Origin of the sequence: Pseudomonas sp. BN417, from assembly GCF_029871205.1 — a bacterium.
Lineage (GTDB): Bacteria > Pseudomonadota > Gammaproteobacteria > Pseudomonadales > Pseudomonadaceae > Metapseudomonas.
The window spans coordinates 1-107,962 of the sequence record NZ_SSOJ01000080.1 but is presented as its reverse complement, the minus strand read 5'-3'; the positions used below and the strand labels follow the sequence as shown (position 1 = coordinate 107,962).

Annotated in this window: 94 protein-coding genes, 3 tRNA genes and 2 rRNA genes; 47 read left to right on the top strand and 52 right to left on the bottom strand. The window is 64.9% G+C overall.

Annotation, left to right across the window (positions count from 1 at the left end):
* The 4 genes from E8F11_RS09330 to E8F11_RS09315 form a co-directional block, all read left to right on the top strand.
* On the top strand, positions 1-1,628 hold a 1,628-nt coding region (locus E8F11_RS09330), incomplete at its 5' end, for an acyl-CoA dehydrogenase C-terminal domain-containing protein (protein WP_280288557.1).
* A gap of 182 nt (positions 1,629-1,810) precedes the next feature.
* A complete protein-coding gene (locus tag E8F11_RS09325; RefSeq protein WP_280288556.1) occupies positions 1,811-2,935 on the top strand; it encodes a saccharopine dehydrogenase NADP-binding domain-containing protein in 1,125 nt (374 codons plus the stop codon).
* On the top strand, positions 2,932-3,402 hold the full coding sequence (locus E8F11_RS09320; RefSeq protein WP_280288555.1) for a DUF2269 domain-containing protein: 471 nt from the start codon (positions 2,932-2,934) through the stop codon (positions 3,400-3,402). The genes E8F11_RS09325 and E8F11_RS09320 overlap by 4 nt, the downstream gene beginning before the upstream one ends.
* 4 nt (positions 3,403-3,406) lie before the next feature.
* On the top strand, positions 3,407-3,784 hold the full coding sequence (locus E8F11_RS09315) for a DoxX-like family protein (RefSeq protein WP_280288554.1): 378 nt from the start codon (positions 3,407-3,409) through the stop codon (positions 3,782-3,784).
* Positions 3,785-3,829: 45 nt separating this feature from the next.
* Here E8F11_RS09315 and E8F11_RS09310 read toward each other — a convergent pair whose 3' ends face one another.
* A complete protein-coding gene (locus E8F11_RS09310; protein ID WP_280288553.1) occupies positions 3,830-4,327 on the bottom strand; it encodes an endonuclease in 498 nt (165 codons plus the stop codon).
* Positions 4,328-4,678: 351 nt separating this feature from the next.
* Between E8F11_RS09310 and E8F11_RS09305 the strand changes: the two genes are divergently transcribed.
* The gene (locus E8F11_RS09305; protein ID WP_280288552.1) at positions 4,679-4,903 is read left to right on the top strand and encodes a hypothetical protein; all 225 of its coding nucleotides are present in this window, start codon (positions 4,679-4,681) and stop codon (positions 4,901-4,903) included.
* 283 nt (positions 4,904-5,186) lie between these two features.
* Here the strand turns inward: E8F11_RS09305 and E8F11_RS09300 are convergent, their stop codons facing one another.
* The 3 genes from E8F11_RS09300 to E8F11_RS09290 form a co-directional block, all read right to left on the bottom strand.
* Entirely contained in the window at positions 5,187-5,981 is a 795-nt protein-coding gene (locus tag E8F11_RS09300) for a carbon-nitrogen hydrolase family protein (RefSeq protein WP_280288551.1), read from the bottom strand.
* Positions 5,982-5,995: 14 nt separating this feature from the next.
* Positions 5,996-7,678, bottom strand: a complete 1,683-nt coding sequence (locus tag E8F11_RS09295; protein WP_280288550.1) for an NAD(P)/FAD-dependent oxidoreductase — start codon at positions 7,676-7,678, stop codon at positions 5,996-5,998.
* A 391-nt stretch (positions 7,679-8,069) separates the two neighbouring features.
* On the bottom strand, positions 8,070-8,546 hold the full coding sequence (locus E8F11_RS09290; protein ID WP_280288549.1) for an Lrp/AsnC family transcriptional regulator: 477 nt from the start codon (positions 8,544-8,546) through the stop codon (positions 8,070-8,072).
* A 191-nt stretch (positions 8,547-8,737) separates the two neighbouring features.
* Here E8F11_RS09290 and E8F11_RS09285 point away from each other — a divergent pair, with 191 nt between their 5' ends.
* On the top strand, positions 8,738-9,187 hold the full coding sequence (locus tag E8F11_RS09285; RefSeq protein ID WP_280288548.1) for a YMGG-like glycine zipper-containing protein: 450 nt from the start codon (positions 8,738-8,740) through the stop codon (positions 9,185-9,187).
* Between the two features lies 1 nt (position 9,188).
* On the opposite strand, the gene E8F11_RS09280 is transcribed toward E8F11_RS09285, so the two are convergent.
* A complete protein-coding gene (locus E8F11_RS09280; protein ID WP_280288547.1) occupies positions 9,189-10,301 on the bottom strand; it encodes a CapA family protein in 1,113 nt (370 codons plus the stop codon).
* A 61-nt stretch (positions 10,302-10,362) separates the two neighbouring features.
* Positions 10,363-11,100 carry a tellurite resistance TerB family protein gene (locus E8F11_RS09275; RefSeq protein WP_280288546.1) on the bottom strand — a complete coding sequence of 246 codons (738 nt, stop codon included), beginning with the start codon at positions 11,098-11,100 and terminating at the stop codon, positions 10,363-10,365.
* Between the two features lie 227 nt (positions 11,101-11,327).
* On the opposite strand from E8F11_RS09275, the gene E8F11_RS09270 reads away from it, so the two are divergent.
* Positions 11,328-11,582: a DUF2790 domain-containing protein gene (locus E8F11_RS09270; RefSeq protein WP_280288545.1), complete on the top strand. Its 255-nt coding sequence runs from the start codon at positions 11,328-11,330 to the stop codon at positions 11,580-11,582.
* A 25-nt stretch (positions 11,583-11,607) separates the two neighbouring features.
* On the opposite strand, the gene E8F11_RS09265 is transcribed toward E8F11_RS09270, so the two are convergent.
* Positions 11,608-12,480 carry an NmrA family NAD(P)-binding protein gene (locus tag E8F11_RS09265; protein WP_280288544.1) on the bottom strand — a complete coding sequence of 291 codons (873 nt, stop codon included), beginning with the start codon at positions 12,478-12,480 and terminating at the stop codon, positions 11,608-11,610.
* A 164-nt stretch (positions 12,481-12,644) separates the two neighbouring features.
* Here E8F11_RS09265 and E8F11_RS09260 point away from each other — a divergent pair, with 164 nt between their 5' ends.
* On the top strand, positions 12,645-13,589 hold the full coding sequence (locus E8F11_RS09260; protein ID WP_280288543.1) for an AraC family transcriptional regulator: 945 nt from the start codon (positions 12,645-12,647) through the stop codon (positions 13,587-13,589).
* 104 nt (positions 13,590-13,693) lie between these two features.
* Positions 13,694-15,820 carry a TonB-dependent siderophore receptor gene (locus tag E8F11_RS09255; RefSeq protein WP_280288542.1) on the top strand — a complete coding sequence of 709 codons (2,127 nt, stop codon included), beginning with the start codon at positions 13,694-13,696 and terminating at the stop codon, positions 15,818-15,820.
* Between the two features lie 208 nt (positions 15,821-16,028).
* On the opposite strand, the gene E8F11_RS09250 is transcribed toward E8F11_RS09255, so the two are convergent.
* The 3 genes from E8F11_RS09250 to E8F11_RS09240 form a co-directional block, all read right to left on the bottom strand.
* The gene (locus tag E8F11_RS09250) at positions 16,029-16,589 is read right to left on the bottom strand and encodes a tetratricopeptide repeat protein (protein WP_280288541.1); all 561 of its coding nucleotides are present in this window, start codon (positions 16,587-16,589) and stop codon (positions 16,029-16,031) included.
* Between the two features lie 95 nt (positions 16,590-16,684).
* Positions 16,685-17,485 (bottom strand): 2,5-didehydrogluconate reductase DkgB, encoded by an 801-nt coding sequence (gene dkgB, locus E8F11_RS09245; protein WP_280288540.1) that lies wholly within the window; start codon positions 17,483-17,485, stop codon positions 16,685-16,687.
* A 25-nt stretch (positions 17,486-17,510) separates the two neighbouring features.
* The gene (locus E8F11_RS09240; protein WP_280288539.1) at positions 17,511-18,716 is read right to left on the bottom strand and encodes an MFS transporter; all 1,206 of its coding nucleotides are present in this window, start codon (positions 18,714-18,716) and stop codon (positions 17,511-17,513) included.
* A gap of 102 nt (positions 18,717-18,818) precedes the next feature.
* Here E8F11_RS09240 and E8F11_RS09235 point away from each other — a divergent pair, with 102 nt between their 5' ends.
* From E8F11_RS09235 to E8F11_RS09220, 4 genes are all read left to right on the top strand, one after another.
* Positions 18,819-19,730, top strand: coding sequence for a LysR family transcriptional regulator (locus E8F11_RS09235; RefSeq protein ID WP_280288538.1), 912 nt, complete (start codon positions 18,819-18,821; stop codon positions 19,728-19,730).
* 245 nt (positions 19,731-19,975) lie between these two features.
* A complete protein-coding gene (locus E8F11_RS09230) occupies positions 19,976-21,265 on the top strand; it encodes an FAD-binding oxidoreductase (protein ID WP_280288537.1) in 1,290 nt (429 codons plus the stop codon).
* Positions 21,266-21,301: 36 nt separating this feature from the next.
* Entirely contained in the window at positions 21,302-21,859 is a 558-nt protein-coding gene (locus E8F11_RS09225; RefSeq protein WP_280288536.1) for an XRE family transcriptional regulator, read from the top strand.
* Between the two features lie 25 nt (positions 21,860-21,884).
* The gene (locus tag E8F11_RS09220; RefSeq protein ID WP_280288535.1) at positions 21,885-23,237 is read left to right on the top strand and encodes a glutamine synthetase family protein; all 1,353 of its coding nucleotides are present in this window, start codon (positions 21,885-21,887) and stop codon (positions 23,235-23,237) included.
* A 135-nt stretch (positions 23,238-23,372) separates the two neighbouring features.
* On the opposite strand, the gene E8F11_RS09215 is transcribed toward E8F11_RS09220, so the two are convergent.
* Complete coding sequence (locus E8F11_RS09215; RefSeq protein ID WP_280288534.1) at positions 23,373-24,296, bottom strand: LysR family transcriptional regulator; 924 nt, start codon at positions 24,294-24,296, stop codon at positions 23,373-23,375.
* A gap of 109 nt (positions 24,297-24,405) precedes the next feature.
* Here E8F11_RS09215 and E8F11_RS09210 point away from each other — a divergent pair, with 109 nt between their 5' ends.
* Positions 24,406-25,488, top strand: a complete 1,083-nt coding sequence (locus E8F11_RS09210; RefSeq protein WP_280288533.1) for a polyamine ABC transporter substrate-binding protein — start codon at positions 24,406-24,408, stop codon at positions 25,486-25,488.
* A 79-nt stretch (positions 25,489-25,567) separates the two neighbouring features.
* Entirely contained in the window at positions 25,568-26,530 is a 963-nt protein-coding gene (gene speB / locus E8F11_RS09205) for an agmatinase (protein WP_280288532.1), read from the top strand.
* A gap of 97 nt (positions 26,531-26,627) precedes the next feature.
* Here speB and E8F11_RS09200 read toward each other — a convergent pair whose 3' ends face one another.
* From E8F11_RS09200 to E8F11_RS09190, 3 genes are all read right to left on the bottom strand, one after another.
* Positions 26,628-28,187 (bottom strand): acyl CoA:acetate/3-ketoacid CoA transferase, encoded by a 1,560-nt coding sequence (locus E8F11_RS09200; RefSeq protein WP_280288531.1) that lies wholly within the window; start codon positions 28,185-28,187, stop codon positions 26,628-26,630.
* A 164-nt stretch (positions 28,188-28,351) separates the two neighbouring features.
* A complete protein-coding gene (locus E8F11_RS09195; protein ID WP_280288530.1) occupies positions 28,352-29,740 on the bottom strand; it encodes a GntP family permease in 1,389 nt (462 codons plus the stop codon).
* 366 nt (positions 29,741-30,106) lie between these two features.
* A complete protein-coding gene (locus E8F11_RS09190) occupies positions 30,107-31,564 on the bottom strand; it encodes a sigma 54-interacting transcriptional regulator (RefSeq protein ID WP_280288529.1) in 1,458 nt (485 codons plus the stop codon).
* 117 nt (positions 31,565-31,681) lie between these two features.
* On the opposite strand from E8F11_RS09190, the gene E8F11_RS09185 reads away from it, so the two are divergent.
* The gene (locus E8F11_RS09185) at positions 31,682-31,840 is read left to right on the top strand and encodes a YqaE/Pmp3 family membrane protein (RefSeq protein ID WP_003084988.1); all 159 of its coding nucleotides are present in this window, start codon (positions 31,682-31,684) and stop codon (positions 31,838-31,840) included.
* A gap of 135 nt (positions 31,841-31,975) precedes the next feature.
* Here the strand turns inward: E8F11_RS09185 and E8F11_RS09180 are convergent, their stop codons facing one another.
* Positions 31,976-32,824: an EamA family transporter gene (locus E8F11_RS09180; RefSeq protein ID WP_280288528.1), complete on the bottom strand. Its 849-nt coding sequence runs from the start codon at positions 32,822-32,824 to the stop codon at positions 31,976-31,978.
* A 114-nt stretch (positions 32,825-32,938) separates the two neighbouring features.
* Here E8F11_RS09180 and E8F11_RS09175 point away from each other — a divergent pair, with 114 nt between their 5' ends.
* Positions 32,939-33,835 (top strand): LysR substrate-binding domain-containing protein, encoded by an 897-nt coding sequence (locus E8F11_RS09175; protein ID WP_280288527.1) that lies wholly within the window; start codon positions 32,939-32,941, stop codon positions 33,833-33,835.
* A 276-nt stretch (positions 33,836-34,111) separates the two neighbouring features.
* Here E8F11_RS09175 and E8F11_RS09170 read toward each other — a convergent pair whose 3' ends face one another.
* The 9 genes from E8F11_RS09170 to E8F11_RS09130 form a co-directional block, all read right to left on the bottom strand.
* Positions 34,112-34,897, bottom strand: coding sequence for a lysine/arginine/ornithine ABC transporter substrate-binding protein (locus tag E8F11_RS09170; RefSeq protein ID WP_280288526.1), 786 nt, complete (start codon positions 34,895-34,897; stop codon positions 34,112-34,114).
* 25 nt (positions 34,898-34,922) lie between these two features.
* Positions 34,923-36,110, bottom strand: coding sequence for an amidohydrolase family protein (locus E8F11_RS09165; RefSeq protein ID WP_280288525.1), 1,188 nt, complete (start codon positions 36,108-36,110; stop codon positions 34,923-34,925).
* A 21-nt stretch (positions 36,111-36,131) separates the two neighbouring features.
* On the bottom strand, positions 36,132-36,794 hold the full coding sequence (locus tag E8F11_RS09160) for a flavin reductase family protein (protein ID WP_280288524.1): 663 nt from the start codon (positions 36,792-36,794) through the stop codon (positions 36,132-36,134).
* Positions 36,795-36,807: 13 nt separating this feature from the next.
* Complete coding sequence (locus tag E8F11_RS09155; RefSeq protein ID WP_280288523.1) at positions 36,808-38,310, bottom strand: amidohydrolase family protein; 1,503 nt, start codon at positions 38,308-38,310, stop codon at positions 36,808-36,810.
* Complete coding sequence (locus E8F11_RS09150) at positions 38,307-39,503, bottom strand: amidohydrolase family protein (RefSeq protein WP_280288522.1); 1,197 nt, start codon at positions 39,501-39,503, stop codon at positions 38,307-38,309. Before E8F11_RS09150 ends, E8F11_RS09155 begins: the two co-directional genes overlap by 4 nt.
* A 140-nt stretch (positions 39,504-39,643) precedes the next feature.
* Complete coding sequence (locus tag E8F11_RS09145) at positions 39,644-40,696, bottom strand: extracellular solute-binding protein (protein ID WP_280288521.1); 1,053 nt, start codon at positions 40,694-40,696, stop codon at positions 39,644-39,646.
* 48 nt (positions 40,697-40,744) lie between these two features.
* Entirely contained in the window at positions 40,745-41,536 is a 792-nt protein-coding gene (locus E8F11_RS09140) for an ABC transporter permease (protein ID WP_280288520.1), read from the bottom strand.
* A complete protein-coding gene (locus tag E8F11_RS09135) occupies positions 41,536-42,450 on the bottom strand; it encodes an ABC transporter permease (protein ID WP_280288519.1) in 915 nt (304 codons plus the stop codon). The genes E8F11_RS09140 and E8F11_RS09135 overlap by 1 nt, the downstream gene beginning before the upstream one ends.
* 1 nt (position 42,451) lies before the next feature.
* On the bottom strand, positions 42,452-43,540 hold the full coding sequence (locus tag E8F11_RS09130; RefSeq protein ID WP_280288518.1) for an ABC transporter ATP-binding protein: 1,089 nt from the start codon (positions 43,538-43,540) through the stop codon (positions 42,452-42,454).
* A 140-nt stretch (positions 43,541-43,680) separates the two neighbouring features.
* Here E8F11_RS09130 and E8F11_RS09125 point away from each other — a divergent pair, with 140 nt between their 5' ends.
* Positions 43,681-44,370 carry a GntR family transcriptional regulator gene (locus E8F11_RS09125; RefSeq protein WP_280288517.1) on the top strand — a complete coding sequence of 230 codons (690 nt, stop codon included), beginning with the start codon at positions 43,681-43,683 and terminating at the stop codon, positions 44,368-44,370.
* An 8-nt stretch (positions 44,371-44,378) separates the two neighbouring features.
* Positions 44,379-45,116 carry an aspartate/glutamate racemase family protein gene (locus tag E8F11_RS09120; RefSeq protein WP_280288516.1) on the top strand — a complete coding sequence of 246 codons (738 nt, stop codon included), beginning with the start codon at positions 44,379-44,381 and terminating at the stop codon, positions 45,114-45,116.
* A gap of 231 nt (positions 45,117-45,347) precedes the next feature.
* Here the strand turns inward: E8F11_RS09120 and E8F11_RS09115 are convergent.
* The 5 genes from E8F11_RS09115 to rpsU form a co-directional block, all read right to left on the bottom strand.
* Positions 45,348-45,424, bottom strand: a tRNA-Ile gene (locus E8F11_RS09115).
* A gap of 15 nt (positions 45,425-45,439) precedes the next feature.
* On the bottom strand, positions 45,440-49,177 hold the full coding sequence (locus E8F11_RS09110; RefSeq protein WP_280288515.1) for an EAL domain-containing protein: 3,738 nt from the start codon (positions 49,175-49,177) through the stop codon (positions 45,440-45,442).
* Positions 49,178-49,319: 142 nt separating this feature from the next.
* On the bottom strand, positions 49,320-51,173 hold the full coding sequence (rpoD, locus tag E8F11_RS09105; RefSeq protein WP_280288514.1) for an RNA polymerase sigma factor RpoD: 1,854 nt from the start codon (positions 51,171-51,173) through the stop codon (positions 49,320-49,322).
* Between the two features lie 67 nt (positions 51,174-51,240).
* Positions 51,241-53,214 carry a DNA primase gene (gene dnaG / locus E8F11_RS09100; RefSeq protein ID WP_280288513.1) on the bottom strand — a complete coding sequence of 658 codons (1,974 nt, stop codon included), beginning with the start codon at positions 53,212-53,214 and terminating at the stop codon, positions 51,241-51,243.
* A 192-nt stretch (positions 53,215-53,406) separates the two neighbouring features.
* Positions 53,407-53,622, bottom strand: a complete 216-nt coding sequence (gene rpsU, locus E8F11_RS09095) for a 30S ribosomal protein S21 (protein ID WP_003085057.1) — start codon at positions 53,620-53,622, stop codon at positions 53,407-53,409.
* A gap of 206 nt (positions 53,623-53,828) precedes the next feature.
* Between rpsU and tsaD the strand changes: the two genes are divergently transcribed.
* Positions 53,829-54,854, top strand: coding sequence for a tRNA (adenosine(37)-N6)-threonylcarbamoyltransferase complex transferase subunit TsaD (tsaD, locus tag E8F11_RS09090; protein ID WP_280288512.1), 1,026 nt, complete (start codon positions 53,829-53,831; stop codon positions 54,852-54,854).
* 31 nt (positions 54,855-54,885) lie between these two features.
* Here the strand turns inward: tsaD and plsY are convergent, their stop codons facing one another.
* Positions 54,886-55,455, bottom strand: coding sequence for a glycerol-3-phosphate 1-O-acyltransferase PlsY (gene plsY, locus E8F11_RS09085; RefSeq protein ID WP_280288511.1), 570 nt, complete (start codon positions 55,453-55,455; stop codon positions 54,886-54,888).
* 51 nt (positions 55,456-55,506) lie between these two features.
* On the opposite strand from plsY, the gene folB reads away from it, so the two are divergent.
* Together folB and folK are read left to right on the top strand one after the other, a co-directional pair.
* On the top strand, positions 55,507-55,860 hold the full coding sequence (folB, locus tag E8F11_RS09080; RefSeq protein ID WP_280288510.1) for a dihydroneopterin aldolase: 354 nt from the start codon (positions 55,507-55,509) through the stop codon (positions 55,858-55,860).
* Positions 55,851-56,393: a 2-amino-4-hydroxy-6-hydroxymethyldihydropteridine diphosphokinase gene (gene folK / locus E8F11_RS09075; RefSeq protein WP_280288509.1), complete on the top strand. Its 543-nt coding sequence runs from the start codon at positions 55,851-55,853 to the stop codon at positions 56,391-56,393. Before folB ends, folK begins: the two co-directional genes overlap by 10 nt.
* Here the strand turns inward: folK and E8F11_RS09070 are convergent.
* From E8F11_RS09070 to E8F11_RS09015, 12 genes are all read right to left on the bottom strand, one after another.
* Entirely contained in the window at positions 56,366-57,598 is a 1,233-nt protein-coding gene (locus E8F11_RS09070) for a multifunctional CCA addition/repair protein (protein WP_280288508.1), read from the bottom strand. The genes folK and E8F11_RS09070 overlap by 28 nt on opposite strands.
* Before the next feature lie 32 nt (positions 57,599-57,630).
* Positions 57,631-58,140, bottom strand: a complete 510-nt coding sequence (locus E8F11_RS09065) for a DUF4136 domain-containing protein (protein ID WP_280288507.1) — start codon at positions 58,138-58,140, stop codon at positions 57,631-57,633.
* A 65-nt stretch (positions 58,141-58,205) separates the two neighbouring features.
* Positions 58,206-59,771 carry a SpoVR family protein gene (locus E8F11_RS09060; protein ID WP_280288506.1) on the bottom strand — a complete coding sequence of 522 codons (1,566 nt, stop codon included), beginning with the start codon at positions 59,769-59,771 and terminating at the stop codon, positions 58,206-58,208.
* Positions 59,772-59,784: 13 nt separating this feature from the next.
* Entirely contained in the window at positions 59,785-61,056 is a 1,272-nt protein-coding gene (locus tag E8F11_RS09055) for a YeaH/YhbH family protein (protein WP_280288505.1), read from the bottom strand.
* A 98-nt stretch (positions 61,057-61,154) separates the two neighbouring features.
* A complete protein-coding gene (locus tag E8F11_RS09050; RefSeq protein WP_280288504.1) occupies positions 61,155-63,077 on the bottom strand; it encodes a PrkA family serine protein kinase in 1,923 nt (640 codons plus the stop codon).
* A gap of 285 nt (positions 63,078-63,362) precedes the next feature.
* On the bottom strand, positions 63,363-63,692 hold the full coding sequence (gene glpE / locus E8F11_RS09045; RefSeq protein WP_280288503.1) for a thiosulfate sulfurtransferase GlpE: 330 nt from the start codon (positions 63,690-63,692) through the stop codon (positions 63,363-63,365).
* On the bottom strand, positions 63,685-64,512 hold the full coding sequence (locus E8F11_RS09040) for a symmetrical bis(5'-nucleosyl)-tetraphosphatase (protein WP_280288502.1): 828 nt from the start codon (positions 64,510-64,512) through the stop codon (positions 63,685-63,687). The genes glpE and E8F11_RS09040 overlap by 8 nt, the downstream gene beginning before the upstream one ends.
* Before the next feature lie 10 nt (positions 64,513-64,522).
* On the bottom strand, positions 64,523-64,903 hold the full coding sequence (gene apaG, locus E8F11_RS09035) for a Co2+/Mg2+ efflux protein ApaG (RefSeq protein WP_280288501.1): 381 nt from the start codon (positions 64,901-64,903) through the stop codon (positions 64,523-64,525).
* Positions 64,904-64,933: 30 nt separating this feature from the next.
* A complete protein-coding gene (gene rsmA, locus E8F11_RS09030; RefSeq protein ID WP_280288500.1) occupies positions 64,934-65,740 on the bottom strand; it encodes a 16S rRNA (adenine(1518)-N(6)/adenine(1519)-N(6))-dimethyltransferase RsmA in 807 nt (268 codons plus the stop codon).
* Between the two features lie 119 nt (positions 65,741-65,859).
* Positions 65,860-66,858, bottom strand: a complete 999-nt coding sequence (gene pdxA / locus E8F11_RS09025) for a 4-hydroxythreonine-4-phosphate dehydrogenase PdxA (RefSeq protein ID WP_280288499.1) — start codon at positions 66,856-66,858, stop codon at positions 65,860-65,862.
* 74 nt (positions 66,859-66,932) lie between these two features.
* Positions 66,933-68,225 (bottom strand): peptidylprolyl isomerase, encoded by a 1,293-nt coding sequence (locus E8F11_RS09020; RefSeq protein WP_280288498.1) that lies wholly within the window; start codon positions 68,223-68,225, stop codon positions 66,933-66,935.
* Positions 68,206-70,995, bottom strand: a complete 2,790-nt coding sequence (locus E8F11_RS09015) for an LPS-assembly protein LptD (RefSeq protein WP_280288497.1) — start codon at positions 70,993-70,995, stop codon at positions 68,206-68,208. Before E8F11_RS09015 ends, E8F11_RS09020 begins: the two co-directional genes overlap by 20 nt.
* 126 nt (positions 70,996-71,121) lie before the next feature.
* On the opposite strand from E8F11_RS09015, the gene E8F11_RS09010 reads away from it, so the two are divergent.
* From E8F11_RS09010 to E8F11_RS09000, 3 genes are read left to right on the top strand one after another with little or no spacing between them, the layout of a single operon-like run.
* A complete protein-coding gene (locus E8F11_RS09010; protein ID WP_280288558.1) occupies positions 71,122-72,147 on the top strand; it encodes a phosphotransferase in 1,026 nt (341 codons plus the stop codon).
* The gene (gene murU, locus E8F11_RS09005; RefSeq protein ID WP_280288496.1) at positions 72,144-72,815 is read left to right on the top strand and encodes an N-acetylmuramate alpha-1-phosphate uridylyltransferase MurU; all 672 of its coding nucleotides are present in this window, start codon (positions 72,144-72,146) and stop codon (positions 72,813-72,815) included. Before E8F11_RS09010 ends, murU begins: the two co-directional genes overlap by 4 nt.
* A 1-nt stretch (position 72,816) precedes the next feature.
* Positions 72,817-73,584 (top strand): TerB family tellurite resistance protein, encoded by a 768-nt coding sequence (locus E8F11_RS09000; RefSeq protein WP_280288495.1) that lies wholly within the window; start codon positions 72,817-72,819, stop codon positions 73,582-73,584.
* A gap of 7 nt (positions 73,585-73,591) precedes the next feature.
* Here the strand turns inward: E8F11_RS09000 and E8F11_RS08995 are convergent, their stop codons facing one another.
* The gene (locus E8F11_RS08995) at positions 73,592-74,611 is read right to left on the bottom strand and encodes an alpha/beta hydrolase family protein (RefSeq protein WP_280288494.1); all 1,020 of its coding nucleotides are present in this window, start codon (positions 74,609-74,611) and stop codon (positions 73,592-73,594) included.
* 137 nt (positions 74,612-74,748) lie between these two features.
* On the opposite strand from E8F11_RS08995, the gene E8F11_RS08990 reads away from it, so the two are divergent.
* The 12 genes from E8F11_RS08990 (at position 74,749) to trpC (ending at position 88,113) form a co-directional block, all read left to right on the top strand.
* A complete protein-coding gene (locus E8F11_RS08990) occupies positions 74,749-77,139 on the top strand; it encodes a PAS domain S-box protein (RefSeq protein ID WP_280288493.1) in 2,391 nt (796 codons plus the stop codon).
* The gene (locus E8F11_RS08985) at positions 77,136-77,765 is read left to right on the top strand and encodes a response regulator transcription factor (RefSeq protein WP_280288492.1); all 630 of its coding nucleotides are present in this window, start codon (positions 77,136-77,138) and stop codon (positions 77,763-77,765) included. The genes E8F11_RS08990 and E8F11_RS08985 overlap by 4 nt, the downstream gene beginning before the upstream one ends.
* A 150-nt stretch (positions 77,766-77,915) precedes the next feature.
* Entirely contained in the window at positions 77,916-79,025 is a 1,110-nt protein-coding gene (locus tag E8F11_RS08980) for an ABC transporter ATP-binding protein (RefSeq protein ID WP_280288491.1), read from the top strand.
* A gap of 49 nt (positions 79,026-79,074) precedes the next feature.
* Positions 79,075-80,106: a polyamine ABC transporter substrate-binding protein gene (locus tag E8F11_RS08975; RefSeq protein WP_280288490.1), complete on the top strand. Its 1,032-nt coding sequence runs from the start codon at positions 79,075-79,077 to the stop codon at positions 80,104-80,106.
* Between the two features lie 111 nt (positions 80,107-80,217).
* On the top strand, positions 80,218-81,465 hold the full coding sequence (locus E8F11_RS08970; RefSeq protein ID WP_280288489.1) for an ABC transporter permease: 1,248 nt from the start codon (positions 80,218-80,220) through the stop codon (positions 81,463-81,465).
* A gap of 106 nt (positions 81,466-81,571) precedes the next feature.
* Positions 81,572-82,399, top strand: coding sequence for an ABC transporter permease (locus tag E8F11_RS08965; protein WP_280288488.1), 828 nt, complete (start codon positions 81,572-81,574; stop codon positions 82,397-82,399).
* Between the two features lie 139 nt (positions 82,400-82,538).
* Positions 82,539-83,207 (top strand): ribulose-phosphate 3-epimerase, encoded by a 669-nt coding sequence (gene rpe, locus E8F11_RS08960; protein ID WP_280288487.1) that lies wholly within the window; start codon positions 82,539-82,541, stop codon positions 83,205-83,207.
* A 1-nt stretch (position 83,208) separates the two neighbouring features.
* The gene (locus E8F11_RS08955) at positions 83,209-84,048 is read left to right on the top strand and encodes a phosphoglycolate phosphatase (protein ID WP_280288486.1); all 840 of its coding nucleotides are present in this window, start codon (positions 83,209-83,211) and stop codon (positions 84,046-84,048) included.
* Between the two features lie 91 nt (positions 84,049-84,139).
* Positions 84,140-85,627, top strand: coding sequence for an anthranilate synthase component I (gene trpE, locus E8F11_RS08950; protein WP_280288485.1), 1,488 nt, complete (start codon positions 84,140-84,142; stop codon positions 85,625-85,627).
* 10 nt (positions 85,628-85,637) lie between these two features.
* The gene (locus tag E8F11_RS08945; protein WP_280288484.1) at positions 85,638-86,231 is read left to right on the top strand and encodes an aminodeoxychorismate/anthranilate synthase component II; all 594 of its coding nucleotides are present in this window, start codon (positions 85,638-85,640) and stop codon (positions 86,229-86,231) included.
* Positions 86,231-87,280 carry an anthranilate phosphoribosyltransferase gene (gene trpD, locus E8F11_RS08940; protein ID WP_280288483.1) on the top strand — a complete coding sequence of 350 codons (1,050 nt, stop codon included), beginning with the start codon at positions 86,231-86,233 and terminating at the stop codon, positions 87,278-87,280. The genes E8F11_RS08945 and trpD overlap by 1 nt, the downstream gene beginning before the upstream one ends.
* Entirely contained in the window at positions 87,277-88,113 is an 837-nt protein-coding gene (trpC, locus tag E8F11_RS08935; protein WP_280288482.1) for an indole-3-glycerol phosphate synthase TrpC, read from the top strand. The genes trpD and trpC overlap by 4 nt, the downstream gene beginning before the upstream one ends.
* A gap of 66 nt (positions 88,114-88,179) precedes the next feature.
* Here trpC and crp read toward each other — a convergent pair whose 3' ends face one another.
* Positions 88,180-88,824 (bottom strand): cAMP-activated global transcriptional regulator CRP, encoded by a 645-nt coding sequence (gene crp / locus E8F11_RS08930; RefSeq protein WP_280288481.1) that lies wholly within the window; start codon positions 88,822-88,824, stop codon positions 88,180-88,182.
* 225 nt (positions 88,825-89,049) lie between these two features.
* On the opposite strand from crp, the gene E8F11_RS08925 reads away from it, so the two are divergent.
* Entirely contained in the window at positions 89,050-89,475 is a 426-nt protein-coding gene (locus tag E8F11_RS08925) for an OsmC family protein (RefSeq protein WP_280288480.1), read from the top strand.
* A 250-nt stretch (positions 89,476-89,725) separates the two neighbouring features.
* Positions 89,726-90,520, top strand: coding sequence for an adenosylmethionine decarboxylase (gene speD, locus E8F11_RS08920; RefSeq protein WP_280288479.1), 795 nt, complete (start codon positions 89,726-89,728; stop codon positions 90,518-90,520).
* A 121-nt stretch (positions 90,521-90,641) separates the two neighbouring features.
* Here speD and coq7 read toward each other — a convergent pair whose 3' ends face one another.
* Entirely contained in the window at positions 90,642-91,289 is a 648-nt protein-coding gene (coq7, locus tag E8F11_RS08915; protein ID WP_280288478.1) for a 2-polyprenyl-3-methyl-6-methoxy-1,4-benzoquinone monooxygenase, read from the bottom strand.
* A gap of 118 nt (positions 91,290-91,407) precedes the next feature.
* The gene (locus tag E8F11_RS08910) at positions 91,408-91,746 is read right to left on the bottom strand and encodes a histidine triad nucleotide-binding protein (protein ID WP_280288477.1); all 339 of its coding nucleotides are present in this window, start codon (positions 91,744-91,746) and stop codon (positions 91,408-91,410) included.
* Between the two features lie 88 nt (positions 91,747-91,834).
* On the opposite strand from E8F11_RS08910, the gene E8F11_RS08905 reads away from it, so the two are divergent.
* Positions 91,835-93,316 (top strand): AAA family ATPase, encoded by a 1,482-nt coding sequence (locus E8F11_RS08905; protein ID WP_280288476.1) that lies wholly within the window; start codon positions 91,835-91,837, stop codon positions 93,314-93,316.
* Positions 93,317-93,323: 7 nt separating this feature from the next.
* Here the strand turns inward: E8F11_RS08905 and E8F11_RS08900 are convergent, their stop codons facing one another.
* The 4 genes from E8F11_RS08900 to hemJ form a co-directional block, all read right to left on the bottom strand.
* Positions 93,324-94,112, bottom strand: a complete 789-nt coding sequence (locus E8F11_RS08900; protein ID WP_280288475.1) for an SDR family oxidoreductase — start codon at positions 94,110-94,112, stop codon at positions 93,324-93,326.
* 54 nt (positions 94,113-94,166) lie between these two features.
* On the bottom strand, positions 94,167-95,231 hold the full coding sequence (locus E8F11_RS08895; protein WP_280288474.1) for a DUF805 domain-containing protein: 1,065 nt from the start codon (positions 95,229-95,231) through the stop codon (positions 94,167-94,169).
* 198 nt (positions 95,232-95,429) lie between these two features.
* Entirely contained in the window at positions 95,430-96,392 is a 963-nt protein-coding gene (locus E8F11_RS08890) for a nitronate monooxygenase family protein (RefSeq protein ID WP_280288473.1), read from the bottom strand.
* A gap of 20 nt (positions 96,393-96,412) precedes the next feature.
* The gene (hemJ, locus tag E8F11_RS08885) at positions 96,413-96,838 is read right to left on the bottom strand and encodes a protoporphyrinogen oxidase HemJ (RefSeq protein ID WP_280288472.1); all 426 of its coding nucleotides are present in this window, start codon (positions 96,836-96,838) and stop codon (positions 96,413-96,415) included.
* A 134-nt stretch (positions 96,839-96,972) separates the two neighbouring features.
* Here hemJ and argC point away from each other — a divergent pair, with 134 nt between their 5' ends.
* Both argC and erpA read left to right on the top strand, forming a co-directional pair.
* Complete coding sequence (gene argC, locus E8F11_RS08880) at positions 96,973-98,007, top strand: N-acetyl-gamma-glutamyl-phosphate reductase (RefSeq protein WP_280288471.1); 1,035 nt, start codon at positions 96,973-96,975, stop codon at positions 98,005-98,007.
* Between the two features lie 152 nt (positions 98,008-98,159).
* Positions 98,160-98,510, top strand: coding sequence for an iron-sulfur cluster insertion protein ErpA (gene erpA, locus E8F11_RS08875; RefSeq protein ID WP_028631048.1), 351 nt, complete (start codon positions 98,160-98,162; stop codon positions 98,508-98,510).
* Between the two features lie 62 nt (positions 98,511-98,572).
* On the opposite strand, the gene E8F11_RS08870 is transcribed toward erpA, so the two are convergent.
* Positions 98,573-99,664 carry an anhydro-N-acetylmuramic acid kinase gene (locus E8F11_RS08870; protein WP_280288470.1) on the bottom strand — a complete coding sequence of 364 codons (1,092 nt, stop codon included), beginning with the start codon at positions 99,662-99,664 and terminating at the stop codon, positions 98,573-98,575.
* Positions 99,665-99,668: 4 nt separating this feature from the next.
* Entirely contained in the window at positions 99,669-101,108 is a 1,440-nt protein-coding gene (locus tag E8F11_RS08865) for a peptidoglycan DD-metalloendopeptidase family protein (RefSeq protein ID WP_280288469.1), read from the bottom strand.
* A gap of 181 nt (positions 101,109-101,289) precedes the next feature.
* Between E8F11_RS08865 and tyrS the strand changes: the two genes are divergently transcribed.
* From tyrS to E8F11_RS08840, 5 genes are all read left to right on the top strand, one after another.
* Positions 101,290-102,489 carry a tyrosine--tRNA ligase gene (tyrS, locus tag E8F11_RS08860; RefSeq protein ID WP_280288468.1) on the top strand — a complete coding sequence of 400 codons (1,200 nt, stop codon included), beginning with the start codon at positions 101,290-101,292 and terminating at the stop codon, positions 102,487-102,489.
* 524 nt (positions 102,490-103,013) lie between these two features.
* Positions 103,014-104,550 (top strand): 16S ribosomal RNA (locus E8F11_RS08855).
* A gap of 65 nt (positions 104,551-104,615) precedes the next feature.
* Positions 104,616-104,692, top strand: a tRNA-Ile gene (locus E8F11_RS08850).
* 32 nt (positions 104,693-104,724) lie between these two features.
* Positions 104,725-104,800, top strand: a tRNA-Ala gene (locus tag E8F11_RS08845).
* A gap of 235 nt (positions 104,801-105,035) precedes the next feature.
* Positions 105,036-107,926, top strand: a 23S ribosomal RNA gene (locus E8F11_RS08840).
* Together the 16S and 23S rRNA genes with 2 tRNA genes alongside form the textbook arrangement of a ribosomal RNA operon.
* Positions 107,927-107,962 lie beyond the last annotated feature (36 nt).

Below are 107,962 nucleotides of genomic sequence, written 5' to 3'. Positions count from 1 at the left end.
CCGGCGGCGTCATCGCCCCGCTGAACCGCAGCGGCGACGAAGAAGGCTGCCAGTGGAAGGACGGTACCGTGAGCACCCCGGCCGGTTTCCCCGAGGCCTACCAGACCTACGCCGAAGGCGGCTGGGTCGGCGTGGGCGGCGACCCCGTCTACGGCGGCATGGGCATGCCCAAGGTGATCTCCGCGCAGGTGGAGGAGATGGTCAACGCGGCCAACCTGTCCTTCGGCCTCTACCCGATGCTGACCGCCGGCGCCTGCCTGTCGCTCAACGCCCACGCCAGCGACGAGCTGAAGGAAAAGTACCTGCCGAACATGTACGCGGGTGTCTGGACCGGTTCCATGTGCCTGACCGAGCCCCATGCCGGCACCGACCTCGGCATCATCCGTACCAAGGCCGAACCCCAGGCTGACGGCAGCTACAAGATCAGCGGCACCAAGATCTTCATCACCGCCGGCGAGCACGACCTGACCGAGAACATCATCCACCTGGTGCTGGCCAAGCTGCCGGACGCCCCGGCGGGCCCGAAAGGCATTTCCCTGTTCCTGGTGCCCAAGGTGATGGTCAACGCGGATGGCTCGCTGGGCGAGCAGAACGCCGTCTCCTGCGGCTCGATCGAGCACAAGATGGGCATCAAGGCCTCGGCCACCTGCGTGATGAACTTCGACGGCGCCACCGGCTGGATCGTCGACGCGCCAAACAAGGGCCTGGCCGCCATGTTCACCATGATGAACTACGAGCGCCTGGGCGTCGGCATCCAGGGCCTGGCCTCCGGCGAGCGCTCCTACCAGAGCGCCGTGGAATACGCCCGCGAGCGTATCCAGAGCCGTGCGCCGAGCGGCCCGGTCGCCAAGGACAAGGCCGCCGACCCGATCATCGTGCACCCCGATGTACGCCGCATGCTGCTGACCATGAAAGCGGCCAACGAGGGCGGCCGCGCCTTCTCCAGCTACGTCGCCATGCAGCTGGACACCGCCAAGTTCAGCGAGGACGCCGTCGTGCGCAAGCGCGCCGAGGAACTGGTCGCCCTGCTGACCCCGGTGGCCAAGGCCTTCCTCACCGACCTCGGCCTGGAAACCACCATCCACGGCCAGCAGGTCTTCGGCGGCCACGGCTTCATCCGCGAGTGGGGCCAGGAGCAACTGGTGCGCGACGTGCGCATCACCCAGATCTACGAAGGCACCAACGGCATCCAGGCCCTCGACCTGATGGGCCGCAAGGTGGTGGGCAGCGGCGGCGCGTTCTACCAGCACTTCGCCGACGAGATCAAGGCCTTCGCCAACAGCGCTTCCGCCGATCTGGCCGAGTTCACCCAGCCGCTGAAAGCTGCCGTCGCCAACCTCGACGAGCTGACCGCCTGGGTCCTGGACCGTGCGAAGAACAACCCGAACGAAATCGGCGCCGCCTCCGTGGAATATCTCCACGTGTTCGGCTACACCGCCTACGCCTACATGTGGGCGCTGATGGCTCGCGCGGCCCTGGGCAAGGAAGGTCAGGACGAGTTCTACGCCAGCAAGCTCGGCACTGCGCGCTTCTACTTCGCCCGCCTGCTGCCGCGCATCCACTCCCTGACCGCCTCGGTCAAGGCCGGCAGCGAGTCGCTCTACCTGCTCGACGCCGCGCAGTTCTAAACGGCCCGCCGGCAACAAGAAGCCCCGCACTTGCGGGGCTTTCTTTTTTCAAAGTGCAGGGACTGCGTGGCGAATTCATTCGCGAAACCCCCACCGCGGTGGAAATCCGCCTTACGGATTTCCACCCTACGACTGGCGTTCATCTGAATTACCATGTGCCACCACACAAGGAGGTCGGGCGTATGGCGCGGGTGCTGATTCTGGGCGGGTACGGCAACTTCGGTAAGCGGATTGCCGAGAACCTGGGCAAGGCCCATGCGGGACTGGAGCTGATGATCGCCGGGCGCAGCCTGGAGCGGGCGACCCGGCTCTGCGCCGAACTGGCGCCCAGCGCCGCCTCCAATACCCGCTTCGAGCCGGTGCAACTGGATATCGATGCGCCCGGCTTCCCTGGCGAGTTGGCCGCCCTGGCGCCGACCATCGTCATCCACACCAGCGGCCCCTTCCAGGGCCAGGACTACCGCGTCCCCCGCGCCTGCATCCAGGCGGGCGCCCACTGCATCGACCTGGCCGATGGCCGCCGTTATGTCTGCGATATCCGTGGACTGGATGCCGAGGCCCGGTTACGGCAGGTGCTGGTGGTCAGCGGCGCGAGTTCGGTGCCGGGGCTGTCCTCCACCGTGATCGACCACTTCATGGGCGAATTCTCCAGCCTGGAGGCCATCGATTTCGCCATCGCGCCCGGTAACCGGGCCGAGGTCGGCGAAGCCACACTCAAGGGCATTCTCAGCTACACCGGCCATCCCTTTCCGGTCCTGGAGGACGGCCGCTGGCGCGACCGCCATGGCTGGATGGACGCCCGGCGCGTCAATTTTGGCGGTCCCGTGGGGCGACGCTGGCTGGCCAATATCGACATCCCTGACCTCGAACTCTTCCCCGAGCGCTATGCCGGCGTGCGCGGCGTGCTGTTCCAGGCGGGCCTGGAGCTGCCGCTGTTGCACCACTGCATGGTGGCCATGGCCGCGCTTGCGAAGGTCGGCCTGGTGGTCGACTGGTCGCCTTGGGCCGCTGCGATGCTCAAGGCCCGCCAGCCGCTGATGGCCTTCGGTACGGATGCCGGCGGCATGCGCATCGAGCTGATCGGCAGGGGGCCGGATGAGGGGCCCAAGCGCCTGGTCTGGACCCTCTACGCCGAGCATGGCATCGGGCCCTATATCCCGACCCTGTCGGCCATCATCCTCACCGGCAAACTGCTGCGCGGCGAACTGACCGAGCGAGGCGCAATGCCTTGCCTGGGGCTGTTCAGCCTGGCGGAATTCGACGCCGAAGCTGCGCCGCTGGGTATCTACCACAAGGTCGGCCGATGAGCGCCTACCTGCTGCTGAAGTTCTTCCATGTGCTGGGCGCCACCGTGCTGATCGGCACCGGTGCCGGCATCGCCTTCTTCATGCTGCTGGCCTCGCGCAGCGGCGATCCGCGCCTGCTGGCCGGCACCGCGCGGCTGGTGGTGATCGCCGATTGGGTGTTCACCGCGCCGGCCGTACTGCTGCAGTTCGGCACCGGCATGGCGCTGATGGAGGTCACCGGCTACCGCTATGGCTCGCCCTGGTTCCTCGCGGCATTGGCGCTCTTCTTCTTCATTGGCGCCTGCTGGCTGCCAGTCGTGGTGATCCAGTACCGCCTGCGCCACGTCGCCAAGGCGATGCTCGCCGGGGGCCCCGACACCGAGCTGCGCAAGTGGATGGGCCGCTGGACGGCCCTCGGTATCCCGGCTTTCTGCGCCATCCTGCTGCTGCTCTGGCTGATGGTGGCCAAGCCCCTGGCCGTGGTCTGACGCCATGAACGCCTGGACCTTTGCCCGCCTCGCCCTGGTCTTCCTCTGGCTGGCCACCGCACTCGTGTCCGTCACCAGTGGCCAGCAGATCGGTTACGACATTCTCTCGAGTGGCGGGATCGACGGTGTCCTGGCCGATTTCTGTGTCTATGGCGGGGCCGCGTTGGACCTGCTCCTCGGGCTCTGGTTGCTTACGGGCATGGCGCCGCTCGCCTGCCTGCGGGTGCAGGGTGCCGTAGTGCTGCTCTACAGCCTGCTGCTGAGCCTGGTCGATCCCGGCTTCTGGGCCCATCCCTTCGGACCCCTGACCAAGAACCTGCCCGTGCTGGCGCTGATCCTGCTGCTGCATCAGCGGCAGGCACGGGGTCCGTGGTTCGATTGATGGAGCCCCCACCAGCGGTGGAAATCCGCCTCGCGGATTTTCACCCTACGGCTTCAACTGCTCCGCCAGGGTTAGGTCGTCGATGAAGCGGTTACGGTTGCCCTGGATGGATTCGATCCGGTCGTTGCGGGCGAGCTCCTCGTCATCCACCGGATCGAGGAGATTCCACTGCTGGAACATCTGCACCTGCCCGACCATGGGCAGGCCGTACTCGGCATGCATGTAGAAGATCGCCCGGGCCACGTTGCCCTTGGCGGCGTCGCGAGGCTCAACCAGCTGGTAGGCGGAATTGAAGTCGCAGTCACCGAACTTGCCCGGCGCGGTGTCACCCACTGTGCCGAACAGTCCGTTGCGCCGTGCCAGTTCGATGCGCGATTGGTCCGAGTAGAGGTTGTACAGGTCGGCGAGCATATAGGGGTATTGCGGGTTGGCGACCTGGCACTGGTTGTCGGTGACGCAGCGCAGGGCACTCTTGATCTGCTTGGCACTGTACACCGGGCTGGCGCTGAGCAGGCCGCCGGGGCGCTGAAGGATTTTCCGCAATAGAGAGTGGTGCCGTCATTGGTATAGAGCTGTTGCCAGAAGGCCTGCTCGACAGCGGCCTTGGGATCGGGCAGGCGATCCTGGCCGCCAGGCAGGATAGGGCAAAAACGACTGGACGCATGTCAGGACCCGGGGACCGCCGTGTCGGGGCCTGTTGTTCTTGTAGGACAAAACAAGTCTAACGACAGCGGTGGGGCGAAACCATGCCAGAACGATCGCTTGCTTGGTTGTGCGGTCGGGTTGCCATAAGCCCAACTATGCTAATTGCCAAATCGTGTAAGCATTGGCTTACAAACTCTGGTGGCTATAGCTGCTTCCGGGCATTTGCGGCCAGGACTAATCTTCACGCCATTGGACGTCGCGCAGGAAGCGCACTGCAAAACAGGGATACGCCGGATTTCCGCCAGGATGGCGGTCGGATCAGGGATGTCGGGACACAGTCTGCAAAACCTCGCTTCGGCGAGGTTTTTCTTTTTCCGGTATCCGATTGCGAAAGCGACGATCGAGCGCCTGGTAGGAGCGAGCTTGTTCCGCCTGCTGGATTACCTCACCGGGCCGCATGCCGCGCTGACCTGAATTTTCCCCTTGTGAGCGATTCTCAACCGCTCTCCGCCCGCTGTTTCGGCTGGGGGCGGTTTTTTTCATTGTGGGAATGACTTTCCCTGTGAATGGACCTGTGGGAGCGAATTTATTCGCGAATATGGGCCGTAGGCCCATCGTAGGTTGTGGCTGAGGTCACGAAGCCCAACGATGCCGGGACCCGGATATGTTGGGCTTCGCAAGCTCAGCGCCAACCTACGGGGCGGCGTTGCCACCCATTCGCGAATGAATTCGCACAAGGATCAGCACCAGGGATGGTTCAGGTAAGGGGGCGGTAGAGCTCCGGATGCCGATCCTTCAGGTAGGTGATGCTGGCCCGCGAGGCCTCCAGCCTGTCGCGCTTGAGGTCGGCGAAGATCAGCGCCTCCTCGCGCCCGGCCACGGCGGCCAGGCTGCCGTCCGGTGCGGTGACGCTGGAGAGGCCGCAGTAGCGGATGTCCTCTTCGCCGCCGCAATAGTTGGCATAAGCCAGGTAACACTGGTTCTCGAAGGCGCGGGCGCGCACCAGCACTTCGCAGACGAAGTCGTAGGGCTCCATATTGGCTGTCGGCACCAGCACCAGGTCGGCGCCGGCCAGGGCCAGGCGGCGCACGTTCTCGGGGAACTCCACGTCGTAGCAGATCAGCATCCCCAGCTTCCAGCCAGCCAGCTCCAGCAGCGGGAAGTCGTCGCCGCCAGCGCTGAACATGCTGTTGTCCAGTTCGCCGAAGAGGTGGGTCTTGCGGTAGTGGCCCAGGCGCTGCCCGTGGGAATCGACCAGCTGCACCGAGTTGAAGATCGCCCCTTCAGCGCTTCGCTCCGGATAGCCATAGAGGATGGCGATGCCGTTTTCGCGGGCGATTTCCGCCACCCGCGCGGCCCAGGGGCCGTCGCGGGGCTCGGCCAGGGCGCTGACCGCGTCCAGGCCGATGTTGTAGCCGCTGAGGTACATCTCCGGGCTGACCAGCAAGTCCGCGCCGCGTTTGGCCGCCTCGCTCGCCCGCTGCTGCAGGCGTTCGAGGTTGGCCGCCGGGTCCAGCGGCAGGGGTGGGCACTGGTAGAGGGCGATGCGCATGGAGGTCTCCTGGCTCAGTCCGGCAGGGCGATGGGGCCGAGTTCGTCGAACAGGTCGCCGGGGCCGGGGTTCTGCGCCGAGGTCTTGCCGCCGAAGTGCTTCATGATGCCCCACACCGCGTTGAGCGAGGTCTGTACCGCGCCTTCCACCCAGGCCGGGGTCCAGGATACGTCGTCACCGGCGATGAAGATGCCGCGCTGCTCGGCAGGCATTTCGCCCTGCATGAAGTGCGCGTACATCCGCTGGTTGTAGCGGTAGTGGCCTGGCAGAGCGCCCTTGAAGGCGCCGAGGAAGTGCGGGTCGGACTCCCAGGAAATGGTGATGGGGTCGCCGATGATATGGCCGGCGATATCCACGTCCGGGTAGATCTTCTTCAGCGCGTCCAGGGCCAGCTTCACGCGCTTCTCCACCGGGTGCGGCAGCATTTTCAGCGCATCGCTCATCCAGGAGTAGGACAGGCAGATCACCCCCGGCTTGTCGTCGCCGTTGTCGAACAGGTAGGTGCCGCGGGTGAGGCGGTCGGTCAGGGTCATGCTCAGGGTGTCGCGGCCGGTCTGCGGGTCCTTGTCCTTCCAGAAGGGCCGGTCGACCATCACGAAGGTCTTGGACGACTGCATGTAGCGGGTGCGGTCCAGCGCCATCCACATCTTCTGCGAGAAGAGCGATTCCTCGCATTCGATCTGGGTGGTCAGCAGCCAGCTCTGGCAGGTGGTGAGCACCGCCGCGTAGTGGCGGGTGTCGCCCCAGTTGTCGGTGACCGCGAGAAGGCCATCGGTGGCGCGGGAGATGCGCTTGACGCCAGGACGCGGTGCGCCGCTGTGCAGGGATGCCAGGCTGGTGCCGGTCGGCCAGTGCACGCAGCGCTCGGGCTGGTGGCGCCAGATGCCCAGCGGCACTTGCTGCACGCCGCCGACGACGAGGTGCTGGTTGTCGTCGCAGGCGGTCATCACCACGCGGAAGATTTCCAGCATCGAGTTGGGGAAGTCCGAGTCCCAGCCGCCGGTGCCGAAGCCCACCTGGCCGAACACCTCGCGGTGGTGGAAGGACAGCTCGGCGAAGGCCTTGGAGCTGGCCACGAAGTCGTAGAAGGTGCGGTCGTCCCAGAGCGGTACCAGGCTGTTCCACAGCTCCTTCAGGCGCTTCACGTCGCGGTCGCGGATGGCTTGCTGGATATCGCCGAAGCGGGCGCCGTCCTCCAGGGCATCGGCCCAGGCATCGGCCACTTCCTGAAACAGCGCCGGCAGGTCGGAAAGCTTCTCGGCGTAGTAGGTCTTGCCCTCGATATCGATCACCGTGCTGCCCGAGGCCGGGGTCAGCGGGTTGGGGAAGGGCTGGGTCTTGAGGCCGAGCATGTCCACGTAGTGGTAGAAGGCGGTGGAGGAGGCGGGGAAGCGCATGCCGCCAAGTTCGGCGGTGATGCCGTCGGTACCTTCGAAGGTCTGCGAACGCAGGCGGCCACCCATCTTCGAGGCTTCGTACACCACGGGCTTGAGGCCCAGCTTCATCAGCTCATAGGCCGCGACCAGGCCGGCGATGCCGGCGCCGACGATCGCCACCTCGGCGCCGTGATGCTCGGCGGGAATGCTGCCGAGACCAGCCGGGTGCTGGATCCAGTCATCGAAGGCGAAGGGGAAGTCCGGGCCGAAGATGGTGATGGGTTTCTTGCCGTCGGCGGGGTGGCGATTGTTGTTGTTCATGCTGGACCTTGAAGGCGGGATCGAAGGGAGCTGCCGGCGTGGGACAGCGTTGGGGCCATTCTAGGGAGCGTCCGTTTCGTCCATAAGACGCAGAGTGTCGTCATTTGGCAGTCATGCGATGCAAAGCGACGAGGATTATTTGCAGAATGACGAATATGCCGCGAATTGGACTATCCATCAGCGTAGCGCGCGTCTGCCGGCAGGTTCTTTCCAGGTGGCGGCGGGTGGACCACGCTTCTCCGCTCCACCGGCTCTTCCCGTCGGCTTGCACAGGCACCCCCGGCACCTCCGGTCGGTGGAAATCCGTCTTGCGGATTTTCACCCTACCCACCGGCCGGGCTTGTTCCGTGATGCAGAACTGTAGGTTGGGCTGAGCGGAGCGAAGCCCAACCTACGGGGCGCTTGGCGCCAGCGGCTGCCCGCGGTCGAGCTTGCAGCTGAGGATGATCGAGGTGGTGGTCTTCTCCACCCCGTCGACGCCGCCGATCAGGTCCAGCAGATGGTCCAGCCGTTCCGGCGAGTCGGCGCGCAGCCAGGCCACGTAGTCGAACTCGCCGCTCACCGCGCAGAGCACCTGGACCTCGGCCATGCCGGTCAGGCGCCGCAGCACTTCCTTGCCGCTGCGCGGCTTCACCGTGATCCCCACATAGGCCTGCAGGCCGCCATCGGCCACGCGCTGGCCCAGGCGCACGCCATATCCGGTGATTACCTGGGCCTTCTCCAGCCGCGCCAGGCGCGAGGTCACCGTGGTGCGCGCGATGCCCAGGCGCCGTGCCAGCATGGCCACGCTCTCGCGGGCGTTGATCTGCAGGGCGGCGATCAGCTGGCGATCGATTTCGTCGAGGGCGGCGGGATGGAGGTCGGACATGGAGGGACTCGGCGCTGGGCGGTGCAAAGAGGTTAGCGGGTGCGCAAGGCTACCTGAAGGACGTCGCCCGGATGAAGCCCGACTCCCGCTGGTCGGCCGCTGGACCGAGCCGTTCGCGGGCGACCAGACTGAACACAACGTGACCGGCGCCGCGCCAGCCACAGCCCACTCATCCATTCGAGAGTCGCACCATGAGCATTTCCTCCTCCTGCCGCTGGGCGTTGCTCGGCTCACTCCTCTGCCTGCCTGCCCTTGCTGAAACCGTCGTGCCCTTGCAGGGCCAGACGTCGCAACAGGTCCAGCAGGACATCGCCAACTGCCAGGCCCAGGCCGGCAGCACCACGACCACCACCACGCCACAGACCGGCGGCCGCGTCCGGGGTGCCGCCGCGGGCGCCGTGGCGGGGGCCGCGGTCGGGCAGGCGCGTAGCAACGACTATGACCGGATCAGCGACGATGTGCAGCAGGAATACCGCCAGGAGCGTGCCAAGGATGCCGCTGTGGCCGGCGCCGTGGTGGGCGGTTCGCGTCAGCGCCAGGATCGCCGGCAGGACCGTCGCGCCGCCGACCAGTCCAGCAGTGCGTCCAGCTCGGCCTACACCAGCTGCCTGCAGCAGCGCGGTTACCAGGTCACGCCCTGAGCTACCAGCTCAACGCGAAGCTATGCCCCGCCCCCGGCTGCAGGCTGCAGCCGCGGTTGGCGCATTCCCGCCCGAGGGTCTCGAACAACCAGCGGCGCTCTTCCCGCCCGGCGTGGCCTAGCTGGAAGCGGTGGATGTGCGTGGGCACCAGGTCGAGGGCGAGCAGGCGCCCGTCGGCGTCGAGGGTGGGGAAGTAGAGCAGGCCGAGTTCGCCGTGGTAGACGCCGTAGTCCTGGATGCCTTCGTAATCGTTCAGCAGGTCGCCGCAGCCATAGAGGATCAGGTGCTCGTGGTACAGCTCCAGGCCCTTGATGTGGTGCGAGGAGTGCCCGTGTATCAGGTCGACGCCGGCCTGGTCGATCAGTCCGTGGGCGAAGCGCACTTGCTCCTGCGGGATTTCGAAACCCCAGTTGCCGCCCCAGTGGATGGACACTATCACCCGGTCCCCGGGACGCTTGTGCGCGCGGAAGCGTTCGGCCAGCGCCTCCAGGCTCTGCGCTGACAGGTCGGGCAGGTGCGCGACGCCTGATCGCCGCGTCATGGCTGCCCAGCTGGCTGGAGCGCCGCAGTCAGGCGTACAGAGGCCGAATACCAGCAGGCGCGTGCCATCGGCCAGGGGGAGGACGGCGGGAGCCTCGGCGGCCTGCTGGTCACGCCCGGCGCCGGCGCAGGCGATGCCGCTGCGCGCCAGGGTCGCCAGGGTATCGGCGAGACCTTCCCGGCCCCAGTCCAGCACATGGTTGTTGGCCAGTACGCAGCAGTCGATGCCCGCCGCGAGGATGGCAGGGAAGTTCGCAGGATTCATGCGGTAGTTGATGCCCTTGGCTTCCGGCCGACCGCGCCGGGTCACGGCGGTTTCCAGGTTGATCAGGCGCACCTGGGGGCGGCGCCGCTCCAGATCCTCCAGCGCATCGCCCCAGATATAGGCGTAATCGACCGGGCGGGGCAGGGGGCCGTGCAGCCGCTCGGCCAGCCGCACATAGCCGCCGGCATCCTTGAGGTAGGGCTCGTGCAGCCGCGGGTCGCCGGGATGCGGCAACACCGCGTCTATGCCGCGCGCGGTCATCACGTCGCCGGCGAGAAACAGCTTGAGGCTCTGGGCTGCAGCGGGCATCGGCCACCTCCCGGGTATCAGCAACAGACTAATCCCGGGATGGCGTGCTTGGCAGCATCCGCTAGGCGGCTCCGCCCCTGGCCTGCTGCTCCAGGTGGGCCTGCAGGTCCGGATCGAGCTTGAGCTGATAGGCCAGCTCATCCAGGTAGCTGCGCTCGGCCTGCTGCTGGTCATCCACCAGCATCACGCTGGCCAGGTACATTTCCGCGGCCATGCCGGGATCCTGCGCCGATTGCGCGACCTCGGCCGCGTCCAGCGGGCGGCGCACTTCCTGGTCCAGCCATTCCTGCAGTTGCGGGTCGTCGGTGTGGCGGGAAATCTCGGCGTAGATCGTCTGCTTCTCCTGCTCGTCGATGCGGCCATCGGCCTTGGCTGCGGCAATCAGCGCGCGCAGGATGGCCAGGCTGTGGTCATCGGCCTCCGCTCCGGAGAGCTGGTCCACCGTGCGCAGTGCCTGTTGCGGTTCCGTGGCCTGCTGCTGTTGCCAGGCCTGATAGGCCTTGAAAGCCATCATGCCGAGGGACGCCAGCGCGGCGTAGTTCATTGCGCCGGAGCGCGTTCCACTGCCACCCATCGAGCCGCCGCCCATCGGGCTGCCACCCGTGCCGCCGCCGAGGATGCCGCCGAGCAATCCACCCAGCCCGGCATTGCCGCCACCACCACCGCCTCCCATCAGGCCGCCCAGCAACCCGCCGAGCCCACCCAGGGGGTCTTGCGACGCCATCCCGGCGGCACCCCGTTGCGCCGCCCCGGCCTGGCCGGCCCGCAGCAGTTGTTCGAGCAGATCACTGGTGTTCATGGCAGCGCCCTCGCCTGGCGGCCGTCGTCCGGTCTGGGAACGATAGACCGGGTGAGGCGCCCGGGCATGACCGTCGGGCTGGCGGAGATTGTTGCATCCGACGGAAAGGCCCTTTCAGCAAAGCCGTCTTTTTCGCCCGCCGCGTCTGGAGTCTCATGTGCACCAAGGGCCCTGAATGCATCGCCAGCCGATGCCCCGGCCTCCCGAACGAACAGAGGAGCACTTCCATGAAACGCACGATCGCCACTACCGCCCTGCTGCTCGCCGGCCTGGCCAGCACCGGCGCCTTCGCCGCCAAGTCGGCAGAAGCGATTCCCTACAGCTATGGCATGCCGCTGGATGTCGCCCGCGTCATCTCCATCGATGAGCCCAACTCGTTCACCTGCGAAACCGTGCAGGCGAAGATGACCTACATCGACTCCAACGGCGTAGAGAAGTCCGTGACCTACCTGAAGGAATCCAGCGCCTGCGCCAATAGCTGACGCAGGTCGCTTCGCAGCAGTTTTCCTACCCCACCACCTCCGCCACGAAATCCTCGAAAGACGTCGCCGTGGTATTTCCCGGCCGCCGCCCCTCCAGGGATTTCACCGTGCCTTCGTTGATGCCCCGGGCCAGCTCCGCATAGCGCCCGGCCAGATCGGCGGAGAAGCCCGCCTCCTGCAGCCCCCCGGCCATTTCTTCGTAGGGCAGCTGCACATAGGGCAGCTCAGGCCGGCCCAGGCGTTCGCCGAGAATGCGCGTGCACTCGGCATAGCTGATATCGCGCTGGCCCAGCAGTTCGCGTACCTGTACGCCCTGCCAGTCGCGCGCGAGCAGGGCGGCGATGGCGGCGTCGGCGATGTCCTTCGAGGCGATCATCGGCACCGGCACATCCGGGCCCACGCCATCGGCCACCAGGCCGTGTTCCTCGATCATGTACAGGGCCGGCAGCAGGTTCTCGAAGAAGGCGCCGGCGCGCAGGATCAGCAGGTCGATGCCAGGCAGATCGCGCAGGCGCAGTTCCTGCTCGTGCATGCTGGCGATGGGGCCATTGCCCGAGGCCAGTTCGGCGCCGACGCTGCTCAGCGCCACCACGCGGCGCACGCCGCTGTCGCGGATGGCCTGGACTACCGCCTCGCCCACCGCCGCCTGTTGGGCCATGTAGTCGGCCACCGAGGGATCGTAGGGCAGCAGGGTGTAGACCGCCTTGGCGCCGCGGAACGCCTCGGCGAGATAGGCCGCATCGTTCGGCTCGCCGGCCAGCACTTCGACGCCGGCTCGCTGCAGTTCCGCCAGCCGCTCGGCCGAACGGCCCAGCGCGCGGACGCGCTCACCGGCCTGCAGCAGTTGCTCGACGATTCGTTTCCCGGTGTGCCCGGTGGCGCCCATTACAGTGATCATCTCGTCCTCCTGTGGTCGCGCTTTTCGGTTCGGCACATGCCTGCGCGCTTGAGTCCAGTTTTGTTCGAGATGGCTGGACGGACAATGATTGGAAGTCGAAGATTCATGATTATTCGTCCAGGAACGCTGGACGATCGGTTTCCCGCAGGCGCAGAGTGCCTTCCATGGACCCGAATCAAGCCTGGATTTCCCGCGACCCCCTCGGCGAAGCGCTGCACCTGCTGCGCATGAGCGGCACCCTCTATTGCGCCTCGGAATTCACCGCGCCCTGGGGCCTCGGGCTGCCGGCGATGGACGATTGCCTGATGTTCCATGTGGTGACCGCCGGGGAATGTTGGCTGGAGGTGGGCGGGCAGGAGCCTCTGCTGCTGCGCGGCGGCGACCTGGCGCTGGTGCCCCATGGTCATGGGCACAACCTGCTCAGCGCGCCGGGTGTGAGCGCCGTGCAGTTGTTCGACCTGCCGCGGGAATGCTTGAGCGAACGCTACGAAATCATTCGCCATGGCGGCGGCGGCGCGCCTGCCAGCCTGGTCTGTGGCGCGGTGCGCTTCGAGCATCCGGTGGCGCGGCAACTGGTGCGGCTGTTGCCGCCGTTGCTGCACGTGGAAGCGGCCAGCGCCGAGCACGGCGACTGGCTGCAGGGCACCCTGCGGTTCATGCGTGATGAGGCGCGCGCCATGCGCCCCGGGGGCGAAACCGTGGTGACGCGGCTGGCCGACATCCTGGTGATCCAGGCCATCCGCGCCTGGATCGAGCGCGACCCGGCGGCGCAGACCGGCTGGCTTGGCGCCCTGCAGGACCGCCAGATCGGCCGCGCCATCGGCCTGATCCACCGCGATCCGGCGCGAGACTGGAGCCTGGTATCCCTGGCCGAGGCGGCCGCCATGTCACGCTCGGCCTTCGCCGCGCGCTTCACCGCCCTGGTGGGCGAGCCGGCCATGCAGTACCTGACGCGCTGGCGGATGAACCTGGCCCTGGGCTGGTTGCAGGAAGACGAAGTGGCCATCTCTGGCCTGGCCGAACGTCTTGGCTACCGGTCGGAGGCGGCCTTCAGCCGGGCCTTCAAGCGTTGCCACGGTTTTTCGCCGGGGGCTGTTCGGCGTGTCTGACGGCCATTTCTGATCGGCGCAAACGAATCTAAATAAGAATTTGTCAGTATTCCCTTATATATTGAGAATTGTTACCATTTGATTCTTATTCGAATAAGGAGCTCATGGTGGCAATCTCGCGTATCAATCCGGCATCGCTGCCGATGCTGGGCATGCTGGTTATCCCGGTCGTACAAGCTGAAACCAAGGACGTAATGGCCATTCCGGCGACCGCCGTTACCAGCGCCTATGAACAGCAGAGCTACAAGGCCACCGAGAGCAAGAGCGCGCTGAAGATCGATGCACCCCTGCGCGATATCCCGCAGACAGTCAACGTGGTGCCCGAGAGCGTGATCAAGGATCAGGGCGCCCAGTCCATGGAAGACGTGCTGAAGAATGTGCCCGGCGTCGGCCTGTCCAACGGCGACGGCCAGCGCGACCAGGTCACCATCCGCGGCTTCAGCGCCATCGGCGACATGTTCATCGATGGCATGCGCGATGACGCGCTGTACTTCCGCGACCTCTCCAACATCGAGCGGGTCGAGGTGATCAAGGGCCCGGCGGCCGTGCTCTATGGCCGTGGTTCCTCCGGCGGCCTGATCAACAGCGTGAGCAAGAAGCCCGGCTTCGATCCCAAGCACGAGGTCGGCGTCAGCTTCGACAGCGAAGGCAAGCGCCGCACCCAGTTCGATGCCGGCTGGGCCGATGAGCAACAGCGCGACAAGGCCTTCCGTGTCACCGGCGCCTATGAAGACAGCGACACTTTCCGCGACGACGGCTATATCGACCGCAAGGCCATCGCGCCTTCTGCCTACTTCCGCCTGTCCGACGACCTGGAACTCAACCTGGGCGCCACCTACCTCTACGACAAGCGCCTGATCGATTTCGGCATTCCCGCCCTCGGCGACCGCCCGGTGCACGTCGATCGCGAGAAGCGCTTCGGTTCCGGCGACGAGGACCAGGATTACGCCCGCAGCGAAGTGTTCTCCTTCACCGCGAGCCTGGACTACCGGATCAACGACAACCTGACCCTGACCAACGCCACCCGCTACTACCACTACGACCTGGACCGCAACAACACCCTGGCCGACAGCAGCCCGACCCGCTTCGTCACCGCGCCCAATGGTGAGCTGCTGGTGAAGCTGAACCGCGGCAACGTCGCCCGTGACGAGTACGGCGTGTTCAACCAGACCGACCTGAAGCAGCAGCTCCAACTGGCCGGCATGCAGCACAACCTGCTCTACGGCATGGAGCTGGGTTACCAGGACAAGTACCAGCGGACGTTCAACCAGAACAACGTGGCCCAGGTGCCGGTGTACCGCGACGGCCTGGTGCCGGTGCCGGAGCACGCCAACTCCCTGAGCGCCAAGGGTACCAACTACCAGGAAACCGCCGGTTTCTACGTGCAGGACATGATCGAGCTGACTTCCCAGTGGAAAGCGTTGCTGGGGGTGCGCTATGACATCTTCGGCCAGGAGTTCGACGACAGGCGCGTGCAGAATGTCGACCTCGACCGCACCGACAAGACCTGGAGCCCGCGTGCCGGCCTGGTGTATCAGCCGGACCAGATCCAGTCCTACTACGTCTCGGTCAGCCGCAGTTACCAGCCCTCGGCCGAAGTGTTCCAACTCAGTCCGGCTACCGAGAATCTGGAGCCGGAAAAAACTACCAACTACGAGCTGGGTGCCAAGTGGGACCTGCTGGACAGCCGCCTGTCGGTCACCGCGGCGGTGTTCCGCCTCGAGCGCACCAACATGAAGACAGCCGACCCGGCCAACCCGAGCCTCACAGTGCTCGCAGGCGAGCAGCGCACCGATGGCTTCGAGGCCACCTTCAGCGGCCAGATCACCGACAAGTGGAATGTGTATGGTGGCTACGCCTACCTGGATGCGGAAATCACCAAGTCCAACAGCAAGACCAATGGCGTGCCCAACGAAGGCCAGGTGCCGACCCTGACCCCGCGCAACAGCGCCAACCTCTGGGTCGTGCGCTCCCTGACCCCGGAATGGCGTCTCGGCATGGGCGCCAACTACGTGGATGACCGCTTCACTGCCCTGGATAACAAGGTGGTGATGCCCAGCTACACCACCTTCGACGCGGCGCTGCTCTACAACGTGCCGCAATGGGACATGGCGCTGCGCCTGCACAACATGTTCGATCGCAATTACTACGCCTCTGCCCACGGCTCGGTGGACCTGATCACCCCCGGCGCGCCGCGCACCCTGGAGCTCAGCGCCAACTACAGGTTCTGACTTCTGCTCCAACGCAAACGCCCGGCCAATGCCGGGCGTTTGCGCTTCTGCGGGCGAGGACGTGAATGGCTTTTGTGGGGGCGACTTCAGTCGCTATGCAGACCGCAGGTCTGCCCGCCGAGGGCGGAGGGGGGCAGCTACGCTGCCCTTCGCGAATGAATTCGCCCCCACAACAGCACCAACATACGAGCGTGTGCCCGGTGGTCGATCAATTCGCCGGCAGCCGCTTCAGCGCTTCGCAGCTCGCCGCGTACTGCTTGTCGCAGGCGCTCTGGAACAGCGCGCGGGCCTGGTAGGGATCGCGCGGCACGCCTTCCACGCCCTGGGCGTACATGCTGCCGAGCACGTGCTGGGCCATGGCGTTGCCGGCGGCGGCCGACTGGTTGAGGTACTTGAGCATGGCGCGCTGGTCGGCGAATGCCGGATCGGCGCGGCCGGTGTAGAGGAATGCCAGGCTCACCGCCGCCTGGGCGTGGCCCTTGTCGGCGGCCTGTTTCCACCAGTACTCGGCCTGCTTGAGGTCCTTCTGCGGCTTACCGACGAAGTAGCGGCCGCCGAGCTGGAACTGGCTCTCGAGATCGCCGCGCAGGGCCTGTTCGCGGAGCTTGTCCAGCTCGCTGGCTTCCGGGGAAGGCTGGGTGGGGGCGCTGGGCGCCTGGGGCTGGCCGGCCGGCGGCGGGGCGGCTGGCTGTTGCTGCTGGACGCAGGCCCCGAGCAGGGCCAGCGCAGCAATGCAGAAAAAGCGCGGCAGGGCGCGGTGGAAGGACATGGGCTGATTTCTCCCTGGCAGGTCAGGGAGGAGGGTAGATGCATACGCCTGCCCCGTCACCCATCCTACGCAGCGGCCTGAAGATCGCGAGACGATCAATCCCAGTTCGGCGCGAAGTCCGGATTGGCCAGACGCTCGCCGCGATCCAGGCCGGCGATGGCAGCCATCTCCGCATCATTGAGCGTGAGGTCCAGTGCAAGCTGGTTGCTCGCCAGGTTCTCGCGACGGGTGGAGGAGGGGATCACCGCGAAGCCCTGCTGCAGCAGCCAGGCCAGGGCCACCTGGGCCGGGGTGGCGTCATGGGCGGCGGCTATGCCTTGGATCACCGGGTCCTGCATTACCTTGCCGTAGGCCAGCGGCATGTAGGCGGTGAGGTGGATACCGCGACTGCGGGCGAAGTCCACCAGCGTGCGATTCTGCAGGAAGGGATGGACTTCCACCTGGTTGGTGGCGATCTCATCCGCGCCGACCGTATCGATGGCCTGTTGCATATGGGCGATGGTGAAATTGGAGATTCCGATCTGCCGGGCCAAACCGCGGCGCTTGGCCTCCAGCAGGGCGGTCATGTACTCGGCCACCGGGATGGCGTCGTCGGGGCTGGGCCAGTGGATCAGGGCCAGATCCAGCTGCTCCAGGCCGAGCTTGGCCAGGCTTTCTTCGAGGCTGGGGATCAGCCGGTCGGCGGCGAGGTGTTCGGTCCATACCTTGGTGGTGACGAAAAGCTGGTCACGGGCCACGCCGCTTTCGGCGATGGCCTGGCCGACCTCGGACTCGTTGCCGTAGATCTGTGCGGTGTCGATGTGGCGGTAGCCCAGTTCCAGGCCGTTGCGGATCGAGTCCATGACCTGTTGGTCCTTGAGGCGGAAAGTGCCGAGGCCGAGTGCGGGAATGCGCATGGGTAATCTCCTGTTCAGTGGAAAGTCAGTGGCCGACAACGAGGGTGGCGCCACCGCTCGTTTCCAGCTCGGGGGTGTTGCGATCGAGGCGGCCGCTCCAGGCGGTCAGGGCGACGGCCACCAGCACGACCAGGGCGCCGATCCAGGCGGTGTGGATCAGCCCGAGGCTGGCAACGATGTGCCCGCCCAGCCAGGCGCCGCCGGCGATACCGAGGTTGAACGCGGCGATGTTCAGGCCCGAGGCCACGTCTACCGCATGCGGCGTGTGGTGTTCGGCCTGGCGCACCACGTAGACCTGCAGGCCGGGCACGTTGCCAAAGGCCACGGCGCCCCACACCAGCACCGTGGCCAGGGCCAGCCAGGGGTTGGCGGCGGTGAAGGTGAGGGCGAAGAGCACGGCGGCCAGCAGCAGGAAGATCAGGGTCAGGGCGCTGATCGGGCCGCGCTTGTCGGCCAGCTTGCCGCCCCAGATGTTGCCCACCGCCACGGACACGCCGTAGACCAGTAGCACCAGGCTCACGGTGCCGGCGCTGAAGCCGCTGATGTCCTGCAGGATGGGCGCGAGGAAGGTGAAGGCGATGAAGCTGCCGCCGTAGCCGACCGCGGTCATGGCGTAGACCAGCAACAGGCGCGGCTCCTTCAGCACCTTCACCTGCTGCAGCAGCGAGGCCGGCTTGCTGTGGGCGATGTTCGAAGGCACGAAGATCAGGCTGCCGATAAAGGCGATCACGCCCAGCGCGGAGACGGCGAGGAAGGTCTCGCGCCAGCCGAAGTGCTGGCCGATGAAGGTGCCCAGCGGCACGCCGGTGACCAGGGCCACGGTGAGGCCGGTGAACATGATGGCGATGGCGCTGGCGGCCTTTTCCTTCGGCACCAGGCTGGTGGCGATGGTCGAGCCGATGGAGAAGAACACGCCATGGGCGAGGCCTGTGACCAGCCGCGCGGCGATCAGCGATTCATAGCCCGGCGCCTGCCAGGCCAGCAGGTTGCCGAGGGTGAAGAGCACCATCAGCGACAGCAGCAGCCACTTGCGCGGCAACTTGCCGGTGAGGGCGGTGAGCACCGGTGCGCCGACGGCGACGCCCAGGGCGTAGAGGCTGACCAGCAGGCCCGCCGAGGGCAGGCTGACGCCGAGGTCGGCGGCGATGGTGGGGATGAGGCCGACGATGACGAACTCCGTCGTGCCGATGGCGAAGGCGCTCAAGGTCAGCGCCAGCAGGGCGAGGGGCATGGTGGGTGGCTCCGCTAGAGATTGGATGGCGCACAGTGTCGCCACTCGACTCATGCGGAAAAACCGGGTATCAAGCCAAAGATATTTGCCCGGGAGTCACGAATGAAAACCACCCTGGACGAGCTGCAAGCCTTCACCGCGGTGGTGGACACCGGCTCGATCACCGCCGCGGCCGAGCAACTGGCGCAGACCGCCTCGGGCGTCAGCCGCGCCCTCAGCCGGCTGGAGGACAAGCTCGACGTCACGCTGCTGCGCCGCACCACCCGGCGGCTGGAGCTGACCGAAGAAGGTGAGGCTTTCCTTGCCCAGGCACGGCGAATCCTCGACCAGGTCGAGGAGGCGGAGGAGCAGATGGCCTTGCGCCGGCAGAAGCCCGCCGGACGCTTGCGGGTCAACGCCGCGTCGCCCTTCATGCTGCACGTGCTGGTACCGCTGGTGGCGGGCTTTCGCCAGCGCTACCCGGAGATCGAACTGGAGCTGCACAGCAGCGAGCAGATCATCGACCTGATCGAGCACCGCACCGATGTCGCCATCCGCATCGGCACCCTGCGCGACTCCACCCTGCACGCCAGGCCACTCGGCAGCAGCCGCATCCGCGTGCTGGCCAGCCCGGCCTACCTCAAGGCTCAGGGCACGCCGAATCAGGTGGAGGACCTGCAAGCTCATAGCCTGCTCGGCTTCACCCAACCGGAAAGCCTTAACCACTGGCCCTTGCGCCATGCCCTGGGCGACAGCCTGCAGATCACACCTTCGATCAAGGCCTCCAGCGGCGAAACCCTGCGCCAACTGGCCCTGGCCGGCGCGGGCCTGGCCTGCCTGTCGGATTTCATGACCCAGGCCGACCGCGCCAACGGCGAGCTGGTGCAGATACTCGCCGCCGACACCGTGGACGTGCGCCAGCCGATTCACGCCGTGTACTACCGCAATACCGCCCTGGCATCGCGGATCGCCTGTTTCCTCGATTACGTGGCGGGGTGCTTGAAGGAACAAGCCTGGGCGGAGCGGAAACGCTGAGGCCGGTACCGGCGCCACCCTAGGCGTGGCGAATTCATTCGCCAAGTCCCAAGCTCATCAATTACCACGCAGCTCGCAGGGCTGCCGTCTGTCCGTAATTTCATTCACCTTGACGCTGTGAAGGCCGCTTTCGATGCGGGTTAATGCTATTTCTGTTGTTTATTTCAAACATTCGCCCTTGGCTTTGTGAATTCTATCGTGTAAATTTTCATGAAATTTCAATTTGAAATATTCACGAGGCTCCCATGTTCAAGCAGTCCGCCCAGCATGTCGGCACCTACTACGCCCAGACCTACCCCGGCAGCATCCCGCTGCGGCCGGCCCAGGCGGGCAGTGAAGACACCGATATCCTGATCATCGGCGCCGGCTTCAGCGGCCTGCACACCGGCCTGCGCCTGGCCCTGGCCGGCAAGCGGGTGACACTGCTGGAGGCCAGCCGGGTGGCCTGGGCGGCCTCGGGGCGTAATGGCGGGCAAGCACTGCTGGGCTGGTCCTGCGATATGCCCCCGCTGGAGAAGGCCCTGGGCCTGGAACGGACCCGCCGCCTCTGGGACAGCATGCGCTGGGCCGCCGAGGAAATGCGCGAGCTGCCGGGCCGCCACGGCTTCGACGTGGATTACCGCGTCGGCAGCCTCTGGACCGCGGTGCAGGCGCGTCGCGTGAAGCTGCTGGAAGAGGCCCAGGAAGACGCCATCCACAAATGGGGCTACGACAGGATGCGCCTGATCGCCCGCGACGAGCTGCCCGAGTGGATCGCCAGCCCGCGCTTCCAGGCCGCCCTCTATGACCCGGAGGCCGCCCACCTCAACCCGCTGAAGCTGGCCCAGGGCCTGGCCGCTGCCATCGAGGCCGCCGGTGGGCGCATCTACGAACAGAGCCAGGTGCTGGAATACCGCGAAACCCCGCACGGCTTCGTGGCCCGCACCGCCAAGGGCGAAGTGCGCGGCGAGGTGCTGGTGCTGGCTTGCAACGCCTATGTCGACCGCCTCGACCGCCAGCTCTCCAGCCGCCTGCTGCCGGTGGGCTCCTACCAGGTGGCCACCGCGCCGCTGGACCCGGAACTGGCCTGCTCGCTGCTGCCGAAGAACAGCTGCGTGATCGACAACCAGTTCGTCCCCGACTACTTCCGCCTCACCCCCGACCACCGCCTGCTGTTCGGTGGCGGCTGCACCTACCTGGGCGGCCTGCCCAAGGACGTGCCGGCGGCCACCCGGCCCTACCTGGAGCGGGTCTTCCCGCAGCTCGAAGGCGTGGACATCGAGTTCGGCTGGGGCGGCCATATCGACGTCAGCATGAAACGCACCCCGGACATCGGCCGCAGCGGCCAGCGCTACTGGTTGCAGGGTTTCTCCGGCCACGGGGTGCTGCCCACGCTGGCGGGCGCCAAGGCCGTGAGCGATGCCATCCTCGGCGATGACGACCTGCTGGATCTCTACCAGGCCATCGGCAACCCGCGCTTCCCGGGCGGCTCGCTGCTGGCGGCGCCGCTGGAGGCAGCAGGCAAAGCCTATTACCGGTTGCGGGATGTGATCTAAGGTCGCGCCTTTCGAGACCGGCAGCAGGAGATGCCCATGGACAAGCAAGACGAAATCGAAGGCCTCGCGATCCTGATTCGCGACCTGCGCAAGCACAAGAACGTGACCCTGGGCGACCTCGCCACGCGCATCGACCGTTCGGTGGGTTTCCTCTCCCAGGTGGAGCGCGGCCTGTCGCGTCCGACCGTGGCGGACCTCACCGCCATCAGCGAAGCCCTGGGCGTGCCCACGACCTACTTCTACAGCCTGAGCAAACCGCGCGGGACGCCCTGGGTGACCCGCCCCGGCGAGCGCCGCACCCTGTACTACGCCGGCGGCATCACCGACGTGCTGGCCTCGCCCACCATGTCCGGCGGCTTCTCCATGCTGGAGAGCCATCTGGCGCCCGGGGCCACCAGCGGCGAGGGTCATCTGGACGATAGCTCCGAACAGGGCGGCTTCGTGCTCGAAGGCGAGCTGACGCTGTGGTACGGCGATGACGACAGGCCCGTGACCCTCTACCCCAACGACAGCTTCCAGCTACCGCCCCACGCCCAGTTCCGCTACGCCAATCTTTCCGACAAACCGACGCGGGTGCTTTGGGTCTTCACCTGAAGCGAGAACCCGCAGGACCGCAGTGATGACAACAACGAACCAGTACCCCGACCTGCTCAGCGAAGTGCGTGCCTTCCGGGCCCAGTACCCGGAAATCCGCTACGTCGACCTGATCTGCCTGGACATCCCCGGCCACTTCTACGGCAAGCGCTACCCCGTGGACATGCTGGAGAAGGTGGCCGCCGGCAGCCCGCTGAAGCTGCCGCAGAACTGCGTGTTGCTGGGTACCCAGGGCGGGCTCTACCCCATCGGCGACTACTGCTTCGCCGACGGCGACCCGGACGCGCCGCGCCGCCTGGTACCCGGTACCCTCAAGCCGGTGCGCTGGGAGAAGGAGCCCCTGGGGCAGATGCTGATCACCTCGGACGGCACCGAGGCGCCGATCGAGTTCGAGCCGCGCGAAGTGCTGGCGCGAGTGTTGCAACGCCTGGAACAACGCGGCATCCGCCCGGTGGTGGCCTTCGAACTGGAGTTCTACCTGTTCGACCGCAAGCTGCAGGATGGCCTGCCGCAGTTCCCCCGCGACCCGCTCTGCGAGGACGAGGACGACCAGCCGAACATGCACATCGAGCGCCTCTCGCGCTTCTCCAGCGTGCTGCATGAAATGGTCGAGGCGGCCAATGAGCAGGGCGTCGCCGCCAACGTCATCACCGCCGAACTGGGCCCAGGCCAGTTCGAGATCAACTTCGGCCACTGCGACGACGGCCTCAAGGCCGCCGACTGGGCCGCCCTGTTCTGCCGCAGCACCCGTGGCGTGGCCCTGAAGCACGGCCAGCGCGCCAGCTTCATGAGCAAGCCCTACCTGCAGGCACCGGGCAGCGGCATGCACGTGCACGTCAGCCTCTACGACCGTGACGGCAACAACCTGCTGGCCGCCGACGAGCAGCGTCCGCTGCGCCATGCCGTGGCCGGTTGCCTCGACCTGCTGCCGCACTGCATGCCGATCTTCGCCGCCAACCACAACGCCTTCCGCCGCTACGGCGCCATGGTCAACGCCGCCAGCCGCGCCAGCTGGGGCTTCGAGGACCGCGATGCGTGCATCCGCATCCCCGAGTCCGATGGCCGCAACCTGCGCATCGAACACCGCCTGGCTGGCGCCGACGCCAACCCCTACCTGGTGCTGGCCGCCATCCTCACCGGCATGGAACATGGCCTGGACGCCGCCCGCGAGCCCATCGCGCCGCTCAACGAAGACCGTACCAGTGGCATCGACTTCCCCACGGACATGCTCACCGCCGTGACCGCCATGCGCAGCCACCCGGCCGTGAACCAGGGCCTGGGCAGCGAATTCGTGATGGTCTATTGCGAGAACAAGCGCCAGGAATACCTGGACTTCATGAACGAGGTCAGCGCGCGGGAGTACCGCTGGTACATGTGACGACCCTCACCCCCGGCCCCTCTCCCTGAAGAGGAGAGGGGTGACTCGCGCCTGAATGAGCGGAGTCTGCCGGCGGCGCACGAGTGATGCGGGGCTTCAGACTTACCCGTTGCACGGACAAGCTCCCCTCTCCCTTCAGGGAGAGGGGTTGGGGGAGAGGGCGTCCGCCCCGAACGCTGCAATCAAGTCCTCCACGAACGCCACCTGCGCCTCGCTCGGCTGCCGCCCGCGATGGTGGGCGAGGTTGAACTGCACGTGGTAGCCCGTCTCCTGCGGCAACAGCGCGCGTAGCTGCCCGGCCGCCTCCCAGGGCGCGGCGATGTGTTCCGGCAGGTAGCCGATATGCGCCCCCGAGAGCACGAACGCCAGGCTGCATTCCACCTGCTCCGTGCGGGCGCTGCTGGGGCCGCTGGCGAAGGGTTGCCGCGCTTCCTCGAAGCGATAGGGATGCTGCACCAGGTCACAGCCGGCGAGGTCCTCCAGGCTGACCTCGGCAGGCTCGAACAGGTGATGGCCGAAGCCGCAGAACAGCCGCTGCTGCTCGCTGAACAGCGGCTGGTAATCCAGTGCTGCCTGGCCACGGGAGAAGTAGCCGATGGCCAGGTGCAGCTGGTCCTGCAACAGGCGGCGTTCCAGCTCGGCGGGCATGGCGCTGATCAGCTCGAACTGCACCGCCTGGTTGCGCTGGCGGAAGCGCCCGATGGCTGCGCCCAGGCGTTGCAGCACCTGCCTGTCGAGGGCCTCGGAAAGGCCGATGCGCAGCTCGCCCAGGAGCAGGTCGGCCATGCCCCGGGCTTCGCCCTTGAAGGTCTCGATGGCGCCAAACAGCTTGCGCGTGGCGGCCAGCACCTGCTCGCCCTTGGGCGTCAGGCGGAAGCCCGCCTTGCCGCGCTCGCAGAGGCGGAAGCCCAGGCGTGTCTCCAGCTTGGCCATCTGCGTGCTGATGGTCGACTGGCCCACCCCCAGCTCACCCTGGGCGGCGCTGAAGCCACCGCTTTCCACCACGCAGACGAAAAGCCGCAGCAACTGGAGATCGAGGTCATGGAGCTGGCTGAGCATGGTGGCACCAAACATTGATGGCTGTAGATGCCAAAGTAGAACACTTCATATTTATTCAACGCAAAGCCGGGCGCAGCATGGCTCCACCTGCAATCCCCAGGAGCCCACCATGCGCTTTCCCCTGTTGCTCGCCACCCTGTTCGCCTGCGCACTGCCCGTGCACGCCGAAGACAAGGCGCTGAACCTCTACAGCTGGTCTGCCTATATCCCGGAGAAGGCCCTGCAAGGCTTCAAGGCGCAGAGCGGCATCGAGGTGAAATACGACATCTTCGACAGCGCCGAGGCCCTGGACGCCAAGCTGCTCACCGGTGGCAGCGGCTACGATGTGGTCTTTCCCGCCAGCAGCGGCCTGGCCCGTGCCATCCAGGCCCGCGCGGTGCAGCCGCTGCAGCGCGAGCGGCTGAAGAACTTCGCCAACCTCGACCCGGAGTTGCTGTCCAAGCTGGCTACGGTCGATCCGGACAACCGCTTCGGCGTGCCCTACACCTGGGGCACCGTGGGCCTCGGGATCAACAAGGATGCGGTGACCAAGCGCATTCCCGACGCGCCGCTGAACAGCCTCGACCTGTTGTTCAAGCCCGAGTACGCCAGCCGCTTGAAGGACTGCGGCATCGCCGTGATCGACTCGCCCCAGGAAGTCATCAGCATCGCCCTGCATTACCTCGGCAAGGACCCCTACAGCACCGACAAGGCCGACCTGAAAGCGGTGCAGGAACTCTTCGCCCAGCTGCAGCCGAACGTCCGCTACGTGGGGGCCGGCAAGCACATCAACGACCTGGCCAAGGGCGAAATCTGCCTGGCGCTGACCTACAACGGCGACGCTGCCATCGCCGCCGACCAGGCGCGCCAGGCGCAGATGCCCTTCGAGGTGATCTACCGCATCCCCCGCGAGGGCACCCTGATCTGGTTCGACACCATGGTGATCCCCGCCGACGCGCCGCACCCCGAGGCCGCCCACGCTTTCATAGACTACATGCTGCGCCCCGAGGCCATCGCCGAACTCACCAACACGCAGTTCTTCGCCAACGCCAACCAGGCCGCCAAGCCGCTGCTGACGCCCGAGGTGGCCGGCGACCCGGACATCTACCCGAGCAAGGAGGTGCGCGACCGCCTGTTCGGCGAGCAGATCCAGAGCCTCAAGGACCAGCGCGCGCGCACCCGCCTCTGGACCAGTTTCCGTACCCAGTACTGAGTCGCTTTCAACACCCTCACCCCCAGCCCCTCTCCCAGAGGGAGAGGGGAGCATAAGAACCCGATGGGAGCCCGATAAGATGGACCACGCCTACGACAACGACCAGGCCATCACCCGCGACAGCCTCTACGGCACGGCCGCCGAATCCACCTATGCCGGCATCACCAGCTTCATGCGCCGCCGCTACAGCCGCGACCTGCGCGGCGTCGACCTGGTGGTCAGCGGCGTGCCCTTCGACACCGCCACAACCAACCGCCCCGGCAGCCGCTTCGGGCCGCGCGCCATCCGCGCCGCCTCGGTCCAGATGGCCTGGGCCCGCCATTACCCCTGGGAGTTCGATCCCTTCGACCACCTGGCGGTGATCGACTATGGCGATTGCGCCTTCGACCACGGCGTCCCGCAGGACACCCCTGAACTGATCCAGGCCCACGCCGCGCGCATCCTCGAATCCGGCGCCGCCATGCTCACCCTGGGCGGCGACCACTTCATCAGCTACCCGCTGTTGAAAGCCCATGCGGCCAAGCACGGCCCGCTGTCGCTGATCCACTTCGACGCCCACAGCGATACCTGGCCCGACGAAGAGGTCAAGCGCATCGACCACGGCACCATGTTCTACCACGCCGCCCGCGAGGGCCTGGTGGACCCGGCGCGCTCCGTGCAGGTGGGCCTGCGCACCACCAACGACGACGTGATGGGTTTCCAGGTGCTGGACGCCCGCGAGGTGCACCGCCACACCCCGGAGCAGATCGCCGAGCGAATTCGCGCGCGGGTGGGGGACAACCCGGTGTACCTGACCTTCGACATCGACTGCCTCGACCCGGCCTTCGCCCCCGGCACCGGCACCCCGGTCTGCGGCGGGCTGACCAGCCACCAGGCGCTGGAAATCCTCCGCGGCCTGCGTGGCATCAACCTGGTGGGCATGGACGTGGTGGAGGTGGCGCCGCCCTACGATAACGCCGAAGTCACCGCCCTGGCCGGCGCGACCCTGGCGATGGAGATGGTCTGCCTGTACGCGGCGCGGCATAAGTTGGGGATGCGCTAGGCGGATATCTCCCCTCTCCCGGAGGGAGAGGGAGCCGTCCGTGCCAACGAAAAAAGACGCGGGCCCAAGCCGGGGCCCGCGTTTTCACGCACGAAACTCAAACAGGCTGGATCAGCTCACGCAACCCGATCCGCCCCTCGCGGAACAGCCGCGCATCCATCAGCTTCGGCTCCCGCACGATGGGTCGGAAATCCATGCGCGCGAGGATGTCCCGCTCCAGGTCCACGCCTGGCGCAATCTCGATCAGTTCCAGGCCCGCAAGGGTCAGGCGGAACACGCAGCGTTCGGTGACATAAAGCACCGGCTTGGCGGATTCGGCCGCCAGCCGCCCGGCGAAGGTGCGGTGCTCAACCGCGCGCACGAACTTGCGCACCGCGCCGTCCTCGACGATGCGCATGGCGCCGTCCTCGATGCGAATGTCCTGCTCGCCCGCGCTGAAGGTACCGACGAAGACCACCGCCTTGGCGTTCTGGCTGATGTTGATGAAGCCGCCGGCGCCGGCCAGGCGCGCGCCGAACTTCGACACGTTGAGGTTGCCCTCGGCGTCGGCCTGGGCCAGGCCGAGAAAGGCGATATCCAGGCCGCCGCCGTCGTAGAAGTCGAACTGGTAGGGCTGGTCGATCAGCGCGCTGTGGTTGCTCGCCGCGCCGAAGTCCAGGCCGGAGGCCGGCACACCGCCGATCACGCCGGGCTCGGCGGTCAGGGTGAGCAAGTCGATCACGCCTTCCTCGGCGGCCACTGCCGCCACGCCTTCGGGCATGCCGATGCCGAGGTTGACCACGGCACCCGGCGATAGCTCCAGGGCGGCGCGGCGGGCGATCAGCTTGCGCAGGTCGAGCGGCATGGGGGCAAGGCTGTCAGTCGGCACCTTCACCTCGGCGGCGAAGGCCGGGTTGTAGGCGGTGGCGAAGGTCTGCTGGTGGTTGTCCGGGTGCGCCACCACTACGCAGTCCACCAGGATGCCGGGGATCTTCACCTGGCGCGGGTTGAGCGAGCCGCGCAATACCACGCGCTCCACCTGGGCGATCACCAGGCCGCCGGAGTTGCGCGCGGCCATGGCGATGGCCAGGCTCTCGATGGTCAACGCCTCGCGCTCCATGGACAGGTTGCCGTCCTCATCGGCGCTGGTGGCGCGGATCACCCCGACATCGATCGGGAAGGCCTTGTAGAAGAGGTAGTCCTCGCCGTCGATGGGCATGCGCCGCACCAGCTCTTCGGTGGTCCGTTCATTGAGCTTGCCGCCGCCGAACTCGGGGTCGACGAAGGTGCCCAGGCCGACCCTGGAGATCTGCCCCGGCTTGCCGGCGGCGATGTCGCGGAACAGCTGGGAGATCACCCCCTGGGGCAGGTTGTAGGCCTCGATGAGGTTCTCCACCGCCAGCTTCTGCAACCCCGGCACCAGACCCCAGTGACCGCCGATCACCCGTCGCACTAACCCTTCGTGGGCCAGATGATTGAGGCCGCGGCCCTTGCCGTCGCCTTGCCCGGCGGCATACACCAGGGTCAGGCCGCGGGGTGCCTGCTCGGCCTGGAAACGCTGCTCCAGGGCGATGGCGATCTCCTCGGCGAAGCCGATGCCGACGAAGCCGCCGGTGGCCAGGTTGGCATTGTCCGGAATCCGCGCCACGGCTGCGGCGGCGCTCATCACTTTGCTCATGGTCGTCCTCGAACTATCGAAGCTGTATTCGGCTGGCCTGCTCTTACTGTGGGGGCGATTTCAATCGCTAAGGGCTGCGCAGCAGCCCCATAAGGCTCACAAGGGCAGCCCTTCGGGCTGCTTAGCGAATGAATTCGCCCCCACAAGAGCACTGGGCCGGGCGCTTAGAAATTTCCCACCAATGTCCCCAGCACTATCACCAGCACCAGGGGCACCACCGGGAACAGTGCGCTGGTCATGAACACATATTTGTAGGAATCGCGGTGGGTCAGTTTGCAGATGGCCAGCAGGGTAATCACCGCGCCGTTGTGCGGCAGGGTGTCGAGGCTGCCGGAGGCCAGTGCGGCGACCCGGTGCAGCAGCTCGGGGCTGATGCCGGCGGCGTTGGCCATTTCCAGGTACTGCGCGCCGAGGGCCTTGAGGGCGATGGACATGCCGCCCGAGGCCGAGCCGGTGATGCCGGCCAGGGCGCTGACGGTCAGGGCCTCGGACACCAGCGGGTTGCCCGGCGCGACATTGAGCAGCAGGTCGCGGATCACCACGAAGCCGGCCAGCGAGGCGATCACGCTGCCGTAACCCACCTCGGAAGCGGTGTTGAGGATCGGCAGCATGGCGCCGAAGGTGCCCTCGTTGACGCTCCTCTTCAGGTCCACCCAGCGCCGCCAGTGCATCACCACCAGCAGCAGGATGGCGGCGGACAGGGCGATGATGATCGCCCAGAGGCCGATCAGCGACTTGGCGTCCTGCAGGCCGCCGAACTCCGGCTTGGCCAGGTAGCTGGTGTCGATACTGGGCAGGTAGACCTTGGCCATCAGGAAGTTCAGCACGATGACCACCAGGATCGGCAGCAGCGCCACCCAGAAACCGGTACTCAGCTGAGCGGCCTCGCCGCGCGGGTCGTCGGCGTGGTCGCCGTAACCTTCGCCGGCCGCTTGCAGTTTGCGGGCCTCGGCACTGAGCCACCAGGAACCGAGGGCGAAGATCACCACCCCGGCCAGCAGGCCGAGGCCTGGCGCGGCGAAGGTGTCGGTGCCGAAGAAGGGGATCGGGATGGCGTTGGTGATGGCCGGGGTGCCGGGCAGGGCGGTCATGGTGAAGGTGAAGGAGCCGAGGGCGATGGCGCCCGGCAGGATGCGCTTGGGAATCCCCGCCTCGCGGAACAGCGCCGCGCCGATGGGGTAGACGGCGAAGGCCACGACGAACAGCGAGACGCCGCCGTAGGTGAGGATGCCGCAGGCGATGACGATGGCCAGCACGGCGCGGGAGCTGCCGATGGTGCTGACGATGCCGTGGGCGATGGCACGGGCTGAGCCGGAATCGTCCATCAGCTTGCCGAAGATGGCGCCGAGCAGGAACAGCGGGAAGAACTGGATCAGGTAGCCGCCGAGGGCCTTCATGAAGACCTGGGTGTAGGTCGGCAGCAGCAGCGCCGCATCGCCGGCGAAGAGCACCGCGAGCAGTGCCAGCAGGGGCGCGAGGAGCAGGACGTTGATGCCTCGGTAGGCGAGGTACATCAAGAGAGCGAGAGAAATCAGGATACCTAGGGTGCCCATGGGGACTTCCTTCTTGTTGTTGTGTTCCGCCGCGTTGGGGCGGCTTGTGGAAGGTGGTAGAGCGAAAGCTGTGCCAGGTGCTGCCAGATAGGGTGCGGGAGGCTCTGAAACGGGGTTTTGTGAGGATTGCAGGGTTACGGGAAGGGAATTGGATGTGTCTACTCTGCTGGACAGTGTCCAGATTAATGGTCGGCTCGGATTGGCTGTGTCCAGAAACCTGGACGATCAGGGAGCGCAAACCTTGTGGGGGCGAATTCATTCGCTAAAGGGACGCGCAGCGGCCCCTGGGAGGTTCAACTGGGCAGGCCTGCGGCCTGCTTAGCGAATGAATTCGCCCCCACAGGAAAAGCAACCAGGCTTGTGCCTCTACAGGCCATGCACCTGCAACTTGTTGTACAGGCTGGCCCGGGCTATCCCCAGGCGTTCGGCGGCCCGGGTGCGATTGCCGTTGCAGGCGGCCAGGGCGGCGAGGATGGCCTGGCGCTCGGCGGCGGCGAGGCTGTCGGCCAGGGGGCGGACTTCGCCGGTGGCGGGCGCTGGCACGGGCGCGGTGTCGAGCGTGCTGGTGGGCTGTGGGTCCACCAGCAGGGTACGCAGGGCGTCGGCGCCAAGCGGATCGCTGTCACTCAGCATCTGCGCCCTTTCCAGCAGGTTACGCAGCTCGCGCACATTGCCCGGCCAGGGTTGGGCCTGGAGCAACTGCAGGCCGTCCTCGGCCAGCTCCAGCGGGGACTGGCCGGAGCGGCTGGCGATATCGTCCAGCAGGTGTTCGAACAGTGCCGGCAGGTCTTCTCGCCGTTCGCGCAGGGGCGGCAGGCGCAGGGCCAGGACATTGAGGCGGTAGTAGAGGTCCTCGCGGAACTGTCCGGCGGCCACCTTGGCTTCCAGATCCACGTGCGTGGCGGCGATCACCCGCACGTTCAGTGCCTTCACCTGGTTGGAGCCGAGCGGCTCCACCTCCTGCTCCTGCAGCACGCGGAGCAGCTTCGCCTGCAGGGGCAACGGCAGGTCGCCGATTTCGTCGAGGAACAGGGTGCCGCCATCGGCCAGCTCGAACTTGCCGGCGCGGGCGCGCTTGTCGGCGCCGGTGAAGGCGCCGGGGGCGGTGCCGAAGAGCTCGGCCTCCACCAGGGATTCCGGGATGGCCGCCACGTTCACCGCGACGAAGGGGCCATTGGCGCGCAGCGACAGGTTGTGGATGCCCTGGGCCAGCAGCTCCTTGCCGGTACCGGTCTCGCCGCGCAGCAACACCGTGGCGTCCAGTTGCGCGGCACGCCTGGCCTGGCGCTTGACCTCGCTGGCGGCGGCGCTGGCGCCGATGAAGCCGGCGATGGTGTAGCGCGCGCGGCGGGCCCGGGCCAGTTCGCGCTGGGTGGCGGCCAGCTGGGTCTGCAGCTGGTTGTACTTGGCCATGACCGGCTGCAGGTGGCGCGCACGGTCGAAGAGCACGAAGCCCAGGGCGCCGACCAGGGTGCCGTCGGCATCGCGCAGGGGAATGCGGGTGACCACGAAGTGCTCGTCGCCGAAGGCCATCAGGTCGAGCATGCTCGGCTGGCCGTTCTGCACCACCTCGCGCAGACGGCTGGCCGGCAGCACTTCTTCGATCTCCTTGCCGAGCACGCTGCGCGGGTCGTGGATACCGACCTTCTCGGCGTACTTGTCGTTGATCCAGACGATTCGCGCCTGGCGATTCACCGCGATGGTGCCTTCGCACTGGGCGTTCAGGTGGTCGAACAGCAGCGGCATGGCCACTTCGCGGAAACGCTCGGGGGAGACGCCTATGACCAGGCCGTTCTGGTCGAGGTCTTCGCTGGCGATGGGCATGGCGGGGCATCCGGCTGAAACATCAGGCAGCGATTATGGGGGGGCAGCGCAATGAACGCCTAGTCTGTAGGAATGTCGGTTGCTAGGCAGATGATCTTTCCCACAAGGAGCTTTCGCATGGACCTGATCCGCATCCTCATCGCCATCCTCCTGCCGCCCCTCGGAGTTTTTCTCCAGGTAGGTTTCGGCGGTGCCTTCTGGCTGAACATCCTGCTGACCCTGCTGGGCTACATCCCCGGCATCGTCCATGCGGTGTACATCATCGCCAAGCGCTAGGAACGGACTCGATCTCCCGTAGGTTGGGTCGGGCGGCGTTCCGCGCGCGCAGCGAAGCCCAACATTTTGCGTGGTGTATCGTTGGGCTTCGCGTAGCTCAGCCACAACCTACGATCGGTCCGGCGTCGTTCGGCGCTAATCCACCAGCTTGATCAGCAGGATGCCGGCGGTGACCACGCAGGCGGCGAGGATGCGGCGGATGCCGAAGGGCTCCTTGAACACCAGGCTGGCAATGACGGCGGCGATGATCACGCTGCTCTCGCGCAGGGCGGCGACCTTGGCCACGTTGTCCAGGGTCATGGCGAACAGCACCAGGCCGTAGGCCACGCAGTAGTTGAAGCCGCCGAACAGGCCGAGCCGCCAGTTGTCGCGGGCGAAGCGCAGCACCAAGGGTCCCCGGCGCATCCAGGCGAGCACGGGGATGGTCATGCTCTGCATCAGTGTCAGGTAGACCACGAACTGCAGCACGCTGTCGGCGCGGCGCACGCCCTGGGCATCGATCAGGGTGTAGAGCGCCACCCCGGCGCCGGCCAGGGCGGCACAGCCCAGGGCCTTGAGGGCGCGGGACTCCAGGCGGGTGTGGAGCAGGCTGAGGATGCCGGCGGAAATCAGCATGATGCCCAGCAGCATGGCGCCAGACATGTGCTCGCCGAACACCAGCCCGGCGCAGAGCGCCACCAGCAGTGGCGGCAGGCCGCGCACTACCGGGTAGACCTGGCCGAAGTCGCCGAACTGGTAGGCGCGGATCAACAGCAGCCGGTAGAGCGTGTTCACCACCACCGACAGGCCGATCAAGCCCCAGACCACCAGCGGCGGCGGGCTGACCAGGGGCAGCAGGGCGATGCTGAAGCAGAAGGCCACGCCGTCCACCAGCGCCATGGACGAGAGGCGGTCGCTGCCGGCCTTGATCACCGCATTCCAGCTGGCGTGCATCAGCGCGGAAAGCAGGACCACCAGGGTGGCGAGGTCGGTATCGGCGAGCACAAGGAACTCCAGGGGCGATGAAGCGGGGGGATGCGCGTAGCGTGCGGCGTCATCGTTCCATCATTCAAATCGTTTATCGTTATCCGTCAAATAAGTCCTGCTGATGGGGTGGCCATGAATCTGTTCCAGCTCCGCGCCTTCGATGCGGTGGTCCGCGAGGGCAGTTTCACCCGCGCGGCCGAGCGCCTGTGCATCAGCCAGCCGGCGGTGACCGGGCACATCAAGGCCCTGGAGGAGCACTACCAGGTGCGCCTGTTGCGGCGCACCGCGCGCCAGGTCGAGCCCACTGAGCTGGGCCGGCGCCTGGCCGCCATCAGCCACGCGCTGTTCGCCTTGGCGGAACAGGCCGAGGACCTGCTGGACACCAGTCTGTCCCTGGAATCAGGCCGCCTGGACCTGGCCGCCGATAGCCCGCATCTGGTGATGCCACTGCTGGCGCGGATGCGCGAGCGCTATCCGGGGGTGAACATCAACCTGCGCCTGGGCAACACCCAGGAAACCCTGGCCGCCTTGAATGGCGAACGGGTAGACCTGGCGGTGATCAGCGACATGAGCGAGCGCCCGGGCCTGCACTTGCAGCCGCTCGGTGAAGCGCGCCTTTGCCTGCTGCTGCCGGCCGCCCACCCCTGGGTCGGCACGCGCGAGGAAGTGGCCCTGCATGAACTGTGCAGCGAAGTGCTGCTGCAACGCGAACCCGCCTCCCTGACCCGGCGCACCTTCGAGCGCGCCTGCAACGAGCAGGGCCTGGAACTGCGCGCCGCGCTGGAGCTGAACAGCCGCGAGGCGGTGATCGAGGCTGTGGCGGCGGGGCTGGGGGTGAGCATCGTCTATTCGCTGGAAGTGCCCCGCGACCCAAGGGTGGCGGCGTTGCCGCTCAAGGGCGAGGGGCTGGTGAGCCGGCACTTTCTCGCGTGCCTGGAGCGGCATGCGGAGTTGCGGGTGGTGAGGGCATTCTTCGAGGTGGCCGGGGAGGCCCTCTCCCCCAGCCCCCGCTCTGCGCCCCTGCCTTAACGCTGCGCGTTAAGGCGCTCATCGGCACCGGAAGCGGTGCTTCCGAAAGCGTGCCTCTTCGCCCCTGAAGGGATAGGGGTGACTCGCGCATGAGAAGCCTACGTCAGGCAGTAGCTCAACGAACTCCCCTCTCCCTTTGGGAGAGGGGCCGGGGGTGAGGGGTGTCCCAGGTCGGCTCGGTGCCGCAACCGTTGGGCCGGGCGGCGTTCCGCTTCGCTGTGCTCAGACCTGCGCGGCCCGCACCAACCTACAAGAGCACGGGCGTGTGCCTGCGGGTCAGTCGATCAACTTGCTCACTTCGCCATCCGGGAAGTAGCTCTCGTAGATCTTCTGGTAGGTGCCATTGCGGCCGATATTGTCCAGGGCCTGGTTGAAGCGCCCCAGCAGAGCGTCATTGCCCTTGCGGAAGGCGATGCCGGCGCCCTTGCCGAAGTATTCCTCCTCGTCGTAGCTCGGGCCGTTGAACGCGAAGTCCTTGCCGCCCTCGCTCTGCAGGAAGTTCTCCTTGAGGTTGATGGCATCGGCCATCATCGCGTCGACCCGCCCGGAAATCAGGTCGAGGTCGGCTTCCTGCTGCGAGCCGTACTGCACCATCTGCACGCCGCGTGGCACCAGCTTGTCCTGGACGTAGCGGGCATGCACGCTGCCGCGCAGCACCGCCACGCGCAGGCCGTCGAGCGGACCTTGCGCAGTGATCTCCGGGCGATCCTTGCGGGTCACGAAGCGCGCCGGGGTCTTGTAGTAGCTGCGGCTGAAGTCGACCACCTTGAGGCGTTCGCTGGTGACCGTCATGGACGACATGATGCCGTCGATCTTCTTCACCCGCAGTGCGGGGATCAGGCCGTCGAAGGGCTGTTCGACCCAGGTGCAGCGCACCTGCATGTCGGCGCAGAGGGCGTTGCCGATCTCGATCTCGAAACCGGCCAGGCTGCCGTCGGGTTTCTTGTAGGAGAAGGGCGGGTAGCTGGCTTCGACGCCAATACGCAGGGCCTCGGCGTCCTGGGCCAGGACCTGGCTGCTGGCGAGCAGGGCGAGCAGGCTGGCGGCAATCTGTTTTCTCATTCTGGTGAACCTCGGGTGTTGGATTTCAGTGGGCGAGGTAGTGGCCGTCACGGGCGACCAGTCGGCCCTTGCTGATCACGCTGCGGCGGTAATTGCGGGAAACCACGGCTTCGGCGACGTTGCGCACCGGCATCAGGATGCCGCTGGCGTGGCAGCCGGGCTCCAGTCCGTAGTGGGCAAGGCCCAGTGCCCGCGCGCCGTTCAGCGTGGCGGCCTGCAGGCATGCGGCGATCTCATCGTCGCGGCGCAGGTTGAAGCGGAAGGCCAGCAGCATGGCGCGTTCGAGCATGTCGCCGTTGCCCATGGGCGACCAGGAATCACGAATGCCGTCGGAGCCGAGGCAGAGGTTCACACCCCGTGCCGCGAGCGCCATGAAGGGGGGAACCTCGATGTCCGCCGGCGCGGTGCTGAGGATGGAAATCCGCTGGGTCGCCAGGCGCTCGGCGATGGCCTGCAGGCGCGCCGGCCGGGCTTGGCCCAGGCAGAAGGCATGGCTCACCATGACTCGCCCTTGCAGTCGATAGCGCTCGGTGAAATCGATGATTCGCTCGATCTGCCACAGGCCCAGTTCGCCTTCGTCGTGCAGGTGAATATCGACGCCGCGCTGGTGCACGCTGGCCAGTTCGAACACCTGGGTGAGGTGGGCGATGGGGTCGTTGTCGATGCCGCAGGGGTCGAGCCCGCCGACGTTCTCCGCACCCAGCCGCAAGGCCTGCTCCAGAGCCGCGGCTGTACCGGGCTGGCGCAGCAGGCCGGTCTGCGGGAAGGCGACGAACTGCATGTCGATCAGGTCGCCGAAGGCTTCGCGCACCCGCTGCATGGCCTGGAGGTGCTGGGTGCCGAGTTGCGCATCGACGTCCACATGGCAGCGGAAATGCAGCGAGCCGTGGCTGATGCACTCGCGGATCAGCGCGCTGGCGCGCTCCTCGATCGGCGTGTCGATTCCGCGCAGGGTGGCGCGCTCGTTGTCGATGCGCTGGCTCAGGCTGTCGCCGGCCGTATGGCTGTGCCACGCCTCGCCCCACAGGGTCTTGTCGAAATGCGCGTGGGCCTCCACCAGCGGCGGCAGCATCAGCTGCCCTTCGCCATCCAGCAGCACGGCGTCGCTGGCGCGGTGGGCCGGGGGGCTCAGCTCGACGATCCGGCCGTCAGCGATGGCGATATCCATCAGCGCGCCGCCCCACGGGCGGACCTGGGTTATCCATTGGGTCATCTGGGTTCTCTCGAAGGTGCTTCAGCGGGTTTGCGGCCACTGGCGTTCGCCCCCGTGGGGGTCGTCCCGCCAGGCCTGCAACGAGCGCGTCGGCAGGTCGAAGTAGTCGCGCGTTCGCGCATAGCCATGCCCGCCCATGCGGCCGATGGCGTCGAGTCCGAGCTGGTCGATATAGAGCGTCTGCGGGTCGATCAGGTCGTCGCGGACGTGGGCCACCAGCACTTCGCCAAGGATGATTTCCCGCGACTGGCCGATGGACAGGCCCATCATCCGCCGGCATTCCAGGGCCACCGGAGCCTCGGCGATGCGCGGGCAGCCGACGCGGCTGCCGGGCAGGGCGGTGAGGCCGGCGGCCAGCAGTTCGTCGAAGCCGGGCTCGAAGGGCACGGCGCAGACGTTCATCGCCTCCACCAGCGCATCGTTGACGATGTTCACGGTGAATTCCTGGTTCAGCAGGATGTTGCGCGTGGTGTCCTTGGGGCTGAGGTCGGCGTGGTTTTCCACCCCCAGGGCGAGGATCGGCGGGTCGGCGGAAAGCGCGTTGAAGAAGCTGAAGGGCGCGGCGTTGGCGCGGCCGTTGGCGTCCACCGTGGTCACCAGGGCGATGGGCCGGGGCACCACGCTGCCGATGAGGATCTTGTATTTCTCGCGGGGGCCCAGTTGGGCGAAGTCGAAGCTCAGCATGGCGATGTTCTCGTTATTGGTCGGGCGCGCTGGCAAGGGTGCAGAGCGGGCGCTCCTCGCTCCAGGCATCGGCGAAGGGGATGGCCGGTTGGAACAGGCCACGCCAGTCGGGCTGGCCGAAGGCGCGATCGGCGTGGCTCTGCATCAGCTTGTGGAACTGCCGTTGGGCCTGTTGCTGGAGGCTGGCGTAGTCGACGCCCTGTACCTGGCCGTCGTGCATCACGCAGCGGCCGTCGATCCAGCTGGCGATGCAGTCGTCGCCACGGCCGGCGAGGATGAGGTTCTTCAGCGGGTCGAACAGCGGTCCCAGGTGCAGGCCGTCGAGGCTGAACACCGTGATATCGGCCTTGGCCCCCGGCGCCAGGCGGCCGAGGTCATCGCGGCCCAGCGCCCTGGCGCCGCCCAGGGTGGCGGCGTTGTAGAGGTCGAGTGCGCTGGTCCACTCGCTGCCGCCTTCCTTCAGGCGGGCGATGTTCAGGCCCTGGCGCATGTTGTCCAGCAGGTCCGCCGGCCAGGTGTCGGTGCCGAGGGCGAAGTTGACGCCCTGGGCGCGGTAGCGGCCGAAGGAGTCCAGCGCCTCGCCGTCGCGGGCGAACACCACCGGGCAGTGCACCAGGCTGGCGCCGCTGCCGGCCAGGCGGGCGAGGTCCTCGTCGCCTTCGATGTAGATGCCGTGGGGCAGCACGGCTCGCGGGCCGAGCAGGTCCAGCTGTTCCAGCCAGGCCAGCGGCGCCGTGCCGCGCAGCTGCTTCACCAGCGCCACTTCGCCTGGCCCCTGGCAGCAATGCAGGCGCACCGGGGCGGCCAGTTCGCGGCTGAGGGCGGCGGTGCGCTGGAGCAGGGCCGGTGTGCAGGTCTGGATGCGGTCGGGCAGCAGGGCGCCGCGAATCAGGCCGCCGTGGCTGCCGTCGAAATCGCGGAAGAAGCGCTCGGCGGCGTCCAGCCCGGCCAGGCCGCGCGCCTCGTCCCAGTGCTCGGCGCGGCTGCCGTCGGCGCGCAGGTATTGCATGCCGCTCATGTAGCAAGGGCCGAGGTAGGTGCGCAGGCCCAGCTCGGCGGCGACCCCGGCCACGGCGGCGAATTCGTCGTAGGTCTCCGCCCACTCGCGGTAGTACATGGAGGTGATCGGCATGGCGGTGGTGATGCCGTTGCGGATCAGCTGGGTGAAAGCGTAGCGGTACTTGAAGACTTCCTCGTCGAAGCTGTAGCTCTCCCGCGGGCCTGCGGCGAGGTACTGCTCGGACCACATGCGGCCCATCCGGCTCTCGTCCCCGTTGTCCAGGCAGAGCACGGTGGAGTCGAGGTCGCCAAGGGCGTCGAGGTCGATGAAACCGGGACCGAGCAGCGCGTTGCCGTAGTCGATCCACTGGTCGACAGGGCCGGGAAAACCCCGGCCGACGAAGACAATGCGTGCGCCTTCGATCACCACCTCGCCATTGCGCCAGAGCACGTGGCGCTGGCCATCGAAGCCGACCACGCAGCTGGCCTTGAGGCCGATGCGACGTGGCGCTGTCACAGGCGGCTCTCCAGCAGGCGGCCCGCTTCGGCGATCAGCTTGCCGGCGCGGTACACCTGGCGCGGCGGCCGTGCGACCACGGCTTCACCGAGGCTCTGTGCCGGTATCAGCAGGAAATCGGCAGCGCCACCGATAACCAGGCCATGCCCGGGCAGACCCAGGGCCTTGGCGCCATGGAGGCTGGCGGCGTCGAAGGCGGCGGCCAGTTCCTCGTCCTTGTTCAGGTCGAAGCGGAAGGCCAGGAGCATGGCGCGTTCCAGCATGTCGCCGTTGCCCATGGGCGACCAGGCGTCGCGGATGCCATCCGAACCCAGGCAGAGGTTGACCCCGGCTTCGCCCAAGGCGAGGAAGGGCGGCACCGCGCAGTCGGCCGGCGCCGAGCTCATCAGCGAGATATCCAGCGCGGCCAGGCGCTCGGCCAGCGGCCGCACCTGGCTCCAGGGCGCCATGCCGAGGCAGTAGGCGTGGCTGATCATCACCCGGCCCTGGCGGTTGAAGCGCTCGGTGTAATCGGCGATGCGGGCGATCTGCCAGAGGCCCAGCTCGCCCTTGTCGTGCAGGTGGATATCCACGCCGCGGTCGAACTCGGTGGCGAGGTTGAAGACGATATCGAGCTGGGCGATGGGGTCGTTGTCGATGCCGCAGGGGTCGAGCCCGCCGACATTCTCCACGCCCTGGCCGAGGGCCTCGCGCATCAGCTCGGCGGTGCCGGGGCGGCTGACCAGGCCGGTCTGCGGGAAGACCACCAGTTCCAGGTCGATCAGGTCGCGATAGCGCTCGCGCAGGGCCTGCATGGCCTCCACATGGCGCAGGCCGAATTCGGGGTCGATATCCACATGGCAGCGCATGGTCAGCGAGCCACGGGCGATGCAGTTTTCCAGCAGGGCGCCGGCGCGCTCGGCGATGGGCGCGGTGACCTCGCGCAGCACGCGGCGTTCGTTGGCGATGTAGTCCTTGAGCGTCGGGCCGGCGCTGTTGGGGCGCCAGGGCTGGCCCCAGAGGGTCTTGTCCAGGTGGATATGGCTTTCCACCAGGGTGCAGGTCATCAGCTGGCCGGCGCCGTCGATATCGCCGGCCGCCAGCGGCGCGCCGCTGGCGGGGCGGCGCTCGGCGAAGCGACCGTGCTGGATGAGGAAGTCTTCGGCCGCGCCGCCGAAGGGGCGGACGTTGCGCAGCCAGTAGGTGTCGGCCATGGGGACCTCGTGTGCAATCCTTCAGGGAACAGGACGTAGGATGGGTAGAGCGGAGCGAAACCCATGCTGTCGGTGCACGGGGCGATGGGTTTCGCAGGCTCTACCCATCCTACGGAGAGAGACAATGCAAGAAGCCGTCCTCAGCCCTTGAGCTTGGACCAGATGCGGTCCTGCAGCTCGCGGGCCTGGTTGCTGCACTCCTTCTCCGGGCGCAGTCGCTCGGCGTAGGCGTCGGGCATGTTGATGGCGTCCATCACCCGCCACTTCTTGTCGAGCAGCTGGTCGCTGTCGATGCCGTTGGCGTAGGCGATGGCGTTGGACACGGCGGCGGCGTTTTCCGGTTTCATCATCCAGTCGATGAAGACCTTGGCGTTGCCCGGGTGCGGCGCGCTCTTCGGTACGGCGAAGTTGTCCTGGAACATGGCCACGCCTTCACGCGGGTAGACGTACTTGATGGTGCTCTTCTGCAGGGTGGCGCGGGCGGTGGAGCCGTTCCAGTTCTGCATCATGATCACCTCGCCCGAGGCCATGCGGTCGACGGTGTTGTCGGAGCTGTACATCTTCAGGAAGGGCTTCTGCTTCTGCAGCAGTTCGAGGATGCGCTTGGCGTCCTGCGGATTCTCGGTGCACTCGTCCACGCCCAGGTAGTGGCTGGCGGCGTTGATCACGCTGCTGGGGGTGTCCAGCGCAGCGAGCTGGCCCTGCAGTTCGGGACGTGGTTCGAAGAACTCCTTCCAGGAGTCGTCCAGCTTGCCGCCCGGCACCCGCGCGCTGTCGTAAGAAAAGCCGGTGGTGCCCCAGAGGTAGGGCGCCGAGTACTTGCGGCCGGGGTCGAAATCCGGGTTGCGGAAGGCTGGCTTCACATGGGCGAAGTTCGGCAGGCTCGGTGTGTCGATTTCCTGCAGGTAGCCCTGCTCGATCAGGGTGCGCATGATCGAGTGCGACGGCACTATCACGTCGTAGGCGGCGCCGCCGGCCTGCAGCTTGGCCAGCAGTGTTTCGTTGCTGTCGTAGCCGTCCATGGTGACCTTGATGCCGGTCTCCTTCTCGAACTTGGCGAGCAGCTCCACCGGGTAGTAGTCGGTCCAGTTGTAGAAGAACAGCTCCTTGGGCTCCTCCGCCTGGGCGAAGGTCGCGGCGAAACAACTCAGGGCGAAACCGGCTACCCCATGACGCAATGCTTTCAACTTCATTGTTTTTCTCCGGGTTGAAGAACAGGTTGGGCAGTGGTGGAACGAGGTTCAGGCGGCGGGCTTGCCTCGCTGGCCGAGCCAGTAGGAGAGCACCACCAGGACGATCGAGATCACCAGCATCACCGTGGAAATGGCGTTGATCTCGGGGGTTACCCCGGCCTTGATGGCCGAGAAGATGTAGACGGGCAGCGTGGTCGAACCGGGGCCGGCGACGAAGAAGGTCATGATGAAGTCGTCCAGGCTGACCACGAATGCCAGCACCGCACCGGACAGCACCGCCGGGAACAGCAGCGGCAGGGTCACCCGGCGGAAGGTGTGGAAGGGATTGGCATAGAGGTCGTTGGCCGCTTCCAGCAGGCTCTTGTCCAGGTCGTTCAGGCGCGCGCGGATCGGCAGGTAGGCGAAGGGGATGCAGAAGCCGATGTGGGCGATGATCACCGTCAGCAGGCCCAGCTTGATGCCCAGGGCCATGAACAGCAGCAGGGTGGCCACCGCGGTGACGATCTCCGGCAGGATCAGCGGCAGGTTGATCCCGCCTTCCACCATCTTCTGCCCATAGAACGGCTTGTAGGTGGCCAGCGCCGCCAGCAGGGCGATGGCGGTGGCGCAGACGGTGGCGATGCCGGCGACGATCACCGAGTTCATGGCTGCCGCCTGGATCGAGGGGTTGGCCAGGATCCGCCCGTACCAGGCGAAGGAGAACTCGGTCCAGACGGTGGCGGTGCGGTTGGCGTTGAAGCTGTAGGCGATCAGCACCAGGATCGGCAGGTACAGGTAGGCCAGTACCAGCAGGCTGGTTTCGCGGGTCAGCGGCAGTTTCTTCAGGTGGTTGGCGATCATCAGCAGGCTCCCTGGCGGACGGCTTTGGCGGCCTTGCGGGCATAGAGGGCGTAGAGCACCAGGGCCAGCAGCATCAGCCCGAGCAGGAGGAAGGACAGCGAGCTGCCCAGCGGCCAGTTGCGCGCGGTGCCGAACTGCTGCTGGATCAGGTTGCCGATCATCAGCGTCTTGCCGCCACCAAGGATGGCGGGGGTGATGAAGGCGCCCAGGCTCGGCACGAACACCAGCAGGGAACCGGCCACCACGCCGGGCATGGACAGCGGCAGGATCACCCGGCGCAGCGCCTTCCAGCGGTTGGCGCCGAGGTCATAGGCGGCTTCCACCAGGCGCCAGTCGAGCTTCTCCAGGGTGGAGTAGATCGGCAGGATCATGAACGGCAGGAAGCTGTAGACCAGCCCGACGGCCACGGCGAAATCGTTGTACAGCAGGGTGATGCCGCCGGCCTGGGGGAACAGCGCGTTGAGGCTCTGGGCCAGCCAGCCGTGCTCGCGCAGGATGATCAGCCAGGCGTAGTTGCGGATCAGCAGGTTGGTCCAGAAGGGGATGGTGATCAGCAGCACCATGATGTTGCGCGAGCGCTCGCTGAGGCTGCTCATCCACAGGGCCACGGGGAAGCCGACCAGGAAGCACAGCAGCGTGGTGCCGCCGGCCTGCAGCACCGAGCGCAGCAGGGCTTGGGCATAAACCCAGTTGAGTTCCAGCTTGCCGTCGAAATCCTCCTGGAAGAACAACTGCACGTAGCTCTGCCACTGCCAGTCGGCGCTCCAGTCGACGCCGCCGTAGAGGTTGCGCGGCAGCAGGCTGATGTAACCCATGATTCCGAGCGGGATGGCGATCAGCCCGAGCAGGGTGAGCAGCACCGGCGACAGCAGCAACAACCGGTTGAGGCTGGGGGAGGTGGCGCTGACGCTCATCTCAGGCCTCCATCAGCAGGCAGGCGTGGGGCGGCAGGTGCACCGCCACGCTGGAGCCCACGGCACGGGCGCTGGTGGCGCCTTCGTTGCTTTCCCGCAGCATCACCTTCACGTCGTTGGCCAGGCGGCACTGGTAGAGGGTGGCGGTGCCGACGTAGAGCACGGCTTCCACCACGCCGCGCAAGTGGTGCGGCTCGGACGGGTCCACCAGCTTCGAGCGCTCGGGGCGGAACGCTAGTTGGGCCGTGCCGGCGCGGGTGCCGGCGTCGGCGGTGCAGGGGATTTCCACCGGAAGGCCATCGGGACGGAACAGGTTGCCGTTCTGCGGACACTGGCGCAGCTGGCCGGGGAGGAAATTGATGTCGCCGATGAAGTGGGCGACGAAGCGGTGCTGCGGGCGTTCGTAAATCTCGTTGGGCGTGCCGATCTGCAGGATCTTGCCGCTGGACATCACCGCGATGCGGTCGGAGAGGGTCAGCGCCTCTTCCTGATCGTGGGTGACGAAGATGAAGGTGATGCCCGCCTCCTGCTGCACGCGCTTGAGTTCGACCTGCATTTCCTTGCGCAGCTTCAGGTCCAGCGCCGACAGTGGTTCGTCCAGCAGCAGCACGTCCGGACGCGGTGCCAGGGCGCGGGCCAGGGCCACCCGTTGCTGCTGGCCGCCGGACAGCTCGGCGGGGCGGCGGCGGGCCAGGTGTTCCATCTGTACCAGGGCCAGCATCTCCTTGACCCGCGCGGGAATGGCGCCACGCTCGATGCCCTGCATCTCCAGGCCGAAGGCGATATTCTCGGCCACGCTCATGTGGGGGAAGAGCGCGTAGCTCTGGAACACGGTATTAACCCGGCGCCGGTAGGGCGGCAGCTCGTCCACCCGCTGCCCGCCGATGTGGATGGTGCCGGCGCTGACCTGCTCGAAGCCGGCGATGGAGCGCAGCAGAGTGGTCTTGCCGCAGCCCGAGGGGCCGAGGAGGGTGAAGAATTCGTTGTGACGGATGCTGACCGAGACGTTGTCGAGCGCGGGCGCTACCTCGGGATCGGTGGTGTAGCGCTTGCTGACGCCTTGCACCTCGATGGAGGACGTGTGCTTCATAATGGTGCATTCCTCTTGTTTTTGTATGCAAAAATTGAATGCAATCTAGAAATACTCGGTTTATGCTGACAACGCAACCGGGATTTGCCGCCCATTCGTTTCGGGCGGAATCAGCTTGCGAACGCATTTAGGAGTCACGAATGGCAGACAAGAAGCTGGAAACCACGGTGGACCGCGTCTACGAGGGGGTTTACCAGGCCATCAGCAATCGCTCGCTGCGGCCCGGCATGAAACTGGGCGAGTCGTCGCTGGCGGATTTGTTCAACGTCAGCCGCACCTCGGTACGGGCGGCGCTGAAGCAACTGGAGGCCGATGGCCTGGTCTCCACCGAACCGAACAAGGGCGCCTGGGTATCGCTGCCCAGCGATGAGGAAATTCGCTCGCTGTTCGAAACCCGCCGGCTGATCGAGATCGGCATCGTCACCGAACTCTGCCGACGGCGGGACAGCGCGGCCATGCGGGATATGCGCGATCACCTGCTGCTGGAGGAAGAGGCGCGGCGTAACCATGACCACGAGCGGCTGATCTACTTGCTCGGTGACTTCCATATCAAGCTGGCCGAGGCGCTGAACAACCCGGTGCTGCTGGACTGGTTCCGCAAGCTGATCTCCCGCGCCTCGCTTTACGTCGCCGCCCTGGACGACGAACGCCACGACGCCTGCCGCGATGACGAGCACCTGCGCCTGATCGAGTTCATCGAGGCCGGCAACCAGAACGCCGCCATCGAGTTGACCTGCTTCCACCTGGCCGCCATCGAGACGGCCATCCTCGAGTCGGCCGGCAAGCTCAAGGCCAACTACCACCCGCTGAAACACCTGATCGAGACCTGACCTCGGCCATGAAGATCCAGCTGATCAACCCGAACACCAGCACCGCGATGACCGCCAGCCTGGCCGAGTCAGCGAGGCCTCTGCTGCGAGCCGGCAACCAGTTGCTGGCGGTGACCAACAGCGCGGGACCGGCCTCCATCGAAGGCCACTACGACGAAGCGCTCTGCGTGCCCGGCTTGCTCCAGGCCATCCGCGACGGTGAACGGGATGGCGCCGAGGGCCACGTGATCGCCTGCTTCGGCGACCCCGGCCTGCTGGCCGCACGGGAAATCGCCCGGCACCCGGTGATCGGCATTGCCGAGGCGGCCATGCACCTGGCCACCTGGGTCGCCACGGGGTTCAGCATCGTCACTACCCTGGGCCGTACCAAGGTCATCGCCCGCCACCTGGTGGAACGCTATGGCTTCCACCAGCACTGCCGGGGCATCCACGCCGTGGAGATTCCGGTGCTGGCGCTGGATCAGGACCCACAGGGCCTGCAGCGCCTGATGCGCGCAGCCTGCCTGGAGGCGCTGGAGCGCGACGAGTCCGGCGCCATCGTCCTCGGCTGTGCAGGCATGAGCCATCTGGCGATCAGGCTGCAGGACGAACTGGGCGTACCGGTGATCGACGGCGTGAGCGCCGCGATGAAGATGGTGGAGATGCTGGGTGAACTGCGCCTGTCCACCAGCAAGCGCGGCGACCTCGACTTCCCCCTGCCCAAGCTCTATGCGGGTTTCCTGCGCGGCTTCGCGCTAGGGGCCTGATCGCCAAAGTCACGTGGGAACTCCTGTGGGGGCGATTTCAATCGCTAAGCAGGCCGTAGGGCTGCCCTGTGGAGTTCCAGGGGGGGTAGCTGCACTGCCCTCAGCGAATGAATTCGCAAGCCGCCGGGCGGCGGATCCCCGTGGGCGGAATGTGGACGCTGAACGCTTCCAGAAGGGAGTTTCTGTTCAGTCAGAAAAACGCAAAAGCCGCGCAATGCGCGGCTTTTGATTTGGTGGGCCCACACGGACTCGAACCGTGGACCAAAGGATTATGAGTCCTCTGCTCTAACCGACTGAGCTATAGGCCCCAGAAGGCCGGCGGATTATACAGGCGCTTTTTTCTGGGCGCCAATCGCGGGGAGCGGGCTGAGGAATTTTCTCGCGAAGGTCTCGGCCGGTAAGGCTGAGCTGACGATGAAGCCTTGAATCTGATCGCAGCCTTCGGCCGCGAGGAAGTACTCCTGGGCCTTGGTTTCGACACCTTCGGCGATGACGGTGAGCTGCATGCTGCGGCCGAGGGCGATGATGGCGCGGCTGATGGCGGCGTCGTTGGGGTCGTCGGGCAGGCCGCGGACGAAGGATTTGTCGATCTTCAGCACGTCCAGCGGCAGGCGCTTGAGGTAGCTCAGGGACGAATAGCCGGTGCCGAAGTCGTCGATGGCCAGCTGCACGCCGAGCGCCTTGAGACTGTGCAGTACGCTGAGAGCTTCTTCGGCCTGGTTCATGATGAAGCCTTCGGTAATTTCCAGCTGCAGGCGCTGGGCTTCCAGGCCCAGGCCCTGGATCAGCTGCTGCAGGCGCTCCACCAGCAGCGGCTGGCGCAGTTGGGCGCCGGCGAGGTTGACCGAGAGCGGACCGAAGGGGGCGTGCTGTTCCTGCCATTGCTGCATCTGCCGGCAGGCATGCTCCAGCACCCAGTCGCCAAGGGGCAGGATGAGGCCGGTTTCTTCTGCGAGCGGGATGAAGCGCTCCGGGGGAATTTCGCCGAACCGCGGATGGTGCCAGCGCACCAGGGCTTCGGCGCCCACCAGGCTCTGGTGCTGCAGGCTGAGTTTGGGCTGGTAGCACAAGGACAGTTCGTTGCGCTCCAGCGCGCGGCGCAGCTCGGTCTCCAGGGCCATGCGCTCGGTGGCCAGGCTGGTCAGGTCGCGGGTGTAGAACTCGATGCGGTTGCGGCCGCGGGCCTTGGCCCGGTACATGGCGGCGTCGGCGTTCTTCACCAGGGTGGCGACGTCCAGGCCGTGTTCTGGGAAGAGGCTGATGCCGATACTGGCGCTCATGAAGAACTCGTGCTGGCCAGCGGGGAAAGGCGCCTCGAAGCAGGCCAGCAGTTTGTTGGCCACGGCCTGGGCATCGGCGGCGTTGTGCAGGCCAGGCAGGAGAATGATGAACTCGTCGCCGCCGAGGCGGGCCACGGTATCGATGTCGCGCAGCTGCTCGCGCAGGCGGCTGGCGATGCCCTTGAGCAGCAGGTCGCCCACCGGGTGGCCGAGGCTGTCGTTGATGTGCTTGAAGCGGTCCAGGTCGATGAACAGCACCGCGCCCTGATGGTGGTCGTTGACGGCATCGGCCAGGGCCAGTTGCAGTCGGCTTTCGAACAACAGGCGGTTGGGCAGGCCGGTGAGCGGGTCATGGTGCGCCTGATAGTCGAGGCGCGCCTGGGCGTGCTTCAGCGGCGAGATGTCAGCGAATACGCCGACGTAGTGGGTGACCTGCTTGTAGCGGTCGCGAACGGCGCTGATGGTGAGCCATTCCGGATAGGGATCGCCGTTCTTGCGGCGGTTCCAGATTTCCCCCTGCCAGTGGCCTTCAAGCTCCAGCTGATGCCACATGGCGGCATAGAAGGCGCTGTCGTGTTGGCCGGAGGCGAGCAGGCGTGGCGACTGGCCGAGCGCTTCGCTTTCGCTGTAGCCGGTGATTTCGCTGAAGGCGCGATTGACCGCGGTGATGCGCTGCTCGGTGTCGGTGATCATCACACCTTCGGCGGTGCTTTCGAAGACGGTCGCGGCCTGGAGCAGCTTTTCCTGCATCTGCTGGCGCTCGGTGACGTCGCGGGCGATGGTCAGCATGCAGGCGTCGTCGCCGATGGGGATGGGCTGGGCGGAGAGCTCGCAGAGGCGGATCTGCCCGGCCTTGGTGCGGACCATCGCGGTGAAGTGGTGCAGGCTGCCCTGGTCGCGGATGACCTGGATCATGTGTTCGCGTTCGGACGGATCGGCCCAGAGGCCTAGATCCAGAGTGGAGCGGTCGGCGATTTCCTGGGTGCTGTAGCCGGTGATCCGGCTGAAGCCGTCGTTGGCTTCCAGCAGGAGGCCGTCGCTGATGCGGGAGATGAGCAGGCCGTCCGGCGAGGCGTGGAAGGCACGGGCGAACTTTTCTTCGGAAACCTGCAGCAGCTGCTGGGTTTCCTTGAGCTGGGTGATATCGCGGACCACCACCACCAGGGCGGGGGTGTCGTCCAGGTCGATGGCCTGGGCCGAAATCAGGCCGGTGAAGGTCTCGCCACTGGCGCGGCGGAAGGGCATTTCCAGGTTGTGCAGCGGATTGCCCTGCTGCAGGCGCTGCAGGAGTTGCGGGCCGATGCCGGGGATGCCCCAGATATCGAGATCGGTGGCGGTCCTGCCCAGGGCATCGCTGGCCTTGATACCGATCTGTTGCTCGAAGGTGTGGTTGATCGCCAGCAGGCTGCCGTCGGTCCTACGGGCGATGACGATGATGTCCGGGCAGTTGTGGAACACCGAGGCAAACTTCTGCTCGGAAAGGCGCAGGGCCTGTTCGGTCTGCTTGGCCTCGGTGATGTCGATCATCAGGCCCCGCATCATCTGGGTTTCCCCGTGGGGGATGAGGGTGATGATGTCGCGCACCCAGAGCACCCGGCCGTCCGCGGCGATCATCCGGTAGTCGAGGCTGTGGTCGCGGCCGGCCAGGGTTTCCGCTTCGCAGAAGGCGTTGGCCCAGGCGGAATCGTCTGGGTGCAGGGTGCGGCGCCAGAAGCCGGGTTCACGCCAGGTGGCCAGGGAATAGCCGAGCAACCGTTCGGCGTGGGGCGACACGTAGGTGTAGCAGTAGTCCTCCACACGCATTTCCCAGGCGATGGCGTTGAGGCTTTCCACCAGGCCCCGGTAGTGCTGCTCGCTGCTGCGCAGCTCTTCCTGGAGCGCCGCTCGGCTGGCCATTTCGCTGCTGAGGCGGCGGTTGACGCGCAACACGAAGAAGAGCACGCCGGCCAACAGGATCAGGCCGGGCAAGCCGTAGAGCAGGGCGCGGCTCCAGTCGGTGCGCTGGTACAAGGCTCCGCCCACCCAGCGCGCCTGGATGGCGGCGACTTCTTCGGGGGTGATCTCGGCGAAGACCTTGTCGAGGATGCCCGCGAGGATTGGCTCACTGCGCGGTGTGGCCATGGCCAGCTGATAGCGGTAGGGCGTTTCGCCGCTGATGGCGATGCCTTCGAGCTTGAGCTGGCGCTGGCTCCAGACGCTAGAGGCGAGGTCGCCGACGAACGCGTCCACCTGGCCGGTGGCCAAGGCATGCAGGGCGGCGGCGACGCTGGGGTAGGCCTGCAGGCTGAGGTCGGGGTTGTGCGTGCGCAGCAGTTCGTGGGGCGCGTAGTTGGCGACGACGCCGACGCGCAGGCCGTAGAGCCCCTTGAGGTTGGCCGGCTGCGGGCCCTTGGCCTGGGACAGGATGACGATGGGGAAGTCCAGGTAGGGGCGGGTGAACAGCAGGTATTCCTGGCGGTCCGGGGTGGACATGATGCCTGGCAGCAGGTCCAGGTCGCCGTTGCGAGCCTGTTGCAGCACGGCGCCCCAACTGCTGGGCTCGACGGGCGTCAGCTTCACGCCCAGGCGCTGGCGGATCAGGTCGACGTAATCGGCCGCCAGGCCCTGGTGATTGCCCTGCAGGTCACGGAATTCGAAGGGGGGCCAGGAGGTGTCGATGCCTAGGCGCAGCGCGCCGTGATTGTCGAGCCAGGCCTGTTCTTCCCGGGTGAGCGTCAGGGCCCCGGCCGATACGGCCCAGAGTGCCAGCCAGAGCATCAGTACGGCCCGCACTCGCGCCATTGGCGGCCTCATTCCTTGGGGAGATGTCTGGTCGAAGTGTAGACGTGGCCGCTTGCCATCCGAAAGAGAAAAGTACGGACTGGCGCGCTATCGGGGATGGCCAAAAGAAAACCCCCGGACTGGCCGGGGGTTTCTGGATCGCTTACTCGTCGAGGAAGGAGCGCAGGTGCTCGCTTCGGGACGGGTGACGCAGCTTGCGCAACGCCTTGGCTTCGATCTGGCGGATACGTTCGCGGGTTACATCGAATTGCTTGCCGACTTCCTCGAGGGTGTGGTCGGTATTCATGTCGATGCCGAAACGCATGCGCAGGACCTTGGCTTCACGGGCGGTGAGGCCGGCCAGGACTTCGCGGGTCGCTTCCTTGAGGCTTTCCACGGTGGCTACGTCGATCGGGGACTGCATGGTGGAGTCCTCGATGAAGTCGCCCAGGTGGGAGTCCTCGTCGTCGCCGATCGGGGTCTCCATGGAGATCGGTTCCTTGGCGATCTTCAATACCTTGCGGATCTTGTCCTCGGGCATCTCCATGCGCTCGCCAAGCTCTTCCGGAGTGGGTTCGCGGCCCATTTCCTGCAGCATCTGGCGGGAGATGCGGTTGAGCTTGTTGATGGTCTCGATCATGTGCACCGGGATACGGATGGTGCGCGCCTGGTCGGCGATCGAGCGAGTGATCGCCTGGCGAATCCACCAGGTTGCGTAGGTCGAGAACTTGTAGCCGCGACGGTATTCGAACTTGTCCACCGCCTTCATCAGGCCGATGTTGCCTTCCTGGATCAGGTCGAGGAACTGCAGGCCGCGGTTGGTGTACTTCTTGGCGATGGAGATCACGAGACGCAGGTTGGCCTCGACCATCTCTTTCTTCGCCCGGCGAGCCTTGGCTTCGCCAATGGACATGCGGCGGTTGACGTCCTTGATCTCGTTGACCGTCAGGTCGACTTCCTGCTGGAGGTCCACCAGCTTCTGCTGGTTGCGTTTGATGTCGTCCACCAGCTTGCCGATGGCTTCGGCGTACTTGGCTTTGCCCTTGGCCAGGCCTTCGGCCCAGGTCAGGTCGACTTCATTGCCCGGGAACAGGCGCAGGAAGTCGGCGCGGGGCATGCGGGCATCACGTACGCAGAGCTGCATGATGGCGCGTTCCTGGGCGCGGACGCGGTCCAGGGCGCTGCGGACTTTTTCCACCAGGGCGTCGAACTGCTTCGGCACCAGCTTGATCGGCATGAAGAGCTCGGCCAGGGCCAGTAGTTCTTCAACGGCCTGCTTGCTGTCGCGACCATGCTTCTTGAGGGCCTTCTTGGCCTTTTCGAGCTGCTCGGACACGGCCGTGAAGCGGCGCAGGGCCTCTTCCGGGTCAGGACCGCCGTCACCTTCTTCCTCGGTGTCGTCGCCCTCGGCTTCCTCGTCCTCTTCGTCTTCCTTTTCCTTGGCAGCGGCGCTGTCGTCCTTCAGGCCGACGGGCTCGACTTCTTCAGCCGGCAGGGTGCCGTCATCCGGGTCGATGTAGCCGCTGAGGACGTCGGAGAGACGGCCACCTTCGGTGGTGACGCGCTGGTATTCGGCGAGGATGCCGTCGACAGTGCCGGGGAAGTGAGCGATGGCGCTCATCACTTCGCGGATGCCTTCCTCGATGCGCTTGGCGATTTCGATCTCGCCTTCGCGGGTCAGCAGTTCCACGGTGCCCATTTCACGCATGTACATGCGCACTGGATCGGTAGTGCGGCCGATGTCGGTTTCCACTGCGGCCAATGCGGCGGCAGCTTCCTCGGCGGCGGCTTCGTCGGTGTCGGCTTCTGCCAGCAACAGGGCATCCGCATCCGGGGCACTCTCGAATACGTTGATCCCCATGTCATTGATCATGCGGATGATGTCTTCCACCTGTTCCGGATCGGAAATATCCTCCGGCAGGTGGTCGTTGACCTCCGCGTAAGTCAGGTATCCCTGCTCACGGCCACGGGCGATCAACTCTTTGAGGCGAGACTGCTGTTGCGCTTTTCCGGACATAGCACCCTATCCACTTAAGGTCTTGGCGGGCTGAAAACAAGCCGAGGATTATACCTGATCCGGGGCCTTACGCGCCAGTTGAGGTCGGAGTCAGGGAGGACGTGTTGCGGCTGAGGAGGTCGCGCAGCTGATCTTTTTCCTCTGCGCTGAGTTCGCTTTGCCGTGCTTTCCGCAGCAGATTTTCCAGGCGGCGTTCCCGCTGGCGAGCCGACAACCTAGTTATAGTGTCGAAAAACTGTTGTTCAAGGTTGTCGTCGGAAATCAGCCATTCCTTTTCCGCCAAAGCCCGTAACAGACGGCCCTGGTCGGTGCCGTGCCAGCGGGCGATCAGCTGCAGTGAACGCAGTTTCGGGTTCTTCTGGACGGCTTCCACGAGCGACACCATGAGCTGGGCATAGGTGTCGTCTTCTGCGGCGAAATGGCTGGCATCCTCCACCTTCTGCGCCAAAGAGGGGTGATGCAGAAGGGTGCGCAGCGCGGTCAGGGTGGGCGATTCCACCTTCACTTCGGTGCGTGGCGGGCGCTTGAAGTCGTCGCGCCCCTGTTTGCTCCACTTCTTGCCGTCTTTCTTCCAGCCGTCCTTGCGCCGTTCGTCTTTTTGCCAGTTGCCCTGGGGTGCTGCCGGCTGCTCGTAGTACTGGCCATGATCCGGCTCGTACGGCTGGGTGTCGTAGCCGGAGAACGACTCGTAGTAGCCATCGTCCGAGTGCTGTTGGCTCTCGCCGCTGCGCGGCGCACTGCGAGCCAGCTGGCCGAGGGCGTCGCCGTTGAGGCCGGTGATCTCGGCGAGGCGCTGGCGCATCAGGACCTTGAGATTGGCGCCGGGGATGCGCTCGATCAGCGGCGCCGCCAGGGTCGCCAGGTGGGCCTTGCCCTCCAGGGAGGCGGGGTCGGCTTCCTGGGTCAATTGCTGGAAGAAGTAATCGGCCAGTGGCTGGGCATGCTGGGTGATGCGCGCGCGGAAGGCGTCGGTGCCTTCCTTGCGCACCAGGCTGTCCGGGTCCTCGCCTTCGGGCAGGAACAGGAAGCGCGCGCGGCGTCCGTCTTCGAGGCTCGGCAGGGTGGCTTCCAGCGCGCGCCAGGCGGCCTTGCGCCCGGCCTGGTCGCCGTCGAAGCAAAAAAGGATGCTCGGCACCAGGCGAAACAGGCGCTTGATGTGCTCTTCGCTGGTGGCGGTTCCCAGGGTGGCGACGGCATTGCGCAGGCCTTGCTGGGCCAGGGCGATGACGTCCATGTAACCCTCGACGACCATGATCTCGTCGAGGTTGCGGTTGTGCTTGCGTGCTTCGAACAGCCCGTAGAGCTCCTGGCCCTTGTGGAATACCGGGGTTTCCGGGGAGTTCAGGTACTTGGGCTTGTCATCTCCCAGCACCCGGCCGCCGAAGGCGATGATGCGGCCGCGGCTGTCGCGGATGGGGAACATCACCCGGTCGCGGAAGCGGTCGTAGCGCTTGCCGGTCTCGGCGTTCTCGATCAGCAGCCCGGCGTCGATCATGTGCTTCTGCTGCAGGCTGTCGCCGCCCATGTGCTTGAGCAGGTTGTCCCAGCCAGGCGGGGCGAAGCCGAGGGCGAAGTCGCGGGCGATCTCGCCCGTGAGGCCGCGGCCCTTGAGGTACTCGACGGCGGCCTTGCGTGTCGGGTGTTGCTTCAAGGCATGCCGGTAGTAGTCCGAAGCGGCGGTGAGCAGGGCGTAGAGCGGGGAGTCGGTTGGCTGGCGCGGGCGGTTGCTGCGCCCGCCTTCTTCCCGCGGGACGTCCATGCCGGCGCGCTTGGCCAGGTCCTCGACTGCCTGGGGGAAGTCCAGGTTGTCGTGGTCCATGATGAAGCCGAGGGCGTTGCCGCCGGCACCGCAGCCGAAGCAGTAATAGAACTGCTTGTCCGGGCTGACGCTGAAGGACGGCGTCTTTTCGTTATGGAAGGGGCAGCGCGCGGTGTAGTTCTTGCCTGCCTTTTTCAGCTGCACGCGCGCGCCAACCACCTCGACTATGTCGGTGCGGTTCAGCAGATCGTCGATGAAGCCTTGCGGGATCAGGCCAGCCATAGGGTGCTCAGGGCGCAGGAAGGTTCAAAGCATACGCCCGGCCCGGCGAGGGCGACAGCGGGCGGGGTGCTCGCGCTGTAAAGCAAAAAACTCCGGCATTCGCCGGGGCGAAGCGGAGTTTCTTGGGCGCTCACTATGCACTCGCCCGGCCGGAGCCGGGCGATGCTTGAGCGTGCTGCGGAGCCTGTTAACTCAGTACAGGCGCTCGCGGCGGCGCTGCTCGCGCTGCACTTTCTTGGCATGACGCTTGACCGCGGCGGCGGCTTTGCGCTTGCGCTCGGCAGTGGGCTTCTCGTAAAACTCACGGCTGCGAACTTCGGCCAGTACGCCGGCTTTCTCGCAGGAGCGCTTGAAACGACGCAGGGCTACGTCGAAGGGTTCGTTCTCTTTAACTTTGACGGCTGGCATCCAGGTCGTACCTTCATCAATTACCGAATGGTCGACGCATTCCGGCAAAAGCTGGCTCGGTGGCGCGTCGGATTTCAAGGGCTGCGGATATTAACGCCTCGGGCCTTGGAATGCAAAGCCTTCAGTCGAAAACCGCTGGTCGGCAGGAGGGGCGGCGATTATGATTCGCGCCTTCTTCATTGGCCAGGCCAGAAAGGCTCATACCCATGCTAGTGCTGGGGTTGGAAACCTCCTGCGACGAAACCGGCGTCGCCCTATACGACAGCGAACGCGGCCTTCTGGCCGACGCGCTGTTCAGTCAGATCGACCTGCACCGGGTCTACGGCGGCGTCGTGCCCGAGCTGGCCTCCCGCGACCACGTCAAGCGCATGCTGCCGTTGCTGCGCCAGGTGCTGGTCGAGGCCGACCGCAAACCCGAGGACATCGACGGCATCGCCTACACCGCCGGCCCCGGCCTGGTGGGTGCGCTGCTGGTAGGCGCCTCCTGCGCCCAGGCCCTGGCCTTTGCCTGGGGCGTGCCGGCGCTCGGTGTGCACCATATGGAAGGCCACCTGCTGGCGCCCATGCTGGAAGAACAGCCACCGCAGTTCCCATTCGTCGCCCTGCTGGTTTCCGGCGGCCATACCCAGCTGGTGCGGGTGGACGGCATCGGCCGCTATGCGCTGCTTGGTGAATCGGTGGACGACGCCGCGGGTGAAGCGTTCGACAAGACCGCCAAGTTGATCGGCCTCGGCTATCCCGGCGGTCCGGAGATCGCCCGCCTGGCCCAGAGCGGTATGCCCGGTCGCTTCACTTTCCCGCGGCCGATGACCGACCGTCCCGGCCTGGATTTCAGCTTCAGCGGGCTCAAGACCTTCGCCCTCAACACCTGGCAGCAGTGCCGCAATGCTGGGGACGACGGCGAGCAAACCCGTTGCGACATCGCACTGGCCTTCGAGCAGGCGGTGGTGGAGACTCTCACCATCAAGTGCCGGCGCGCGCTCAAGCAGACCGGCCTGAAGCGCCTGGTGATCGCTGGCGGGGTCAGCGCCAACCAGTCGCTGCGCCAATCGCTGGGCAAGATGCTCGGCGAGTTCAAGGGTGAAGTTTTCTATGCGCGGCCGCGCTTCTGCACCGATAACGGCGCGATGATTGCCTACGCCGGTTGTCAGCGTTTGCTGGCAGGGCAGCAGGACGGTCCGGCGATTGCCGTGCAGCCGCGTTGGTCGATGGAGCAGTTGCCCGCCGTCTGACGGCCGGTTGAGCCGTTTTCACTCCAGCTATTCAGAAATGCCGTTCGCGTCCGGCGAAAAGGTCGCGTAGATTGCCGCGATGACGCCAGACGATGAGTCCGGTGAGTACCGTCATTGGCAGGAGCGCGCCGGGTTGTTGCCAGGCCAGGAGCGGCAGGGTCAGTGGCGTGGCGATCAGCGCTGCGAGGGAACTGGTGCGGGTCAGGTAGAAGGTCAGCAGCCAGGCGCAGATGGCCAGCAAGGCAGCCGGGGGGTAAAGCCCGAGCAGCATGCCGGCCGCAGTGGCGACGCCCTTGCCACCACGGAAACGGAAGTACAGGGGATACAGGTGCCCGAGCACTGCGGCGAGGCCGATCCAGGCCTGCTGCTGGATGCTCAGGCCGCAAAGATGGGCGACCAGCACGGGCAGCAGGCCTTTGCACAGGTCGCCGAGCAGGGTCAGGATCGCAAGCTTCTTTCCCGCCACCCGCAGCATGTTGGTGGCACCAGGGTTGCCAGAGCCCTGGGCACGCGGGTCGCCCGTGCCGAACAGACGGCTGAGCAGAATGGCGAAGGACAACGATCCGAGCAGGTAGGCGAGAGTCGCCAGCAGCCAAAACATGGTTTCCATTCCGGGGCGAGGAAGTCCCGATTCTAGCGGGGCAGCACTGACGTGGACACGGTTTTCATCGAGGGTCTGGAAGTCGACACCGTAATCGGTGCCTATGACTGGGAGCGCAGCATTCGCCAATGCCTGCGCCTTGACCTGCAGCTGGGTTGGGATAACCGTCCCGCCGCCGAGGGCGATGACCTCGACAAGGCGCTCGACTATGCGGCCGTGTCCCAGCGCATTCAGGCATTCGCCGCCGAGGCGCAGTTTCTGCTGGTGGAGACCTTCGCCGAGCGCCTGGTCGCGGTGCTCATGGCCGAGTTCGATATCCCCTGGGTTCGCCTGAAGCTGCACAAGCCTGGCGCCGTGCCCGCGGCCAGCAGTGTCGGTGTGGAGATCGAGCGCGGATGTCGCTGACGCCTATCTACCTCGGCCTCGGCAGCAATATCGAGCGCGAGCGCAACCTGACCGCCGGGCTCGAAGCCCTGGCCGAATTCCTTCATGACATGCAGTGCTCGCCGGTGTTCGAGAGCCAGGCCGTGGGTATCAAGAGCGGGCACTTCTTCAACCTGGTGGTCTCCGCCCGCACCGACCTGCCGCTGCATGAACTGGATCGCCGATTGAAGGTGATCGAGGCCGACAACGGCCGCTATGCGCCCGGCCGCAAGGGCCTGCCGCTGGATATCGACGTGCTCTTCTACGGCGACCGGGTCGGTAACTTCGATGGCCTGGTACTGCCGCGCGCCGAAGTGCTGAAGAATGCCTTCGTGCTCTGGCCCCTGGCGCTGCTGGCGCCTGAAGCGCGGCATCCGGGCGCAGGGAAGACTTTCGCCGAGCTCTGGCAATCGTCCAGCATCCAGCAGGCGCTCTGGCCGGCGTCCTTCGTCTGGCGCGGTGCCGAGCTGACGCCGCCGGCCCTGCGTCAGGCCTTCCCGCCCGCTTCCTTGTAGGCCTTGAGCGCCTTGAGGCGTTCGCCTTTGAGCGCCTCGCCCAGTTCCGCGCCTTTCAAGCCTTTTTCCAGCAGCGGTTGCACCGCGACCGCACGGGCGGCAGCGGCTGCGCCCAGCAGGTAGGCCGCCTGGGGATAGTCGCGCTGCTCCAGGCCGGTACGGCCACGGGCGTCCATCTCGCTGGCGGCGACGAATTCCTCGAAGCGCTGGGGGCGGCGGTAGACGTCGAAGCTCTGCAGCAGCTCCAGCAGCGTCGAGGCGCGCAGCTCCAGGGCCCGATGGGCGTGGGTGTGGTACTCGCCAACCAGCAAGGCCAGTTCCTGGCAGTCGCGCGGAGCCTTGCAGCGCTCGTTCACCGCCTTGATCAGCTTGAGGCCGCGCTTTTCGTGGGCGATATGCTGCGGCAACTCGTCTTCCGGGGTCAGGCCCTTGCCCAGGTCGTGCAGCAGGCAGGCCCAGCGCACGGTGAGCGGTTGGTGGTGTTCCGCGCATTGGCGCAGTACGGCCAGTACGTGCACGCCGGAATCCACCTCGGGGTGGTGCTTCTCCGGCTGGGGGACGCCGAACAGGCAGTCCAGTTCGGGTAGCCAGGCGGCGAGGGCGCCGCATTCGCGCAGGACCTGGATGAACACGTCCGGGCGCGGCTCCATGAGGGCACGGGAGATTTCCTTCCAGCTGCGTTCTGGCGTCAGGGCGTCCAGCTCGCCGGATTCGGCGATGCGCCGCATCAGCTCCAGGGTTTCCTCCGCCACCCGGAACCCCAGCGGCGCGTAGCGCGCGGCAAAACGTGCCACCCGCAGCACGCGCAGGGGGTCTTCGGCGAAGGCGGGGGAGACATGGCGCAGCCGCCTGGCCTCGAGGTCCTGCCGGCCGCCGTAGGGGTCGATCAGATTGCCCTGGTCGTCCTCGGCCATGGCGTTGACCGTGAGGTCGCGGCGGGTCAGGTCCTGCTCCAGGGTCACGTCAGGGCTGGCGAAGAAGGTGAAGCCGCCGTAGCCGCGGCCGCTCTTGCGCTCGGTGCGCGCCAGGGCGTACTCCTCGCCGCTCTGCGGATGGAGGAATACCGGGAAATCGGCACCCACCGGGCGGTAGCCCTGTTCGAGCATCTCTTCGGCGGTGGCACCTACTACCACCCAGTCGTTCTCGGTAACCGGGCGTCCCAACAGGCGGTCGCGTACTGCGCCGCCAACTTTGTATATCTGCATGGCTTGCCTCCGTGGCTGCGGAGGATAGCAGCCTAGCGGGCTGCGGGGAGTTGCTCGATCAGTGCGCGCACGGCGCTCGCCAGCAGCTCGGCGCTGTCGCGCGAAGGGCTGAGGCCGGTGATGGCCAGGCCCTCCCAGAGCACCTGGCCGGCCGGGTCGGTCAGGCGCAGTCGCAAGGTGCCGGTTTCATCGCGCAGTCGATGGATGGCCTGGTAGGGGCCGAGAGGGCTGGGCGGTGCCTGGTCGACCTTGAACTCAAGCGGCGTGTCGCTCACCGCCAGCCAGTAGTAGACCCGCAGCTGGGCCTCGTTGGCGGCCTGGTAGCCACGGCTTGCCAGGCCCTGACGGATCAGCGGGGCGAGTTGGGCGTAGCGTTCGCGGTAGGGCAGTTCGCCCTCCACGGCCTGTTCCGGGGAGACCAGCTCGAAGGTGCCGCGACCCGCCAGGTCGGGATGGGCCGGCTGCAGGACGCGGATCTGCGGGATCGGGCTGGCGCAGGTGGCCAGGGCCAGGCACAGCAGCAGGACGGAGAACAGACGCATCTGAGGACGGCTCCCATAGTGGTTGAGTCGCATGCTCGGCGTCGGCCGGGCATGCGGTCAACCGATCAAATGGGCGGAATGATCAGGTCCAGGCGCGGGTATTCCCCGTCCTCAGTGCGTTCCCCCTTTGGGGGGACGTGGTGGCTCCCGGTAATCTGCTCGCCCTGGCGGGTTTCCAGGTGAATGTCGAAGCCCCAGAGGCGGTGCAAGTGGCGGAGCACTTCCTCGGTGGATTCGCCCAGGGGTTTGCGGTCGTGCTGCTGGTGGCGCAGGGTCAGCGAGCGGTCGCCGCGCCGGTCGACGCTCCAGATCTGCACGTTGGGCTCGCGGTTGCCGAGGTTGTACTGGGCCGCGAGTGTCTCGCGGATCAGCCGGTAGCCCTGCTCGTCATGGATGGCCGGCACCAGCAGTTCGTCCTTCTGGTCGTCGTCGAGGATGCTGAACAGCTTGAGATCCCGGATCACCTTGGGCGAGAGGAATTGCAGGATGAAGCTTTCGTCCTTGAAGCTGCTCATCGCGAACTTGAGGGTGGAAAGCCAGTCGCTGCCGGCGATGTCGGGGAACCAGCGCTTGTCCTCCTCGGTGGGCTCTTCGCAGATGCGGCGGATGTCGCGGTACATGGCGAAGCCCAGGGTGTAAGGGTTGATCCCGCTGTAGTAGGGGCTGTCGAAGCCTGGCTGGTAGATGACGCTGGTGTGCGACTGGAGGAATTCCATCATGAAGCCGTCGGTGACCAGGCCTTCGTCGTACAGGTCGTTCATCAGGGTGTAGTGCCAGAAGGTGGCCCAGCCTTCGTTCATCACCTGGGTCTGGCGCTGCGGATAGAAGTACTGGGCGATCTTGCGCACGATGCGCACTACCTCACGTTGCCAGGGCTCCAGCAGCGGGGCGTGCTTCTCGAGGAAGTAGAGGATGTTTTCCTGGGGTTCCACCGGGAAGCGCTGGTTGTCCTTGTCGCCACCCTTGCCGGATCCCTTGGGAATGGTGCGCCAGAGGTCGTTGATCTGCTTCTGCAGGTGTTCCTCGCGGTCTTTCTGCCGGCGCCGTTCCTCCTCGGCGGATATCGGGTAGGGCCGCTTGTATCGATCGACGCCGTAGTTCATCAGGGCGTGGCAGGAGTCCAGCAGGTCTTCCACGGCGTCGATGCCGTGGCGCTCCTCGCACTGCATGATGTACTGCTTGGCGAACACCAGGTAGTCGATGATGGAGCTGGCGTCGGTCCAGGTGCGGAACAGGTAGTTGCCCTTGAAGAAGCTGTTGTGGCCATAGCAGGCGTGGGCGATCACCAGGGCCTGCATGGTGATGGTGTTCTCCTCCATCAGGTAGGCGATGCAGGGGTCGGAGTTGATGACGATTTCGTAGGCCAGGCCCATCTGGCCGCGGGAATAGCTTTTCTCGGTGGCGAGGAAGTGCTTGCCGTAGGACCAGTGGTGGTAGCCCAGGGGCATGCCGACAGAGGCATAGGCATCCATCATCTGCTCGGCGCTGATCACCTCGATCTGGTTCGGATAGGTGTCCAGCGCGTAGCGCTCGGCAATCCGGCTGATTTCGCGGTCGTAGGCGCGGATCAGGTCGAAGGTCCATTCGGACCCCGTGGAAATCGGTTTGCGTTCCTTCTTGCTGGCAGTCATGGCACGCCTCCCCTCAGGTCACCAGCCGGCGCTGGAAGAGTTCGCGGAACACCGGGTAGATATCCGCCGCCGAGACGATCTGTTGCTGGGCGAAGGTATCGTCGAACGTCTCGCAGACCTGTTCGTACTCGTACCACAGCGCCTGGTGCTCGCGCGGGGTGATCTCGACGTAGGTGTAGTACTGCACGAACGGCATGATCTGCTTGATCAGGATATCCCTGCAGATGGGTGAATCGTCATTCCAGTTGTCGCCGTCCGATGCCTGGGCTGCGTAGATATTCCATTCATTGATGGGATAGCGCTCGGCCATGATTTCCTGCATCAGCTTGAGCGCGCTGGAAACGATGGTGCCGCCGGTTTCCCGGGAGTAGAAGAACTCTTCCTCGTCCACCTCGCGGGCGCTGGTGTGGTGGCGGATGAAGACGACCTCGATCTTGTCGTAGTTCCGCTTGAGGAACAGGTAGAGCAGGATGAAGAAGCGCTTGGCGATGTCCTTGGTCGCCTGCGTCATGGAGCCGGAGACGTCCATCAGGCAGAACATCACCGCCTTGGACGACGGGTTGGGTTGCTTGACCAGCAGGTTGTACTTGAGGTCGAAGGTGTCGAGGTAGGGAACGCGCTCGATTCTGGCGCGAAGTTTGGCAATTTCAGCTTCAAGTTCCTGGATATCGCTGAAGTTGTCCGGCTCTTCGCGCTTGAGCCGCTCCAGTTCCTCCTTGGCTTCCTTGAGCTTGCTGCGGCTGCTGCCCGAGAGGGCGATGCGCCGGGCATGGGCCGAGCGCAGGGTACGGACGATATTGATGCGCGATGGGCTGCCTTCGTTGCTGATGCCGGCGCGCACCGTCTTGAAGGTGTCGGCACCACTGAGGTGGCGTTTGACCAGGTTGGGCAGTTCGAGGTCCTCGAACATGAAGTCGAGGAATTCTTCCTGGGTGATCTGGAAGACGAAGTCGTCCATGCCTTCGCCGCTGTTGCTCGCCTTGCCGCCGCCACGTCCGCCACCGCCGCCGGAGGGGCGGGGGATGCGGTCGCCCGCGGTGAATTCCTTGTTCCCAGGGTGGACTATGGTCTGCCGCCCACCGCGGCCGTGGTGCAGGACGGGCTCGTCGATATCGCGGCCGGGAATGCTGATCTGCTCGCCATGCTCCATATCGGTGATGGAACGGCGGCTCACGGCCTCCTCCACGGCCTTCTTGATGTGCTCGCGGTAACGCCGCAGGAACCGCTGGCGGTTCACCGTGCTCTTGTTCTTACCGTTCAGACGCCTGTCGATGACGTAGCTCATAGACCCCTCCGGGGAGTTTCAGGCTGCAAGGCGCAGGAGACGCCGTGCGAGACGGCGCCTCCGACGGGCTTGCTCCAGGCTTGCAGCTTGAGACTGTTTTACTGCGACTTGCGTACCCGCAGGTACCATTCGGACAGCAGGCGTACCTGTTTCTCCGTATAGCCGCGCTCGACCATGCGTTTGACGAAGTCGTTGTGTTTCTGCTGCTCCTCCTTGCTGCCCTTGGCATTGAAACTGATGACCGGCAACAGGTCTTCGGTGTTGGAGAACATTTTCTTCTCGATCACCACCCGCAGCTTCTCGTAGCTGAGCCAGCTGGGGTTCTTGCCGTTGTTGTTGGCCCGGGCACGCAGTACGAAGTTGACGATCTCGTTGCGGAAGTCCTTCGGGTTGCTGATGCCGGCCGGCTTCTCGATCTTCTCGAGCTCCTCGTTCAACGCCACGCGGTTGAGGATCTCGCCGGTTTCCGGGTCGCGATACTCCTGGTCCTGGATCCAGAAGTCGGCATAGAGCACGTAGCGGTCGAAGATGTTCTGGCCATACTCGCTGTAGGATTCGAGGTAGGCGGTCTGGATCTCCTTGCCGATGAACTCGATGTAGCGTGGCGCCAGGTATTCCTTGATGTAGCGCAGGTAGCGTTCGCGGGTTTCGGCCGGGAACTGTTCCTGCTCGATCTGCTGCTCCAGCACATAGAGCAGGTGCACCGGGTTGGCCGCCACTTCATGGGGGTCGAAGTTGAACACCTTGGAGAGGATCTTGAAGGCGAAGCGGGTCGACAGGCCGTTCATGCCTTCGTCCACGCCTGCGGAATCGCGGTATTCCTGGATCGACTTGGCCTTGGGATCGGTGTCCTTGAGGTTCTCGCCGTCGTAGACGCGCATCTTCGAGTAGATGTTCGAGTTCTCCGGCTCCTTCAGGCGGGACAGCGCGGAGAACTGCGCCAGCATGCGCAGGGTGTCCGGCGCGCAGTGGGCGTGGGCCAACGAGCTGCCGACCAGCAGCTTGTCGTAGATCTTGATCTCGTCGGCGACCCGCAGGCAGTAGGGGACCTTTACGATGTAGATACGGTCGATGAAGGCTTCGTTGTTCTTGTTGTTACGGAAGCTGTGCCATTCCGATTCGTTGGAGTGGGCCAGGATGATGCCGCTGAACGGCAATCCGCCCAGACCCTCGGTGCTGTTGTAGTTGCCTTCCTGGGTGGCGGTCAGCAGCGGGTGCAGCACCTTGATCGGCGCCTTGAACATCTCGACGAACTCCATCAGGCCCTGGTTGGCCCGGCACAGCGCGCCCGAGTAGCTGTAGGCATCGGCGTCGTTCTGCGGGAATTCCTCGAGCTTGCGGATATCCACCTTGCCCACCAGGGACGAGATGTCCTGGTTGTTCTCGTCGCCCGGCTCGGTCTTGGCGATGGCGACCTGGTTGAGGATCGAGGGGTAGAGCTTGACCACGCGGAACTTGCTGATGTCGCCACCGAACTCGTTCAGGCGCTTGGTCGCCCAGGGCGAGATCACCGTACGCAGGTAGCGCCGCGGGATGCCGTACTCCTCTTCGAGGATGGCACCGTCCTCATCGGCGTTGAACAGCCCCAGGGGCGACTCGAACACCGGCGAACCCTTGATGACATAGAAGGGCACGCGCTCCATGAGCTGCTTGAGCTTCTCCGCCAGGGACGATTTGCCGCCGCCCACCGGGCCCAGCAGGTAGAGGATCTGTTTCTTCTCTTCCAGGCCCTGGGCGGCATGGCGGAAGAAGGCGACTATCTGGTCGATGCATTCTTCCATGCCATGGAAGTCCGCGAAGGCCGGGTAGCGGCGAATCACCTTGTTCGAGAAGATCCGCGACAGCCGGGGGTCGAGCGAAGTATCCAACAGTTCCGGATCGCCGATAGCCATGAGCATGCGTTCCGCTGCGCTGGCATAGGCACTACGGTCCTGCTTGCACAGGTCGAGATACTCCTGGAGGGTATATTCCTCCTGGCGCGTCGCTTCGAAGCGTTGTTGGAAGTGGCTGAAAATGCTCATGACGTCACCTCGCTGGAAACAGGAAGCCGGCGCGGGGTCGGTTGTGCGGGTGCGGGCAGTCAGCCGAAAGCTGGCTGATGAAATTCCCCCAGAACACCTGAATGGTCGCTGCCGATGGCCCGGAACCGGTGGACCGGCTCTCCCCTTTTTTGGATGGCCTGAGCTAAGAGTAGTTCGTAATCGGCAAGGTCAAGCATGACGGAAGGATAACAAGGGATTACCGTTCGTCGGCTAGGCGGCGCTAAGCCAGTGATGGCGCGGGGTTGCGCCTCACGGAAAAAATTTTCAGTCGGCGCTGCCCTGGGCGACTTCGTCGGGGTAGAGGCTGCGCCAGAGCTCGAAGCCGCCATCCAGGCTGTAGACCTCGGCGAAGCCCTGATGCGCGAGATAGGCGGCTGCGCCCTGGCTGGAGTTGCCGTGGTAGCAGGAGACGATCAGGGGCTTGTCGAAGTCGGCTTTGGCGATGAAATCGGCCAGGGAGTGGTTGTCCAGGTGGTGCGAACCGCTGATGTGGCCGAGGGCGAAGCTCTGCGGGTCGCGGATGTCGACCACCACTGCGCCCTGTTCGCGCAGGGCTTGGGCTCGCTCGGGGGGGATGCGTTGGAATTCACTCATGGCGGTTCTCCTCGCAGCTGCAGCTCTGGCGCTCGCCGCTGTCGATGTTCAAAAGGGTCATGGCGCCGCCCCAGACGCAGCCGGTGTCGAGGGCGAACAGGTCGGGTTCGTCGCATTTGCCTTCCAGGGCTGCCCAGTGGCCGAAGATGATCTTCTGCCCGCGGGTCTTGCGTCCGGGAATGCTGAACCAGGGCGCGAAGCCAGGCGGTGCTGTGTCCAGGCCTTCCTTGGATTTCAGGTCCAGGGTCCCGTCGACGCGGCAGAAGCGCATACGGGTGAAATAATTGGTGATGACCCGCAGGCGCGCTGCACCGTGCAGGTCCTTGTCCCACTTGTCCGGCTCATTGCCGTACATCCCGTCGAGGAACAGCGGCAGGCGGGCGTCGTCCTGCAGCGCTTCCTCCACTTCTGCCGCGCGCTTGAGCGCCTTTTTCAGCGTCCATTGGGGAGGGATGCCTGCATGGACCATGGCGATATCCCGCTCCTCGTCATGGTGCAGCAGCTTTTGTCGGCGCAGCCAGTCGAGCAGTTCGGCACTGTCCGGCGCGTCGATTATCTCGCGCAGGGTATCGGCCTTGCGCAGGCGCTCGATATTGTGGGCCACCGCCAGCAGGTGCAGGTCGTGGTTGCCGAGCACGCAGACCAGGGATTCGCGGATCGAATAAAGGAAGCGCAGGGTTTCCAGGGATTTCGGCCCGCGGTTGACCAGGTCGCCCACCAGCCAGAGGCGATCCCTGGCCGGATCGAAGCGAACCCGCTCCAGCAGGCACTTCAGTTGGTCCAGGCATCCCTGGAGATCGCCGACCGCATAAGCCGCCATGCCGCTCTCCTCAGTGCAGGGCGCCGGGAACGGCGAGGCGGAAGGGGGCGATGATGGCGTCGAAGCGTTTCCCGTCGTCGGCGACCATCTGGTAGCTCCCCTGCATGCTGCCCACCTGCGTCGCCATTACGGTGCCGCTGGTGTAGGTGTGGCTGGCGCCCGGAGCGATCAGGGGTTGCTGACCGACCACGCCGGCACCGCGGACTTCCTGGACGTGGCCGTCGCCATCGGTGATGACCCAGTGGCGGGTGAGCAGCTTGGCCGGCAGTTCGCCGTTGTTCTGGATCGTCACCGTGTAGGCGAAGGCAAAGCGGTTCTCATCCGGCTGCGACTGTTCCGGGAGGAAGCGGGTGGCGACGCTGACGTCGACCTGATAGCGAGGATCGGACACGCGGTTGCTCTCGAGTAGCTGGAAAGGAGTCTAGGGCTTGGCGCCTGTCGCGGCCAGTTGATCGGCCAGGCGGACGAATGCGGCCAGGTCGAGCTGTTCCGGGCGAAGGCTGCCATCCACGCCGGCGGCCTCGATGGCGGCGGCGTCGAGCAGGCCCTTGAGGGTATTGCGCAGGGTCTTGCGGCGCTGGTTGAAGGCTTCGCGCACCACGCGCTCCAGCAGGGCGACGTCCTTGGCCGGATGCGGCAGCACCTCATGGGGCGCCAGGCGGACGATGGCCGAGTCGACCTTGGGCGGCGGATTGAAGGCGCCCGGGCCGACGTTGAACAGGTGCTCCACGCGGCAGTGGTACTGGACCATGATCGAAAGCCGGCCCCAGTCACCACCGCCAGGCTCGGCGGCCAGGCGTTCCACCACTTCCTTCTGCAGCATGAAGTGCATGTCGCGGATCAGGTCCGCGTGGTCCAGCAGGTGGAAGATCAATGGCGTTGAGATGTTGTACGGCAGGTTACCCACGACCCGCAGGCTGCGCGGCTCGGCGCCGAACTGGCGGAAATCGAACTTCAGCGCGTCGCCCTGGGTGAGGCGGAAGTTCGGCAACTGTCCGAACTTGTGCTGCAGGATGGGAATGAGGTCCAGGTCCAGCTCGACTACATCGAGCTGAGCGCCGCTGGCCAGCAGGCCCTCGGTGAGGGCGCCCTGGCCCGGACCGATCTCCAGCAGGTGTTCGCCTGCGCGGGCATGGATGCTGCGCAGGATCCGATGGATGACGCCTGCGTCGTGCAGGAAGTTCTGGCCGAAGCGCTTGCGCGCGCGGTGTTGGTAGTGTTCGGACATCGAAGGCTCCAGGCCTTGGGGCCAGGCCGGGGGCCTGGCGTGGAAACTGAGCCGCGTAGTCTATCAGGCGCCAGCCCCCGCCGCCTAAGGCCGGGCCGCGAAAGCGGCGCGAGGGGTCGTCAATCGGAGCGCTGTTGCGCGGTGGCCATCTGGTACGCGGTTTCCAGGGCGACTTCCAGGCTGCCGCAGTCGATACGGCCGGTGCCGGCCAGATCCAGGGCGGTGCCGTGGTCCACCGAGGTGCGAATGATTGGCAGGCCCAGGGTGACGTTCACCGCCGCGCCAAAGCCCTTGTACTTGAGCACCGGCAATCCCTGGTCGTGGTACATCGCCAGCACGGCGTCGCAATGCTCCAGATGCTTGGGGGTGAACAGGGTATCGGCGGGCAGCGGGCCGATCAGGTCCAGGCCCTCGGCACGCAGGCTTTCCAGGGCCGGTTCGATGACCTCCAGCTCTTCCCGGCCCAGATGCCCACCTTCTCCGGCGTGGGGATTGAGGCCGCAGACCAGGATGCGTGGGTGGGCGATACCGAACTTGTTCACCAGGTCGGCATGCAGGATGCGGCTGACGCGTTGCAGGCGTTCGGGGGTGATAGCGGTGGCGACATCCTTGAGTGGCAGATGAGTGGTCACCAGGGCCACGCGCAGGCCACGGGTGGCCAGCATCATCACGACCTGCTGGGTGGATGTCAGTTCGGCGAGGAACTCGGTGTGCCCTGAAAATGCGATGCCAGCTTCGTTGATCACGCCCTTGTGTACCGGGGCAGTGATCATCCCGGCGAAATGCCCGTCGAGGCAGCCCTGGCCGGCGCGAGTCAGGGTTTCCAGCACGTAGTCCGCGTTCCGGGGATCGAGGGTGCCGGGGCTGGTCGCCGCGAGCAGGGGCGTATCCCAGACGTAGAGGCTACCGGCGGGTGCCGGGACATCAGGCAGGCTGGCTGGCTCGACATCGATCAGCCGGATGGCCAGGCCCAGTTCTGCGGCACGCTGTTCGAGCAGGCTGCGGCTGGCGATGGCGATCAGGGGATGGGGCTGGGCCGAGCGGGAAAGGAGCAGGCAAAGGTCGGGGCCGATGCCGGCAGGTTCACCTGGGGTGAGGGCGAAGCGGAGAGGTTTCATTCCGGGTCCTTGCAGGGTGTCCAGCGCGTTGGCGGTGATTGTACCGCCAGCGCGCTGTCCTGCGACCCAGGCTCTTACAACTTGGTTTCGACGTAGGCCTCGTCGCGGATCTGGCGCAGCCAGGCCTGCAGTTCCTCGTCGTACTTGCGGTTGCGCAGCACGTTCAGCGCCTGTTGCTCGCGGAACTTGTCACTGCTGTCGGTGGCGCGGCGGCCCAGTACTTCCAGCACGTGCCAGCCATAGGGGCTCTTGAACGGCTTGGAGAGCTTGCCGGCCGGGGTCTGTGCCATGACTTCGCGGAACTCGGGCACCAGGGCGTTGGGGTCGATCCAGTTCAGGTCGCCGCCGTTAAGCGCCGAGCCCGGGTCCTCGGAGAAGCTCTTCGCCAGTTCGCCGAAGTCCTCGCCCGACTGGATGCGCTCGTAGAGGCGCTCGGCCAGGCGCTGGGTGTCTGCTTCGCTGCGGATCTCGCTGGGCTTGAGCAGGATGTGGCGGACGTGCACTTCGTCGCGCACCAGGGTTTCGCCACCGCGCTTGTCGAGCAGCTTCAGGATGATGAAGCCACCCGGGGTGCGGACCGGCTCGGTAACCTGGCCGACCGGCAGGGCGCTGATCATGCCGTCGAAGGGCGGAGGCAGCTGGGCGGCCTTGCGCCAGCCGATCTCGCCGCCTTCCAGGGCGGTTTCGCCGGCGGAGCGGGAGATGGCCAGCTGGGCGAAGTCGGCGCCCTGCTGGAGCTGCTGGTACAGCTCCTGGGCCTGGCGCTCGGCGGCCTGAATGGTGTCGGGCGAGGAGCCTTCCGGCACCGGGATCAGGATATTGGCCAGACGGAACTCTTCGGACAGCTGGATCTTGCCCATATCGGAGGCGAGGAAGTTTTGCACTTCCTGGTCGGTGACCTGGATGCGCTCGGCCACACGGCGCTGGCGCACACGGCTGATGACCATCTCGCGGCGTACCTGCTCGCGGGCGTCATCAAAGGACAGGCCGTCCCGGGTAAGGGCGCCGCGGAATTGTTCGACCGTCATGCCGTTGCGCTGGGCGATGGCCCCGATGGCCTGGTTCAGTTCCTCATCAGTGATGCGGATGCCGGAGCGGTCGCCGATCTGCAGCTGGATGTTCTCGATGATCAGGCGCTCCAGCACCTGCTGGCTGAGCACATGCTCGGGCGGCAGCGAGGCGCCGCGCTTGGCGATGGTCTGTTGCACTTCGCGCAGGCGCTGGTCGAGCTGGCTTTGCATGATCACGTCGTTGTCGACGATGGCGACCACTCGGTCGATGGAGCGAACCTCGGCATGCGCGAGGCCGCCGAGGAGGAGGGCGCCCAGCAACAGCGGGCGCAGACAATCAGAGAGCTTGGTCTTCACGTTCACGGTAACCTTGAATGCCTTTTTCCAGGAAGCCTTCGGCCGCATTGCCTACGACGCCGCCGAGGCCCTTCAGGACGATCTGCAGGAAGATCCCGTGGTCGCCGCTGTCGTTGGTGGTGGAGGGGGTCTGGTCGAATTCGTCGTAGTCGACCCAGTAGCGGTTGATCAGGCGCAGCTTCCAGCAGCAGCTGTCGTACTCGAAGCCACCGAAGGCCTCCAGCGTACGGTCGCGGTTGTAGTCGAACTGCCAGCGCGCGATGGCGCTCCACTGCGGGACCACCGGCCAGATGACGGAGAAGTCGTGCTGGCTGATCTTGTAGTAGTCCTTGATGAAGCCGGGCTGGCCTTCCACCCCGAAGTCGCCGCCGCCGACGACCCAGTTACCGGTCGACTGGTCGAAGCGGATGGTGTCATTGCGGTAGCGGTAACCGGCGTTGACCACCTTGTTCGGGTTATCTTCGGGCTGGTAATGGAACATCGCGCTGCCGGAGCGGGTGCGATGGGAGTCCGGGTCCCAGTTGAAGTCCGAGGTGATGCGCCAGTCGCGATTGAAGCGATACAGGTACTCCAGCGCGTAGGGCGAAACGGACGCCTGGGCATCGTCGCGGGTGCGGAAGTCGATGCCGGGCAGTTGCACCTTGCGGTCCTGGAAATAGAAGGCCTGGCCGATGCTGAAGCGCTGGCGCTCGAAGCCGTTGGCTTCGATCCAGCGGTTGGTCACGCCAAGGGAGACCTGGTTGGCGTCGCCGATGCGGTCGTGGCCGGAGAAACGGTTGTCGCGGAACAGCGACGCATAGTTGAAGGTGTACTCGCCGGTATCGAACAGCGGGATGTCGGTCTGGTCCTCTTCCGGCACGTAGAGGTAGAACAGGCGCGGTTCCAGGGTCTGGGTGTAGTCCTTGCTGAAGAACTGGGTCTTGCGGTCGAAATACAGGCCGCTATCGACGCTGTAGATGGGCAGCTGGCGATCCGGCTTCGAGTCGAAGTCCGGAACGGCAGCTTTGCCTGTGCTGTCGAGGGTCAAGTCGTACTGGGTGTATGCGTACTTGACCTCCGGTTTGAGGAAGCCCCAAGTCCAGTTCATAGGCAGGGAAACGCCCGGTTCCAGGTGAACCCTGTCGCCGTTGGCGCGGTCCAGGCCGCTAATATTCGTGTCGTTCCAGGGGGTGCCGATGGTGCCATCAGCGTTGACTGGGCCGCCGTCTTCGTCGATGAAATTGCCTTCACGCAGGTTGCGGTCGAAGCGCACGAACTCTGTGCTGTAGGCGAAGGTCAGCCCGCCGGGCTGGAAAGGCAGGGCGCCATCCAGGGTAATCTGCGGCAGACGGTCGTACGGCGTGATGTCCGAGATGGTGGCCAGCTCGTAGGCATGCGCGTTCAGGCGGGCGGTATAGGTATCACCGCGGTAGGTCAGCGTACCGCGCTGGTTGACGAAAGTCGGCGTGTCGACGCCCAGGTCGGTATCCAGGTCGTCGAAGTAATACGGATCGCTGATATCGGTGTAGTCGACCTCGGCCAGCAGGCGGGAGTCGAGGCCGCCGATGTGTTTCCAGTTGTACAGCCAGCGCTTCTTCTCGTACTCGGACATGAGCTTGCGCTCGTCTTCCTTGTCGTCGAGGTAGGCCGCGCCCAGTTGGCCTTCGCTGCTGCGGGTCAGGTAGCGGCCCTCGACTTCCATCAGCAGACCGCGCTTGGCCATGTAGCGCGGGTACAGCGTGGCGTCGTAGTTCGGCGCCAGGTTGAAGTAGTACGGCGTGACCAGAAGGAAACCGGTGTCGGAGCTGCTGCCGATGGTCGGCGGCAGGAAGCCGGACTGGCGACGGTCGTCGATGGGGAAATAGATGTACGGGGTATAGAACACCGGGATGTCCTTGACCCGCAGGGTGACGTTGGTCGCGGTGCCGAAACCGGTGGCCGGGTTCAGCTTGATGTTGTTGCCCTTCAGGTGCCAGGCGTTGTCACCCGGTTCGCATCGGGTGTAAGTGCCGTCCTTCAGGCGGATGACGGCGTCTTCCTGGCGCTTGGCGTACAGCGCGTTGCCGCGGGTGTGGGACTGGTGCAACACGTATTCGGCGTTGTCGATCTTGGCTTCGCCGTTGTCCAGCTGCAGTTCGGCATGGTCGCCGACTACCAGGGCGCCCTTGTCGCGCAGCTTGACGTTGCCGACCAGTTCGCCGCGGTTCTCGGCCTGGTGCAGGTTGGCCTCGTCGGCCTCCACCTGCATGCTGCCCTGGCGCAGGACCACATCGCCGGCGAGGGTGGCGATCTGCTTCTCCTGCTCGTAGCGCGAGGCCTTGGCGGAGATGTAGGTGGGTGCGTCCTCCATTGGCGTATCGTCGTCCATGCCCGGACGCGGCGGCTCGACGTAGGCGCCGGCGCAGTAAGGGCCGGTCTCAGCCAGTTGGGCCGGAGTGAGCTTGTCGCGCGGTACCCAGTCGAGGTGACTGTAGTCGGCGCTACGGGTGGCCAGGCCCTTGCCTTCGGCCTCGGTGACCAGCGTGGCCGCGCTGCCTTCAGCCGCGGCCTGCCCCTCCTGGGGGGCGGCGCCGATGGTCGAGCTCACGGCACTGGTGCTGTGAACCGGACGAGGTGGTAACTTCTCGGCGCTGGCCTTGGGCGAGCAGGCCCAGCCGCCAGCGGCGGATGCCTGGCAGTCGAATTGTTCTGCGGCGACGGCGAAGGAGGTGGCTACTGGCTGCAGTGCCAGCAGGCTGCCGGTCACCAGCAGAGGAAACTTTCTACGAAACGCGGGGGATCTTACTGCCATCTTGTTAGTCCGGGCTTCCTGCGCGCCTTCGGCCCGCTGGGGCCGCACGCCTCTCGATGGGCTGAAAAAGATGCTGGATAATAAAGCATGACCCGCACAACGGCTAGCGCCGCCGGAGACCACCCGATGCACCACGAAGACCTGCGCCTTCAGCAGCTGAGCCAATGGCTGGACCAGCAGTTGCCCACCCTGTTCGCTGCCGAAGGCTGGGGCCCTGTGCCTGCCGCCACGCTGGTTCCGGCCAGCAGTGACGCCAGCTTTCGCCGCTATTTCCGCTGGGAGGCTGACGACCGCACCCTGATCCTGATGGACGCCCCACCTCCCCGCGAGGACTGCCGCCCTTTCGTCAAGGTGGCGGGGATGCTCGCCGAAGCCGGCGTTCACGTGCCGCGTATCCTCGCCGCGGATGTGGAACAGGGCTTCCTCGTCCTGGATGACCTGGGTCGCCAGACCTACCTCGATGTGATCGACGCCGAGAATGCCGACTCGCTCTTCGAGGACGCGATCCAGGCGCTGATCAGCTTCCAGAAGCGCTGCCTCGATGTCCCCATGCCCAGCTACGACGATGCCCTGCTGCGTCGCGAGCTGCAGCTCTTCCCCGAGTGGTATCTGCAGCGCCACCTGGGCATCGAACTGGACGGTGAGCGCCTGGCCGCCTGGCAACGCGTATCCGACCTGCTGATCGCCAGCGCCCTGGACCAGCCCAAGGTGCTGGTGCACCGCGACTACATGCCGCGCAACCTGATGCTGAGCCGTCCCAATCCCGGCGTGCTGGATTTCCAGGACGCGGTCTACGGGCCGGTGACCTACGACGTCACCTGCCTGTTCAAGGACGCTTTCCTCAGCTGGCCGGAAGAGCGCGTCGCCGCCTGGCTGCAGCGCTACTGGACCCTGGCGCGGGAAGCGGGAATTCCGGTGCAGGCCGACTTCGCCGAGTTTCACCGCGCCAGCGACCTGATGGGCGTACAGCGCCACCTCAAGGTCATCGGCATCTTCGCGCGCATCTGCCATCGCGATGGCAAGCCCAAGTACCTGGATGACGTACCGCGCTTCTTCTCTTATATAGAGGCCGTGGTCGCCCGCCGGCCGGAGCTGGCCGAGCTGGGCCAATTGCTGGGCGGCATGCCGCTGCTGGAGGTCGTGCCCGAATGAAGGCCATGATCCTCGCGGCCGGCAAGGGTGAGCGCATGCGCCCCCTGACCTTGCACACACCCAAGCCGCTGGTCCGTGCCGCTGGCACCCCACTGATCGAGTTCCACCTCAATGCCCTGGCGGCGGCGGGGTTTCGCCAGCTGGTGATCAACCATGCCTGGCTCGGGCCGCAGATCGAGGCGCATCTCGGCGATGGCGCGCGCTTCGGCCTGTCCATCCGCTATTCGGCAGAAGGCGAGCCGCTGGAAACGGGAGGCGGCATCTTCCGGGCCCTGCCGTTGCTGGGAGACGAGCCTTTCCTGGTGGTCAACGGCGACGTCTGGACCGACTTCGACTTCAATCGTCTGCGGCGGCCGCTGGATGGCCTGGCCCATCTGGTGCTGGTGGACAACCCTATCCACCATCCGCGCGGCGACTTTCGCCTCGACCAGGGGCGGGTGAGCGACGCGGTCGAGGGCGAGCCCAGCCTCACCTACAGCGGCATCGCCGTGCTCCATCCGCGGCTGTTCAGCGGTTGCCAGGCAGGCGCCTTCAAGTTGGCCCCGCTGCTGCGCCAGGCCATGGCCGCCGGCCAGGTCAGCGGCGAGCATTTCGCCGGACGCTGGGTCGATGTCGGTACCCACGAACGCCTGGCGGAAGTCGAGCGCCTACTGGTAGCGGAGGCCTGAGTTGGTCTGGCCGGCTACCCTGATCGGCGCCGCAGCAGGGCTCGCTCTCGCGAGCATTCCCGGCGCCCTGCTGGGCGGCCTGCTGGGGCATGTGCTGGACCGGCGGCTGCAGCTGGACTCCTGGAGCGCCCTGCGCGCCCGCGTGCGTGGCGAGTCGGCCATCGACCAGCAGGACCTGCTGTTCATCCTTCTTGGGCGCCTGGCCAAGAGCGATGGACGGGTGGAGGAAGCGCATATCCAACAAGCGCGTTCCGAGATGAAACGGCTCGGTCTGGATGACGCCGGCACCCGGCGGGCGATAGCTGCTTTCAACCGCGGCAAGGCCGGCGGCGACAAGCTGGAGATTTCGCTGAGGCAGCTGCGCGACGATCGCTCGAGCGTCGAACGCCTGCTGCGCAGTTGCTGGCAGTTGGCCGCGGCTGACGGGCGTATTGGCCAGCATGAGCGCCAGCTGATCCTCCAATGGGGCCACTGGTTGGGGCGTTCGGCGTCGCAGGTGGAGGCGCTGGGCGCTGGCTATGACCTGCCCCAAGGGCTGCGGCCCAGGCGCGGCAACAGCTACAAGGATGCGCTCACCCTGCTGGGAGTGACCGCCGATTGCGAGCCGGCGGTGATCAAGCGTGCCTACCGCCGACTGCTCAGCCAGAACCACCCGGACAAGCTTGCCGGCTCGGGCGCCAGCCCGGCCCTGGTGCGCGCGGCGACCGATCGCACGCGCGAGCTGCACAACGCCTACAACCTGATCCGCGAGCGCCACGGTTTCCGCTGAAGCCCTGTCAGCCCCCAGGCGCGGTGCCTTGCCCGTCCGCAGCTTGCAAGTGCAGGCTGAGCCAGCCCCGAATCCGCCGTATCAGCTGTTCCTGCTCGGTGGCGCGGTCGCCCGGCAGGCCCTTCATGGCGATCTGCAGGTAGGCCGGGTGCTTCTGCCGTTTGCTGGCATGCAGCCGGCGTAGGGCGGAATCGCGGTCGGTGGGCTGGTCCTTGTAGTAGAAGTCGCCGGTGGCCAGCTTGAGTTCCGACAGCGAATCCTCCAATGCAGGCTCGTACCCCGCCGGTATTTCCGCCGCCACCAACAGGAGGTTGCCGATGTCCTTGGGTTCCTTCAGCGCCAGGAATTGCGCCGCCCAGAAGGCGCCCGTGCCGTGGCCGAGCAGCACGATGGCCTTGGGCTGCTGCTGGCGGGCGAAGGCCAGGGCTGCCTCGATGCGGGCGAACACCCTTGCCGTCTGGGTCTTCTGGATGGCATCGCGGGAGAGTGGCGGCGGTGCTGGGTCGGTGTCGGGCTCGGCACTGCCCGCCTGCTCGGTGTTGGCCGGGCCTTCTTCCGCGGCCTTCTCGGGATTCACGGCAGGCTCGGCCTTGCTCGGCTCTTCGGTCTTCAGCGGACGTGGCGGCAACGGATCGCCGCTGGGGTCGGGCAGGGTCAGGCTCAGGGTGCTCCAGCCGGAGTTCGGCAACCTGCGCCGCAACGGGCCGATGGCTTGCGGCCAGTCGGCGCTCTCGCCTTCCCCGGGCAGCAGGATCAGGAGACCGCTGGGATCACTGACATTGGCCGGCTGCCACAGCGCCAGGAAACTATCCTCGCCCGCCCGCAACTGTTGTTGCTCCCGGCTCGGCAATTGGCGCTCCAGGCTAGCGGCATCTTCCTGGCTGCGCTCCTCCAGCGGCGCGCGTTCCACGGGGGGAAGCGGCTGCTTGTCGGCGGCGGTGGTTGCCTCCGCCGCGAGCAGGGCGGGGGAGGCAGGTAGCAGGGCGAGGCAAATGGCCGCGAGAGTCGGGCAAAGGGCGCGAAGCATCTGGGGATTCCTGGTCGAGCTGAGACAAGGGAGCCTAAAGGCACGCCCGGCATTTGTCAGGCCGAGCCTTCGCATGGTGGGTTGCAGCTGGAGTAAGGTATGTCGGCTGTTTACCCCCCTTTTGCGGTTGGTCCTCGATGATCCGTGCGCTTTTCTCCCTGCTGTTCGCCTGCTGCCTGGCAATGCCCGTTCTGGCGGCGCAGCCCCGGTTGCCCCTCGACGCGAACCAGCGGCAATGGCTCGAGGCTCACGGCCAGCTGCGCGTCGGCGCCGTGCTGCAAGCGCCATACGTCCAGTTGGACCGGCGCCTGCAGCAGCTTTCAGGAGCGAATGTCGAGCTGATGGACTGGTTGGCCGGGGCCATGGGTGTGGAGCTGGTCTGGCGCACCTATGACAGTTCGGCGGAGCTGGATCAGGCCCTGCGCGCGGGGCAGATCGATCTTGCCCCCGGCCTTGTCCAGAGCCCTGCCGGCCTGCGCCTCTGGCTCTTCTCCGATCCGTACCTGCGCGTCTCGCAGCTGCTGGTGGGCGAGCGCGACGGCAGCGCGTCGGTGGATCTGGAGCAACTCGACGCCACCTCCCCCGTTGCTTTGCGCCAGCCCAGTGCGGTCGCCGACTACCTGCGCGCCACCTACTCCAATCTCGACCTGAAGGCCATGGCCAGCGAGCGCGACGCCCTGCAGGCGCTGCTCGACGAGCAGGTGCGCTATGCGGTGCTGGATGAAGCCCAGCTCAGCCGCCTGTCCCGCGAGCAGGAATTCGCCGGGCTGGCGGTCGTCGGGGATATCGGCTTTCCGCAACTGCTGCGGGTCGCCTCCCGGCGGGACTGGCCGGTACTGGCCACCATCATCGATATCGCCCTGCGCAGCCTGCCGCCCAAGGACCTCGACCAGCTCCACGAACGCTGGCTGCAGCCCAAGTATCCGCGCCTGGGCGAGTCCGCCGGCTTCTGGCAGAACTTCAGCCTGCTGCTGAGCGTGCTGCTGCTATTGGCCGCCGTGATCATTGCCTGGCTGCGTCGCCAGCGCCGTGGCCTGGAGCGGCAACTGCTGGACGCGCGCCACGCCCTGCAACTGCGCGAGGCGGCCGAGGAAGCCCTGCGCCTCACCCAGTTCTCCATCGACCACAGCACCCTGGGTATCCTCTGGGTCAACTGGGACAGCCATGTGCGCTACGCCAACCGCGCCGCCGAACAGATGCTCGGGTATGCTCCGGGCAGCCTGGCGGAGCGGCCCTTGGCGGACTTCCAGCCGGAGCTGAACATGGACCGCTGGCTCAACCTCTGGCGCCGGGCGCGCAACAGCGACGAAGGCCCGTTGAGCTTCGAAACCCGCTGCCTGCGCCCGGACGGCGGCTGGCTGCCGGCCGATGTATCCCTGAGCTTCCTGCGCTTCGGCTCCTCGGAGTACCTGGTGGTGTTTCTCTCCGACGCCACCGAACGGCGCCGAGCCCGCGAGGCCGTGGAGGAAAGCGAAGCGCGCCTGAAGGGTATCGCCTCCAACGTGCCCGGCCTGGTGTTCCGACTGGAGCGGGCCAAGGCCGGAGTGCCCGCCGACTTCGCCTTCATCGGTGAGGGCAGCGAACGCCTGGTGGGCTACAGCGCCAGCGAACTGCTGGACACCGGGCGCGGCATCCGCGGCCTGGTGCACCCGGAGGATCGCGATGGCTACTGGGCCAGCCAGCAGGCGGCACTGGGCGCCGACCGCGATTGGCACTGGCAGGGGCGCATCCTCACCCGCGATGGGCAGTTGCGCTGGGCCGACATCAAGGCCAGCGCACGGGTCTTCGAGGACGGCCGGGCGATCTGGGACGGCGTGGTCTGGGACATTACCGAGAACAAGCAGATCGAGCTGGAACTGGGGGCCTCGCGCGCCCAGTTGCGCGAGCTGTCGGCGCACCTGGAAAGCGTGCGCGAGGAGGAGAAGGCGCGCATCGCCCGCGAGGTGCACGACGAACTGGGCCAGGTGCTCACCGTGCTCAAGCTGGAAACCTCCATGTGCGAGCTGGCCTTCGCCGGCCTCGATGCCGGCCTGCGCGAGCGCCTGGAGAGCATGAAGCGCCTGATCGCCCAGCTGTTCCAACTGGTGCGTGACGTGGCCACCGCCCTGCGACCGCCCATCCTCGATGCCGGCATCGCCTCGGCCATCGAGTGGCAGGCCCGGCGCTTCGAAGCGCGCACCCAGATCCCCTGTCTGGTGGAAGTGCCGGAGCAGCTGCCGCAGCTCTCCGACGCCAAGGCGGTTGGCCTGTTCCGCGTGCTGCAGGAAGCCCTGACCAATGTCATGCGTCATGCCGAGGCGCATACTGTGGCGGTTCGCCTGAGCGAAGAAGACGGCATGCTCTGCCTGCGCATCAGCGACGACGGCCGGGGCTTCGACACCAGCGCCGGGCGCGGCAGTTCCTTTGGTCTGGTGGGCATGCGCGAGCGCGTGCTGATGCTGGGCGGCAACCTGCAGATCGACAGTCAACCCGGAGAGGGCACTACCCTCTGCGTCCGCGTGGCATTGGATAAGGAGAAAGTGGCGTGATCCGAGTACTGGTGGCTGAAGACCACACCATCGTCCGCGAGGGCATCAAGCAGCTCATCGGCCTGGCCAAGGACCTTTGCGTCGCGGGCGAGGCGGCCAATGGCGAGCAGTTGCTCGAAACCCTGCGGCAGACGCCCTGCGAGGTGGTGCTGCTGGATATCTCCATGCCCGGCGTCAACGGCCTGGAAGCCATTCCGCGAATCCGCGCGCTGAGCAATCCACCGGCGGTACTGGTGCTGTCCATGCACGACGAGGCGCAGATGGCCGCAAGGGCGCTGAAAATCGGCGCCGCCGGCTACGCCACCAAGGACAGCGACCCGGCGCTGCTGCTCACCGCCATCCGCAAGGTGGCGTCCGGTGGCCGCTACATAGACCCGGAGCTGGCCGACCGCATGGTTTTCGAGGTCGGCCTGACCGATGCACGACCCGCCCATACCCTGCTCTCGGAGCGGGAGTTCTCGGTGTTCGAGCGCCTGGTGCGCGGCGAAGGGGTGAACGAGATCGCCCAGCAGCTGGCGGTCAGCAGCAAGACCGTGAGCACCCACAAGGCGCGGTTGATGCAGAAGCTCGGCCTGCACTCGGTGGCGGACCTGGTGAAGTACGCGGTGGAGCACAAGCTTCTGTGAATGTCCGACAGTTGCTATCTGGTTTGTAGGGCGATCCCTACAAGAAATCCTCTCTAAGCCTTATAGCAATCTCTCATACCGCCCGATTTGCGTGCTTTGCCGCGTTCTCTAGGCTTTCCCTACGGCAGACACAAAAACAAAGGTGCGGTTATGGCCGAGACAAAAGGCAGCGACATCCTGGTCAGCTTTCGCGGCGTACAGAAGAGCTACGACGGCGAGACCCTGATCGTCAAAGACCTCAACCTGGACATTCGCAAAGGCGAATTCCTCACCCTGCTCGGGCCGTCCGGCTCCGGCAAGACCACCAGCCTGATGATGCTCGCCGGGTTCGAGACCCCCACCAACGGCGAGATCCTGCTGGGCGGTCGCTCGATCAACAACGTGCCCCCGCACAAGCGCGACATCGGCATGGTGTTCCAGAACTACGCGCTCTTCCCGCACATGACGGTGTCCGAGAACCTGGCCTTCCCGCTCTCGGTGCGCGGCATGAGCAAGACCGACGCCAGCGAGCGGGTCAAGCGCGCGCTGTCCATGGTCCAGCTGGACGCCTTCCGCAACCGCTACCCCGGCCAGCTTTCCGGCGGCCAGCAGCAGCGCGTGGCCCTGGCCCGCGCCCTGGTGTTCGAACCGCAGCTGGTGCTGATGGACGAACCCCTCGGTGCACTGGACAAGCAGCTGCGCGAGCACATGCAGATGGAGATCAAACACATCCATCAGCGCCTCGGCGTCACCGTGGTCTACGTGACCCACGACCAGGGCGAAGCCCTGACCATGTCCGACCGGGTGGCGGTGTTCCATCAGGGCGAGATCCAGCAGATCGCCCCGCCGCGCGAGCTCTACGAGCTGCCGCGCAACACCTTCGTGGCCAACTTCATCGGTGAGAACAACCGCCTCAATGGCCAGCTGGAAAGCCGCGAGGGCGACCGTTGCGTGGTGCGCCTGGCCCGTGGCGAGAAGGTCGAGGCGCTGGCGATCAACGTCGGCCAGCCGGGTGAGTCGGTCACCCTGTCGATCCGTCCGGAACGCGTGCGTCTCAATGGCCACAGCGAGAGCTGCGTCAACCGCTTCTCCGGGCGCGTCGCCGAGTTCATCTACCTGGGCGACCACGTGCGTATCCGCATGGAGGTCTGCGGCAAGCCCGATTTCTTCGTCAAGCAACCTATTGCTGAGCTCGACCCCGCACTGGCGGTAGGCGATGTGGTGCCGCTCGGCTGGCAAGTGGAGCACGTCCGCGCACTGGACCCGCTTCTGGCGGAATGACGCGGCGGCGCCAAGGCATTAGCAACCCTGCACTGTGGAGAAAATAACAATGTCGAAATCCCTGAAACTCACCGCCATCGCCCTCGGGTTGGCCTGCGCCGCCCAGGCCATGGCCGCCGACCTGACCGTGGTGTCCTTCGGCGGCGCCAACAAGAATGCCCAGGTCAAGGCCTTCTACGAGCCTTACCAGAAGACCACCGGCAACAAGATCATCGCTGGCGAATACAACGGCGAGATGGCCAAGGTGAAAGCCATGGTCGACACCAACAGCGTGTCCTGGAACCTGGTGGAAGTGGAGTCGCCCGAGCTGTCCCGCGGCTGCGACGAAGGCCTGTTCGAAGTGCTCGATGCGGCCCAGTTCGGCAAGGCCGAAGACTTCGTCCCCGGTGCCATCCAGCCCTGCGGCGTGGGCTTCTTCGTGTGGTCCACTGTGCTGGCCTATAACGCCGACAAGCTGAAGAGCGCGCCCACCAGCTGGGCGGATTTCTGGGACGTGAACAAATTCCCCGGCAAGCGCGGCCTGCGCAAGGGCGCCAAGTACACCCTGGAGTTCGCCCTGATGGCCGACGGCGTCGCGCCGAAAGACGTCTACAGCGTGCTCGCCACCAAGGAAGGCCAGGACCGCGCCTTCAAGAAGCTCGACCAGATCAAGCCGAGCATCCAGTGGTGGGAAGCCGGCGCCCAGCCGCCGCAGTTCCTCGCCTCGGGTGACGTGGTCATGAGCTCCGCCTACAACGGTCGCATCGCTGCCGTGCAGAAGGAAAGCAACCTGAAGGTGGTATGGACTGGCGGCATCTACGACTTCGACTCCTGGGCCATCCCGAAAGGCGCCAAGGATGCGGACAAGGCCAAGGAGTTCATCGCCTACTCGGTCAAGCCCGAGCAGCAGAAGATCTACTCCGAGAACATCGCCTACGGCCCGGCCAACACCCAGGCGGTGCCGCTGCTGGACAAGGCCCTGCTGAAGGACATGCCGACCACGCCGGAAAACATCAAGGACCAGGTCGCCATGGACGTCACCTTCTGGGCTGACTACGGCGAGCAGCTCGAACAGCGCTTCAACTCCTGGGCGGCCAAGTAAGGCCGTCTCTGCTCCCCTCTCCCTCCGGGAGAGGGGCTGGGGGTGAGGGAAGCTTTCCTCACCCCGGCCCTGCGGGGCTGAAAGTCCAACCCTGTTCCAACGGAGTTCGCCATGGCCACTGCAGTGCCCCTTACCGAGGTCGCCGGCCCCACCCTGAAGCAGCGCCTCGCCCGTGCCGAGCGGATGAACCGCCTGAAGTCCCAGGCGCTGATCCTGCCGCTGCTGATCTTTCTCCTGCTGACCTTCCTGGTGCCCATCGGCGCGCTTCTCTACAAGAGCGTGAACAACCCCGAAGTGGTCGGCTCCCTGCCGCGCACCGTCGACGCCATCTCCGGCTGGGACGGCAAGGCGCTGCCTGCCGAGCCTGTGTACAAGGCCCTGGCCGAGGACCTCGCTGATGCGCGCAAGAACCAGACCATAGGCGACCTTTCCAAGCGCCTGAACATGGAGCTGGCCGGCTACCGCAGCCTGATGGCCAAGACCGCCCGCGCCCTGCCGTTCAAGACCGAGCCGGCCTCCTACAAGGAAGCGCTGGAAGGCCTGGACGAGCGCTGGGGCGACCCGGCCTACTGGCAGACGATCCGCCGCAACGCCAGCCACCTCACCCCCTATTACCTGCTGGCCTCCCTCGACCATCGTATCGACGACCTTGGCGAGCTGGCCCCGGCCACCCCGGACCAGGCCATCTACCTGGACATCTTCGCCCGTACTTTCTGGATGGGCGCGGTGATCACGGTAATCTGCCTGCTGCTGGCCTACCCACTGGCCTACCTGCTGGCCAACCTGCCGACCCGCCAGAGCAACCTGCTGATGATCCTGGTGCTGCTGCCGTTCTGGACCTCCATCCTGGTGCGGGTGGCGGCCTGGATCGTGCTGCTGCAGTCCGGCGGCCTGATCAACGGTGCGCTGATCAAGCTGGGCCTGATCGACCAGCCGCTGCAGCTGGTGTTCAACCGCACCGGCGTCTACATCGCCATGGTGCACATCATGCTGCCGTTCATGATCCTGCCCATCTACAGCGTGATGAAGGGCATCTCCCCCAGCTATATGCGGGCGGCGATCTCCCTCGGCTGCCACCCCTTCGCCAGCTTCTGGAAGGTGTACTTCCCGCAGACCGTGGCCGGCGTCGGCGCCGGGTGCCTGCTGGTGTTCATCCTGTCCATCGGCTACTACATCACCCCGGCGCTGCTGGGCAGCCCGAACGACCAGATGGTCAGCTACTTCGTCGCCTTCTTCACCAACACCACCATCAACTGGGGCATGGCCACGGCCCTGGGCGGCATGCTGCTGTTCGCCACCCTGATCCTCTATGTGGTGTACAGCTGGCTGGTGGGCGCTGGCCGCCTGCGCCTGGGATAAAAGCGCCTCCGAAGGAGGCCAACTGATCCCCCTCTCCCTTCAGGGAGAGGGTGGCCCGAAGGGCCGGGAGAGGGGGATCCGCACGAAATAAATTGGAGAGCGATTCATGCTGAGTCCCTACATGTCCCCGGTCGAGCGCCTGTGGTTCTACACGCTGCGCGGCCTCTGCGGCCTGGTGCTGCTGTTCCTGATCCTGCCGGTGCTGGTGATCATCCCGCTGTCGTTCAACTCCGGCACCTTCCTGGTCTATCCGCTGCAGGGGTTCTCCCTGCGCTGGTACGCCGACTTCTTCAACTCGGCGGAGTGGATGCGCTCGCTGACCAACAGCATGATCGTCGCCCCGGCGGCCACCGTGCTCGCAATGGTCTTCGGCACCCTGGCCTCCATCGGCCTGACCCGTGGCGAGTTCCGCGGCAAGGCGCTGGTGATGAGCCTCTTGATCTCCCCCATGGTGGTGCCGGTGGTGATCATCGGTGTCGCCGCCTACCTGTTCTTCGCGCCGCTGGGCCTGGGCAACAGCTACATCTCGCTGATCCTGGTGCATGCCGTGCTCGGCGTGCCCTTCGTCATCATCACGGTGTCGGCCACCCTGCAGGGCTTCAACTACAACCTGGTGCGCGCCGCCGCCAGCCTGGGTGCGCCACCCGTGACCGCCTTCTTCAAGGTGACCCTGCCGCTGATCGCGCCGGGGGTGATCTCCGGGGCCCTGTTCGCCTTCGCCACGTCGTTCGACGAAGTGGTGGTGACCCTGTTCCTCGCCGGCCCCGAGCAGGCCACCTTGCCGCGCCAGATGTTCAGCGGCATCCGCGAGAACCTCAGTCCCACCATCGCCGCCGCCGCAACCCTGCTGATCGGCTTCTCCGTCGCACTGTTGCTGGTGCTGGAGTGGCTGCGCGGGCGCAGCGAGCGGATGCGCACCTCCATGCCGGAATGACCTGCCGGTAGTTGTAGGGTCGGGGGAGCCAAGGCTCCCCCGATTGCTTTTCCACCAAGGTCGCAGACGGTTGACCACGCCTTGGCGGCCGGACTCGGGCTACAATCCGCGCCACCGTGATTCCGCCCTGAGGTCAGCCATGCAGCCCTTCGCCATCGCACCGTCGATCCTTTCCGCCGATTTCGCCCGCCTGGGCGAGGAAGTGGAGAACGTCCTCGCCGCCGGCGCCGACATCGTTCACTTCGACGTGATGGACAACCACTATGTGCCCAACCTGACCATCGGCCCGATGGTCTGCTCGGCGCTGCGCAAGTACGGCATCACCGCGCCCATCGACGCGCACCTGATGGTCACGCCGGTGGACCGCATCATCGGCGACTTCATCGAAGCGGGCGCCACCTACATCACTTTCCACCCGGAAGCCTCTCTGCACATCGACCGCTCCCTGCAGCTGATCCGCGACGGCGGCGCCAAGGCCGGCCTGGTGTTCAACCCGGCCACTCCGCTGGACGCCCTGAAGTACGTGATGGACAAGGTCGACATGATCCTGCTGATGAGCGTCAACCCCGGCTTCGGCGGGCAAAAGTTCATTCCCGGCACCCTCGACAAGCTGCGTGAAGCACGTGCGCTGATCGATGCATCCGGCCGCGACATCCGCCTGGAAATCGACGGCGGCGTCAATGTGAAGAACATCCGCGAGATCGCCGCCGCCGGTGCCGACACCTTCGTCGCCGGCTCGGCCATCTTCAACGCGCCGGACTACGCCGAAGTCATTGCCGCCATGCGCGCCGAGCTGGCCCAGGCCTGATATGAGTGCCTTGCAGCGGCTGTTCGATGGGCGCCTGCCACGCCTGGTGATGTTCGACCTGGATGGCACCCTGGTGGATTCGGTGCCCGACCTGGCCGCCGCCGTCGACCGCATGCTGCTCGCCCTCGGGCGTCCGGCAGCGGGTGTCGAGCGGGTTCGCGAATGGGTCGGCAACGGCGCCCGGGTGCTGGTGCGTCGTGCCCTGGCTGGCGACATCGACCATTCCTCGGTGCATGACGGCGACGCCGAGCGCGGTCTGGAACTGTTCATGGAGGCCTACGCCGACAGCCACGCGCTGACCACTGTCTACCCGGGGGTGGCGGAGACTCTCAAGTGGCTGAAGAAGATGGGCGTGGAGCTGGCGCTGGTTACCAACAAGCCGGGACGCTTCGTCGCCCCGCTGCTGGATGAGATGAAACTGGGCCGCTACTTTCCCCTGATCATCGCCGGCGACACCCTGCCGCAGCAGAAGCCCGATCCGGCCGCGCTGCTCCATGTGATGCACATGACCGGGGTCAGCCGGACCGAGGCGCTGTTCGTCGGCGACTCGCGCAACGACGTGCTCGCCGCCAAGGCCGCCGGGGTGCAATGCGTGGCCCTGAGCTACGGTTACAACCATGGCCGGCCCATCTGCGACGAGGACCCGGCCCTGGTGGTGGATGATCTGCGCGAACTGTTGCCCGGCGGTTGCGCCGCTCACGACGCTGCGCTAATGTCGCCGGACTCCTCCGAAAATCCGCCTCAACGAGACAGAAACGTGGTGGTTCCCTGCAAGCATTGGCTCGAACGAGCCGGAATGAAGATCATCAAGGCCGCCGCCCGTTGGCGCTGGCGCGCCTGAACTCATTCTGGCCGGATGCCCCGGCGCGCTTGCACACCGACGTTTTCATCTCCAGGAGCCCCCAAGGGGCTCCCCGCCCACGAGGCTGATCATGACCCGCGAAGAATTCCTGCGTTTGGCCGCCGAAGGCTATAACCGCATTCCGCTTGCGTTCGAGACCCTGGCGGACTTCGATACCCCGCTGTCCCTTTACCTCAAGCTCGCCGACACCCCTTACTCCTACCTGCTGGAGTCCGTGCAGGGCGGCGAGAAGTGGGGCCGCTACTCCATCATCGGCCTGCAGAGCCGCACCGTGCTGCGTGCCCATGGCCTGAAGGTCAGCGTCAGCGTCGATGACGTCGAGGTGGAAAGCCACGACTGCGAAGACCCGCTGGCCTTCGTCGAAGACTTCAAGGAACGCTACCAGGTGGCGCCCATCGCCGGCCTGCCGCGCTTCAACGGCGGCCTGGTGGGCTATTTCGGCTACGACTGCGTGCGTTATGTGGAAAAGCGTCTGGCCAACTGCCCGAATCCCGATCCCCTGGGCACCCCGGACATCCTGCTGATGGTCTCGGACGCGGTGATCGTGTTCGACAACCTGGCCGGCAAGCTGCACGCCATCGTCCTGGTCGACCCGAGCCAACCCGATGCCTTCGAGCAAGGCCAGGTCCGCCTGGTCGAACTGCGCCAGAAGCTGCGCCAGCCGGTGGTGCCGCGACTGGGCGTGGACCCGAGCCTGCCGGTGGGCGGCGAGCCGGACTTCCGCTCCAGCTTCACCCGCGAGGACTACGAAGAGGCGGTGCGCGAGATCAAGGAATACATCCTCGCCGGCGACTGCATGCAGGTGGTGATCTCCCAGCGCATGTCGATCCCCTTCCAGGCCGCGCCCATCGATCTCTACCGCGCCCTGCGCTGCTTCAACCCGACCCCCTACATGTACTTCTTCAACTTCGGCGATTTCCACGTGGTGGGCAGTTCGCCGGAGGTGCTGGTACGTGTGGAGGATGGCCTGGTCACCGTGCGCCCGATTGCCGGCACCCGTCCGCGCGGCGCCACCGAAGAGGCCGATCGTGCCCTGGAAGAGGACCTGCTGTCCGACGCCAAGGAGCTGGCCGAGCACCTGATGCTGATCGACCTGGGCCGCAATGACGTCGGCCGCGTCTCCAGCACCGGGTCGGTGAAGCTCACCGAGAAGATGGTGATCGAGCGCTATTCCAACGTGATGCACATCGTTTCCAACGTCACCGGCCAGCTCAAGGAAGGCGTATCCGCCATGGCGGCGCTACGCGCCATCCTGCCTGCCGGCACCCTCTCCGGCGCACCGAAGATCCGCGCCATGGAGATCATCGACGACCTCGAGCCGGTCAAGCGTGGCGTCTACGGCGGCGCCGTGGGCTACCTGGCCTGGAACGGCAACATGGACACCGCCATCGCAATTCGCACGGCGGTCATCAAGGACGGTGAACTGCACGTGCAGGCCGGCGCCGGCATAGTCGCCGACTCGGTCCCGGCACTGGAATGGGAAGAGACGCTGAACAAGCGCCGCGCCATGTTCCGTGCCGTGACTCTCGCCGAACAGACCGCCAAGACCGACGCCTGAGGATTGCATCATGCTGCTGATGATCGATAACTACGACTCCTTCACCTACAACGTAGTGCAGTACCTGGGCGAGCTGGGCGAGGAAGTGCACGTGATCCGCAACGATGAGCTCTCCATCGCCGAGATCGAGGCCCTGAACCCGGAACGCATCGTGGTCTCTCCCGGCCCCTGCACCCCCAATGAAGCCGGCGTGTCGCTTGAGGTGATCCGCCACTTCGCCGGCAAGCTGCCGATCCTCGGCGTCTGCCTCGGCCACCAGAGCATCGGCCAGGCCTTCGGCGGCGACGTAGTGCGCGCCCGCCACGCCATGCACGGCAAGACCAGCCCGGTATTCCACAGGGACCAGGGCGTGTTCGAGGGGCTGAACCATCCCCTGACTGTCACCCGCTACCACTCTCTGGTGGTGAAGCTGGAAACCCTGCCCGAAGAGCTGGAGGTCACGGCCTGGACCCAGCACGCAGACGGCTCGGTGGACGAGATCATGGGGCTGCGTCACAAAACTCTGAATATCGAGGGTGTGCAGTTCCATCCGGAGTCCATCCTTACCGAACAGGGCCATGAACTGTTGGCCAACTTCCTCAAGCAGACTGGCGGGGTGCGCTGATGGATATCAAGGAAGCCCTGAACCGGGTGGTCAACCAGCTGGACCTGACCACCGACGAAATGCAGGACGTGATGCGTCTGATCATGACCGGCCAGTGCACCGACGCGCAGATCGGCGCCTTCCTCATGGGCATGCGCATGAAGAGCGAGACCATCGAGGAAATCGTCGGTGCCGTCTCGGTGATGCGCGAGCTGGCGATCCGCGTGGAGCTTTCCTCACTCGACCATGTGGTCGATGTGGTCGGCACCGGCGGCGATGGCGCCAACATCTTCAACGTTTCCTCGGCCGCCACCTTCGTGGTCGCCGCAGCGGGCGGCAAGGTGGCCAAGCATGGCAACCGCGCGGTATCCGGCAAGACCGGTAGCGCCGACGTGCTCGAAGCCGCCGGCATCTACCTCGACCTCAAGCCGGAGCAGGTGGCGCGCTGCATCGAGAGCATTGGCGTCGGCTTCATGTTCGCCCAGGTCCACCACAAGGCCATGAAGTACGCCGCCGGCCCACGCCGCGAACTGGGCCTGCGCACCCTGTTCAACATGCTCGGCCCGCTTACGAATCCGGCTGGCGTAAAACACCAGGTCGTCGGCGTGTTCAGCCAGGCGCTGTGCCGCCCGCTGGCCGAGGTGCTCAAACGTCTGGGCAGCGACCACATCCTCGTGGTGCATTCCCGCGATGGCCTGGATGAGCTGAGCCTGGCTGCGCCCACCCATGTCGCCGAGCTGAAGAATGGCGAAGTGACCGAGTACCAGATCCAGCCCGAGGATTTTGGCATCAAGAGCCAGAGTCTGATCGGCCTCACCGTCGGCAGCCCGCAGGAATCCCTGGAGCTGATCCGCGACGCCCTGGGCAAGCGCAAGACTGAGCAAGGCCAGAAGGCCGCCGACATGATCGTGCTGAACGCCGGCGCGGCGCTCTATGCCGCCGACCTGGCTTCCAGCCTGAAAGAAGGCGTGCGCCTGGCCCAGGACGCCCTGCACACCGGTCTCGCCCGTGAGAAGCTGGACGAGCTGGCCTCCTTTACCGCGGTGTTCCGAGTGGAGAATGAAGCGTGAGCATCCCAACCGTTCTTGAGAAGATCCTGGCACGCAAGGCCGAGGAAGTGGCTGAGCGTCGCGCGCGGGTTTCCCTGGCCGAAGTCGAGGCCCAGGCCCGCGCCGCCGACCCGACCCGGGGCTTCGCCCGGGCACTGCTGGAGCGCGTGGCGCGCCATGAGCCGGCGGTGATCGCCGAGATCAAGAAGGCTTCGCCGAGCAAGGGCGTGCTGCGCGAGAACTTCGTGCCGGCACAGATCGCCCGGAGCTACGAAGACGGCGGCGCGGCCTGCCTCTCGGTCCTGACTGACGTCGACTTCTTCCAGGGTAGCGATGCCTACCTGCAGCAAGCCCGCGCCGCCTGTTCGCTGCCGGTGATCCGCAAGGATTTCCTGATCGACCCCTACCAGGTGGTCGAAGCCCGCGCCCTGGGTGCCGACTGCGTGCTGCTGATCGTCGCCGCGCTGGAAGACGCGCGGATGAAAGAGCTGGCGGCCACCGCCAAGGACGTCGGCCTCGACGTGCTGGTGGAGGTGCATGACGGCGAGGAGCTGGAGCGCGCGCTCAATTGCCTGGACACCCCGCTGGTGGGCATCAACAACCGCAACTTGCACACCTTCGAAGTCAGCCTGGAAACTACCCTGGACCTGCTACCGCGCATCCCGCGCGACCGCCTGGTGGTCACCGAGAGCGGCATCCTCAACCGCGCCGACGTGGAGCTGATGGAAGTCAGCGAGGTCTACGCCTTCCTGGTAGGCGAAGCCTTCATGCGCGCCGAGGAGCCGGGTACCGAGCTGGGCCGGCTGTTCTTCCCGGAGCGCAACCGCGTCGTGACGGGCATCGATCCGGACTGATCCGGACTGCGCACCCAGACATGAAAAAGCCGGCTTGCGCCGGCTTTTTCATGGCCTCTGGAAGCTTCAGCGGGTGCCGAAGACGACCATTGTCTTGCCCTTCACATTTACCAGACCCTGCTCTTCCAGGCTCTTCAGCACGCGGCCGACCATTTCCCGCGAGCAGCCGACGATGCGGCCGATTTCCTGGCGGGTGATCTTGATCTGCATGCCATCCGGATGTGTCATGGCGTCCGGCTGCTTGCACAGATCCAGGAGAGTCCGTGCCACGCGGCCGGTCACATCGAGGAAGGCCAGGTCACCCACCTTGCGCGTGGTGTTGCGCAGGCGGTCGGCCATCTGGCTACCCAGGGCGTAGAGGATTTCCGGGTCCTGCTGGGTCAGTTCACGGAATTTGGCGTAGCTCAGCTCTGCCACTTCGCACTCGGTCTTGGCGCGGACCCAGGCGCTGCGTTCCTTTTCGGTGCCTTCCTTGTCGAACAGCCCCATCTCGCCGAAGAAATCGCCGGCATTGAGATAGGCGATGATCATCTCGCGACCGTCGTCATCCTCGATCAGGATGGTGACGGAGCCCTTGATGATGAAGAAGAGGGTTTCGCAGCGATCGCCCGCATAGATGATGGTGCTCTTTGCCGTGTAGCGGCGGCGGTGACAATGCGCGAGAAGCTTGTCCAGGCTCTTGATCTTAGGTGTAAGAGTTATTGCAACCATGCCCGAGTCCCGAAAAGAGAAGATAAGCCTTTGTCAAACAGGCAATTTTCTAATAATTGTCCGGCCAAGTGTGCCAGTAAACCGGCGCCAGCTTAACAGAGCTCCCTCAATCGACAATGTGATTTTGCGACGCACCTAACACCTGCCCGGGAACTATTTGAGCCCCGGTATGGAATAGGCGCTGTGATAAGCTACCGCACCTTTTTCCGAGCGGAGTCCTAGGCGATGAAAGCACGCATCCAATGGGCGGGCGAAGCCCTGTTCCTTGGCGAGTCCGGCAGTGGCCACGCGGTTGTGATGGACGGCCCGCCCGAGAGCGGCGGCCGCAATCTGGGCGTGCGCCCCATGGAGATGCTGCTGATCGGCCTCGGCGGCTGCACCAACTTCGACGTGGTGAGCATCCTGAAGAAATCGCGCCAGTCGGTGGAGAGCTGCGAAGCCTTTCTCGACGCCGAACGCGCCACCGAGGACCCCAAGGTCTTCACCAAGATCCATGTCCACTTCGTGGTCAAGGGCCGCGGCCTCAAGGAGGCCCAGGTCAAGCGTGCGGTGGAATTGTCTGCCGAGAAGTACTGCTCTGCGTCCATCCTGCTCGGCCGCGCCGGGGTGGAAATCACCCACGACTACGAGATAGTCGAACTCGGCGTCTGAGTCCTGAGCTCCGATGGCCGGTTGGATGAAGACATCCGGCCATCACATTTGCGCGGCAAACTCTGGCAGGCGGCGCCCGCCGTCTGCATAATTTGCCCCCTTCCAGCTTTCCGGGGCATCGGGCCCCGAACATACGACCACAATCGCCAACGCGAAGAGGTGTAATCCGTCCTACGCAGCTGCGTCGTGCGCAACTGACGGGCATGCTCAACCACGCGGCAGAGCCGCATGCACAAGAGAGTTTCCAACGGTGAAAAGCAAACTCAAGCTCCACGGGTTCAACAACCTGACCAAGACCTTGAGCTTCAACATCTATGACATCTGCTACGCAGAGACCCCAGAGGACCAGCAGGCCTACGTCCAGTACATCGACGAAGAGTACGACGCCGAACGCCTGACCCAGATCCTCACCGATGTGGTCGAAATCATAGGTGCCAACATCCTCAATATCGCCCGCCAGGACTACGATCCCCAGGGCGCGAGCGTGACTATCCTGATCTCCGAGGAGCCGGTGACCCCCACCGACAGCCAGATCGAGGAATCCCCCGGCCCGCTGCCGGAGACCATCCTGGCGCACCTCGACAAGAGCCACATCACCGTTCACACCTACCCGGAAATCCATCCGGTGTCGGGCATCGCCACTTTCCGCGTGGACATCGACGTATCCACCTGTGGTGTGATCTCGCCGCTGAAGGCGCTCAACTACCTGATCCACCAGTTCGACTCGGACATCGTCACCGTGGACTACCGCGTGCGCGGCTTCACCCGTGACGTGGAAGGCAAGAAGCACTTCATCGACCACGAGATCAACTCGATCCAGAACTACATCTCCGACGACACCCTGGACGCCTACCAGATGACGGACGTCAACGTGTACCAGGAGAACATGTTCCACACCAAGATGCTGCTCAAGGACTTCGCCCTGGACAACTACCTGTTCGGCGACGCCACCCGCAACCTGACGGCCGAGCAGCGCAAGGAAGTCGAAGAGCGCGTGCGCCACGAAATGCTGGAAATCTTCTACGCGCGCAATATGCCGCACTGAAGGGTAGCGGCAAGCTTCAAGCCGCAAGCTGCAAGAAAAACAAAGGGCGCCCTAGGCGCCCTTTGTACTTTTCGGTATCTGCTAGCCATTGCTTGCCGGTAATGGCTTGCCGCTTGCCGCTTCAGATCCGATAAGTCGTCTTGGTCATCACTTTCGACAGCAGCGTCATGCCGAACTTTACCGGCGCCGGGAAGCGCAGGCCGCCGGCCTCGATGGCGCTGGTGGCATGCTGTTCCTCGTCCGTGCGCATCTGCTCGAGGATGGCGCGGGACTTGGCGTCATCCGCCGGCAATTGCTCCAGGTGTTCGTCAAGGTGCTTGCACACCTGATCCTCTGTAGCGGCGACGAAGCCAAGGCTGACCTTGTCGCTGATCAGCCCTGCGACCGCGCCGACGCCGAAGGACAGTCCGTAGAAAATCGGGTTGAGGACGCTCGGGCGACTACCCAGTTCGCGGATGCGCTGCTCGCACCAGGCCAGATGGTCGACCTCTTCCTCGGCGGCGTGCTCCATGGCGACGCGCACTTGGGGCAGCTTGGCGGTCAGCGCCTGACCCTGGTACAGCGCCTGGGCGCAGACTTCACCCGTGTGGTTGATGCGCATGAGGCCCGCGATATGGCGGGCGTCCTCGGCCTTGAGCTCGGCATCGGGCTGGCCCTCGGCGGGGGAGGGGCGGAACGGCTGGCCGGTGAACGGCAGCAGGGTGCGCAGAGCGGCATCGGCCTGCAGCAGCAGACGGTCGGCGGGGGAATAGGAACGATCGCTGGCCATGCGGCACCTCCGTGGGATGTCGGCGGGCATTCTAACCCAAGGGGCTGGCCAAGGCTTGACCGGCGTCAGGCCCGGATAGGTGGGCGGGAGGCGTCCCGCCCTGGGCGGTATCGCCGGATCAGCCCGGTGGCCAATGCATCTGCCGCTGGCCGAGCACGTGCATGTGAATGTGAAAGACGGTCTGGCCGCCCTGATGGTTGCAATTCATCACCACACGGAAACCCTCGTCGCACCCCTGCTCGGCTGCCAGCCGCTGCGCCGTATGAAGCATGTGGCCGGTGAGAGCCTTGTCGTCGTCCGTGAGGTGATTGAGGGTTGGCACGTGCTTCTTCGGGATCACCAGGAAGTGCACCGGCGCCTGGGGTGCGATGTCGTGGAAGGCGAAGACCTGATCGTCCTCGTAGAGCTTGCGTGCAGGAATTTGCCCGGCAGCGATTTTGCAGAACAGACAGTCCACGGGAATTCTCCGGCCTGTTATAAGAAACCCGAGTTTAGCGGTGTGTATTTTCCCCGGCCAGCATCGGTCGGCGTCACAAGGAGCCCCTGTGAAGAACGACATCCATGACCTCGGCCTGGTGCTGGACTCGAGGGTCAAGCTGATCCTGATCGAATCCTGGGACGAACGCCGGGTGCTGGAAACCCTCACCAGCCTAGCGGTGAAGCGCGGTCTCGGTTTGTTCACCTGGGCGGTCAGCGAAGGCCTGCAACGCCTGGGCTTTGGTGGTGACAGCCTGGGCGAGGGCGACAGTCGTGAGCCGGAAACCGCCCTCAGGCTGATCAAGGCCGATCCGCAGCCGAATCTTTACGTGCTGTGCGACCTGCATCCCTTCCTCGATGACAACCCGAAGGTGGTGCGCTTGCTCAAGGAAGTGGCCATGGCCGAAGGCAATCACAAGCCGACCCTGGTGCTGGTTTCCCACGCCCTCAAGCTGCCGCCGGAAGTGCAGCGCTATGCCGCGCGCTTCGACCTGGCGCTGCCCGGCGAGGACGAGTTGCTGAGCATCGTCCGCGAGGAAGCGGCGCGCTGGAGCGAGCGCAATCGAGGCGCGCGGGTGCGCACCGATAACCGCACCTTGCAGCAGGTGGTGAAGAACCTGCGCGGCATGAGCCACGGCGAGGCCCGCGCCCTGGCGCGCAACGTGATCTGCGACGACGGCGCCATCACCCAGGAAGACCTGCCGGAACTGAACAAGGCCAAGTTCCAGCTTCTGGACCTGGAGGGCGTGCTCAGTTTCGAGTACGAGACCGCGCGCTTCGCCGAGGTTGGCGGCCTGGCCAACCTCAAGCGCTGGCTGGCCGAGCGCCAGGCCGCACTGCTGGATGACAAGGGCGTCGATCGGCCTAAGGGCGTGCTGCTGGTGGGCGTCCAGGGTGGGGGCAAGAGCCTGGCGGCCAAGGCTGTCGCCGGTCTCTGGGGTCTACCCTTGCTGCGCCTGGATTTCGCCTGCCTGTACAACAAATTCTTCGGCGAGACCGAGCGCAACCTGCGCGAGGCCCTGAAGCTCGCGGAGCAGATGGCGCCCTGCGTGCTATGGATGGACGAAGTGGAGAAAGGCCTCGCCAGCGGCGACCACGACGGCGGGGTCAGCCAGCGGGTGCTGGGTACGTTGCTGACCTGGATGGCTGAGCGGAAGACGCCGGTGTTCATGGCCGCGACCGCCAACGCCATCGATCGCCTGCCGCCGGAGTTACTCCGCAAGGGCCGCTTCGATGAGTCGTTCTTCGTCGACCTGCCGCAGCCGGAAGTCCGGGGCGAGATTTTCCGCATCCACCTGGCCCGTCGCGATCTGGATCCGGCGCAGTTCGATCTGCACGAACTGGTGGCGGCCAGCGATGGCTTCTCCGGAGCTGAGATCGAGCAGGCAGTGGTCGGCGCGCTCTATGCGGCCCAGGCCCAGCAGCGTGCGGTCGACCAGACGCTGTTGTTGCGCGAACTCAAGGGCACGGCGCCGCTTTCGGTGCTGATGGCCGAGCCGCTGGCGAACCTGCGGGCCTGGGCAGACGGGCGCTGTGTGAAGGCCGATTGAGACCCGATCAGGGCAGGGCGAAGCCGCGGATGACCCGTCCCAGCAGGCGGCGCACCAGCCAGCGCGGGGCCAGTCTGGGGAGCAGGGCGGACAGCCGGTTGCGCCAACCGGGGATGATGATGGCGCGGTTCTTCTCCAGGGCGCGCACGGCCACCAGCGCGACTTCCTCGGGGCTCATCATCAGCTTGCTGCCATCCAGCTTGCCGATGCGCAGCTGGGCGCCGCGGAAGAAGGCCGTGCGGGTCGGCCCGGGGCAGAGCACCGAGACCTTCACATTGCGCGCGCGCAATTCCTCGCGCAGGCCTTCGGAGAAGTGCAGCACATAGGCCTTGCTGGCGTAGTAGTTGCTCATCCAGGCCCCGGGCTGGAACCCGGCAACCGATGCGATATTGAGGATCTGGCCGCCGCCCCGGCTGGCCATCATGCCGCCGATGGCGTGACAGAGCCTGGCCACGGCGAGGATGTTCAGCTCGATCAATTCCTGCTCGCGTCCCCAGTCCTGGTCGACGAAGGCGCCGGAGGTGCCGATGCCGGCGTTATTCACCAGCAGGTCGAACTCCCGCTCGCCCTGCTCAAGTTCCATGAGCAGGCCTGATACCTGCAGGGGCTCGGCCAGGTCACAGCAGCGGAACAGCACTTCCACGCCAAATCGCTGGGTCAGCTCGCAGGCGATGCTCTCCAGTGCGTCCCGCTGGCGGGCAATCAGCAACAGGTGGCGTCCCCGTCGCGCCAGGGCCTCGGCCAGGGCCAGGCCAATACCGCTGGAGGCGCCGGTGATCAAGGCATAACGGGGCATCGGGGGTTCTCCGTAAAGGGGCCGGGTTGGACAGCTCCGGCCCCGGGAGGTTGCTTACTCTGTGGCGCCGCTTTCGAGCGCGGGTGCTTGCGCCGGCTGCTCGTAGCTGGCGGCATCGCCGAGCTGGGCGCGCATCAGGTAATCCTGGTAGGCCGGCATCGCGATGGCGGCGACTATACCGATAACTGGCACCAGGATGATCAGCCAGGCCAGGACTTTTACCGCACGGCTATTGGGTGGCGGCGGCGGACCGTAGCGGTTGGCACCGGCAGTTCCCGGCATGAAGAGCATGAGCAGGGCGAACACGCTACCGACTATCGGGACGAAGTTCAGCAGCCAGAGCCAGCCGGACCAACCGATGTCGTGCAGTCGCTGCACGCCGATGCAGACGCTGACCACCACCAGGGCCAGACAGGCGACCAGGGTCAGCAGGCCGGCCAGGGCATCGGAAACGGCGAAGCTGCCCAGGATCACACCGCCCACCGGCAGGAAGGCGAGCATCAAGGCCATGCTCCAGCCCAGGTAGCGAACGCGGCCGATGCGCCCCTGGGCGCTGAGTACCTTGAGTTCGCCGAATTCCGGTAGCTGCTCGCCGACCTGGGCCTGGGGCGGCGCATAGGGAGACGAGGGAGTGGAAGGGGAGGAGGGAGACGGGGCTTCGCTGCCGGTGATGGGGGGCGTCACTTGGGCCGCCTCTTCGGCAAGCAGCGCCTGGCGGGCCAGGTATTTGTCGATGATGATGCCGCAGGCCTGGCATTCCGCCGCCTTGGGCTGATGGTGGCCACATTTCGGGCAGCTCATGGTCTCGATGGCGACAGTTTCCGCGACGTTGGCAGCAGTGGGTTCCAGGGGGGCATCCGTCGCCGCCAGGTTGAGGCCGGAGGCCTGGTCGTGCTCCTTGCGCACCTTCGCCCCAGCCCGCTGCAGCGCGGCGAGGTATTTGTCGGCCTCGGCTTCCGCCAGGTCGCGCTTGAGAGCGACACTGCGGCCGCCGAACAGGCTGTCGATCTTGCTGGCGTCACTCTTGAACAGGCGGGCGAGGTTTTCCTTGACGGTTTCCAGCGCCACGCCAGGCATGGGCTCACCGTCGAAGACGATCTTGTAGCGGGCTTCGGTCATGCAGGCATCCTTGTCGACGACAGAAAAAAAGATGATGGCACAGCGTAATGGCCCTCTGGCCCGCGGCACAAGCGGCCTGGCGAACAAAAAAGCGCCGAGTTCAGGCGGGGTGGGGGTGACGCCGGCGACCGATCAGGCCGCTCTGGCAGAGCAGGCCCGGTGCGCCGAATACACCGGGCCCTGGCAGGTGGCGGCGCGTTATCCGGCCCAGCGCTGGCCCAGATGGTCGGCCTTGTCGCGGGCTGCGCGGTATTCCTGGTCGAGGCGGGCGATCAGCTCGTCCACGGTGGGCAGGTCGCGGATGTTGCCGACGCCCTGGCCGGCGGACCAGACGGTCTTCCAGGCCTTGGCTTCGTCACTCACGGGTTTGAGCTTCTCGCCGTAGTTGATGTCGGCCTTGTCGGTAAGGCGCTTGAGGTCGTAACCGGCCGCCTCCAGGCTTTGGCGCATGAAGCTGGCGGGTACGCCGGAGACCGCCGGGGTGTGGACTATGTCGGCCGCGCGGGCGTCGAGGATCATCTGCTTGTAGCGGGTTTCGGCCTCGCTCTGCTGGGTGGCGATGAAGCGGGTGCCGAGGTAGGCCAGGTCGGCGCCGAGCATTTGCGCGGCGAAGATCTCATGCCCGTGGTTGAGGCAGCCGGCGAGCAGCAGGGTCTTGTCGAAGAATTGGCGGATCTCGGCGATCAGGGCGAAGGGGCTCCAGGTGCCGGCATGCCCGCCGGCGCCGGCGGCCACCGCGATCAGGCCATCCACGCCGGCCTCGGCGGCCTTCTCGGCGTGGCGGCGGGTGGTGACGTCGTGGAACACCAGGCCGCCGTAGCTGTGCACGGCGTCCACCACTTCCTTCACCGCGCCCAGGCTGGTGATGACGATGGGTACGCGTTTCTCGACGCAGATGGCCAGGTCTGCCTGCAGCCGGGGATTGCTGTGGTGGACGATGAGGTTCACTGCGAAGGGGGCGGCGTCCGCGTCCAGGCCCGCTTCGATTTCCTCCAGCCAGGCACGGAAGCCGCTGCTTTCACGCTGGTTCAGGGCCGGGAAGCTGCCGACTATGCCGTTGTTGCAACAGGCAAGGACCAGCTTGGGGTTGGATACCAGGAACATCGGCGCAGCCACCACCGGGAGGCGCAGCCGTTGATCGAGCAGGGCAGGCAGGGACATCTGGCATTCCTCTTGTCAGGTCAGAAGGGCTTGACCACCACCAGGATCACGATGGCGATCAGAAAGAGCACCGGAACCTCGTTGAACCACCGGTAGAACACATGCCCCCGGCGGTTTTCACCACGGGCGAAGCGTTTGCGCAGAGAGCCGCAGGCGTGGTGGTAGCCGATCAGCAGGACCACCAGGGTGAGCTTGGCGTGCAGCCAGCCCTGGCTCAGCCAGCCGGGGTTGAGGTAGAGCATCCACAGGCCGAACACCAGGGTGGCGACCATCGAGGGACCCATGATGCCGCGGTAGAGCTTGCGCTCCATGACCGCGAAGCGCTGGTGGCTGGCTTCGTCCTCGGCCATCGCGTGATAGACGAAGAGGCGCGGCAGGTAGAACAGGCCGGCGAACCAGCAAACGATGGCGATGATGTGCAGGGCTTTCAGCCACAGGTAGAGCATGAGTCGACTTCCATAGTCCAGTTGGGCCGGATAGTAGAGGCTGGATAGGCCGCACGTCACCTCGGCGGTTGGCCCCTGGCCGATGCGGCCTTATCATCGGCAACTTTCCAATCGGTTCTTTGAAGGGGCAAGAGATGGTCAAGGTCGGAATAGTCGGCGGCACGGGTTACACCGGTGTCGAACTGCTGCGTCTGCTGGCTCAGCATCCGCAGGCGGAGGTGGCGGTCATCACGTCGCGATCCGAGGCCGGGGTCAAGGTAGCCGACATGTATCCGAACCTGCGCGGCCATTACGACAACCTCGCCTTCAGCGTGCCGGACGTGGCCACCCTGGGCGCCTGCGACGTGGTCTTCTTCGCCACGCCCCATGGAGTTGCCCATGCCCTGGCCGGCGAGCTGCTGGATGCCGGCACCCGGGTGATCGACCTCTCCGCTGATTTCCGCCTGCAGGACGCCGAGGAGTGGGCCAAGTGGTACGGCCAGCCCCATGGCGCCCCGGCGCTGCTGCCGGAAGCCGTCTACGGTCTGCCGGAAGTGAACCGCGAGGCCATCAAGGGTGCGCGCCTGATTGCCGTTCCCGGCTGCTACCCCACGGCCACCCAGCTCGGCTTCATCCCGCTGCTGGAGGCTGGTCTCGCTGATACCAGCCAGCTGATCGCCGACTGCAAATCCGGTGTCAGCGGCGCTGGCCGTGGCGCCAAGGTTGGCTCGCTGTTCTGTGAGGCGGGTGAAAGCATGATGGCCTACTCAGTGAAGGGGCATCGTCACCTGCCGGAAATCGCCCAGGGGCTGCGTCGTGCCTCTGGCGGCCCGGTTGGCCTGACCTTCGTGCCGCACCTGACTCCGATGATCCGTGGCATCCATGCGACCCTCTACGCCCATGTGGCGGACAAGGGCGTCGACCTGCAGGCGCTGTTCGAGAAGCGTTATGCCAACGAGCCCTTCGTCGATGTGATGCCGGCCGGCAGCCATCCGGAAACCCGCAGCGTTCGCGGCGCCAACGTCTGCCGCATCGCCGTCCACCGTCCCCAGGGCGGTGACCTGGTGGTCGTTCTCTCGGTGATCGACAACCTGGTCAAGGGCGCCTCCGGCCAGGCGGTACAGAACCTCAACATCATGTTCGGCCTCGAGGAGCGCCTGGGCCTGTCCCACGCTGCCCTGCTGCCTTGATCGGGCGCGGCGCCGGTGGGCTCAGCCATCGGCGTCGCACTTCGGTTCATGGATCGGGTCGGAACGCTTAATAGTTGACCAGTTTTCTAGGGTAAGCGGATAATGCCTCGCCTTAGCGCAGTATGGCGGCGTCAAGCCGGGAGAGTTGCAGCATGAGCGTCGAAACCTTCACCCCTTCAGCCCTGATGTTTACCGAGGGCGCGGCCAGCAAGGTGAAGAACCTGATCGATGAAGAGGGTAATCCGCGCCTGAAGCTTCGTGTATTCGTCACCGGTGGTGGCTGCTCGGGCTTCCAGTACGGTTTCACCTTTGATGAAGACGTGGCGGACGATGACACCATTGTCGAGCGCGACGGCGTCAGCCTGGTGGTCGATCCAATGAGCTTCCAGTACCTGGCCGGTGCCGAGGTGGATTATCAGGAAGGCCTCGAGGGTTCTCGCTTCGTGATCAAGAACCCGAATGCCACCACCACCTGTGGCTGCGGTTCTTCCTTCTCGATCTGATTTTCAGCTCGTCCTTCGAACGCCGTGCCTATGCACGGCGTTTTCGTTTCTGCAGGCTTGGTTCAGGCGGGGTAGATGGCGCCGAGTATGCGCAGGCCCCGGGCGCCAGTGACGCTGGGACGGTTGGCAGGAATACCTTCCAGGCAACAGTGGGCCAGCCAGGCGAACGCCATGGCCTCGACCCAATCCGGATCGACCCCGAAGTCCGCGGTGCTGCAGACGCGAGTACCCGGCAGCAGGGCGGCCAGGCGTCGCATCAACTGGCGGTTGTGCGCGCCGCCGCCGCAGACCAGCAGGTCGTCGGTCCTGGCCTGAGCCGAGCGGAGCGAGTCGGTGATGCTGCGCGCAGTGAGCTCCAGCAAGGTGGCCTGGACATCCTCGGTCTTGAAGATCGGCAGGCGTGCAAGGTGGGACTGCAGCCAGCCCAGGTTGAACAGCTCGCGACCGGTGCTTTTCGGGCCGCGGGTGGCGAAGAAGGCATCGCCGAAGAGAGTGTCCAGCAGAACTTGCTGCAGGGAGCCGCTGGCCGCCCAGTCGCCATTGCGGTCGTAGCTTGCGCCGCGCTGCAGCTGGATCCAGGCGTCCAGCAGGACGTTGCCTGGGCCGCAGTCAAAGCCGTGTACGGCGTGCCCCGGCTCGATCAGGCTCAGGTTGCTGAAGCCGCCGACGTTCAGCACCGCCCGGTGGCTGCTGGCGTCGCCGAAGAGAGACTCGTGGAAGGCCGGTACCAGCGGCGCGCCTTGGCCACCTGCGGCGACATCGCGCCGGCGGAAATCACCGACCACCGTGATGCCCGTGAGCTCGGCCAGAAGCGCAGGGTTTCCGATCTGGATGGTGAAGCCGCGGGCGGGCTCGTGGCGCACGGTCTGGCCGTGGCTGCCGATGGCGCGGATATCCTTGGCGCCCAGGCTGTTGCGCACCAGCAGGGCATTGATCCCCGCGGCGGCCAGTTCGACCCAGCCCTGCTCCGCCAGCGCGGCGCGGGCGAGCTCGTCAGGGCCGGAAGCGCAAAGTGCCAGCAACTCGCTGCGAAGCGAGTCCGGCATGGGGATGTAGTGGGTATCGAGAAGGGTGATGCGATCGGTCTGTTCGACCAGGGCGATGTCCAGGCCGTCAAGGCTGGTCCCGGACATCACCCCTAAGTAGCGCGACATGGCCTCAGCGCTTGTTCAGGGCCAGCATGCTGGCCTTTTCCTGGTCCATGCGCGCCAGCAGCGGCTGGGTCATCTGCAGGAAGCGTTTCTTCTCGCTGGCCATCAGCGGGTCGGCCATCGGCAGCTTCACGCCCAGCGGATCGACGTGCACGCCGTTCACCTGGAACTCGTAGTGCAGGTGCGGACCGGTAGACAGGCCGGTAGTGCCCACATAGCCGATGATCTGGCCCTGCTTCACGCTACCGCCGGTGCGGATGCCCTTGGCGAAGCGCTGCATGTGGCCGTAGAGAGTCTTGTACTTGCTGCCGTGCTGGATGATCACTGCATTGCCGTAGCCGCCGCGACGGCCGGCCAGGACAATCTTGCCGTCGCCGGTGGCCTTGATCGGGGTGCCGCGGGGCGCCGCGTAATCCACACCCTTGTGGGCGCGGATCTTGTTCAGGACCGGATGGCGGCGGCCGTTGGAGAAGCGCGAGCTGATGCGGGCGAAGTCGACCGGAGTGCGGATGAAGGCCTTGCGCATGGCGGTGCCGTCGCCGCGAAGGTAGGTCGCAGTGCCTTGCCTGTCGACGTAACGGACGGCGCTGAAGGTCTTGCCACGGTTGATGAAGCGCGCGGCGAGGATTTCCCCGCTACCCACCTTCTTGCCGTCGACCACCTTCTCTTCGTAGATCATCTCGAACTCGTCGCCTTCGCGGATATCGAGGGCGAAGTCGATGTCGTAGCCGAAGATGTTGGCCAGGTCCATGGCCAGGTCATGGGACAGGCCGGCGCGCTTGGCGGAGAGGAACAGCGAGCTGTCGATCACGCCGCGGGCGTAGGCCGAGCGCAGGTCGGGTTTGACCAGGTCACGCTTGAAGGCGTAGCCCTTGGCCGTCTTCTCGAGATGCACGCTCTCGAGGCCGCTCAGCTTGGTGCTGATCTTCTCCAGCTCACCGCTGGGAGCCAGCTTGAATTCGAAGCTCTGGCCGACCTTGAGACGGCCGAGCTGTTTGGCGTCCTTGCTGCTGTTCAGGACGTCGTGCAGGTCGTTGCTGGACAAGCCGACCTTGGCGAATACCGTGGACAGGGTGTCGCCATTACCCACGGTCACAGTCTTGAGGCTGGGATCGGCAGGTTTCTGGACGGTGGCGAGATCGGAAGATTGGTCTTTCTTCTTATCCGCGTCTTTTTCGGCGCTGTTCTGGTTTTCGGCTGGGTTCTCGATCTTGGCGAATGGCGAGATACCCTCATCCCCGTCGACTGATCCTGGTCGAAGGTCGTCCTTCTCCTGGATCACCATCTCGGAGCCGCTTTCCAGCTCCAGATTGATGTAGGTCTTCTTCGCCTCGACCTCGCGAGACGGGAACACCAGCAGGGCCAGGCTGAGCAGCGCAGCCACACCGCTAGCAGCCAGCAAATGGCTCTTCGGATACGGCGGCGCTTTGGGTACTGAATGCGTCATGGCGTGTGGTGTTTTTTGGAATGTGAACTAACTGCCTAAAATATAATCAAAATCCGCCCTAGGCAACCTTGGATTGGTGCCTTCCGCTGATTGGCATGGTGCGGGCGCAAAACTTGTAATTAGTTCGCGATCTTGTATGGTTGGTTCCCCTTTGTCTATCGAATGGTCAACGAGTCCTGTCATGAAGTCGGTTGAAGAGCAGCTGGCGCTGATCAAGCGCGGTGCGGAAGAGGTCCTGGTTGAGTCCGAGCTGGTAGAGAAGCTCAAGCGTGGCCAACCGCTACGCATCAAGGCAGGCTTCGACCCGACCGCGCCTGACCTGCACCTGGGGCATACCGTGCTTATTAATAAGCTGCGCCAGTTCCAGGATCTGGGGCATCAGGTGATCTTCCTGATCGGCGACTTCACCGGGATGATCGGCGACCCCAGCGGCAAGAGCGCCACTCGCCCGCCGCTGACCCGTGAGCAGGTCCTTGATAATGCCGAGACCTACAAGGCTCAGGTATTCAAGATTCTCGATCCGGCCAAGACCGAGGTGGCCTTCAACTCCACCTGGATGGACCAGCTGAGCCCGGCGGACTTCATTCGACTGGCGTCCCAATACACCGTTGCTCGCATGCTCGAGCGCGATGACTTCAGCAAGCGCTACGGCACCAATCAGCCGATCGCCATCCACGAGTTCCTCTATCCGCTGGTGCAGGGCTACGACTCGGTGGCGCTGCGCGCCGATGTGGAGCTGGGCGGCACCGATCAGAAATTCAACCTGCTGATGGGGCGCGAGCTTCAGCGCGCCTATGGGCAGGAGTCCCAGTGCATCCTGACCATGCCGTTGCTGGAAGGGTTGGATGGCGTCAAGAAGATGTCCAAGTCCCTGGGCAACTACGTCGGTATCCAGGAAGCGCCCGGCGTCATGTACAACAAGCTGGTCTCCATTCCTGACCAGCTGATGTGGCGCTACTTCGAACTGCTGAGCTTCCGCTCCATGGAGGAGATCGGGCAGTTCAAGCGTGACGTAGAGCGTGGTGCCAATCCGCGTGACATCAAGATCAAGCTGGCCGAGGAGATCGTTGCGCGCTTCCACGGTGAAGAGGCTGCGGCTACTGCTCACCGTTCTGCGGGCAATCGCATGAAGGAAGGCGAGCTGCCGATGGATCTGCCGGAAGTGCAGCTGTCTGCATCCGAAGACATGCCGATCGCCTCTGTTCTTAATAAGGCCGGGCTGGTGAAGAATGCTGCTGTCGCTCGTGACTTGCTGAGTTCCGGTGGTGTGCGTATCGATGGCGAGGTGGTGGATCGCGGCTTCGTGTTCAAGCTCGGCGCGACCCATGTCTGCCAGGCTGGCAAGAAGTCGTTCGCCCGGGTATCCCTGGTTGCCGAGTAAAAAGTTGAAATAACTGTTGACGGCAATTTCGGCGCCCCTATAATGCGCACCACTCCTGATGAGGAAGCGGCGAAAGAGCTTGAAAATCAAGCACTTAGCAATGCAAGGTTTGATGGGGTGGTGATTGGTGGGTGGTTGTAGTGCTCACTGCTTCGAGTTGCCGAAAGGCTGTCGCGAAGATGATTGCCAGAGGTGTTGACAGCGAGTTTGAACGCTGTAGAATGCGCCTCCCGCTGACGAGAAGAGTGATCGGATCGAAGGCGCAAGCGGTTGAGTAGAAAAGAAATTTTCGAAAAACAGCTTGACAGAAAGAAAGGCTGCTGTAGAATGCGCGGCCTCGGTTGAGACGAAAGACTCGGTCGAAACGCTCTTTAACAACTGAATCAAGCAATTCGTGTGGGTGCTTGTGAAGTAAGACTGGTAGTCAACTGATTATCAGCAACACAAGTAACACTCGTGAATTCGAGAGTTTATTTGCGATTGCTGAGCCAAGTTTAGGGTTTTCTCAAAACCCAAGCAGTATTGAACTGAAGAGTTTGATCATGGCTCAGATTGAACGCTGGCGGCAGGCCTAACACATGCAAGTCGAGCGGCAGCGGGTCCTTCGGGATGCCGGCGAGCGGCGGACGGGTGAGTAATGCCTAGGAATCTGCCTGGTAGTGGGGGATAACGTTCGGAAACGGACGCTAATACCGCATACGTCCTACGGGAGAAAGCGGGGGATCTTCGGACCTCGCGCTACCAGATGAGCCTAGGTCGGATTAGCTAGTTGGTGGGGTAAAGGCTCACCAAGGCGACGATCCGTAACTGGTCTGAGAGGATGATCAGTCACACTGGAACTGAGACACGGTCCAGACTCCTACGGGAGGCAGCAGTGGGGAATATTGGACAATGGGCGAAAGCCTGATCCAGCCATGCCGCGTGTGTGAAGAAGGTCTTCGGATTGTAAAGCACTTTAAGTTGGGAGGAAGGGCATTAACCTAATACGTTAGTGTTTTGACGTTACCGACAGAATAAGCACCGGCTAACTTCGTGCCAGCAGCCGCGGTAATACGAAGGGTGCAAGCGTTAATCGGAATTACTGGGCGTAAAGCGCGCGTAGGTGGTTCAGCAAGTTGGATGTGAAAGCCCCGGGCTCAACCTGGGAACTGCATCCAAAACTACTGAGCTAGAGTACGGTAGAGGGTGGTGGAATTTCCTGTGTAGCGGTGAAATGCGTAGATATAGGAAGGAACACCAGTGGCGAAGGCGACCACCTGGACTGATACTGACACTGAGGTGCGAAAGCGTGGGGAGCAAACAGGATTAGATACCCTGGTAGTCCACGCCGTAAACGATGTCGACTAGCCGTTGGGATCCTTGAGATCTTAGTGGCGCAGCTAACGCGATAAGTCGACCGCCTGGGGAGTACGGCCGCAAGGTTAAAACTCAAATGAATTGACGGGGGCCCGCACAAGCGGTGGAGCATGTGGTTTAATTCGAAGCAACGCGAAGAACCTTACCTGGCCTTGACATGCTGAGAACTTTCCAGAGATGGATTGGTGCCTTCGGGAACTCAGACACAGGTGCTGCATGGCTGTCGTCAGCTCGTGTCGTGAGATGTTGGGTTAAGTCCCGTAACGAGCGCAACCCTTGTCCTTAGTTACCAGCACGTTATGGTGGGCACTCTAAGGAGACTGCCGGTGACAAACCGGAGGAAGGTGGGGATGACGTCAAGTCATCATGGCCCTTACGGCCAGGGCTACACACGTGCTACAATGGTCGGTACAAAGGGTTGCCAAGCCGCGAGGTGGAGCTAATCCCATAAAACCGATCGTAGTCCGGATCGCAGTCTGCAACTCGACTGCGTGAAGTCGGAATCGCTAGTAATCGTGAATCAGAATGTCACGGTGAATACGTTCCCGGGCCTTGTACACACCGCCCGTCACACCATGGGAGTGGGTTGCTCCAGAAGTAGCTAGTCTAACCGCAAGGAGGACGGTTACCACGGAGTGATTCATGACTGGGGTGAAGTCGTAACAAGGTAGCCGTAGGGGAACCTGCGGCTGGATCACCTCCTTAATCGAAGACTTCAGCTTCTTCATAAGTTCCCACACGAATTGCTTGATTCAATTGCGAAGGCGATTGGGTCTGTAGCTCAGTTGGTTAGAGCGCACCCCTGATAAGGGTGAGGTCGGCAGTTCGAATCTGCCCAGACCCACCAATTGTCGCGGGGTCGTATGACCGGTTGACATTGGGGCCATAGCTCAGCTGGGAGAGCGCCTGCTTTGCACGCAGGAGGTCAGGAGTTCGATCCTCCTTGGCTCCACCACTCTCAGCGAAGCAGACCAAGAGCTCAGAATTGAATATCCGTGAATGGATATTGAATTCTGGACTTTGTTTCAGAATCGTTCTTTAAAAATTCGGGTATGTGATAGAAGTGACTGATTGATCGTTATCACTGGCGATCAGTTAGCTCAAGGTAAAATTTGCGAGTTCAAGCGCGAATTTTCGGCGAATGTCGTCTTCACGTTCGAGACAGATAACCAGATTGCTTGGGGTTATATGGTCAAGTGAAGAAGCGCATACGGTGGATGCCTTGGCAGTCAGAGGCGATGAAAGACGTGGTAGCCTGCGATAAGCTTCGGGGAGTCGGCAAACAGACTTTGATCCGGAGATCTCTGAATGGGGGAACCCACCTAGGATAACCTAGGTATCTTGTACTGAATCCATAGGTGCAAGAGGCGAACCAGGGGAACTGAAACATCTAAGTACCCTGAGGAAAAGAAATCAACCGAGATTCCCTTAGTAGTGGCGAGCGAACGGGGATTAGCCCTTAAGCTTCTTGGATTTTAGCGGAACGCTCTGGAAAGTGCGGCCATAGTGGGTGATAGCCCCGTACGCGAAAGGGTCCAGGAAGTGAAATCGAGTAGGACGGAGCACGTGAAACTTTGTCTGAATATGGGGGGACCATCCTCCAAGGCTAAATACTACTGACTGACCGATAGTGAACCAGTACCGTGAGGGAAAGGCGAAAAGAACCCCGGAGAGGGGAGTGAAATAGAACCTGAAACCGTATGCGTACAAGCAGTGGGAGCCTACTTTGTTAGGTGACTGCGTACCTTTTGTATAATGGGTCAGCGACTTATTTTCAGTGGCGAGCTTAACCGAATAGGGGAGGCGTAGCGAAAGCGAGTCTTAATAGGGCGTCTAGTCGCTGGGAATAGACCCGAAACCGGGCGATCTATCCATGGGCAGGTTGAAGGTTAGGTAACACTGACTGGAGGACCGAACCGACTACCGTTGAAAAGTTAGCGGATGACCTGTGGATCGGAGTGAAAGGCTAATCAAGCTCGGAGATAGCTGGTTCTCCTCGAAAGCTATTTAGGTAGCGCCTCACGTATCACTCCAGGGGGTAGAGCACTGTTTCGGCTAGGGGGTCATCCCGACTTACCAAACCGATGCAAACTCCGAATACCTGGAAGTGTCAGCGTGGGAGACACACGGCGGGTGCTAACGTCCGTCGTGAAAAGGGAAACAACCCAGACCGTCAGCTAAGGTCCCAAAGTTCTAGTTAAGTGGGAAACGATGTGGGAAGGCTTAGACAGCTAGGAGGTTGGCTTAGAAGCAGCCACCCTTTAAAGAAAGCGTAATAGCTCACTAGTCGAGTCGGCCTGCGCGGAAGATGTAACGGGGCTCAAACTAGACACCGAAGCTACGGGTTCGTCGCAAGACGAGCGGTAGAGGAGCGTTCTGTAAGCCTGTGAAGGTGAGTTGAGAAGCTTGCTGGAGGTATCAGAAGTGCGAATGCTGACATGAGTAACGACAATGGGTGTGAAAAACACCCACGCCGAAAGACCAAGGGTTCCTGCGCAACGTTAATCGACGCAGGGTGAGTCGGTCCCTAAGGCGAGGCAGAAATGCGTAGTCGATGGGAAACGGGTTAATATTCCCGTACTTCTAGTTACTGCGATGGGGGGACGGAGAAGGCTAGGCCAGCTTGGCGTTGGTTGTCCAAGTTTAAGGTGGTAGGCCGAACACTTAGGCAAATCCGGGTGTTCAAGGCCGAGAGCTGATGACGAGTGTTCCTTTGGAACACGAAGTGGTTGATGCCATGCTTCCAGGAAAAGCCTCTAAGCTTCAGGTAACTAGGAACCGTACCCCAAACCGACACAGGTGGTCGGGTAGAGAATACCAAGGCGCTTGAGAGAACTCGGGTGAAGGAACTAGGCAAAATGGCACCGTAACTTCGGGAGAAGGTGCGCCGGTGAGGGTGAAGCATTTACTGCGTAAGCCCATGCCGGTCGAAGATACCAGGCCGCTGCGACTGTTTATTAAAAACACAGCACTCTGCAAACACGAAAGTGGACGTATAGGGTGTGACGCCTGCCCGGTGCCGGAAGGTTAATTGATGGGGTTAGCGCAAGCGAAGCTCTTGATCGAAGCCCCGGTAAACGGCGGCCGTAACTATAACGGTCCTAAGGTAGCGAAATTCCTTGTCGGGTAAGTTCCGACCTGCACGAATGGCGTAACGATGGCGGCGCTGTCTCCACCCGAGACTCAGTGAAATTGAAATCGCTGTGAAGATGCAGTGTATCCGCGGCTAGACGGAAAGACCCCGTGAACCTTTACTGTAGCTTTGCACTGGACTTTGAGCCTGCTTGTGTAGGATAGGTGGGAGGCTTTGAAGCGAGGACGCCAGTTCTCGTGGAGCCAACCTTGAAATACCACCCTGGCATGCTTGAGGTTCTAACTCTGGTCCGTCATCCGGATCGAGGACAGTGTATGGTGGGCAGTTTGACTGGGGCGGTCTCCTCCTAAAGAGTAACGGAGGAGTACGAAGGTGCGCTCAGACCGGTCGGAAATCGGTCGTAGAGTATAAAGGCAAAAGCGCGCTTGACTGCGAGACAGACACGTCGAGCAGGTACGAAAGTAGGTCTTAGTGATCCGGTGGTTCTGTATGGAAGGGCCATCGCTCAACGGATAAAAGGTACTCCGGGGATAACAGGCTGATACCGCCCAAGAGTTCATATCGACGGCGGTGTTTGGCACCTCGATGTCGGCTCATCACATCCTGGGGCTGAAGCCGGTCCCAAGGGTATGGCTGTTCGCCATTTAAAGTGGTACGCGAGCTGGGTTTAGAACGTCGTGAGACAGTTCGGTCCCTATCTGCCGTGGACGTTTGAGATTTGAGAGGGGCTGCTCCTAGTACGAGAGGACCGGAGTGGACGAACCTCTGGTGTTCCGGTTGTCACGCCAGTGGCACTGCCGGGTAGCTATGTTCGGAAGAGATAACCGCTGAAAGCATCTAAGCGGGAAACTCGCCTCAAGATGAGATCTCACTGGGATCTTGAATCCCCTGAAGGGCCGTCGAAGACTACGACGTTGATAGGTCGGGTGTGTAAGCGCTGTGAGGCGTTGAGCTAACCGATACTAATTGCCCGTGAGGCTTGACCATATAACACCCAAACAATCTGCGGATTGTCGGTGCGAA

Excerpts from the sequence above, each read along its gene's own strand:
- E8F11_RS09265 (WP_280288544.1), bottom strand. The coding sequence starts at position 12,480 with ATGATCACTGTAATGGGCGCCACCGGGCACACCGGGAAACGAATCGTC.
- E8F11_RS09255 (WP_280288542.1), top strand. The coding sequence starts at position 13,694 with ATGGTGGCAATCTCGCGTATCAATCCGGCATCGCTGCCGATGCTGGGC.
- trpD (WP_280288483.1), top strand. The coding sequence starts at position 86,231 with ATGGATATCAAGGAAGCCCTGAACCGGGTGGTCAACCAGCTGGACCTG.
- E8F11_RS09070 (WP_280288508.1), bottom strand. The coding sequence starts at position 57,598 with ATGCAGATATACAAAGTTGGCGGCGCAGTACGCGACCGCCTGTTGGGA.
- E8F11_RS09110 (WP_280288515.1), bottom strand. The coding sequence starts at position 49,177 with ATGGCGCGAGTGCGGGCCGTACTGATGCTCTGGCTGGCACTCTGGGCC.
- E8F11_RS09250 (WP_280288541.1), bottom strand. The coding sequence starts at position 16,589 with ATGTCCTTCCACCGCGCCCTGCCGCGCTTTTTCTGCATTGCTGCGCTG.
- E8F11_RS09215 (WP_280288534.1), bottom strand. The coding sequence starts at position 24,296 with ATGCTCAGCCAGCTCCATGACCTCGATCTCCAGTTGCTGCGGCTTTTC.
- E8F11_RS08865 (WP_280288469.1), bottom strand. The coding sequence starts at position 101,108 with ATGACGCATTCAGTACCCAAAGCGCCGCCGTATCCGAAGAGCCATTTG.
- coq7 (WP_280288478.1), bottom strand. The coding sequence starts at position 91,289 with ATGGCCAGCGATCGTTCCTATTCCCCCGCCGACCGTCTGCTGCTGCAG.
- E8F11_RS08995 (WP_280288494.1), bottom strand. The coding sequence starts at position 74,611 with ATGCTTCGCGCCCTTTGCCCGACTCTCGCGGCCATTTGCCTCGCCCTG.
- E8F11_RS09285 (WP_280288548.1), top strand. The coding sequence starts at position 8,738 with ATGAGCATTTCCTCCTCCTGCCGCTGGGCGTTGCTCGGCTCACTCCTC.
- E8F11_RS09145 (WP_280288521.1), bottom strand. The coding sequence starts at position 40,696 with ATGAAGTTGAAAGCATTGCGTCATGGGGTAGCCGGTTTCGCCCTGAGT.
- E8F11_RS09260 (WP_280288543.1), top strand. The coding sequence starts at position 12,645 with ATGGACCCGAATCAAGCCTGGATTTCCCGCGACCCCCTCGGCGAAGCG.
- E8F11_RS09175 (WP_280288527.1), top strand. The coding sequence starts at position 32,939 with ATGAATCTGTTCCAGCTCCGCGCCTTCGATGCGGTGGTCCGCGAGGGC.
- E8F11_RS08980 (WP_280288491.1), top strand. The coding sequence starts at position 77,916 with ATGGCCGAGACAAAAGGCAGCGACATCCTGGTCAGCTTTCGCGGCGTA.
- E8F11_RS09140 (WP_280288520.1), bottom strand. The coding sequence starts at position 41,536 with ATGATCGCCAACCACCTGAAGAAACTGCCGCTGACCCGCGAAACCAGC.
- argC (WP_280288471.1), top strand. The coding sequence starts at position 96,973 with ATGGTCAAGGTCGGAATAGTCGGCGGCACGGGTTACACCGGTGTCGAA.
- glpE (WP_280288503.1), bottom strand. The coding sequence starts at position 63,692 with ATGAGTGAATTCCAACGCATCCCCCCCGAGCGAGCCCAAGCCCTGCGC.
- tsaD (WP_280288512.1), top strand. The coding sequence starts at position 53,829 with ATGCTAGTGCTGGGGTTGGAAACCTCCTGCGACGAAACCGGCGTCGCC.
- E8F11_RS09185 (WP_003084988.1), top strand. The coding sequence starts at position 31,682 with ATGGACCTGATCCGCATCCTCATCGCCATCCTCCTGCCGCCCCTCGGA.
- E8F11_RS09300 (WP_280288551.1), bottom strand. The coding sequence starts at position 5,981 with ATGCGCATCGCCCTCTACCAGTGCCCACCCCTGCCGCTGGACCCGGCG.
- murU (WP_280288496.1), top strand. The coding sequence starts at position 72,144 with ATGAAGGCCATGATCCTCGCGGCCGGCAAGGGTGAGCGCATGCGCCCC.
- E8F11_RS09170 (WP_280288526.1), bottom strand. The coding sequence starts at position 34,897 with ATGAGAAAACAGATTGCCGCCAGCCTGCTCGCCCTGCTCGCCAGCAGC.
- E8F11_RS08895 (WP_280288474.1), bottom strand. The coding sequence starts at position 95,231 with ATGACCGAAGCCCGCTACAAGATCGTCTTCGACGGTGAGCCCATGCCT.
- E8F11_RS09240 (WP_280288539.1), bottom strand. The coding sequence starts at position 18,716 with ATGCCCCTCGCCCTGCTGGCGCTGACCTTGAGCGCCTTCGCCATCGGC.
- crp (WP_280288481.1), bottom strand. The coding sequence starts at position 88,824 with ATGGTTGCAATAACTCTTACACCTAAGATCAAGAGCCTGGACAAGCTT.
- E8F11_RS09055 (WP_280288505.1), bottom strand. The coding sequence starts at position 61,056 with ATGAGCTACGTCATCGACAGGCGTCTGAACGGTAAGAACAAGAGCACG.
- E8F11_RS08955 (WP_280288486.1), top strand. The coding sequence starts at position 83,209 with ATGAGTGCCTTGCAGCGGCTGTTCGATGGGCGCCTGCCACGCCTGGTG.
- E8F11_RS09150 (WP_280288522.1), bottom strand. The coding sequence starts at position 39,503 with ATGGCCGACACCTACTGGCTGCGCAACGTCCGCCCCTTCGGCGGCGCG.
- E8F11_RS09060 (WP_280288506.1), bottom strand. The coding sequence starts at position 59,771 with ATGACTGCCAGCAAGAAGGAACGCAAACCGATTTCCACGGGGTCCGAA.
- rsmA (WP_280288500.1), bottom strand. The coding sequence starts at position 65,740 with ATGTCCGAACACTACCAACACCGCGCGCGCAAGCGCTTCGGCCAGAAC.
- hemJ (WP_280288472.1), bottom strand. The coding sequence starts at position 96,838 with ATGCTCTACCTGTGGCTGAAAGCCCTGCACATCATCGCCATCGTTTGC.
- pdxA (WP_280288499.1), bottom strand. The coding sequence starts at position 66,858 with ATGAAACCTCTCCGCTTCGCCCTCACCCCAGGTGAACCTGCCGGCATC.
- E8F11_RS09235 (WP_280288538.1), top strand. The coding sequence starts at position 18,819 with ATGAAAACCACCCTGGACGAGCTGCAAGCCTTCACCGCGGTGGTGGAC.
- E8F11_RS09210 (WP_280288533.1), top strand. The coding sequence starts at position 24,406 with ATGCGCTTTCCCCTGTTGCTCGCCACCCTGTTCGCCTGCGCACTGCCC.
- E8F11_RS08990 (WP_280288493.1), top strand. The coding sequence starts at position 74,749 with ATGATCCGTGCGCTTTTCTCCCTGCTGTTCGCCTGCTGCCTGGCAATG.
- erpA (WP_028631048.1), top strand. The coding sequence starts at position 98,160 with ATGAGCGTCGAAACCTTCACCCCTTCAGCCCTGATGTTTACCGAGGGC.
- E8F11_RS09040 (WP_280288502.1), bottom strand. The coding sequence starts at position 64,512 with ATGGCGGCTTATGCGGTCGGCGATCTCCAGGGATGCCTGGACCAACTG.
- E8F11_RS08900 (WP_280288475.1), bottom strand. The coding sequence starts at position 94,112 with ATGCCCCGTTATGCCTTGATCACCGGCGCCTCCAGCGGTATTGGCCTG.
- E8F11_RS09290 (WP_280288549.1), bottom strand. The coding sequence starts at position 8,546 with ATGTCCGACCTCCATCCCGCCGCCCTCGACGAAATCGATCGCCAGCTG.
- E8F11_RS09130 (WP_280288518.1), bottom strand. The coding sequence starts at position 43,540 with ATGAAGCACACGTCCTCCATCGAGGTGCAAGGCGTCAGCAAGCGCTAC.
- E8F11_RS09325 (WP_280288556.1), top strand. The coding sequence starts at position 1,811 with ATGGCGCGGGTGCTGATTCTGGGCGGGTACGGCAACTTCGGTAAGCGG.
- rpoD (WP_280288514.1), bottom strand. The coding sequence starts at position 51,173 with ATGTCCGGAAAAGCGCAACAGCAGTCTCGCCTCAAAGAGTTGATCGCC.
- E8F11_RS09295 (WP_280288550.1), bottom strand. The coding sequence starts at position 7,678 with ATGAACAACAACAATCGCCACCCCGCCGACGGCAAGAAACCCATCACC.
- E8F11_RS08945 (WP_280288484.1), top strand. The coding sequence starts at position 85,638 with ATGCTGCTGATGATCGATAACTACGACTCCTTCACCTACAACGTAGTG.
- E8F11_RS08970 (WP_280288489.1), top strand. The coding sequence starts at position 80,218 with ATGGCCACTGCAGTGCCCCTTACCGAGGTCGCCGGCCCCACCCTGAAG.
- E8F11_RS08965 (WP_280288488.1), top strand. The coding sequence starts at position 81,572 with ATGCTGAGTCCCTACATGTCCCCGGTCGAGCGCCTGTGGTTCTACACG.
- trpE (WP_280288485.1), top strand. The coding sequence starts at position 84,140 with ATGACCCGCGAAGAATTCCTGCGTTTGGCCGCCGAAGGCTATAACCGC.
- dnaG (WP_280288513.1), bottom strand. The coding sequence starts at position 53,214 with ATGGCTGGCCTGATCCCGCAAGGCTTCATCGACGATCTGCTGAACCGC.
- E8F11_RS09280 (WP_280288547.1), bottom strand. The coding sequence starts at position 10,301 with ATGCCCGCTGCAGCCCAGAGCCTCAAGCTGTTTCTCGCCGGCGACGTG.
- E8F11_RS09015 (WP_280288497.1), bottom strand. The coding sequence starts at position 70,995 with ATGGCAGTAAGATCCCCCGCGTTTCGTAGAAAGTTTCCTCTGCTGGTG.
- E8F11_RS09230 (WP_280288537.1), top strand. The coding sequence starts at position 19,976 with ATGTTCAAGCAGTCCGCCCAGCATGTCGGCACCTACTACGCCCAGACC.
- speB (WP_280288532.1), top strand. The coding sequence starts at position 25,568 with ATGGACCACGCCTACGACAACGACCAGGCCATCACCCGCGACAGCCTC.
- E8F11_RS08890 (WP_280288473.1), bottom strand. The coding sequence starts at position 96,392 with ATGTCCCTGCCTGCCCTGCTCGATCAACGGCTGCGCCTCCCGGTGGTG.
- E8F11_RS09010 (WP_280288558.1), top strand. The coding sequence starts at position 71,122 with ATGCACCACGAAGACCTGCGCCTTCAGCAGCTGAGCCAATGGCTGGAC.
- dkgB (WP_280288540.1), bottom strand. The coding sequence starts at position 17,485 with ATGCGCATTCCCGCACTCGGCCTCGGCACTTTCCGCCTCAAGGACCAA.
- E8F11_RS09135 (WP_280288519.1), bottom strand. The coding sequence starts at position 42,450 with ATGAGCGTCAGCGCCACCTCCCCCAGCCTCAACCGGTTGTTGCTGCTG.
- rpsU (WP_003085057.1), bottom strand. The coding sequence starts at position 53,622 with ATGCCAGCCGTCAAAGTTAAAGAGAACGAACCCTTCGACGTAGCCCTG.
- E8F11_RS09320 (WP_280288555.1), top strand. The coding sequence starts at position 2,932 with ATGAGCGCCTACCTGCTGCTGAAGTTCTTCCATGTGCTGGGCGCCACC.
- E8F11_RS08975 (WP_280288490.1), top strand. The coding sequence starts at position 79,075 with ATGTCGAAATCCCTGAAACTCACCGCCATCGCCCTCGGGTTGGCCTGC.
- rpe (WP_280288487.1), top strand. The coding sequence starts at position 82,539 with ATGCAGCCCTTCGCCATCGCACCGTCGATCCTTTCCGCCGATTTCGCC.
- E8F11_RS09120 (WP_280288516.1), top strand. The coding sequence starts at position 44,379 with ATGAAGATCCAGCTGATCAACCCGAACACCAGCACCGCGATGACCGCC.
- E8F11_RS08925 (WP_280288480.1), top strand. The coding sequence starts at position 89,050 with ATGAAAGCACGCATCCAATGGGCGGGCGAAGCCCTGTTCCTTGGCGAG.
- E8F11_RS09050 (WP_280288504.1), bottom strand. The coding sequence starts at position 63,077 with ATGAGCATTTTCAGCCACTTCCAACAACGCTTCGAAGCGACGCGCCAG.
- E8F11_RS09315 (WP_280288554.1), top strand. The coding sequence starts at position 3,407 with ATGAACGCCTGGACCTTTGCCCGCCTCGCCCTGGTCTTCCTCTGGCTG.
- E8F11_RS09165 (WP_280288525.1), bottom strand. The coding sequence starts at position 36,110 with ATGACCCAATGGATAACCCAGGTCCGCCCGTGGGGCGGCGCGCTGATG.
- E8F11_RS09190 (WP_280288529.1), bottom strand. The coding sequence starts at position 31,564 with ATGCCCATCGCCAGCGAAGACCTCGACCAGAACGGCCTGGTCATAGGC.
- E8F11_RS09275 (WP_280288546.1), bottom strand. The coding sequence starts at position 11,100 with ATGAACACCAGTGATCTGCTCGAACAACTGCTGCGGGCCGGCCAGGCC.
- E8F11_RS09125 (WP_280288517.1), top strand. The coding sequence starts at position 43,681 with ATGGCAGACAAGAAGCTGGAAACCACGGTGGACCGCGTCTACGAGGGG.
- E8F11_RS09200 (WP_280288531.1), bottom strand. The coding sequence starts at position 28,187 with ATGAGCAAAGTGATGAGCGCCGCCGCAGCCGTGGCGCGGATTCCGGAC.
- E8F11_RS09225 (WP_280288536.1), top strand. The coding sequence starts at position 21,302 with ATGGACAAGCAAGACGAAATCGAAGGCCTCGCGATCCTGATTCGCGAC.
- E8F11_RS09065 (WP_280288507.1), bottom strand. The coding sequence starts at position 58,140 with ATGCGTCTGTTCTCCGTCCTGCTGCTGTGCCTGGCCCTGGCCACCTGC.
- E8F11_RS09160 (WP_280288524.1), bottom strand. The coding sequence starts at position 36,794 with ATGCTGAGCTTCGACTTCGCCCAACTGGGCCCCCGCGAGAAATACAAG.
- E8F11_RS09220 (WP_280288535.1), top strand. The coding sequence starts at position 21,885 with ATGACAACAACGAACCAGTACCCCGACCTGCTCAGCGAAGTGCGTGCC.
- folK (WP_280288509.1), top strand. The coding sequence starts at position 55,851 with ATGTCGCTGACGCCTATCTACCTCGGCCTCGGCAGCAATATCGAGCGC.
- E8F11_RS09270 (WP_280288545.1), top strand. The coding sequence starts at position 11,328 with ATGAAACGCACGATCGCCACTACCGCCCTGCTGCTCGCCGGCCTGGCC.
- plsY (WP_280288511.1), bottom strand. The coding sequence starts at position 55,455 with ATGTTTTGGCTGCTGGCGACTCTCGCCTACCTGCTCGGATCGTTGTCC.
- E8F11_RS08870 (WP_280288470.1), bottom strand. The coding sequence starts at position 99,664 with ATGTCGCGCTACTTAGGGGTGATGTCCGGGACCAGCCTTGACGGCCTG.
- tyrS (WP_280288468.1), top strand. The coding sequence starts at position 101,290 with ATGAAGTCGGTTGAAGAGCAGCTGGCGCTGATCAAGCGCGGTGCGGAA.
- E8F11_RS09195 (WP_280288530.1), bottom strand. The coding sequence starts at position 29,740 with ATGGGCACCCTAGGTATCCTGATTTCTCTCGCTCTCTTGATGTACCTC.